This window comes from Acinetobacter sp. EKM10A (assembly GCF_011075215.1).
GTDB classification, from domain to species: domain Bacteria; phylum Pseudomonadota; class Gammaproteobacteria; order Pseudomonadales; family Moraxellaceae; genus Acinetobacter; species Acinetobacter baumannii.
In genome coordinates, this window is record NZ_JAALLK010000015.1 from 1 (window position 1) to 89,211 (window position 89,211).

Genomic DNA, 89,211 nt, shown 5'->3' on the forward strand with positions numbered 1-89,211 from the left:
ATGTGAGAGTAAGTCATCGCCAGCTCATTATTCTAAACACCCCAATCTCAAAAGAGGTTGGGGTGTTTTTTTATATGGAAAATCAATCAGAAAAGAATTATTTGAAGAATTATTAAAACTAAAATAATGGAATAAAAAATAATTTCATAATATTCCAATATTTGCTTAATCTATAAATAGTTCAAATTGAGTTTTCATCTATGCAGTTCAAAATTATCGCAGCCCAAGATCTAGATAGAAATCAACGTCATCAGATTGCTGAGTTATGTTTTTCTGCTTTTGATGAAGATCCTTGGACTCAATATGCTTTTATGCAAAAAGCTATTCATGTCGTTGGTATATTAAACAATCAAATTGTCTCACATGCCTTATGGACGGATAGAGTTTTTACCATAAATGGTAGTTCCGATGTGAAAACTGCTTATGTAGAGTATGTGACCACTGATTACACGATGAGAGGTAAGGGGATTGCATCACAATTATTAAAATATTTAGTAGAGACATTAACTCATCTGGAATATGAGCTTGCTGCATTACAACCAGAAGATGAAGCATTTTATGAAAAATTAGGATGGACTGTTTGGAAAGGAAATTTATCTATCAAACAAGACACTTGTAGTTATCTAACGGATGAGTATGAAGTTATGCTATATCCTTTAAATATTCAGATGAAAGACCGGCTATCAAATAGTTCAGAAGAGGACACTATTTGTGCAGATTGGCGAGAAGGTGAACTTTGGTAGCAACTATACTTGGGCTTTAATGCTGCAGCGGAAGCTTACTTTAAATTGGATACTATATATTGTAAATATTTGATTTTATTTCTTTTATATATTTTTATTTTTAATGTAAATTCCATTTTTTATTTTACTTCACTTTTTCTACTTTCCTGTTTAACTGACAAGCCTATAATGATTCAGAGTCATTCCAAATCTAATAAGGATATAACATGTCTACTGATCCACAATTCCCAACACCCAATAATTTAGGTATCGCAGTTTATTCAAATAATGCCGAAGCTATTGGTAATACACCTTTAGTACGTATTAACCGTTTGATTAAAACGGGCGCAACCGTATTAGCAAAAGTGGAAAGCCGTAACCCTGCATTTTCTGTGAAATGCCGTATCGGAGCGGCACTTATTGCAGATGCGGAAAAACGTGGTGTGCTAAAAGAAGGCATGCATATTGTTGAACCAACCAGTGGTAATACTGGTATTGCATTGGCGTTCGTAGCGGCGGCAAAAGGTTATTCCATTACTTTAACTATGCCTGCAAGCATGAGCCTTGAGCGTAGAAAAGTGTTAAAAGCACTCGGTGCCAATTTAGTCCTAACCGAACCAGCGAAGGGAATGAAAGGTGCAGTTGATGAAGCTGTGCGGTTAGCAACTGAACAACCAGATGTTTATTTCTTGCCACAACAGTTTGAAAACCCAGCTAATCCACAAATTCATGTTGATACGACTGGACCAGAAATCTGGCAAGCAACAGGTGGGCAAGTTGATATCTTGGTAGCTGGTGTAGGTACAGGAGGTACGATTACGGGTATTTCTCGTTATTTTGAACAAGTTCAGAATAAGCCATTGTACTCAGTAGCAGTTGAACCTGCTGAGTCTCCAATTATTACCCAAACAAAAAAAGGTGAGAACATTACACCAGCACCGCATAAAATTCAGGGAATTGGAGCAAACTTTATTCCAAAGAATCTTGATTTAGATCTGGTTGATGAAGTCTTACCAGTGAGTAGTGAAGAAGCAATTCAATGGGCGAGAAATTGTGCCACCCAAGAAGGTATTTTAGTGGGTATTTCAAGTGGTGCTGCATTGGCAGCAGCGGCTAAAATTGCAGAACGTCCTGAAAATGCAGGTAAAACAATTGTTGTTATTCTTCCAGATAGTGGGGAACGCTATTTATCTTCTGTTTTATTTGAAGGTTTATTTGACGAATAAAATTAACCATATAAAAAAGCCCATGAATAAATGGGCTTTTTTATTTAATCTTAATTTATAAAGCACTTTTTAAAGTTTTCTGATGACGTTTCACAGATCGAGCATATTTTTTTGCTTTGTGGCGTGTCCAGAAACTTCGTTCATATCCTGTTGGACCAACATTATAATATGCTGTCGCTTTGAACCAGCTATCTGCTGTCTGATAGTAATGATTTAAAATATAAGCACCACATTGGATGTTAGTAGATTCATCATACAAGTTACCAGCACAAGTTTGTTGCCAATAACTGGGAATAATTTGTGTTAACCCAATAGCCCCGGTGGGAGAGCGGGCATTACTATTATAGCTAGACTCTTGCCTGATCACGGCTGCCAATAAAAGCGGTGGAACATTATATCTATCAGCGCTTTGAATAATCATTGGAGATAGGCGATTTGCTGTACTTGGCGGAACGGAATAAGCTTTTTGTAAGCCAGACGAAAGCTTACTTGAGCGCCAAGAAAATGAACCGCTATTAGGGCCTAAACTTGTACATCCCGTCATTATTGTCATCAACGCAATAATAAAAAGTTTGAGACTAAGGCGCTGTAATTGTGATGGTGCAAAATGATCTTGAGCTAAAGATGAGGTAAGCAAAATACAAAACCAATAATCAAATTTCAAATGAAATGATGGTATTCAGCCGTATTTATTGGATCAATATAAGTTCTGTTGCTCAGCCCAAGCAAAAAGTAAGATTTTTGTATTATTGAAATGAAAAAACCCCGACATCCTGTCGAGGTTTCTTCGTATTCAGCTTTATGTAGCTAACTCCTGTCAACTACCGCTTCCTGCGTTCTTATTCTTCTTCAATGAGACTTCCTGTCTCTCTATGATTTATATGTTATGAAAAAATACTTAAGTTGAATATCCGTTAATGACCCCAAATTTTGTACGTTTTAACTTACAGACGTTCTTTTTCAACTATGGAGTTAAGTCCCTTGATAAGCATTTAAGGTCAATGCAAAATTTTCACCAAATTGTTGAGCAGTTTTAATATCTCCCTCATCAAAACCATCTGCATTACTAGCATGTTCAGTCTGAGCCATTAAACCTGACCATGAACCGAGTCGGTTAGCTGCTTGTGTATAGGCAACACCTTGATGCTGTTCTGGTAGAATTGGGTTACCTACCCATAACATGCCGTGTTGCATGCAAAAAGTAAAAATTGAAATTAGTGTGGATTGTTTATCACCAGCAGGAAGAGATGAAACGGTAAACCCAGCTGCTAATTTCCCTTTAAAACTTTGTTTTTTCCATAATGGTCCAGTTGCATCCATGAGCTGTTTTAACTTGGAAGATACACCACCTAAATAAGTAGGAGATCCCCAAATTAATCCATCATATTGGATAAGAATTTCTGGACGCTCGATAAGATCCTCGGCATTGAGTAAATCTGCTTTAATATTGTGATGGCTCAAGACGCCAATTTGAATTTGCTGAGCAATAAATTGGGTGTGGCCTTGGCGACTATGGTAAATAATGGCAACAGTTTTCATGGAAATTTCCCTTTATTTAAATTTGAAATAGTTTTGCAGTGAGATATAAACCACAGCCAAAAACACTATGGTTCAGCAAACTTTTCAGACAGTTCAAAAAAGGGTGAGGTGTTTTTGATGAGGCAAAACCACTACCCATAGCTGGTTGCATAATAAAAAAAGGAATGAGAACGGTGACCAAACCAAACAGTAGTGCTGAGTAAAACTGAGGATGGTCGAGCCAAGTCGAACCTACGATTAAAAGAAAGTTCAATGCAAAGATAATCCCGACACTATAGTGAGCAATCCAGCCTAATAAATATTCCCCCTTTATTGGGGTACTTTTAGCAATAGATTGATGGACGAGTTTTCCTTGAAATATCCAGCCTACCCAACGTCCAAGAAAGGCAAAGTTTAGAGTTGGGACCTTAAATATTTTTAGTATTAACAGCCATATATCCATAACGATGGTTGCACCAATACCAAGACATAAAGCTTGGAAGAACAGAGTGGAGGTATTCATTTTTACACCTTGCTTTTATACGTATGAAACGTGATAAATTTATTGTGCAAGTTAAAGTTCACTTGAAGTCAAGAGGGTATTATGGATATTGGTGAAGTCGCTAAGAAGGCAAAAGTCACAACGGCTACCCTACGTTTTTATGAAGAGAAAGGACTAATTAAGTCGATAGGGCGGCAAGGCTTACGTCGACAATACGGCAAACAAGTGTTTGATCAACTGGCATTAATTGCTTTAGGTCGTGCTGCAGGTTTTTCTTTAAATGAAATTGCCACAATGTTTGGGCAAGATGGTAAGCCTGATCTTGACCGTCAAAAACTAAAAGATAAAGCTGAACAACTAGAGCAAATGGCAAAGCGATTACATTTTATTAGTCAAGGATTACAACATGCTGCTGTGTGTCCTGCTGAAAATCATATGGAATGCCCAACTTTTCAGAACTTTTTGAAAGCAGCAATTGCTGGAGAATATCAGCCAACAAAACTTTAATTAGCTTTACTAACAAGTTCAGTTTTCTATTGGGTGCTAAACAATAGGCTTGTCATATTTTCGCCATAAAGATTTCATATTTTTGAAGCAAAAACTTCATACAAGCTTGATTAAATTTGCTTAATTTTTTACCAACTGTATAAAATCATGAGCAAAAAAACTTTAGTCGCATTATTATGCTGTGCCAGTTTAGGATTGACGGCATGTAACGATGATAACGATCAAGATCAAACTTCACCTACTGAAAACGTTACCGAACCAACTCTAATTTCTTTTGCTAAGTTACCTGTAGAAACTTATGCTGCTGGACCAGACTCAGGAGCATATGTGAAAGGTGCAAATGGAATTTATCCTCCGTTTAAAGGTCAACCTGTACAGGGATTTTCTGCTGCATTAAAAAATGAAGATGGCAGTTATATGGCAATGGCCGATAACGGTTTTGGGACTCAAGATAATTCATCAGACTTTTTACTTCGTATTTATAAAATAAAGCCTGATTTCAAAACTAAAACTAAAGGCACCAGTCAAGTTACTGTACAAAGTTTTATCCAACTGCGTGATCCGAATAAATTAATTCCATTTAATATCATCAATGATAATACACCTGAGCGTTTATTAACGGGTGCTGATTTTGACCCAGAGTCGATGCAGCGTACTAGTGATGGGACTTACTGGATTGGAGATGAATTTGGTCCATATTTACTCCATTTCTCAGCAGATGGTGTACTTTTAGACGCTCCGATTCCTTTACCAAATCCATTAAATCCGACTCAAGAATTACGTTCACCACAAAATCAATTTAATAAAGCACAAATTAATTTTGTGGAACCTCTTGTTCAACAAAGTGGCGGTTTTGAAGGAATGGCGATTTCGCCAGATGGGCAGTATCTTTACCCTCTTATAGAAAAGCCAATTAAATCAATTCGGGAAACAGAAAGACAACTGTTGATTTCCCAATTCGATATTAAGAAAAAAGCGTATACAGGAAAATATTATTGGTTCCAGTTAGACAGTAAAGCTACCAATATTGGTGATTTCCAACTCTTTAATGATAAAGAAGGGATCATTATTGAACGTGATGCCACGCAGAATAATTTAGGCGGCTATAAAAAATTAATCCGTATTAAATTAAATGAGTCAGGCCAGCTGGTCAGTCGCGAAGACTTAGTCGATTTAATTAAAATTGCTAACCCGAATATGTTGTATGGCACAGCTAGAGCAGGGGATATTGGTACGGGACAGGTTTTTGCCTTCCCATTTGAAACCATTGAAGATGTAATTATTGAAAATGGTACAACACTGACGGTTTTCAATGATAATAACTTCCCTGGGTCGACAGGACGTAATGCAAAGTTAGCCGATGATAACGAGATTATTCAGATTCGTTTACCAAAAGCTCTCTTCTAAGTCATATAAATAAATGAGTTCGATCTGCGGCGGATTTTATTCCGCCGTATTTAATCTAAGAATAAAATATTGAGTAAACTTTAATCAAATTAATTTCTATATTGTTGTTTTCGCGTGTTTTATAAACAAGGAAAATGAATGAAATTCATGTTAAAATGATCGGCTTTCATCTTTAGATGTCTCTCCTCCATTTGCTAGCCGAGATTCGCAAGCCATGTCTACCGCTTATACTATGCAAACTGCGCCAAAAGCGTTGTTTGATTACGACAAATATTGGGCGTCGTGTTTTGAACCAGCGCCATTTTTGCCGATGTCACGAGAAGAAATGGACCAACTCGGCTGGGATGCGTGTGACTTTATTTTAGTCTGTGGCGATGCTTATATTGATCATCCATCATTTGTATCGGGTGTGATTGGACGTGTACTTGAAGCGCAAGGTTTCCGTGTCGGTATTATCGCTCAGCCAGACTGGACCAATGTTGAAAGTTTCCGTGTATTGGGTAAGCCAACGATTGCTTGGGGAGTGACTGCGGGCAATATGGATTCGATGATCAACCGCTATACGGCAGATCGTAAAATCCGTTCGGATGATGCATATTCTCCAAACAATGAACCAAATAAACGTCCTGACCGTGCGGCAACGGTTTATTGCCAACGTTGTCGTGAAGCATTCCCAGATGTACCTGTACTATTAGGTGGTATTGAGGGTAGTTTACGTCGTATTGCGCACTATGATTATTGGTCAGACAAAGTCCGTCGTTCAATTTTGATGGATTCAAAAGCCGATATGCTTATGTATGGTAATGGTGAACGTGCCATTATTGATGTGATGCACCGTTTGGCTAAAGGTGAAAAAATCCACGAGATTACAGATGTTCGTGGTACAGCATTTATTATTAATAAACATAACAAAGCGGCTAAAGCAAAATTTGTTGAAATTGCCAGTAATGATGTAGATACGATTGGGCGTGTTGACCCAATTATTAACCCATATGTCATGACTGAAGATATTGATGGTTGTGAAATTGAGAAAGATAAAGGCAACACACTAGCTCAGTATCAAGGTTTTCAAAAAGAAATTGTTGCAAATCCGATTGTACGTGAAGGCGACCAACTTGATGAAAATACTCAGATTGTTCAGCTAAAGCCTGCTCAGTCAAAAGCGATTAAACACAAGTTACCTCCGCGAGAATTGGCTGTAATTCGTTTACCTTCTTTTGAAGAAGTGGCGAATGATCAAGTGCTTTATGCACATGCAAACCGTATTTTGCACCTTGAAACCAACCCGGGTAATGCACGTGCTTTGGTTCAACGTCATGGTGAGCGTGATGTCTGGATCAATCCACCTCCAATTCCTCTAACCACAGAGGAAATGGATTATGTATTTGATTTGCCATATGCACGTTTGCCGCATCCTGCATATGGAGATGCGCGTTTCCCTGCATTTGATATGATCAAATTCTCGGTCAACATTATGCGTGGCTGTTTTGGTGGTTGTACATTCTGTTCGATTACAGAACATGAAGGCCGTATTATCCAAAACCGTTCGGAAGATTCGATCTTACGTGAGATCGAGAAAATTCGTGATACAGCGCCGAACTTCACCGGTATTATTTCAGACTTGGGTGGTCCAACAGCAAACATGTACCGTTTGCATTGTAAAGACCCTGAAATTGAGAAGAACTGTCGTAAACCTTCTTGTGTATATCCGGGTGTTTGTCAAAACTTGCATACCGACCATGCACCTTTAGTACAGCTTTATCGTAAAGCCCGTGCGATTAAAGGGGTGAAGAAGATTCTGATTGGGTCGGGATTACGTTATGACCTTGCAGTATTGAACCCTGAATATGTCAAAGAGCTAGTACAACACCATGTTGGCGGTTATTTAAAAATTGCACCAGAGCATACTGAACAAGGCCCGTTATCTAAGATGATGAAACCGGGTATTGGTACGTATGACCGTTTCAAACAAATGTTTGATCGTTTTAGTAAAGAAGCAGGAAAAGAGCAATATTTAATTCCTTACTTTATTGCTGCACACCCAGGTACTTCTGATTATGACATGATGCATCTTGCGATCTGGCTGAAGAAGAATGGTTTCCGTGCCGATCAGGTACAGACGTTCTACCCATCACCGATGGCAACTGCGACAACCATGTATTATTCAGGGAAAAACCCACTCGCAAAAGTGGCGCGTTACACTGAAAATGTAGACATTGTAAAAGGTGAAAAACGCCGTCGTCTGCACAAAGCATTCTTACGTTACCACGATCCAAATAACTGGCCATTACTTCGTGAAGCACTTAAAGAAATGGGCCGTGCTGATTTAATTGGTAATTCAAAGCAACATTTAATTCCAACTTATCAACCGAAAGGGGCGGAAGGAGAATATAAATCTGCACGTAAGAAGAACTCGACTGTTGCGGGCGATTCAGTGAAGCGTTCAGGTCAAACAGTTCAAAATAAAAATCAGCATAAACGACCGCAAAAAGGGCAGGTACTGACTCAACATACGGGTCTACCACCTCGTGAGACAGGTGAAAAGAGACCATTTGGTGGTAAAAGTAAACCAAAATCAAAAGCTCGTGGATAACGATAAAAAAGGCTCTGTTTAAGAGCCTTTTTTATTTTTAAAGTGAGTGGATAAATCATATGGTGAGATTTCTGAGCATTTTTTATGTAAAAAGTGTAATGAAAAATGATAAATCCTAAAAATCTGACGAGCTGCACTTGATTGTTGCTGAGTCTGTGTTTATAAATAATGTGAGGGTGGCTAAATTTAAGCCAAGCTTGATAACTACAAGTGAAATTACTAAGTGAACCTTTTAAAGAACGGCTGTGTCGTTATCAATTAAAACAAAGCGTGATCTAGCAAAATCATTATAAAAAACTTAAAGGATGGACCCATGTACTATTTAATTACAATCTTATTACTATTTTTGACCGTTGTTATGGCGGCGAAAAGCCTCTCAAGAAAGCATCAACAAGACAGTGCTTTAAAGCGCCGTGCCGTGTTAAGTAGTCATGAACAAATGACATTAACTCGTTTACAGACAGTATTGCCTAAATTTACTGTGTTAGCTCATGTTTCATTTGATGCATTATTAACAACGAAATATGCTCACACTCGTCGCAAATATCAAAATATGACAGCTGACTTTGTTGTGCTTGATCAAAATTATCAGGTTGTTGTAGTGGTTATGCTTGAGGAAAGTGGTTTACGCCGAGCACATCAACAATATGAACGCCGTTTATTACAGCTTGCGGGCTATCGTGTATTAAGTTACAGCACTGTGCCAGATTATCATGAGTTAAGAAGAGACTTATTAACCCCTGAATCAGAGATGGCAACTTTACATGCAACGCCTCAGCTAGAAAGAATTTCAAATGCTTTTGTAAAGTCTTAAAAATTAGGTCTTACAGTAATTTAATTTTAAGCCTCATTAAATAAGATTTTAAAAAATGCTGATATTATCAACTTTAAAAATATAAAAAACTGAGCACTATCATGATCAATATTGCTCAGTTTTTATTGATTAAAATTAATAAGAATTAAGGAAGTACCGCAACAACGGTCATTTCTACAAGTACATCAGGTGCATAAAGTTTAGATTCAACACAAGTACGAGCAGGTGGATGCTCTTTGCTAATCCATGCATCCCATACTGTATTCATGGCTGCATAGTCCTTATCAATATCCTTTAGAAAAATCATGACAGACAGGATATGACTTTTGTCGGTTCCGGCTTCAGCAAGTAAGCGATCAATATTGTCCAAAGTTTGTTGAGTTTGCGCTGTAATATCCACACTGGTGTCATCAGCGAGCTGCCCTGCTAAATGGACTAAATTACCTGAAATCGCCACTTCACAATATCTTGAAGTTACGTGTAAGCGTTTTACCGTCATAAAAATGCTCTAAAGTGTCTTTATTGAATAGTTCGATTTTATGAAGAGTTCGTAGGCAGGTGCAAGCAAGTGCAAAAGAATTTCAGTAGATTATTGTTGTGATTTATAAGAACGGGCAAGCTCCATGTACTTTAAGTGCCCTGTAATATTCGGATTTGGTCGTCACGCCAATCACAGGACGATATGCCGAAAGTAAAGGTTGCTTTGGCATGTTGCAAATACATGGGTAATGAATATGCGCTGATTAGATTACTTCAAACTTTAAGCAAAAGGGAACTGTTTTTGTTTAAAACTTGTTCTTTTGTATAAAAAACAACACTTACCATAAGGACAACTGAAAGTCGTCAGCTTTAGTTTGTAATTGATAAACTCCAATACCAATGAGCCGAAATTGGAAGTTTTCGGGAATATGCATCTCATTTAAAAGTAAGAATAAAACTTGAATCAGGTCTTGTTGAGAATGAATTGGGTTTTTAAAACTTTTACTGTGTTGCAAAGTCTGGAAATTCTTAAGTTTGAGCTTAATATTTACGCCTCGGGCATTCAGTTGCTTTTTCTCTAAACTTTGCCAGACTTTTTCGGCTAGACCATGCCAGTAGGGTTGGCACTGGGCTAAAGTAAAGTCACTATCAAATGTGGTTTCTTTCGAAATTTGCTGTCGGGCACGTTCAGCTTGTACGGGCCGGTTATCGATGCCTTGAGCGTATAAATAAAGCTGTTGGCCATATTTACCAAAGTGGTGAACTAAAACAGCTTCTTCAATTTTTTGTAAGTCGCCTAGTGTATGCAATTCAAGCTGTTGGAGTTTTTCTTGAGTAACTTTGCCTACTCCTGGAATTTTCTTTAAGGGTAAGTCCTGAATAAAACTGGCTACTTGAGAAGGTTTTATAACAAACAGGCCATTCGGTTTATTCCAGTCGGACGCAACTTTTGCCAAGAATTTATTAGGTGCTACACCAGCCGAGGCTGTCAGTCCGGTTTGCCTGAAAATATCTTCCCGAATATGCATAGCCACTTCGGTCGCACTCGCGATTTGTTTTAAATTTTCAGTGACATCAAGATACGCTTCATCTAAAGATAAAGGTTCAATAAGAGTGGTGTATTGTTGAAATATACTATGAATTTGAGCCGAGATGGCACGATATTTTTCAAAATTCGGCTCAATAATAACAACTTGAGGGCATAGTTTCCTTGCTTGGCTCATGGACATGGCAGAGCGTAAACCAAACTCACGGGCAGGATAAGAAGCAGCTGCAATTACGGCGCGTGGATGATGCGATGAAATAACTACTGGGAGATGCCTTAGATCAGGACGTTCTCGCAATTCGACCGATGCATAAAAGGCATCCATATCGATATGAATGATTTTGCGCATATTATTGTGCTTTCACGATGCCTTGCTGCTGTAAAAATTGGTGCCATTCTTTGACTGAACCCTCGTAAACATTTAAGTCTACTGGCTTTGTCATGCCTTCAATTTTACCTTGATTACTATGCTGCCAAAAGAGCCATTTTCGCTTGTCTTTCAGCTCAGGTTTCCCTTCGTAATCTCTGACCCAAAGTGGTGTATTAGAGAAACTCCCTATTAACACAATGTGATAAAAAGTTTTGGAAATATAAAAGATAGGCTGTTTGCCATAATGCTGTTTTAGGCGGTCATGCATGATGCCTATTTCTTTAAGTAATTGTTCTTTAGTATGTGCATTAATACAGTTGCTGTCATATTCCAGATCAATAACGGGAGGAAGGGCATCAGCTTTGTTGGGTACGGTTGAAATAAAATTTTCAGCTTGTGTTTTACCATCACGACATAAACGATAAAAATGATAAGCCCCGACATGAAAGCCATGTTCGCGTGCTTTTAACCAGTTTTCTTGAAATTTTGGATCTTTATAATCACCGCCTTCAGTCGCTTTTAAATAGACGAACTGAAATTTTTGGGGTGATATTTTTTTCCAGTTAATATTTTCTTGATGGTGAGAGACATCAAAGCCTTGAACTGGATAATCTTGAGCAATAGCTTTTTGCTGGTAGAACAGACCGAAGTAGGTGAGAACCCCCATAACACAAGCTAAAACAATCCCAATGAGGGTATTGTAGCGTGGTGTAGAAAAGGTTTTTGCCAGCTTGGTCATGCAAAACTCAGTATTAATATGAAGTTCACATCATAGCGTGATTCGCGAGCGAGAAACCACGCTAAAAATGCAACTGCTTACACAGGCGTATTTTTGGGAATCTGCCAAAAGATCAGTGCGGTAATGATATTAATACAACCTAAACAAATGAGGGTGACATGGAAGGCAGTTGTCACATGTGCTGTACCATAGTAATCGGTAAATATATTAATGAGTGTACCTGCCAGTGCAACACCAATACTCATTGAAAGCATCATAATCATTGATAAGAAACTATTACCGCTACTTGCGTCTTGTTGAGGCAAATCTTTTAAGGTAAGTGTATTCATTCCCACAAATTGTAATGAGTTTAATGTACCAAATAAGAAAAAGTGTACGGCTCTAAACCAAGTGGGGGTGTCGACAGTCATAATGGCAAAAGACGCAATACATAGACCCACTAAGGTTGTGTTAATTAACAGAAAGCGGCGATAACCCATTTTCTGAATAATCGGTCTAACAATCGGCTTGGAGAAAAGTGACCCTAACACTAACGGAATCATCATTAATCCCGCAATGAATGGCTCAAAACCAAAAGCGACCTGTAACATGAGCGGTAAAACAAAAGGTAAGGCATTACCACCAAAGCGGGCAAAGAAATTACCTAAAATACCAATCGCGTAAATTTTGTTTCTAAAGAGTCGGCTGCGGAACAATGCATTTTGATGGGTATGTGAATGGTAGGCATACCAAAGGGTTGCGACTACCCCGACCACTAATAAAGAAATACTAAACCATTTGGAATATTCAGGTGAGGCAAGATGTTCAATACCCAAAGACCAGCCAATCATTGCGACGACTAAGAGCACAAATCCAATAAGATCAAAAGTTTTAACGGTAGGCTCTTTTACATTTGGCATGACCTTTAATGTCATTAATATGCCCAATACTCCCATTGGAATATTAATAAGAAAGATCCAATGCCACGTTGCAACTTCAACGAGCCAACCACCTAGGGTTGGACCAGCTAAAGGGCCTAGTAAACCTGCCAAACTCATGAGGCTCATGGCTGCCAAAAATTGAGTTCGGGGAATAATTTTTAAAAGTGATAAACGACCAACGGGGAGTAATAACGCACCCCCAACACCCTGAATGACACGGAAAAATAAAAGCTGATTTAGGCTTTGAGAAAGGCCACAACCTAAGGAAGCAAGTGTGAAAATAATGATTGCTGATAAAAACGTATTTCTAACACCAAAGCGGTCGGCCAACCATCCACTTAAAGGAATACAGGCAGCTACAGATAAAACATAAGCCACCACTACGCTATGCATACGTAATGGATCTTCATTTAAATGGTGTGCCATTGCAGGAATGGCAGTATTTACAATTGTTGTATCTAATGCCTGCATAAAAAAGCCAATGGAAACCAAAAGAACCAATAGGCGATATTCGGGTTGCAAGGCTTGATGGGTTGGCGTGGCATTCATAACATTTGAAAATTAACGTTTTCGCCTAGTGTAAAACAAATTGAATTTAAAAAAAGTAAGTCAATGTTGAATAAACGCTTTGTAAGTTTAACTTCTATTATTTAGAGCAGCTATATAACCGGACTTTCAAGTGAATGAGTATAAATAGATAAAATAAAAAAAGCGGAAGAATCCGCTTTTTTGTTGAGGTAGAGAGCTTAAACAACAAATCTCTTTGGCATTTTTAAGTTTTTAATGACGTTATAAATTTGGTCGATTTCTTCACATACAATTAATTTAGCTCGATGCTGAAGAGGAAGGAAGCCTTCTTGTACAGCATGGTCTAACTGAGCAATTAACGCATTATAAAAACCATTTACGTTATATAAAATCATGGGTTTTTGGTGCTGATTGAGTTGACCCCAAGTCGCAATTTCCAAAATTTCTTCGAATGTACCTAAACCGCCAGGTAGCGCGATAAAAGCACTCGCGCGCTCTGCCATCATGGCTTTACGCTCATGCATGGTTTCTACCACATGCAACTCGGTCAGTCCTGCATGCGCCACTTCATAATCAAGCATAAATTCAGGAATGACCCCTACAGCTTCTCCACCATGTGCAAGTACACTTTCTGCGACTTGTCCCATTAAACCAATACTGGCACCGCCGTAGACCAAACCAAAACCTTGTTCAGCAATTCCGCTGGCTAACTCAATTGCCTTTTCGCGATAAATCGGGTTATTTCCTGCTCGTGAGCCACAATATAATGCAATAAGAGGTTGTGTTGTTTTTACAGATGTTATTGGTGAATCATTTACTGCCATTGTTAATACGCTATTCATTGCTTTATTTTCACCTTATCACGTTCATATTTCTTGTCTACACTAAGCAAAAAATATGACAACTTTATAAGCAGTTTTATAGGAAAGATTCATGTTTTGTATGGGTTTGGTGAATACATATAATGATCAAATAAAAATGATGAATTTATGTTAAATCTTGCCTATACTGAAAATTCGTTTAACAACATATGAACAAATATGGGTAGTGGTTGTAGTCGCTCCGTTTTAATTTCTTGTCCTAAAAAAACATTATTCCCCCTTTGTCTAGGCATGCCTTTTGCGTTGCCCAATAAAGATAAAATCCACCCAGCACAGGAGCAGGATCAATGATCTTTGAATGGATGTCTGATCCGTCTGCTTGGGTAGGCCTAGCGACATTAATTGTTCTTGAAATCGTACTAGGGATCGATAACCTCGTCTTTATTGCCATTTTGGCTGAAAAGTTGCCACCAGAACAACGTACTAAGGCACGTATAGTGGGTTTAATACTCGCTTTGGGAATGCGTCTTATCCTCTTAGCTTCAATTGCTTGGGTCGTGACACTCACCCAACCACTTTTCCATATTTTTAGCCATCCATTCTCTGGCCGCGATTTGATTTTATTGTTCGGTGGTGTGTTCTTGCTCTTTAAAGGCACCATGGAATTGCATGAGCGGATGGAAGGTAAACAACTTCATAAAGAAGATAATCCTGTTCATGCTGCGTTCTGGATGGTCATCGTTCAGATTGTTGTACTTGATGCCGTATTCTCATTAGACAGCGTAATTACTGCTGTAGGTATGGTGAAAGAGCTGTCAGTCATGATGGTTGCTGTTGTGATTGCTGTGGGTATTATGCTGTGGGCTTCAAGACCCCTCATGGACTTTGTCAATAAACACCCAACAGTGGTTATTCTATGTCTTGGCTTCTTGATGATGATTGGTTTCTCTTTGGTGGTGGAAGGTTTTGGTTTCCATATTCCGAAGGGTTATTTATATGCTGCGATTGGTTTCTCGATTTTAGTCGAAATGATCAACCAAACCATGCGTCGCAACCAAGAGAAGCTAGTGACTACTACAGATTTACGTTATCGCACAGCTTCTGCGGTTTTACGTATGTTAGGCAGTAAAAATAGCGGTTCTACTTCAGACGCTCAAACGGCTGATAAAGAAGATGTATTGGCAACTCAAGCTTTTGCTGATGAAGTCTTTGATGAAGAAAATGGCGCTTACCATAGTGTGCTTGTACAAGGTGTACTTGGTTTATCTGAACGTCCAGTAAAGTCAGTGATGACACCAAGACCTGAGCTTGAATGGATTGATTTAGACGAAGAACCAGAAGTTTTAAAAGAACGTTTAATGTCGATGACACATTCACGTTTAATTGTTGCTCGTGGTGAACTTGATAATATTGAAGGTATTGCGCTTACACATAAAGTTTTAAATGGCTTTATTGAAACAGGCGTTATCGATTTTCAAAAGCACTTACGTGAGCCAGTTATTGTGCATGAAAATGCTCAAGTGCTTATGGTGATGGAGCAATTACGTCAGGCTCCTTTACAAATGGCGATTGTTCTAAATGAATATGGTTCAATTGAAGGTATTGCCACACCAATTGATATTTTAGAAGCAATTGCGGGTGAGTTCCCTGATGAAGACGAACTAGATGCAGCAGCAGAAAGTTTGGAAGATGGATCGTTAATACTTGAGGGTTCAACCGATATTCGCCATGTATCGCTTTTACTTGGTCGTGACTTAGTTGATGAAAGTGAACAATATTCTACTTTATCGGGTTATTTGTTATTCCATTTAGGCCGTTTACCTGAAAATGGTGAAACTGTTGAAGCGGATGGTTATCGTTTTGAAGTTGTAACCATGGAAGGCCATAAAATCGAGAAAGTTCATATTGTTTCTATCGAACAGGATGAATCGAAAGATTAAATTGCGTGTCAGATTTAGAAACATCATAAAATAGCTCAACTTTGAGCTATTTTTTATTTGAGAAGTACCAAATGACCCAACAAACTTGTCCATGCGGAAAAGGCAGCTATGCAGAATGTTGTGAACCTTTACATTTAGGCACAGCAAAAGCACTCACGGCAGAGCAGCTTATGCGTTCACGTTATAGTGCATTTGCATTGCAGCAAATTGATTATATTGTGCAAACGACGGCTTTAGGACAGCAAACTGCTCTTGATAAAGAGACTATTGCGGAATGGAGCAAACAAAATCAATGGTTGGGTTTAGAGGTGGTTAACGCCAACGAAAAATTAGATAAAACCCATGCACAGGTGGAGTTCAAGGCCCATTATCATGATGGTAAAAGCGCTCAAATTCATCATGAAGTTTCACATTTTGTATTTCATCAGCAACAATGGTTTTTCCTTGATCCGACGGTCGATATGCAGGTCACCATGAAACAGCCTTGTATATGTGGTTCAGGAAAAAAATTTAAGCAATGCTGTGCACAATTCCTATAACTTTATCTTAAAATACGCCCACCGTTTGGCCTGAGGGAAAGGGCAATGTTACTCACCGTTATTTATATTATTGCGATTACTGCCGAAGCCATGACTGGTGCATTGTCTGCTGGGCGACGGAGTATGGACTGGTTCGGTGTTGTACTAATTGCCTGTGTGACGGCCTTGGGGGGTGGCTCTGTACGTGATGTACTACTTGGACACTATCCTTTAACGTGGGTAAAACATCCTGAATATTTAGTTTTAACGTGTTGTGCTGCATTTGTTACCATCGTTATTGCTAAATGGATGCGTCATTTACATAACATCTTTTTGGTGCTCGATGCTTTAGGCCTAATTGGGTTTACGATCATTGGTTGTCAGATTGCCTTACAGATGGGACATGGCTTTGTTGTGTCGGCGGTAGCAGGCGTTTTAACAGGAGTTTCGGGTGGTATTTTACGTGACATCTTATGTAACGACGTCCCGTTTGTCTTCCGCCGTGAGCTGTATGCGAGTATTTCTTTTGTTGCAGTCATTTGCTATTGGGTCTGTCTAGACTTAGGTTTGAGTTTAGAACTTACCGTTATTTCAACCTTAGTATTCGGTTTTACGCTTCGTTTAATTGCCATTTATTTTGGTTTGGAAATGCCTAAATTTATTTATAAAGATGATGATGCGGAGTCGGCTTCTTCAACCGACGAACATTAATCATGCAGAATTTCATGTGGGCATGATATAACAATTCTATATATGGTCTTGTCCACTTATTCTTTCCAGTAGAGTTAATCCTATGGATCTGGTTTCACGTATACAAAATCTTCCAATTGGCAAATTTCACTACACGCTTTTATGGGTAGTGGGTTTAGGCTGGATGTTTGATGCGATGGATACTGGCATTATCGCTTTTATTATGACAACCCTTGTTAAAGACTGGTCATTAACACCAGTTGAAAGTGGCTGGATTGTCAGTATTGGCTTTGTAGGCATGGCTATAGGCGCAGTTTGTTCTGGTGCCTTGGCAGATCGTTTTGGCCGTAAAACTGTATTTGCGATGACAATGGCAATTTATAGTATTGCGACTGCGTTATGTGCTTTTGCCCCTGATCTAAAGTGGCTATTAATTTTTCGGTTTATTGTTGGGTTGGGGCTAGGTGGTCAATTACCTGTAGCAGTCACACTGGTCAGTGAGTATGTGCCTGCTCATGTTCGTGGAAGATTTATCGTTCTGCTTGAAAGTTTTTGGGGATTAGGCTGGCTGGTTGCTGCGCTCATTTCTTATTTTATTATTCCTAAATTTGGCTGGCATATTGCCTTTCTTATAGGTGGACTTCCACTTATTTATATTTTAGTGATTTGGAAAAAAGTCCCTGAGTCGATACCGTATTTGATTAACCGTGGTCGTATTGAAGAAGCGCATGCACTGGTACAAAAACTAGAAGCCGAAGCATGTGTGCAAATTGTTCACCATATTGAAGTCGTGCCTGTGGCGATGCGACAAAAAGTTTCATTTAAACAGCTCTGGAGTGGTCAATTTGCTCGTAGAAGTTTAATGCTCTGGCTAATCTGGTTTGGCATTGTGTATTCCTATTACGGCATCTTTACGTGGTTGCCGAGTTTATTGGTGAAACAAGGCTATGACATTGTCAAATCATTTGAATATGTATTGCTTATGATTTTGGCGCAGTTACCGGGCTACTTGGCGGCTGCTTGGTTTGTCGAGCGTTTAGGTCGAAAAATTACACTTGCCGCATTTATCGGTTTTTGTGCTTTGTCGGCATATTTCTTTGGACAAGCCGACAGTGTAAATAGCATTATGTTCTGGGGCTGTCTCATGTCATTCTTTAATTTGGGTGCATGGGGAGTGTTATATACCTATACACCAGAACAATATCCGGCCAATATTCGGGCTTTCGGGTCAGGCTGGGCATCGGCAATGGGGCGTATCGGTGGAATTGTCGCGCCAATGGTCGTGACACATATGATGGTTGCTAAAAACGGCTTTAATCACGTTTTTATGATGTTTACTGTGGTTTTACTTGCCGTAGCTTTAGTGATTTTGATATTAGGTGAAGAGACTCAAGGTAAAAGGCTAGAGTCAATTGGGCTATAGTTTTTGCCTAACTTTATAGCAAGTAACTAAAAATATAGAGAGATAAGACACAATTTGACGCTCAGGTGACAGAGTCCCCCTTGTGTCTGTAACATAGCCCACTTAGCATAATACACACTTAAAATAACGACTGATTTGGAAGATAAGCTGACTATGACCAGCCTTGCGCATCATGCGACAGAAAACCGCTCTGTAGCCGAATTTACTGAACAGGCTTACTTGAATTATGCCATGTACGTCATTATGGACCGTGCATTGCCGCATATCAGTGATGGCTTAAAGCCCGTACAGCGCCGTATTGTCTATGCCATGAGCGAGCTAGGCTTAAAAAGCAGTGGCAAGCCAAAAAAATCAGCGCGTACAGTGGGTGATGTACTTGGTAAATACCACCCACATGGTGACTCGGCATGTTATGAAGCCATGGTACTCATGGCTCAGCCATTTAGTTACCGCTATCCTTTAATCGAAGGTCAGGGAAACTGGGGTTCACCAGATGATCCTAAATCTTTTGCTGCGATGCGTTATACCGAAGCTAAACTCTCGGCTTATAGTGAATTATTGCTGAGTGAATTAGGTCAGGGCACTAGCGAATGGCAAGATAACTTTGATGGTTCTTTAAAAGAACCGATCACTTTACCTGCACGTGTACCTAATATTCTTCTTAATGGTACGACAGGTATTGCTGTCGGGATGGCAACTGATATCCCGCCACATAATTTGCGTGAAGTTGTAAAAGGCACAATTGCTTTAATCCGTAATCCGCAAACCTCGGACGAAAAATTAGCTGAATATATTCCAGCTCCGGATTTACCAACCAAAGCTGAAATTATTACCCCGCCTGAAGAATTACTCAAAATCCAGACCACTGGTCGTGGTAGTTACCGTATGCGAGCGGTATATACCATTGAGAAAAATGAAATCGTAATTACTGAGCTGCCATATCAAGTCTCTGGTTCTAAGGTAATTACTCAAATTGCTGACCAGATGCAGGCTAAAAAGCTACCATTAGTTGTCGACGTGCGTGATGAATCGGATCATGAAAACCCGACACGACTCGTGATTGTACTGCGCTCTAACCGTATTGATGCGGAAGCAGTGATGAGCCACTTATTTGCGACCACTGATTTAGAATCAAGCTATCGTGTCAATTTAAACATGATTGGCGAAGATGGCCGTCCTCAGGTGAAATCAATTCGTCGTATTTTGCTTGAATGGATCGAGATCCGTAAAAAAACGGTAACTCGTCGTTTACAGTACCATTTAAACCGTATTGAAAAGCGCCTGCATATTTTGGCAGGTCTTTTAATTGCTTATCTCGATATTGATACAGTCATTCGTATTATTCGTGAAGAAGACCAGCCTAAGCCAGTCTTGATGGAACACTTCAATATTGATGAGATACAGGCCGAAGCGATTTTAGAGCTTAAATTACGTCATTTGGCCAAGCTTGAAGAGATGGAAATTCGTCATGAACAAGATGAGCTTTCCGCGAAAGCTGCCATTATTCGTGAACAACTCGAAAATCCTGAATCTTTAAAAAACCTGATTATCAGTGAATTAAAAGAAGATGCGAAAAAGTTCGGTGATGAGCGCCGTTCTCCAATTGTTGCACGTGCTGAAGCGGTTCAAATTAAAGAACAGGATTTAATGCCAGCTGAAACGGTAACAGTCGTTTTGTCTGAAGCAGGCTGGGTTCGTGCGGCAAAAGGTGCGGATGTGGATGCCGAAAATCTGAACTACCGTGCTGGGGACCAATATTTAAGTCATGCTGTCGGGAAAACCAATCAGCGAGTTTACTTCCTTGATGAAACAGGGCGCAGCTATGCCTTGCCAATTAGTAACTTACCTTCAGCGAGAAGCTTGGGGGATCCATTAAGTTCTAAATTATCACCAGCAAGTGGCGTATCGTTTATTCAGGTTTATTTAGATGATGATGAGTCTGAATTGATTGCTGCAAGTTCGGCAGGTTATGGTTTTAAAACGCAAACCAAACAATTAGATACCAATGCGAAAGCCGGTAAGACATTCTTGACGGTTCCGGATAAGGCAAAGGCTTTACCACTCATTTCTGCCCAAAACATGACGCATTTGGCTGTATTGAGCTCAGCAGGGCGTTTGTTAATTTTAGATTTGGCAGAACTACCAAATTTAAATAAAGGTAAAGGTAATAAGTTGATACAACTTGAAGGCAAAGAGCAAATTTTATCCATGACAACCCTGAACTTAGATGAAATAATTCAGGTGGTTGCAGGTCAACAACATCTCAAATTAAAAGGTGATGATCTACAAAAATACATGGGTAAACGTGCTTCGAAAGGTCAGCTCTTACCACGTGGATATCAAAAAGCAAATAAACTGTTGATTCAGAGATAAAGCTAGCGTCTGGCAACATAAATACGCTATATATGGCAACATGTTCAAGCAATGAACTGAACTTGTTGGTATTGAATAATGATTAAAAGGGCAGCAATTTGGAGTACTTAATTTGTACTCCATGCAAAAAATTTGGCAGGCTTAAATTGTCAAAACTTCTGTCTCATAATCTTGTTCGAAAGTGTCATGAATATGCCAATAAGTTTTAAATATGTTCTGGCACCAAGAAGCTAAAGAATAGCTGGGGCATTGAATAACAGTTATTACTAAGGATTACGAATCGGAGATAATGGCATTATGGAAAAGATTTGGTTTGCAGAATACCAAAAGACAGGGATTCCAGAAACAGTAGCATTGCCTGCAGAAAATACCTCACTTGTTGATATTTTTGAGCGTAATTTCCAAAAATTTGGTTCTCGTGATGCCTTTATCTTTATGGATAAAGCCATGTCATTTAACGAGTTGGAGCTTGCAAGCCGTAAGTTCGCGACCTATTTGCAAAATTTGGGGTTAGCAAAAGGTACGCGTGTGGCAGTAATGATGCCAAACGTGCTGCAGTATCCTGTAGTGGCATTGGCAGTCTTACGTGCAGGCTTGGTTTTAGTGAATGTTAACCCACTATATACTGCGCGTGAACTTGAGCATCAGTTAAATGACTCAGGTGCAGAAGTGCTCGTTATTATCGAGAACTTTGCAAGTGTTTACCAAAGCATTTTGGGTAAAACTCCAGTGAAGCATGTGGTTGTTGCTTCTGTCGGAGATATGCTAGGAACACTGAAAGGTACTTTGGTGAACTTTGTTTTACGTAAAGTCCGTAAACAAATTCCAACTTGGAATATTCCTGGGCATGTTAAATTTAACAGTGCATTAAATAAAGAAAATCCAAGCAATTATAAACGTCCGACTTTAACTTTAAGTGATACTGCCGTGCTTCAATATACCGGTGGTACAACGGGTGTTTCAAAAGGTGCTGAGCTGACTCACCGCAATTTGGTTGCCAACCTTTTACAGTGTGATGGTATTTTCCAAAGCAAATTCGGTGCAAACGATGGTGCTAAAGGCGATCGTATTGTTTGTGCATTACCGCTTTACCATATTTTTGCGTTCATGGTTTGTGCGATGTACGGTATGTACAAAGGGCAGGCAAATATCTTAATTCCGAACCCGCGTGACTTACCGGCTGTGATTAAGGAATTACGTAAATATCAACCTTCTTTCTTCCCTGCAGTAAATACATTATTTAATGCCTTGGTGAATAATGAAGAGTTCAAGCAACTTGACCATAGCAACTTAAAAATGGCTATGGGCGGTGGTATGGCAGTGCTGCCATCTACAGCAGAAGCTTGGAAGAAAATTACTGGTACAACCATTATTGAAGGTTATGGCTTATCAGAAACTTCACCAGTTGCAACTGCGAATCCACCTGCATCTACTGAATTTAGTGGCACCATTGGTATTCCATTACCGTTAACTGAGGTTGCAATTTTAGATGATGACGGAAAAGAAGTACCTTTGGGTGAACAAGGGGAAATCTCAATTCGTGGTCCTCAAGTCATGAAAGGCTATTGGAACCGTCCAGATGAGACTGCTAAAGTCATGACAGCAGATGGTTTCTTCCGTACCGGTGACATTGGTGTAATGGACAGCCGTGGATACGTCAAAATTGTAGACCGTAAAAAAGATATGATTTTGGTTTCTGGCTTTAACGTTTACCCAAGTGAAATTGAAGAAGTGATTGCTAAACATCCAAAAGTATTGGAAGTTGCTGCAATTGGTGTTCCAGATGAAAAATCAGGTGAAGTGCCAAAACTCTTTATTGTGAAAAAAGATCCAAGCTTAACCACAGAAGAAGTTTTGAACTTTGCTAAAGAAAACTTAACAGGCTATAAACGCCCTCGTTATGTTGAGTTTATGGATGAATTACCAAAATCAAATGTAGGCAAAATTTTACGTAAAGATTTGCGTAAACCTGCGTAATGATGAATAAAAAAAGCGCCGTAAGGCGCTTTTTTTAGTTTAATGGTTTTTCATAAACCAACGATCTACATAAGGACGACCAATTCCGACCATACCAACAAAAACTAACATGGTACCGAGTTGTAGACGTAAGTGAGTTACATCAAGTTGACCATAACTGAGATAATTATCTACAAGACAATATATGGTAATCACAATGAGCCAGTGCCACAAAGGAAGTCTTTGGACACCCACAGCAATAAAGGTCACTGTTAAGATCACGAAGGTACCCAGTGTAGATTGCCAATTAAAATTCGCACAAATTACACTCAGTAAAAAAGCGACGATCGGTAATACAATTTTGAATATACGATCTACCTGAAGCTGGTTCTTCTTTTGCTTTTCTAAGACCTCGAACAATTCTTTTTGATCAGGTTGTTGCATACATAGCCCTATAAATCAGTGATGACATGCGGTTGCATAAAATTTCAGGTAAAAACGATGAGTTATGATAGCATGATCAACAGTATTTTCAGTGATGGATGGCACTATGCACGGCATCAGCAGCATTATCTATATTATTTTAGTGGCATGTTTGCTGCCATACGCATTTACCGTGATTGCAAAATTTACCGGTGGTTTTCAGCCCGTCGATAATCAGAACCCAAGAGACTTTCTTGCTAATACAAAGGGTATCGCTGCTCGGGCAAATGCAGTACAACAAAACAGTTTTGAAAGTTTACCTTTATTTTTAACAGCTATTTTGATGGCTGAATATATGGTGGTTCCTGAATACTTTATTTTAAGATTGGGCTGGGCCTATATTATTTTACGTGTGATTTATGGCATTTGTTACTTAAGTAATTGGGCTACTTTACGCTCTATCGTCTGGTTTTTATCATTGTTATGCCCAATATTCTTGTTGATCGTGACAATTAAGTTGACTTGAGTGTCATTCTGTCACCATTCATATCAACTTTCGCGTGCGCGCATTGTATAATCGGCATCATTTTGATGATATCCACGTTATAATCGAGTGGATTTTACATCTGACTTCATAACGAAAGAGTATTGATATGAGTTACAGCAATATCCCAGCAGGTAAAGATGCACCAAATGACATCTATGTCATCATTGAAATTCCTGCAAATGCAGCGCCAATTAAATATGAAATTGACAAAGATTCTGATGCATTGTTTGTAGACCGTTTCATGGGTACAGCAATGTTCTATCCAGCAAACTACGGTTATGTACCAAATACTTTGTCTGAAGATGGTGACCCATTAGACGTACTTGTTGTAACTCCACATCCTGTTGCTGCCGGTTCTGTAATCCGTTGCCGCCCAGTGGGCAAATTAAACATGGAAGATGACGGTGGTATCGACGCGAAATTAATCGCTGTTCCACACGAAAAATTATCTCCGCTTTATAAAGATGTTCAGGAATATACAGATCTTCCTCCATTGTTGATTAGCCAAGTTGAGCATTTCTTCAGCCACTATAAAGATTTAGAACCAGGCAAATGGGTGAAAATCAGCGGTTGGGAAGGTGCTGACGTTGCTAAAGCGGAAGTATTGAAAGCAATCGAAGCTGCTAAAAAATAAGCTCTAATTTTTAAGCCTAGAGCGTCGCAATTGATATTCTGGGCTTAATAAAAAACCTACCTGTGTGACCAGAGGTAGGTTTTTTTATGCTTGATAAATCTGTGAATTAGAATAATTTCACAGGAATATCTAAGAAAATACGCCATTCATTGGTATCACCGATGTAAGCGCCTTGGTAAGCATCACTTGCACGGTAGTAAGAGTTACGAATACGAAGGCTTGCATCTTTAGCAAAACCACTTTGAACTGTGTATTTCACTTGGTTAAAGAATTCGCGTTCTTGAGCATCATCAGTTACATTTCTAACCTTGATGTCCCAACCATATACAAATGCAGTGGTCCAGTTTAAACCAGGTAATACGCCTAACTTGCCAAAATCAACATTGTATTGAATTTGAGCAGATTTCTCGTGGTTACCGATGAAATCAGACATATAAGAGTTTGGCAAATAAATACTTTGGAAACCATCAGCATTTTGGCCATAGTCGTAACCAACATTACCAGTGTTTTGTTGATATGCTAACATCACACTATGTGGACCAGTCGCATAAGTACCTGAAATAGCCCAAATATTATTGGTCTTTTCTTCGCCAGCTATACCATCCGCAGCATAATTTGGTGCTACAGTTCCAGTTGCTGAATAAGTGTGTGCATTTGCATCAAACTTAGTATGGTATCCACTAAAATCATAAGTTAATGAACTGTCATTTGCTAAAGGTTGTTTAAAGTTAACATTAGCATAATGGCGTTCAAGAGCATTTTTGCTGTCTAAGCCATAATAAGATGCATTTAAGTTATCATTAAACTTATATTTAGCACCCCACACAATTGCACGGTCAAGACCTCTGCCAGAAGCATCCGCATCGGTATTGATTTGGTCAGACATTTGGTCTTTAGTAAATTTACCAGCAACAACCTCAAGGTTCTTGATTTCATGGCTAGTTAATAAAGTACCTGTGAAGTATTCAGGAACCATACGTCCTGTATTACTTGCAAGGACTGGTAAGTCGAGTACTTGAGTACCGTAACGTACTGTTGTATTCGAGAAACGTGCCTTAACGCTGCCACCACCACGAGCCCAGTGGTCGTAAGCTGAACCATCGTTGTGTTTTGGAATCATTTGGTTTCCAGCGTTTTTGTTTTCGCCAATTTTAAATGATCCGTCACCAACAACGCCTACACCGAAACCAACGATACCAGGAGTAAAGCCAGATTCGATACTTACAATTGCTGATTGAGCAACTGAGCTAGTATCTTTCGCGCCCTGTTTTTTGTCACGAGTTAGATAACCTGTACGGAAGAGAATAGAACCGTTCGCATCTTCAACAAATCCTTTTGCCTCACTTTGCTCGCTTGCCTGAGCTGAGGAAATTATTGCCGCAGAAATGAGAACTGCTAATGTAAGTTTTTGTGCTTTTAGCATATTTAAAGAACCTCATAAAAACGATAAATCCTGTGCCTTGTTATTGTTCAGGGCCTAGGATTTCCATCAATTGTATAAGTAATCTATAAAAAAGATATATTTTTGTTCATTTTATTTTATATATGCTATGCAGGATTTGATTAATGTGGTAGGGGAGTTTAACTGAATTTATTTTTAAATTTTTATAGTTAATTTATTGTTTAAAATGGAAAAAGTAATTTATTTTTTAGTTGAATTTTACCATTTTTTCTTATGTGAAAATTTTAAAAATACTTGATTTTTGTGTTCAATTTTTACTCTTTTTTGTTTGATATGTTTACTTTTTAATCTCTTCTTAAGCAATTTCCTTGAGCAATTTTTAGTAATCTCACTCTATATTGTTACTTTATAACATTTTTATATCAAAAAATTGTTTAAAACAGAGACGAAAGCAACGCCAGAAAACCCCTAGACTCTATCGATCAAATTTAGTGCGATAATTTGCATGAAATTTGTGCAATTTATTTTTCATTTATATTTTCGTGCGGAAAAAGCCCAAAATGGTTCATAAATAAAAATAAGGGTTAAATAAAGAGGCTCTGTACTAATAAATTTATGGAGTTTTTATCTCTTTATATAGAAATGAAATAGAGACTTTACGCCCTACCATTCAATACTACCGATCTCGGCTTGTTTATTTCCGATAAGGTGTTTTCTCATGTTTTCTTTATATTTTACGCAAACAAAATGTTCATACTTTATTGTTATATATAAAAATAATTATTTAGAAGATTTTTATTTTTCGCGTTGTATAAGTTTTTTAGTCTCTAAATTAATGAAGTGTAGCGATACCAAATATGAACTTGGCACAGCAATTGCTAAAGCTTAAGTAACAAAATTTGTTTAAGTCATATAAATCGTGCGTTCATTGTGGGGGAGATCAAAATGATGAAGTTTGCACTTAAAGCAGTAACATTCGGCGTACTCACGGCAGGTTCAACCATGGTTATGGCTGAAGATGCTCCATCTTTTTACGGCATCACCGCAACTGGTAGTGTGGCTGCTACTACAGATTATCGCTTCCGCGGTATTACGCAGTCTTCAAATAATCCAGCTATTCAAGGTGGCTTCACTTTCTCTCATAAGTCAGGTGCTTATGTTGCGCTTTGGGGGTCAAGCGTAGACTTTAATACACCTGGTGTTTCAACTGAAACTGATATCTCGTTAGGTTATACCAACACCTTAAAACTGTCAGATACACTTGCACCGACTTATGATGTTGGTGTGATCCGTTATGGTTACATTGGCTCTGATTCAAAATTCACTAATCCATACAATGGTGACACTGGTTTTGACTTTACCGAGTTTTACGGAAAATTAACGTTTGCAGATTCTTTATTTAAAGGTGATGCCCTTAGTGTAGGTGTGAACTACTCTAACGATTACTGGGGCCACTCTGACGAGTTCTGGTATTTTAACGTGGGTTATTCGGCACCAATTGCAGACACCGGATTTACTGGACTTGCTTCAGTTGGTTATAACAAGCTTAAAAACAAAGATTCTTTACTTGTAGTTGCAGGTGGACCAGGTGAAGATGATAGCTATATTGATTATAAAGTCGGCGTAAACTATAACATCTTGGGTATTGTTGCTGAGCTAGATGTTGTCGGTACAGATATTAGTACTTCTGGCATGACTGATGCCCAGAAAAAACCTTATGACACAGGTTTAGTGTTTAGTTTAACTAAAACATTCTAAGTTGGGGTTTTAAAAAAGCGGGTCAATAAACCCGCTTTTTTATTAGTTTTCTATTTCAGAAAGTAGTTGTTTTAACTGATTAAGCTCAATATCCGTGGCTTTGGTCAACGGCTTGCGTGGTGCTCCTGCAGCGACACCTTTTAGTTGTAAACCTGCTTTAATCGTTTTAGGCAGACCACCACTTACAATAAAGCGTAATAGAGGAAGCTGCTGATAAAATGACTTCTGGGCTTGTTCCAATTCACCATTTTTTACATATTCAATAAGCTGTTGAGGTCGTTGACCTAACAGATTGGGTGCTGCTGTACACCAACCGCTTGCTCCTGCGCATAAAGCTTCTAAAGCTAGAGGGTTACAGCCGTTATAAAATGGAAGTTCACCTTTTGATAGCTCATAAATTTTATGCATGCGCTGAATATCGCCGCTGCTTTCTTTTACCATCATAATATTTGCAATGTTATTAAACATGCGCACGATTAATTCAGGAGACATATCAACACCACTGGTCGCGGGGTTGTTATAAATCATAATTGGTAGAGTGGTTTCTTGGGCAATTGCTTGATAATATTCAAAAATCTCTTGGTCTGTTAGCTTCCAATAAGATACGGGAATCACCATAAGTGCATCTGCACCATAGCTTTGCGCGACTTGGGCTTTTTTGATGGCTTGATTAGTCGTGAGTTCTGAAATCCCAATAATGACAGGCACGCGTTTATTAATGCTTTCAATTGAAATTTTCGCGACTAAGCACCATTCATCCCATTCAAGATAAGCGCTTTCACCTGTACTGCCTAAAGGTGCAATCGCGTCGCAGCCATTTTCAATAAGCAAATCCAGCATTTGTTTTAGAACAGGAAGATTGATGGTGTTGTCATAAGAAAACGGAGTAACAGGGTAGCCAATAATGCCGTTTAATTTCATGGTCGAGGTCTCTTTTTAAATACAGTCAGAATGTTTTTTCAAAGCTTTACGTGCGTAGTAAGCAAAGTTCACTTTGTTGCGTTTATCGGTAGACACCCAATCATGGGCTTCTGCTGCCAAAGCGTGGGGGATAGGCTGGATTTGTCCGGCAGACATGGCTAAAAGTTGCAGTTGAGCTGCACGTTCAATTAAAAGCGCCAAGTTGCAGGCTTCTTCAATGGTTTTTCCTGTGACCAATTGACCATGATGAGACAACAAAACAGCGCGGTTTTTACCCAGAGCAGAAGAAATCAAAATACCTTCTTCATTACCTACAGGAACTCCCGGCCAATGACCTACAAATGAGCAGTCTTCGTAAAGTGCGCAAACGTCCATTTGGGAAATCATAAGCGGAATCTGTAGCATCGACAGGGCCGCTACATAGGTAGGATGCGTATGGATAATACAGTTCACCTCTGGGTGTTCTTTATAAATCCATGTGTGGAAACGGTTGGCTGGGTTTGCCATGCCTTCTTGATTGATGGGTTCTAAGTCCTGATTCACCTCAAGCAAGTTTGAAGCAGTAATTTCATCAAAACCTAAACCGAAACGTTGAGTAATAAAGGTTTCTTTATTTTCACTACGGCATGTAATTTGACCCGCTAACCCAGCGTCATGCCCATGATCAAATAAAATACGGCAAGTCAGTGCAAGCTTTTGACGGTCTGTTAAATCTAAGTCGCTCATCCACTTTTGCATGTCTTGCTGTGCGTGTTGCATCAAGTCGTGTTTGTTTACAGAAGCAGTCTTCATCTCTTCTCCAGTCCAGTTGACCAAATTAAGTAGGTGAAGGCAGAATAGAAAATAGCTGGATGGATCAATACATCCAGTTTTTATAAGTTATATGGTCCAGATGGGGCGAATATGCTAAGACCTTGGCAAATACATTTCCGCATTGATGAAAGAGAAGAAAAAACGGTTTTTCTAAAACTGACCAACTTGATTAGTCAGGAAATTTTGAGTGGCCGTTTAGTACAGGGCACTATGCTGCCGGGGTCTCGCAGCCTGTCAAAAGAATTGGGAATTAATCGAAAAACGGTACAAGCAGTTTATGAAGAATTGGAGGCACAAGGTTGGCTTGTGACTCGGCCTCGAAAAGGCACATTTGTGGCAGATGTTTTACCGGAAAAAAAACCTCAAATAGAGCCAAGAGCTGATCGAAAAGTTAGTGATAAACCAATAATTCAACAAGTTGCTCAGCGGCCCCATAACGATGGTGTGCCAGATCCGAGGCTTATTCCCTATGAATTATTCTCGAGGGCCTATCGGCACGCACTCATTAAAATTACTCAAAACCAGTATATGGGATATGGTGACCCACGCGGTATGGCTGAACTAAGGCAGGCTTTAAAACAAATGTTATCGATGGAACGTTTCATGAATGTTGCCGAAGATGAGATTTGTATTGTACGTGGTAGCCAGATGGGAATTTTTCTTGCCTCTCGTGCATTACCCAATCGGCAGGGTGTCATCGTCATTGAGGAATTATATTACCCATCTGCTTTTAAAGCATTTCAATCAAATGGCTTTCAAGTGGTTTCTGTCAAATTAGATGAACAAGGTATTGTTATTGAAGAACTCGAACGGATTTTAAAAGAACACTCGGTTGCAGCAATTTATACAACCCCACATCATCAGTACCCTACAACCGTTACCATGACAATGAGCCGCCGTCTTCAACTCTTAGAACTTTCAAAAAAATGGGGGTTTTACATTATTGAAGATGACTATGACCATGAATTCCACTATGACAGCCGGCCTATGCCACCCTTAGCAAGTTTGCCTCATTCTGAGTTGGTTATTCATGTAGGTTCATTGTCTAAAGTTTTTGCACCCGGTATTCGGTTAGGTTACATCGTGGCAAGTCCAACCATCATTCAAACCATTACTGAAGATATTTTATTGATTGATCGGCAGGGCAATAATATTACAGAACTCGCTTTAGCAGATTTAATGCAACGAGGGGAGATCAAGCGGCATATTCGTAAAATGAAAAAGATTTATCAGTTACGTCGAGACCATGCGTTAGCTGAGTTTCAAAGAGTTTTTGCTGAGAGTATTCAGATACAACCGCCTGCGGGTGGAATGGCTTTGTGGGTAAAGTTTCAAAAATCATTTACTCAAGATCAGCTCATAAAGCTAAAAGAACTCAACATTGATACAGAGCAGAAGTTTAAACAGAAAGAATGTGCTAATCATTGTATTCGCTTTGGTTTTGCAGCTTTATCAGAGAAAGAAATCACCTCTCTAATTGAGACCTTAAATGAAGCTCTTTAATAAAAGAACAGCGGACTCATAATCCGCTGTTTAATTTTAAGAATGATTACCTCGATAAGAGAGTGCTTCTGTAAGATGAGGACTTTGAATGACCTCACTTTGAGCCAAATCGGCAATAGTACGAGCAACCCGTAAAACGCGATGATAAGCTCGAGCAGATAAATTTAAACGTTGCTGAGCCATTTCAATCATTCGCTGTGAAGTACTATCGAGAACGGCATGTTGTTCCAGTTGTTTGGGTGAGAGCGCCTGATTCAAACAATCCTGTCTTTGCATTTGTTGTTCATAAGCATAAATCACACGTTGTCGTACAGTTGTAGAATCTTCTGCAGGTGTTGGGTCTTGCAGTTCTTGAGCTTTTAATGGCGGTACATCAATATGTAAATCGATACGATCGAGTAACGGTCCCGATATACGATTTTGATAGCGCTTAATGCTTTCTGGAGAACACTGACAACGGCTATCTTGATTAAATGCATACCCACATGGACAAGGATTCATTGCTGCAATGAGCTGAAAGTTTGCAGGGTAGGTAATTTGCCGAGCTGCTCGTGAAATAATGATTTCTTTTGACTCAAGCGGTTGGCGTAAGACTTCTAGAACTTTTCTGTCAAACTCGGGGAGTTCATCTAAAAATAGAACACCTAAATGAGATAAAGTAATTTCACCCGGTTTAGGGTGTGAACCGCCCCCAACCAGTGCAATTGCTGATGCTGTATGGTGGGGCGCGCGAAATGGACGCTGCCCAAAAGTATGTGGTGTATTTGAAATAGAATAAATACTTGCAACTTCAAGAGTTTCTTGAGTAGAAAGTGGCGGTAAAATGGAAGGCAGGCGTGAGGCCAATAAAGTTTTACCTGTGCCTGGTGGTCCTTTAAAGAGCAGGGAATGTCCCCCAGCGGCAGCAATTTCTAGTGCACGCCGTGGGCGTAGCTGACCTTTAACATCTGCAAGATCAAATTTATAGGGCATTTCATTTGAATAGGCACTTTGCTGCGCATGAGCTAGCTTTTGTGTGCCTAAAAAGTGCTCGCACACCTCTTTTAAATGGTTAACCGGATAACACTCAAGATTAGGTAAATGGCTAATATCTTGGCTATTATCGACTGGTAAAACGATTTTATGCTGAGCTTGCTGGCATGCCATTGCTAAAGTTAAGGCGCCTGACACAGGTCTTACATGACCGTCTAGAGCTAACTCTCCAATAAATTCAAAGTCTTCTGTGCAGTTTTCCGGAAGTTGACCAGAGGCAATTAAGATGCCTAAAGCAATTGGTAAATCTAGCCGTGAACCATCTTTGGGCAAATCTGCAGGAGCAAGGTTAATGGTCAGCCGCTTAGTTGGAAATTGAAATCCACTGTTAATAATAGCTGAGCGAACCCTATCCTTACTTTCCCTAACGGCTGCTTCAGCTAAGCCTACAATAGTCAGAGAGGGTAAGCCTTGACTCACATGCACCTCAACCTCAATGAGAGGCGCATGTAATCCTAAAAGTCCCCGAGTATAAATTTTAGAAAAAGACATCTTATTGTTCCATTATGGTGCTTCATTTTTAATCGTTGTAAAGTATAAGTGCGCTACGTTGGTGCTTATTTTTTATTCTTTAAAGCTTCTTCTAATAGACTGACTTGTTTTTGTAGCGCTTCTAAACGTTGATTGGCTAAATGAAGGGCTGTTTTTTGTCTTTCGATTTCTTGTTTAGAGACAAGATCTAATTTCTCGACAGTTTCATTTAATAATGCACGTAAGTTTTTTTCTAAATCTTTTTTAGGCTCGTCAATTTGTTCCAAAATGGCCTGTAATAGAGTTTCTAGCATGAGATATCCAAACTGTTGTATTACCTTATGCTCGCCAGTTTAACACTGCTTGAATCTAGGATATAGGCTTCTTGGCTTTTAGCCATGTCATAACGATAAATTGAAATAAAAACAGCACTGAAAATTCATTTTATTTTTAGTTGCTCATCTACATCTTGATAACTAAATAGGTTATAAAGAAAGCTCATGCAAAAGATTCATATCCTCCAACCTTTGAAATATTGGCATGAAAATTGAACATAAAACCTTACTGGTGAAAAGAAGCCGAAGGAAACAAACATGAAGCTTGTAACTGCAATTGTAAAACCGTTTAAATTGGATGATGTGCGTGAAGCACTCTCTGACATTGGTGTACAAGGGATTACCGTAACTGAAGTTAAAGGTTTTGGTCGTCAAAAAGGACATACAGAACTTTACCGCGGCGCTGAGTATGTGGTTGATTTCTTACCTAAAGTAAAAATCGAAATTGCGATTAGTGATGAAATGGTCGAAGCGGTAATTGAGTCAATTACACGTGTGGCAAGCACTGGAAAAATCGGCGACGGTAAGATTTTTGTGACTAATCTGGAACAAGTCATCCGTATCCGTACAGGTGAAACAGGACCAGATGCTGTCTAAATTGGCACAAAGCTTGCTGAGCAATAAATAGCTCGCAAATGAGGTTGGGGGACACGAATGAAAAAAATGCTTATGGCGCTGAGTTTAACCGGCGCACTTTTGGGTGGTACTGCCGCTTGGGCAGAAGAGACTGTAACAACACCAACATCTGAGGTTACAGCAACATCAACGTCTGAAGCTCCTGCAACAATTGCAGCGGCACCAGCAGCTGAGGAAACTCCGGCTGCTCCGACACCGACTGCAAAACTCGATACCGGTGATACATCTTGGATTTTAATTTCAACAGCTTTGGTTCTGTTGATGACAATTCCAGGCTTGGCGTTATTTTACGGTGGTATGGTCCGTAAGAAAAATGTCTTAAGCACTATGATGTTTAGCCTTTCTGCTGCAATTTTAGTAAGTTTGCTCTGGGTGATTGCAGGTTATTCAATCGCGTTCTCTGGCACAGGTGCATACTTTGGTGATTTGTCTAAAGCAATGCTCAATGGTGTCGCTTTTGATGCACTAAGTGGGACAATTCCTGAAAGCCTCTTTGTTATTTTCCAAATGACTTTCGCCATCATTACTGTCGCAATTTTGAGTGGCTCGATTGCTGATCGTATGAAATACTCAGCTTTCATGGCATTCATTGCAATTTGGGTACTTGTGGTTTATGCGCCAATTACTCACTGGGTGTGGGCGGCAGATGGCTGGTTATTTAAAGCAGGTGCATTAGATTTCGCTGGCGGTACGGTTGTACACATTAACTCCGGTGTTGCAGGCCTAGTTGCTGCTTATATGCTTGGTAAACGTATTGGTCTTGGCCGTGAATCTATGGCGCCACATAACTTAACTTTAACTGTAATCGGTGCAAGTTTACTTTGGGTGGGTTGGTTCGGCTTTAACGGTGGTAGTGCTTTAGGTGCTGGTGCTCGTGCAAGTATGGCAATTTTAGTGACTCAAGTTGCTGCCGCTGCTGCTGCGTTCTCTTGGTTGGTAGTAGAACGTATGATCCGTGGTAAAGCTTCTGTATTGGGCGGTGCGTCTGGAGCTGTTGCTGGTTTAGTTGTGATTACGCCTGCAGCTGGTTTTGTTGGTGTAGGCGGAGCTTTAGTAATGGGCCTTATTGGTGGCGTAGTCTGCTTCTGGGGTATTACGGCACTTAAACGCTTACTTAAAGCCGATGATGCTTTGGATGCGTTTGGTTTACACGCTGTAGGTGGTATTGTCGGTGCGATTTTAACTGGCGTATTTTATAGTGATGAAATCATTAAGGCAGCCAACGTAGCATTAGCACCAACATTCGCTGGTCAGTTGTGGGTACAAGTCGAAGGTGTGCTTGCGACAATGGTTTACAGTGGTATCGCAACTTTCATTATTCTTAAAGTGATTGACCTTATCATTGGACTTCGTGTTAATTCCGATGATGAACGTATGGGCCTGGACTTAAGCCAACATGGCGAACGTATTGAATAATCACTAATAATTCTTATATCAAAAACAGTCTTGTGCTGTGATCAAAGCGATGCTTTGATCTCGGACAGGGCTGTTTTTTTGTCTCATAGAATGCTGGTTCTGTAAGTGTAGAAATTTTGCTACACTAGGTCAAAGTAATTGACCCTATTAAGTCCGCTATGCATTGTCCATTTTGCAACGCCGCAGATAGTAAAGTCATCGATTCGCGTCTAGCCGCAGAAGGCTGTCAGATTCGTCGACGTCGTGAGTGTGTAAGTTGCGGTGAACGTTTTACCACTTTTGAAAGCTATGAAGTGGTGATGCCCCGTGTGATCAAATCGAATGGAAAAAATGAACCGTTCGATGAGGCGAAGCTACGTCGTTCGCTTATGCATGCCTTACAAAAACGTCCAGTGACACAAGAGCAGATCGAGACGGTTCTAAGCGATATTCAGTTGCAAATTCGCCGTTTGGGTGAGCGTGATGTGAAATCCAGAACGATTGGTGAGATTGTCATGCAATCTTTATTTGCACTTGACCACGTTGCCTATGTTCGTTTTGCTTCGGTTTATCAAGACTTTCAGGATGTTGAAGCGTTTCGCCGCCAAATTGAGCAAATGCAACAACGTGAACACTAATCATTTGAGATTTTTATGTCTGAGTTAAAACAAGATCAATACTGGATGCAGCAAGCCATTGAACTTGCCAAACGAGGACTCTATTCGACAAAACCAAATCCGAATGTGGGTTGTGTCATTGTCAAAGATAATCAAATCATTGGTGAAGGTTTTCACCCTAAAGCTGGTCAACCTCATGCTGAAGTTTTTGCCTTACGCGAGGCGGGTGAACAGGCACAAGGTGCAACGGCTTATGTCACGCTTGAACCATGTGCACATTATGGCAGAACCCCTCCTTGTGCCGAAGCATTGGTGAAAGCCCAAGTTAAAAAAGTAGTGGTTGCTTGTCCTGATCCTAATCCATTGGTTGCAGGTAAAGGTGTTCAGATATTAAAAAATGCCGGTATTGAAGTAGAAATCGGTATTTGTGAAGATTTGGCAGCTCAACTTAATCAAGGCTTTTTAAAAGCGATGTCTACCGGCATGCCATATGTACGATTAAAAGTTGCTTCTAGTCTTGATGGACGTACTGCGATGGCATCTGGTGAGTCGAAGTGGATTACAGGTTCTGCGGCCCGTCAAGATGTCCAACATTGGCGTGCCATTTCAGGCGCCGTGATTACAGGTATTGAAACTGTAATTGCCGATGACTGCCAACTTAATGTACGTTCACTTCATAATGTTGATATCGAAACGGTTGCTCAGCCAAAACGTGTAATTCTAGATCGGAGAGGGCGTTTACCGCTCACCGCTAAAATTTTAGAAAATCCTGAAACTGTGATGGTCATGGGACCATATCGTCAGGAACTTGCTGACTTAGGCGTGATACAATTAGAAATTCAGCCTTTAAAAACACTATTACAGACCTTATCTAAGCAATACCAAATTTATGATGTGCTGATCGAGGCTGGCGCGACATTATCAAGTGCCTTTTTGCAAGAAGGCTTGATTGATGAAATGATCAGTTATGTGGCTCCAACTTTATTGGGGCAAAGTGCAAGAGCCATGTTCAATGCAGATTTTGAATATATGGCACAGCAACTTCGTTTTAAACTTCTTGATGTAACACAACTTGATCAAGATATACGCTTAAGGTTAATCCCTACGCAAGAGAAAGTATGAATTCAGAGCCTTCGGTATACCACAAACGTCGTCATGCAGCCCGCACGACAGACGAATATCTTTTCCATCAGCTTGTCCCGTATTTGGGCAACAAGCGCCGATTGCTCCACTTAATTTTAGAAGCTCTGGAAATCACAGGGACGCTTAATAGCAAGAAAAAGAACCCCCCGATTTTTGCTGACTTTTTTGCAGGTAGTGGTGTAGTGTCTCGTTTAGCGCGTCAAAATGGTTACCGTGTGATTGCAAATGACTGGGAACCTTATAGCCATGCGTTAAATCATGCAATTTTAGCGTGTGTCGATGCACCTGCTTTTAAAGAGTTGGGTGGCTATCAGAAAGCGATTGATTATTTAAACCGCTTACCCGAGGTTAAAGGCTGGGTAACACACAATCTTTGCCCTCGTAATGATGATGTCTATGATCCATCTCGTGACCGTTTATTCTTTAAACGTCGCAATGGTATGCGCATCGATGCGATTCGCCAGCAAATTGCAACATGGCAAGCGCAAGGTGCAATTAATGATGTAGAAATGAGTGCCTTGCTTGCGCCATTACTCTATTCGGCAAGTTTTGTGAGTAATACTAGTGGTGTATTTAAAAGCTTCCACCAAGGGTGGGGCGGACGTACACAAACAGCGTTAGAGCGTATCGAATCACTACTTTGGTTAACACCGAGCCGTTTCTGTGAGATTGGCGACCGTAAACGCCCTGCTGCTGAAATGTGGTGTGTAGATGCTCAGCATCTAGCAAATCAGATGAGCGGTTTTGAAGTAGATGTAGCCTATCTTGACCCACCTTATAATCAGCATGCTTACAGTAGTAACTATCACGTTTTAAATGCGTTGACGTTATGGGATCAAGTCGATTTACCACCGCCAGATACGAAAGGCTATAAGAGTGGTATTGACCGTGCATGGCGTAAAGAACGTCCAAGTCCTTATAACTCTTCTAAACATGCAAAAGATGCGTATGAAAAATTACTTTCAACCATCAATGCACGTTATATTCTGACCAGTTATTCGACCGATGGTAACATTGAGCCGAAAGATTTACTGATGGCCAATCTGGAACGTGGAAAAGTGACTTTACTTACTCAAGATGTTCCACGTTATCGCGTAAGTAAACAACGTCAGTCAGAGCGTGCACGTGTGCTTGAGTTTATTGTGATTACAGATACTCATGCCAAACCAGGGCCACCGTTACGTCAATTGTTAGGCCAGCTTTACCACTTTGCCGAGCTAGGTGGTGTAGATACATCAGGCAATAGTACACAGCTCGCACTTTGGTAAGCGCTGCAATTTAAGCAGTGTAAAAGATTTGGAGATTGAGCCATGTTTACAGGCATTATTGAAAGTTTAGGTAAAGTAGAAAGCCTGCAAAGTGTAGGTGGCGATGTACGTTTACGTATTCAAACCGATTTGGATATGTCTGACGTACATTTGGGTGACTCAATTGCAACTAACGGGATCTGTCTCACAGTGATTGAGTGGGGTGATAACTGGTATGCGGCTGATGTGTCCCGTGAAAGTTTAAACCGCACGACTTTGGGTAACTGGAAAGTTGGTCAACGTGTCAATGTGGAAAAAGCCATGTTACCGACTACCCGCTTTGGTGGACACATTGTAAGTGGTCACGTTGATGGTGTAGGTGAAATTACCCTAGTACGTGAAGATGCTCGCTCAATTTATTTTGAAGTGACTGCGCCTGTAGAACTTGCCAAATATCTGGCAGAGAAAGGTTCAGTAACTGTAGATGGTATTAGCTTAACGATTAATCATTTACGCGGTAATATTTTAAGTTTAAACCTAATCCCACACACAGCAGAGCGTACTAATATTGGAACATGGCAAGTGGGTAGCAAGGTCAATCTTGAAGTTGATGTTTTAGCACGTTATATCGAGCGTTTATTACTAGGTGATAAAGCTGCTGAACAGAAAACCGAATCAAATATTAGTATGGCTTTCTTAGCTGAAAATGGTTTTTTAAAATAAACTTTTAAATTGCCAAAATAAAAAAACCGGACATACGTTCCGGTTTTTTATTTTAAAAATTAATGCTTGGTGAGAGTAACTGAGTGTGTACCGACCCAAGGTTTATTATGCTGAGTGCGTGTAATTGAAAATTCGCCTTTTTCCGATGCTCGTGTGAGTAAGATTGAAAGCGAATTAAAGTCGTTATGACTCATATAAAGTTCTTGTGCTGAGAAGGTCCATTGCTCGCCTTGATTAAGTTGCTCAATTTGCGTTGAAATCTGATGCGGAATGTCCATTTCTTACCCTCATTAATTTTCATAAATAATCATGATTTATTCTTATAATTGCTTGAACCATAAGAATATTATGCATGACCATTTTGTGACAATTAAATGTCATTTTGATGACAGGAAGAATATTAAAACTTTACTTTTCTATTTTTTCATCAGAAAAGTTAGAATTCTTTAAAATATATTCAATTTCTTCTTGAGCCGCAGCATGCAGTTTGGCACGGAAAACTGTTACTGCCTGTTCAATTAAGCTTTCAGCTTCAAGTTCTAGGCGAACACGTACACTTTCAAGCTCAGATAAGATTTGATCGTCAGTAATGCTAAGTTTTGCACCAGAAGAATAGTCAATTGCTGGCGTTTCAGGGTTTTTCTGATAACGTGCAGTATGTTCAGCAACTTCTTGTTCTAAATGACTGCGTAAAGCCTGCAAAGCTTCCGTTTGTTCACTAAATTTACGAACTTCGTCGGCCTGTAATTCAGCAGCATAAGCTGCTTCTTTTGCGCGCTTATCTGCAAGAGCTTTTTCTAAAGCAAGTTGGCGACGAATTCGCGCTTGCTCGATTAACTCTGCCTTTAAGTCAGCATATGCCTTTTCAATATTTTGTTGTGATTCTAACTGCGCTTTTTCGTCATTTAAAACCCACAGTTGAATAGGAGTCTGAGGCTCTAATAAATCACAAATACGAGCTAAATCCTGTTGATAAGCATGACGGACAGCTTCAGGCGCATTTAACCATCTTTTTTTAAAATCTTGCCCGACATTTAATGCCACCACAGTTCTCCTTTGCTCAACAGTATTTACATTTTAGCGCGTTATAATTTAAAGGTTCGAGGTTCTATACCTAAACGACGATACATTTTAAATTTTTCTCGGCCAATTTGCTTGGCTGCTTCATTATTTTCAACAATTTCTATAATGTGGCTAAAATGATTCACTTGTTCAAGTGTATGATTGTTAAAATTAAATACCAGCCAACCTTGTTCAGAAGGTTGTTTAGCCGAAATACATACTGCCGCATCTACCTGATCAACGCCATGGGCAATAAAGCTGGTCGGATCAAAGCTCCACAATTTTTCATCAAGTGTTTGTTGTAACTGCACATCTGGGCAATACCACCAGATTTTTGAATGTTTCAGTAAAATTTTTCGACATAAACGGCAAGCACTATCGACTTGCCGTTCTTCGCTGGTTTCAAACAGATAAAAGCTAACTTTAGCCATTCGTACTTACACGGTTAGCCAAGAATTGCATAAGTAGCGGTACTGGACGACCAGTTGCGCCTTTTGCTGAGCCTGATAACCATGCTGTTCCGGCAACATCCAAGTGAGCCCAGCGATAGTCACGAGTAAAACGCTCAAGGAAGCAGGCTGCTGTAATTGCGCCGCCATGTGGTCCACCAATGTTAGCGATGTCTGCAAAAGGAGAGTCCAATAGTTCTTGATAATCATCAATCACTGGCATGCGCCATACACGGTCAAATGATTGCTCACCAGCTTGTTGGAGTTCGGCTGCCAAAGTATCGTCCGGAGAAAATAAACCACTCAGTACTTTACCTAACGCAACTACGCAAGCACCAGTTAATGTTGCGATATCAATCACAACTGCCGGATTGAAACGTTTGATATACGTTAAGGTGTCGCAAAGGACCAAACGGCCTTCAGCGTCAGTGTTTAAAATTTCAACGGTCTGCCCACTCATGGTTGTTACAATGTCGCCTGGGCGAGTTGCTTTACCTGAAGGCATATTTTCCGCAGCTGCAATCGCACCCACAACATGGATTGGAAGACGTGCCTCACATAAAGCACGGATTGTGCCGAGTACAGAAGCTGCACCACACATATCAAACTTCATTTCATCCATGCCAAGCCCTGGTTTTAAAGAAATACCGCCTGTATCAAAAGTTACGCCTTTACCGACAAGTACGACAGGAGCTTGTTCAAGCTGTGCTTGGTATTCAAGAGTCACAATACGGCCCGGACGCTCAGACCCTTTGCTGACTGCAAGAAATGCATACATGCCTAAATCAGCCATTTGTTGCTCATTTAAGACAGTGACTTTAAGTAAGTCTGGGAATTCTGCAGCTAAAGCTAACGCCTGTTCTGCCAGATATTCAGGGAAACAGATATTACCTGGTCGGTTTCCTAAGTCACGAGCATAAGACTGACCAGATTGTACGGCATGTACTAAAGCGAGTTGATTTTCATCAAGGCTGGTTTGTGAGCTAATTAAATCAACTTGTTGTAACACAAATTCATTTTTTTTCGATTTAAACTCATCATAACCATAAGCTGCTTGAGTTAAGCTTAATGCAAATAAATAATGGTATTCGACAGGTAACGCAGCAATATCAATTGCGATATGCTTAAATTTATTTTGTGCCGAATTGATAATGGTTTGCGCCAATTTTGCTAACTTAGCTGCTTGAAGTTCAGCTGCTTTTCCTAAACCAAGTAATTGGCTATGGGGCTGAGTGCTAAGTTGACCAAATAATGGCAACGTTTCATTGAAGTTGGCTTTAAATTGAGTTGCTGTAAGAATACTTTCTAGATTATTGATTTGATATGTATTGAGATTGCTTTGTAGCTGTTCTGAATCAACTAAAATCCACAAAGATTCATTAGATGTTTGTTCAGGAAAAGTTGTATAAGTTGTAAATTTCATGGCTGCCGTGATTGCCTATAGAAAGTTATGTTGGATTGAAACATTGAAACACTTTCAAGCATAGCGTTGCAATGTGCGGTTTTATATTTTTAACATTCGGGTAAACTAGCGTTCGTCCCGATTAGCCTTTTGGAAGTATTAATTTGATTATTCGGCGTTATCTCGTCAAGCAAGTTGTCTCTACCTCATTGGTGGTCATTGCATTATTGACCTTAATCATGATGGGTGGTCGTCTGATCAAATACTTTGGTGTGGCGGCACAGGGGCGACTAGATGCCAGTATCTTGTTTAGCATCATTGGATATCGTTTACCTGAATTTCTAACCCTCATTTTACCACTTGGGTTTTTTATTGGTTTAATGTTGGTGTTTGGTCGTTTATATGTTGACCATGAAATGGCCGTATTGAATGGTAGTGGGGTAAGTCGTCATCAGTTAGCGCGCTTACTTATTCCAATGACACTGGTTTACATGGTGTGTCAGTCCGTACTTATGCTTTGGATGACGCCGTGGGGACTTCGTGAATTCGAAAAATTAACTACAACCCAAGCAGTGCGTACAGGGTTTGACTTGGTGCGACCAAGAGAGTTTATTTCTTCTGGACCTTATACGATTTATGCAGGTTCTTTGTCGGAAGATCGAAAAAACCTTAAAGATATTTTCTTTTATCAGCGTGCAGCCAAAGAAGGCAAGCCAGATGTCATGATTTTGGCAAAAGAGGCAACACGTGTTGAGGTCGCGAATGATACAGCCAATGTGGTTGATCTCGTTCAAGGTCGACGCTATGAAATATTCCCGGGACAACCAAAATATACACAAGCAGAGTTCCAGTCTTATCGTCTACGTTTAGAAAATGACAAAGATGTTAAGTTTGAGAGTGGCGATGTAGAAGCACTTTCCACATCAAAACTATTTTCTAAAGCAAATGATCCGGTCGTAAGAAGTGAGTTGGGCTGGCGCTTATTTGGTCCGTTTACCATTATTATTGCCTTGATGCTATCTGTGGCATTGTCGGAAGTAAGCCCGCGACAAGGTCGTTATTATCGCCTTATTCCATCTATCTTTATTTTCGCGAGTTTGATCGTACTCATGATTGCAATTAAAACTCGTATAAGTAAAGGAGAACTGGATATTTGGGCTTATCCAGTGGCTTTATTGGTTTATGCAATCGCAGCTGCCTTATTTTCACGTAAGCAGAAATTAGGGCCGAAAATCAAGAAACAGATTAAGCGAGTGAAATTATAATGTTAGCACGTCGAATAGTCGCCAAATATGTGACGAAAACCACTGCGCTCGCAATGTTTGGTACCACCATTGTTTTGTCTGTTTTGCAAATCCTGTTTACTTATCTGGGTGAATTAGGTGAGCTAAAACCTGACTATAATGCATGGCAAGCTTTTATCTATGTGTTATGGGGTGCCCCTCGCTATCTATATGAAATTTTACCTATCTCGGCCTTAATTGGCGCTGTGATTGGGTTAGGCGCTTTAGCATCCAATAGTGAGCTGATCGTGATGCGTTCAGTCGGGATTAGCTTATGGCGTATTGTAGGTTGGGTTATGCGCTCAGCTTTGCTACTTATTGTTTTGTCTTTTGCTCTAAGTGAGTGGGTTGTTCCCTATACAAATGAGAAAGCGCAAAGTGTCAAAAGCCATCGATCAGTTGCTGCTTTAGGTGAAGTGAAAGGCTATTGGTCACGAGAAGGGCAACGTTTTATTTATATTGATTATGCGAACTCACAAGGAAATTTAAGAGATATTCAGGTCGTAGACTTTAACAAAGACTACCATTTACAGTCTTTAATTAATGCAGAGCAAGGAAAGTTTATCCAAGATGGGCAATGGTCTTTACAGAAAGCCAGCCAGATGGACATTCTTACAGATGGTAATTCGATACTAAATAATCATGATCAGCAGTCTTTAGGTTTGGCTCTACAGCCTAAATATGTACACATGGTGACTTTAGACCCTGAGGACTTGTCTCCAAGTCAGCTGATTAGTTTTATGCGCTATATGGACGAATATAGCCAAGTACCGAAAACTTACCAATTAGCTTTTTGGCAAAAAGTCGCTTCTCCATTTTCACTCATTACTCTTGTATTAGTGGCTTGTTCTTTTATTTTTGGTCCACTACGTCAACAGTCGATGGGTTTCCGTTTGGTGATCGCACTCTTCATTGGTTTAGGCTTTTATTATTTACAAGACTTCTTGGGCTACGCAAGTTTGGTATACGCGCCTTCACCAGCTTGGTTTGTACTCATGCCTATTATTTTAATGTTTGGTGCCGGAAGTTATTTGCTTTATCGGGCCCGTTAAATTGAAAGTATATGAATGGCTTTCTCAATGAGGAGCATTGGGGAAAGCCATAGGAAAAAATAGAGTCTTCACCGAAAATTCGGTAAGATATTGCGATGAAATTGTAGACAAAAGAGAAATTGATTATGACGGATGCAACTGCTGGCAAGATCCCTCACGTTCTGGTCATTATGGATGGTGTTGGACACCGTGAAGCGATTGAAGATAATGCTTTTCTTGCAGCAAAAACCCCGAATTTAACTGCAATGAAAGCAAAGCATCCAAATAGTCTCATTTCTGGTTCTGGTGAAGATGTTGGTTTACCTGATGGACAAATGGGTAACTCTGAAGTTGGTCACATGAACCTTGGCGCTGGCCGAGTGTTATACCAAGACTTCACACGTATTACTAAAGATATTCGTACTGGTGCTTTTTTTGAGCACGAAGTATTGGTTGATGCTGTAGAAAAAGCAAAAGCAGCGGGTGGCGCAGTTCATATTATGGGGCTACTTTCAGAAGGTGGCGTCCATTCACATGAAGATCATATTGTGGCGATGTGTGAACTTGCCTTAAAACGCGGTGCGAAAGTTTACTTACATGCATTCCTTGATGGTCGTGATACTCCTCCACGTAGTGCTCAACCTTCATTAGAAAAATTAGATGCTTTATTCGCTCAATATGAAGGCAAGGGCCGTATTGCAACCATGATTGGTCGCTATTTTGCAATGGATCGTGATAACCGTTGGGATCGTGTTGAGCAGGCTTACCGTTTATTAACGGAAGGTGAAGCTGTTCGTACTGCAACTACTGCGGTTGAAGGCTTAGAGCTTGCATATGCTGCAAATGAAAATGATGAGTTTGTAAAAGCAACCCGTATTGGTGAGATCGCTAAAGTTCAAGATGGCGATAGTGTTGTATTTATGAATTTCCGTGCTGATCGTGCCCGTGAAATTACGCGTGCGTTTGTTGAAAAAGATTTCGCAGGTTTTGAGCGTAAAGTTGTACCGAACCTTTCTAAATTTGTCATGTTGACGCGTTATCAGGCAAGTATTGATGCACCTGTGGCATATATGCCTGAAGAGTTAAAGAACTCGCTTGGTGAATATTTATCTTCTTTAGGTAAAACACAATTACGTATTGCTGAAACTGAGAAATATGCCCATGTGACTTTCTTCTTTAGTGGTGGTCGTGAAGACGAATATCCAGGTGAGAGGCGAATTCTAATTCCATCGCCAAACGTTGCGACATATGACTTAAAGCCTGAAATGAGTGCTTATGAAGTAACTGATGAGCTAGTCAAAGCAATTAACTCGGGTGAGTACGACTTACTTGTTGTGAACTATGCCAATGGTGATATGGTCGGTCATACAGGCGTATTTGATGCTGCAGTTAAGGCTGTTGAAGCAGTTGATACATGTTTAGGTCGTGTATACGAAGCTGTAATGGCGAAAAAAGGCCATATGCTTATTACGGCTGACCACGGTAATGTTGAACAAATGCAAGATTATGAAAGTGGTCAGGTTCATACTCAGCATACAACAGAGCTTGTGCCTTTTATTTATGTGGGTCCAACCCAAGCAACGATTGCAGAAGGTGGCGTGCTTGCTGATGTTGCACCGACCATTCTGAACTTAATGCAGATTCCTGTGCCTGCTGAAATGCAAGGTCGTAATCTCATTACATTGTCTGCTTAAGCGATAGGTGACTAAATGCTGCAACACAATATATATAAAGCTTTTTTTGTTAGCGTATTGATGTGTTGCAGCCAGCTTGCTCTTGCAGCCCCTGTTGTAAAAGAAAAATTATCGCCTCTGCATCCTGATTCCCCAGAATCAGAAGAAAGTTATGCAGAAGTACCTATTGAGTCTATTCAACAGTTTGTACAAATATATGGAATCGTCCGTGATAATTATGTCGATGAAAAATCGGATGATGCTTTATTTTTACAGGCAATTAAAGGTTTAGTCAGTGGTCTAGACCGTTACTCCCGCTATTTGTCAGCTGAAGAATACCGTCAACTCATTCAATATACTGAAGGGGATCTTGCTTCAGTTGATTTTGTACTAAGCCCCGAATCACATGTTCATAAATGGATGATTCGTGACCTTAAGACGGGTTCTGACTCATATAAACTAGGCTTAAGAAATGGCCAAACTATTTTAAAGATTGATAATCAGGAACTTAAAAATCTGACACATGATCAGGTGCTAGGTTTGCTTTATGGATCGATAGGCTCGACGCTTCAAGTACAAACAGAAGAGTCAAATAGTCCAATTAGTTTAGTCCGTAATAAAAAGATTGAAACCGATATTGAGCCTGTGATGTTGCACAATCAGGTGTTGGTATTAAAAATTAGAGTATTTCAACAAGATACCGCCAATGAGATTAAGCGTTTAATTGAAGAAAATAGTTCTTCGCGTTTAAAAGCGGTGTTAATTGATTTAAGAAATAACCCAGGCGGCTTGTTATCTGCTGCTGTTGAGTCAGCCGATTTATTTTTAAATCATGGCATTATTGTCTCTACAAAAAGTCGTTCAGAAGGCAACCAGCAATTTCAGGCTTTACCGGGTAACGATTTCCAAAATATAAAAGTTGGTATTTTAATTAATCACCGATCTGCCTCGGCAGCAGAAGTTTTTACTGCTGCAATGAAAGAGCATCAACGTGCTTGGGTCATGGGTGAAAAAAGTTATGGAAAGGGTGTTGTGCAAAAGCTTTTCCCTCTACCAAGTGGGGCAGCGCTACAAATGACAGTCTCACATTACTACACACCAAATGGTAATATGATTGAGGGGCAAGGTATTCAGCCTAACCAGACTTATCCCTTACCCCCAGAAATGAAAGAAGAAGTTTATCTAGATCGTGTTGCCGATCTCCTTCTAAAAAGAAAGTAAATTTTATACTTCCTGTTCTGTCTCCGTATCTAATCCAAATTTTTTCAGACGATAGCGTAAAGAGCGGAAAGTCATTCCTAATTTTTTAGCTGCTAAAGTACGATTCCAATGAGTCATATTGAGTGCATTGAGTAAAATATCTTTTTCAATATTTTCTAAATAACGTTCTAAGCCTTCACTTGGTAATTTTTTTACGACTTGAGGAGCTGCCACAGTGGTTTGTATGCTTTGAGCAGCCGAAGCAAAAGGATTAGAAATATTCGCTCTTAGAGGAGCAGGATGTAAATGAGATACATCTATCGTGGCATCTTCACTTAAGGTAATTGCGCGCTCAATCATATTTCTTAATTCGCGAACATTACCCGGAAAGTGTTGCTGTAGCAGATAAGTTTTGGCCGCTTCTGTTAATTGTTTAGGTGGCGTTTCCCAATCCATACAAACTTTCTGAATAAAGTGATTGGCTAGTAAAAGGACATCTTCGCCACGTTCACGTAGAGGTGGCAATATGAGGTCCATAACATGAATACGGAAGAATAAATCTTGACGGAATTTACCTTGTCTAACCAATAAATCTAAATCTTGATGACTTGCACTAATCACACGGAAATCAACATCGATTTCCTGATCTGAACCGACAGGTCGGATCTTTTTTTCCTGTACTGCGCGGAGCAGTTTGACCTGCATACTTAAAGGTAATTCGGCAATTTCATCTAAAAATAAACTGCCACCGTGTGCCGATAAAATGAGGCCTTGCTTATCTTGAGTTGCTCCGGTAAAGCTCCCTTTTTTATGCCCAAAAAGCTCACTTTCCATGAGTTCGGTTGGAATGGCACCGCAGTTAATTGCAATAAAAGGGCCTTCACTACGGTTACTCAGCCGATGAACTAAGTTAGCAACTACTTCTTTACCTGTTCCAGACTCACCGGTAACAAATACCGGTGCTTGAGAGCGAGCAATTTTTTTAATTGCAATACGTAGCTGCTGGATGGGTAGAGAACGGCCGATTAATAATTTATTTTCTAACGCATTCTCGGTAGCATCATGCTCTACTTTTTGCCGATTCAAGGCTTTTTGTAATAACTGATCTAGATGTACTTGGTTGACCGGTTTGCTTACAAAATCAAAAGCGCCTGCTTTTAATGCTGCAATTGCAATATCCATATTGCCGTAGGCGGTTAAAACGGCAATGGGAGTATTAGTATAATTTTGAGAGACATGTTTAACTAAATCTATCCCGCTCCCATCGGGTAGGTTTAAGTCGGTTAAACACGCATCGTAATGAAACTGAGTGAAGAGTTGTTTGGCCTGTTCAACCCGATAAGCAAGATGTGTTTTAATCCCCATTCGTGCAAGTGTCATTTGCATTAAAAGGCACAAATCTTCTTCATCGTCTACAAGCAAAACCAGTGGTTGCTGTTCTGCCATTTCCCCAAAAACCTAATAAAAAATCAATATATTATTGGGCATTCTATTCTGAAGCATGCCCCTTGTTTTTGCTCTACATAGGTGAGCTTTGCATGGTTCGCCTCACAAAAACTATGAGACAAATATAATCCTAAACCAGTTCCATTAATTTCGGTACTAAAAAATGGTTTAAATAATTGAGATATATCACGTTTTGAAACACCTTCACCGTAATCGATCACATCAATATAAATTTTATTTGTCTGTGAATGAATGTTGATCGTAATGTACGGTGAGTCGGGGGCATTATGCCGTAAAGCATTTCTCACCAGATTAATCATGACTTGTCTTAATTGTTTTTCATCAAATAAAAATTTTAAAGAACTATCCGAAATTTTAAGTTGAATTGAATGTTTAACGTCAAATAAATCTTCTTCGAGCAATGTAACTATGAAGTGTTTTACATCGATCTGGATAGGATGTGTTCTTTCGCTACGAGCAAGCCCTAAGGTATCTTGAACAATACTATCAATACGTTTGGTTTGTTTGCCAATCATATGACGCAAAGTATTTTGTTGTTCTGGATCGCTATCTTTCAGTAACTCATTTGCTTGTACGATTGCAGCGAGAGGATTGCGGATCTCATGTGCAATACTTGCTGAGAGTTGCCCTAGCGCAGCAAGCTTAAGCTGTTGTGCTTGCTGATTAATTTGTTGGGCATCTTGTAAAATGAGCAGGGTTAGCGTTTGTTGTGGGACCAAAAGGTGTTGCACTTTAATGTTGATGGAGTACGCCGATAGCCGAGACTCAAAAATGAATCGGTCACCTTCTTTTAAGTCGCCAAACTTTAAAATTTCAAATAAATCGGTATGCCACTTTGCTAAAGGATATTTTTCATTGGCAAATTGAGGGGGAATACCCAAGAGTGAACAGGCCGCAGGATTACTGACAACGATGTCGTAATTCTCATCCAAAACTAAATAGCCTTCTTCAATTTGTTCTAAGATATAACGGTTAATATTTTGGAGTTGATAAAGTTCAATTGACTGGTGAAAGGTGAGTGCTTCAAGTAATTTAAAGCGCTGCACTGCAATTTGGCCAATTCCGTGAACCACAAAAAATAAGAAAGCTAAGAGAGCGCTATTACCAATAGTATTTAGATTGTTATAGTCAAATAGGCTACCTACAAATCGTTGGTAAATAACAGCAATAACCGCAAGCAATGTAATCAGCAAAGACATTCTTGCGCTGAGCAAAATCGCCGAGGTAAAGATGGCAATTACATAGAGTAAGCTGAGTTGTAAATTTGGTTCACCCACAGAAAAAGTCAGTAAACTCAAACAAATAATATCAACAATAAAAAATAAAATAAGCTGTCGTGTGGCTTGAGTAGCAATAAATTTAAAGCATAACAGCTGAACAAGACTTAAGAGCGAATAGCCGAGTAGTGTGTAGGAATATAAGGCAGGTTGCTGCAAACTGTTATCAGTTTGCGCATCGGTTAAAACTAAAATAATATTCAGGCTAACCGCAATAATAAGACGGTATAAGCCATACCAAGTGCCCAAACGAAAAATCGTATGGGACAAGGATGAATTTAAGGGAAATTGCATGTAAGTTTGGTTATGGCTTGATCAAACCGTAACGAATCGCAAGATGTGTTAGTTTTACATCGCTATCAATTCCTAACTTTTCAAAAATACGATAACGGTAAGTATTTACAGTTTTCACACTTACAAAAAGTTTATCGGCAATTTCTTGGGCACTAATACAGTTGACGATCATCATTGCAACTTGCATTTCCCGTTCTGATAACGAATCAAAAGGGGATTGTTGAGTGTCGGATAAATATGAGCTCGCGAGTTGTTCGGCAATATCTGCACTAAAATATTTACCGCCTTGCATGACCTTATTAATTGCACGAACCATTTCGGCAATTGGCGCGCCTTTAGTGATATAGCCTTTTGCACCGGCTTTTAATAATAAAGATGGGTAAGGCTCTTCGGCGAGGCCGCTTACAGCAATGACTTTTGTCTCTGGAGCCGTCTGTAATAAACGACGGGTTGTTTCTACGCCACCGATGCCCGGCATATTGACATCCAGCAGTACGACTTGCGGATGTTGTTGGCGAACGATAGCAATTGCTTCTTCGCCCGATTCGGCTTGTCCAATTACCTCAACATCGGCATGATCTTCTAACATACGGCAAATACCCGTACGTACCAGTTCATGGTCATCGACAACTAAAACTGTAATCAAGAAGACCTCCTTTCTTTCAAAAAACAAGTTTTTTGTTACATAAAGCAAAATAAGCTTGCAATGGAATGACAAAATTAGCAATCCTATTCTTCTATAGTGAGCGAATAGTTGTGCACAATTGTGTCGGTAAAAGCTTTATACCTTATATCTCAAATGTAAGGCATAATGATAGTAAGCGCAAATGTGTGTCACCCTGAGTCGAGTATTGTGCCGTGAAAAATTCTAAAAAGTCTTTAATGCATGTGCTAAGCATGTCTATTTTGCTTAGTTTGAGTTCAACAAGCTTTGCAGAACTCGTCAATAACCCGTCTTCAGGGAGTACTGGTACTGCAAGTTTAAATTGGACTGCAGCGGATGCTAGTCAACTTTTAAATGATGAAGATGATGAACCGACTCCGCAAGGTTCAACTTCTGTAACCACAACATTGCGTGGCAGTAATGCGCCAAGAGTTATTACTTCTGCCCCTAAAGTTGCTCCAATCCGTGATACTGTGGGTTATAACGCCCAGCCGAGTGTTAGTGCACGTGCTGCACTTGTAATGGATGCGCAAACAGGTGAGGTACTTTATAGTAAAAATACCAACGCATCAGTGCCGATCGCCTCTATTACTAAATTGATGACAGCAGTTGTAACGGCAGATGCCCGTTTAAACATGTCTGAAGAAATTACACTTGAGCAAATTGATTTTGCTGGGGCTGGCGGGAAAAACTCAAGCTCAACACTTCGTGTTGGCGATAAAATGAACCGCGCAGAAGTTCTTCTGTTTGCTCTGATGAAGTCAGAAAATCCGGCAGCAGCAGCTCTAGCGCGTACTTATCCGGGTGGCCGTGCTGCATTCGTGGCGGCAATGAATGCTAAAGCGCGCGCTTTAGGTATGAATGCAACTCATTATTATGAGTCAACTGGTTTAGATCCGCGTAATGTATCTTCTGCGCGTGACTTGGGAATTTTGGCGAGTACAGCATCTCAATATGGTTTGATTCGTCAGTTCTCAACCACACCGACCTATGACTTTAATTTAGGTTATCGTGTTCTTAAATCAAATAATACAAATGCTTTAGTCCGTAATGGTGGTTGGAATATCAACTTATCTAAGACTGGTTATATTAATGAAGCAGGCCGTTGTGTAGTTATGCATACTACTGTGAACTCACGTCCAGCAGTGATTGTATTATTGGGTGAGCCAAGTACTCAGGCACGTAATAACGATGCAACTAACTTGCTCGGTTGGTTAAGTAATTTGCCAAAACGTATTTAATTTAATTATTTTTAAAAACGCTTCTTTTAAGAAGCGTTTTTTTATGCCATTTAAAAAGCATAAAAAAACGGCTGTATTAAACAGCCGCTTTTTATAAAAACTCAGATCTTACATATTAGATAAAATCGAATCTTTTACTTGGTCCATTGTTGCATCAATTGACAACATCACTGCATCAGCACATTGTTTAATTGCTGTATCAGGGTCTTTCAAGCCATTACCCGTTACTGTACATACAATGACAGAACCTTCAGCAATCTTACCGGCTTTAATGTCACGGATTGCACCGCCAATAGAAGCAGCAGATGCTGGCTCAACAAATACACCTTCATACATAGAAAGTAAGCGTTGAGCTTCTAAAATTTCGCTGTCTTGAAGTTCATCGAACCAACCTTTAGAGTCGCGTACTACAGCTTTTGCATGGTTCCAGCTTTGTGGGTTACCAATACGAATCGCAGTTGCAACTGTTTCCGGTTTTTCTACTGGAGCACCACGTAAGAAAGGAGCTGCGCCAGAAGCTTGATAACCTACCATTGTTGGTAAGCCTTCTGGTTTTGGACCAGTGAATTGATCAGTCGCAGCGTCATAAACAACTTGTTCAAATTGGCCAGCAGGTTGGTTAGCTACTGCTTCGGTATAACCCATCCAGTGAGCTGTAATGTTACCTGCGTTACCAACTGGTAAGCAGTGGTAATCAGGTGCACGGCCTAAAGCTTCAACGATTTCATAAGCAATAGTTTTTTGACCTTGCAAACGGTAAGGGTTGATTGAGTTTACAATCGTTACAGGTGCTTGATCAGCCACTTCTTTTACAAGACGCATACCATCATCGAAGTTACCACGGATTTGCATAGTGATCGCACCATACATCATGGCTTGCGCCATTTTACCCATCGCAATTTTGCCTTCTGGAATCAAAACAAACGCTTTGATACCTGCACGTGCAGCATAGGCAGCAGCAGCAGCAGAAGTGTTACCTGTAGATGCACAGATAATTGCTTTAGAGCCTTCTTCAACTGCTTTGGTTACAGCCATGGTCATACCACGGTCTTTAAATGAACCAGTCGGGTTTAAGCCCTCGTATTTCACATAAATTTCAACGTCTTTGCCAATAATACGTGGAATATTCTCAAGTTTAATGAGAGGGGTGTTGCCTTCACCCAAAGAGATAGCACGAGTAGTTGCCGAAACTGGCAAACGGTCACGATAACGATCTACAAGACCAGTATAACGATTGGCATTAGACATGATGGTGTTCCAATTATGAGGTGAAGCGGGAGAGGGAATCTTTCCCTCAACCTGATTAACTATCGAGCGATTCTAAACGAATTCTTACGATTTCGCCACGAATTGCAGGTAATGCTTGAATTTGCGCAAGAGCGTCATCCATTTTGGATTCAACGATTGGATCGGTCAAAATCACAATTGGAATGAGGTCTTTTAAGCGAGATTGTTGCATGATGGCATCAATACTGATTCCGGCACGGCTTAAGATGGTCGTCACATCTGCAAGTACACCAGTCTGATCTTCAGCATTTAAGCGGATGTAATAACCTGTGGTCATTTCTTCACGGCTTAAAATTGGCATATTTGTTAATGCTTCAAAAGCCAGTTGAGGAATTGTGCCTGCACCATCTTCTGTATAAGAAATATCACGAACGATATCAATTACATCGGCAACAACTGCAGAAGCTGTTGGGCCAGCACCAGCACCAGCACCGTAATAAAGTGTTGGACCTACTGCATTGGCTTGAACTAAAACAGCATTTTTAACGCCGTTTACGTTCGCAATAAGCTGCTCATCTGGAATAAGTGTCGGGTGAACACGTAGCTCAATACCCTTTTCAGCACGGCGGGCAATGCCTAGATGTTTAATACGGAAACCCAGCTCCTCAGCATACTTCACATCTTGTGCAGTAATTTTGCTGATACCTTCGGTATAGACTTTATCGAATTGCAAAGGAATACCAAACGCACAAGACGCTAAAATTGTAAGCTTGTGTGCAGCATCAATACCTTCAACGTCAAAAGTTGGGTCCGCTTCTGCATAACCGAGTTCTTGAGCTTCTTTTAATACATCATCAAATGCGCGGCCTTTTTCTCGCATTTCAGTCAAAATAAAGTTACCTGTGCCATTAATAATGCCTGCAAGCCATTCGATATGGTTTGCCGCAAGGCCTTCACGGATTACTTTAATAATTGGGATGCCACCAGCAACAGCTGCTTCATAAGCAATTTGTACAGCATTATCTTCTGCTGCTTTAAATAGTTCATTACCATGTTCAGCGAGTAATGCTTTGTTTGCAGTCACGACTTGTTTGCCGTGTTTGATCGCTTCCATAATGATTTCGTAAGCAGGATGAATACCACCCATAACTTCTACAACCACATCCACATCGGGTTGACGAACGATATCAAGTAAGTCAGCGCTTTGTTTAATCCCTTCCAATTCAAGATCTGGACGAGGACGACGTGTTCCAACGTGGGTAATTTGAATTTCTCGACCGGTGCGACGTTTAATTTCAGCGGCATTTTCTTGTAGTAGTTTAAGGGCTCCTCCACCTACGGTACCTAGACCGAGTATTGCCAGGCGAACTGGTTTCACGTCACACTCCATATCATCATTGAATCATTTAATTGAAGCTAGATCATAGCTAAAAAAAACGCCAGACTCTAGCGCTTTTAGCGCCTGTTCAGTGATTTAGAGTGCAATGTTTGGAAAAGAAGAGTAGATCACTCTTTAAACACTGGTATGAGAAGAAGTATTTATTGAAAAAACAAAGCGCTGCAATAAGATCAGCGCTTTATTTGTAAGATGGGTGATGAATTATTCATCAACTTGGAGAGGGTTATTTATCCAATCGCTTAATCAATTCATCTGGTGTTAAGTAGCCACCCAAGTACTCACCATCAACATTATAAATAGCTGGTGTACCATTTACGCCCATGTTTAGACCAAGTTGGTATTGTTCACGAACAGGGTTTTTACATTTAGCAGGTGGAATACTAATGCCCTGTACAGCTTGGTTAAATGCAGCTTTACGGTCTGCACTACACCAAACCGCTTCCATAGTTGGCATAAACTGTTCGCCGCGTGGCCATGCAATGTAACGAACCTCAATGCCTTTCTCATTAATCTCAGCTAAATGCTCATGTAATTTATGGCAGTAAGGACAGCTTGCATCGGTAAACACATAAATCACATGTTTAGCTTTACCGCCTTTAGCTGGATAAACAATTAAGTCTTCATTTTTTAAAGCAGCAAGATGCTTTTTGTTTTCTGAGGCTTGAAGACTATCGCCGATATTATGAAGTTCTTTACCGCCTAAACGGATGACATCGCCTTGAATCAGGTATTTACCATCACTTGTTGTATAAACCGACGTCATTCCTTCAAGATTAACCCAATATAAATTAGGAACTTCGGTAGGCTTAATATCTAAAATTTTGACGTTGATGTTTGCATTCTTAAATTGTTTTTGCAAAGTTTCAATTAAACGCTGTTTAGCATTGCGTTCAATAATGGTTGAAGCTTCCCCTGTAGCAGGTGCGGTCGCTGTGAGCGCATCTTCTTTTTGTGGTTTGTTTTCTTTAGAACAAGCACTGAACAACAGGCTAGAAGCCAAAGCACAGGCAAGAAAAATTTGAGATCGGGTAAAGGACATAGATAACCCTTATTTCATCAGTATTTATAGTCAGAAGCTGCTAAGCATAACAAAAAATCTAGAGTGTATTGTTAAAACTTTCTTAACCTTTGTGAACGAAATCAAGTGATTGTTTGGTGTATTTCAAAATATTCTTTTAAAAAATTTTAACCCCTAGGGTGATGTTTTTCATGCAATTGTTGCATTCTGACTTGTGCTACATGTGTATAGATTTGCGTGGTTGATAAGTCACTATGACCCAGTAACATTTGTACTACGCGTAAGTCTGCCCCGTGATTAAGTAGATGCGTGGCAAAAGCATGTCGTAAGGTGTGAGGTGAAAGTTCGGCCTGAATATTGGCCTGTAGCGCATAACGCTTAATGGCATACCAAAAGTTCTGACGGCTCATAATTCCACCGTGCTGGGTTAAAAATAAATAGTCAGTTGAACTTTTATAAAGTTGTGGACGTGCCTCGTTTAAATAGCGCTCCACCCAGTCGCAGGCATATTGGCCTAAAGGCACTAAACGTTCTTTGTTACCTTTACCCGTAATACGTAGGTAACCTTGTTTTAAATTAATAAGTTCGAGGCGTAAATTCAGTAATTCAGAGACACGTAAACCACAAGCGTAAAGGACTTCAAACATTGCTCGGTCACGTAAGCCCAACGCCGTTGTAATGTCTGGCGCCTGAATGAGCGCTTCTACATCTTCTTCAGACAAGTCTTTAGGTAAAGCTCGGCCAATTTTTGGTGAATGGTGAGTAGCTACAGGATTATCACTTCGTAATTTCTGTTCACGTAGAAATTTATAAAACTGACGTAGGGCAGATAAGCAACGAGCAATTGAGCGTGGGCTTTTCCCTACTTTGGTAAGTTCAATGAGGACATCAGAAATGTCATCGCTCGTCCAATCTGGCAATCTATTTTTTTTATGAAGTTCACTACATTGGATCAGGTCGGATAAATAGGCATTGCGCGTATGCGGACTGACTGTTTGTGCAACCAGATAGTCGCGAAAACCTTGTAAAAAGCTTAAATGTTCAGGAATTTGAACAGGGCTTGGAATACGCGGTTTTTTATTTATCATAAACAACTTCCTCTAAACCACTGTACTGTAAAAGAAACTTTAAGGTTTGTCGATTAAACTCCATAAGAATTGAAATCTAACCTTATTTGGTAATTATTCTCATTTATATGTATACTAGTAAAAAAGGTTTAGGATCGGATGCGGTGCGTTTATCAGCGTTGAAAGTGAAGCAAGCGGCGACCATCACCAAAGTGAATCGGATAGAAGTAGAGTCCGAGCAGCAAGATTTGGTCGCAATTCGTTTGGAAAGTCTGGGTTTTGTACCAGGCACGCGAGTGGAAGTGATTACCAAGGGTGTTTTTGGTGGTGATCCGATCTTAATCCAAATTGGCTTTACTCGTTTCGCTTTACGTAAAGCAGAAGCGGAAAAAATCGAAATTCAGGTAGAAGAAGGAGTACCCGCATGAGTGATGCGTTACGTATTGCCCTTGTGGGAAACCCTAACTGTGGTAAAACCTCTCTTTTTAACCATTTAACTGGAACTCGACAAAAAGTCGCCAACTATGCCGGTGTAACGGTCGAGCGTAAAGTTGGTCATTTTCAGTTACCTTCAGGCCGTTCGGTTCGAGTGCTCGATTTGCCGGGTACATACAGTCTTAATGCGACCAGTCCGGATGAAGCAATTACTCGTGATGTCTGTTTAGGAAAAATAGCGGAAGAGGGGCAACAAGACGCTTTTTTATGTGTGGTTGATGCGACCAACTTAAAATTGCATTTAGGCCTTGTACTCGAAATGATCGAGTTGGGTCGCCCAATTTTACTTGTCCTTAATATGATGGATGAAGCGCGTCGTCGTGGCATCCAGATTAATACTCAAAAGTTATCTCAACGTTTGGGCGTACCAGTCGTTGAAACAGTAGCTGTCCGTAATGCGGGTATTGAAAATTTATTACATGCTCTTGATCAAGAAAAATACAGTGTGCCACAAACTGAACTGAGTGGCTTAACTGGGACCCATCATCAAAAAATCGATATGATTTTTAAAGATGTTGTTCATTATGTTGATCAGGAAGACAAGCGTACTGATTTTCTCGATCGAATTTTCTTACATCCAGTCTTAGGTCTACTTAGTCTTGCCATCATGATGTTTATTGTGTTCCAAGCAGTTTTTGCATGGGCAGCACCTTTTATGGATGGTATTGAAGGCTTCTTCGGCTGGCTGGGTGAAGTAGTCGGTTCTGTGATTACACAGCCACTACTGCATAGTCTGGTGGTTGACGGAATTATCGCGGGTGCAGGTGGCGTAGTTGTTTTCTTGCCACAAATTCTAATTTTGTTCTTCTTCATTTTAGTACTAGAAGAATCGGGCTATTTACCGCGTGCAGCATTTTTACTTGATAAATTAATGTTTCAAGCCGGTTTAAGTGGACGTGCTTTCATTCCGTTACTTTCAAGCTTTGCTTGTGCAGTACCGGGAATTATGGCAACGCGTAGTATTAGTGACCCTCGTGACCGTTTTACAACGATTATGGTTGCGCCACTAATGACTTGTTCGGCACGTTTACCCGTATATGCCTTGCTGATTGCTGCATTTATTCCAGAGAAAATGGTCTGGGGTATTTTCAATCTACAAGGACTGGTGCTGTTCGGTCTGTATATGGCTGGGATTGTGAGTGCACTGTGTGTTTCATTCTTAATGAAATTTTTCCAAAAAGATAAGTCTCAACACGCTTTACTGCTAGAGCTGCCGAGTTATCGTTTCCCTGATTTAAAAAGTGTGGGAATCGGTTTGTTAGATCGTGCGAAGATCTTCTTGAAGCGTGTCGGCGGCATTATTTTTGCGCTTTCTATTTTGCTCTGGTTCTTGTGTACTTTCCCACAACCACCAGAAGGGGCGACATTGCCTGCTATAGATTACAGCTTCGCAGGTATGCTTGGACATCTTATCCAGCCTTTATTCGCTCCAGTTGGTTTTAACTGGCAAATCTGTATTGCCTTAATCCCGGCTATGGCAGCTCGTGAAGTTGTGGTCGCTGCATTAGGTACAGTATATGCCTTGTCGGCAACCGATGAAGACGCGGTAGCACAAGGTTTGTCTCATTTAATTAGTGCAGATGGTACAGGTTGGTCGTTGGCAACAGGTTTATCGCTTTTAGTGTGGTTCATTTATGCGCCGCATTGTTTGGCAACATTGGCAACAGTACGTCGTGAAACAGGTTCATGGAAACATGTTGCAGCTATGACTGCATATCTGTTTGGTTTAGCTTATTTTGCATCGTTTGTTACCTATCAAATTGCTTCCCACTATTGGGGTTAAGGCAATAAAGGAGGTTGTATATGCTTCAATATCTGATTATTGCGGTTTTGGTGATTTGGAGTGCTGTTGTTGTTTTTAAGAAAGTATTTCCAAAAACAGCAAACTCGGCCTTTTCAGCACTATCCGTTTTTTGTGAAAAGCAGGGTTGGGCAACTTTAGCAAAATGGTTGAAACCGAAAATGACTTTTGGTTGTGCAGGTGGCTGTGGCTGCTCAAGTGAAGATAAACCAACTAATACAGTTCAAGAAATTAAACCAGTTAAATGGCAATAAATTTAGCCATTCCTGTTTCGTATAAAAAGCCATCATATTGATGGCTTTTTTACGCACTGACACAAAAAAAGATGAATAAAGTTCAAACTGAAAAAGCATTCAAAACAGCAAAGTGCTAACATTTTTGCCATTCTGTCGATTGATAAATTGTGGGGCAAAAATGTTAATACAACGTGGTGGATTAAAAGTTGTCGCAGGCTTGGGAATATCAGGCGTTTCTGCTGTAAATTTCCTGCATGAACAAGGCTACCAAGTTGCTGTAACGGATTCCCGCCCCACACCTCCCGGACACGATCAGATTCCGGCTGGCGTTAAAACCAGTTTTGGTCAACTTGATCAAGAATTATTATTACAAGCAGAAGAGATTATTTTAAGCCCAGGCCTTGCACCGCAATTACCGGAAATTCAGGCAGCTATTGCTAAGGGTATTTCTGTGGTGGGCGATATCCAGTTATTGCGCCGTGCCACTGATGTGCCGATTGTAGCGATTACAGGTTCCAATGCAAAAAGTACTGTAACGACTTTAATTGGCTTAATGGCTAAGGATGCAGGTAAGAAAGTTGCAGTAGGCGGCAACCTTGGTCGACCAGCGTTAGATTTACTTAAAGATCAACCAGAGTTACTGGTCCTTGAGTTATCGAGCTTTCAATTAGAAACCACCTCTCACTTAAACGCTGAGGTAGCAGTGGTTCTCAATATGAGTGAAGACCATTTAGACCGTCATGGAAATATGCTGGGGTATCATCAAGCAAAACATCGTATTTTCCAAGGCGCTAAAAAAGTTGTATTTAACCGAGACGATGCTTTAAGCCGCCCACTTGTTCCAGATACGACACCAATGCAAAGCTTTGGTTTAAACGCACCGGATTTAAATCAATATGGCGTTTTAAGAGATGCCGACGGTACGCTTTGGCTTGCTCGTGGTTTACAGCGGTTAATTAAAAGCTCAGATTTATATATTCAAGGTATGCACAACGTAGCCAATGCTTTAGCGTGTTTAGCATTGGGGGAGGCAATTGGTTTACCTATGGAGTCAATGCTTGAAACTTTAAAACAATTTAAAGGACTAGAGCACCGCTGTGAGTACGTTAAAACCGTGCATGATGTCCGTTATTATAATGACTCTAAAGGTACCAATGTTGGTGCTACACTTGCAGCAATTGATGGCTTAGGTGCTGCCATTGAAGTGAAAAAAGGTAAGGTTGCGCTTATTTTAGGTGGTCAAGGTAAAGGGCAAGATTTTTCTCCTTTACGTTCTTCTATCGAAAAATATGCCAAAGTTGTGGTATTGATTGGTGAAGATGCGCCTGTCATCGAACAAGCCATTCAAGGCGCAACTAAAATTTTACATGCAGCAACGCTTAAAGAAGCTGTCGAGCTGTGTCAACGTGAAACACAAGCTGAAGATGTGGTATTGCTATCACCAGCATGTGCAAGTTTTGATATGTTTAAAAGTTATAATGACCGTGGTCAGCAGTTTGTTGCCTGCGTCAATTCGTTGGTTTAAAGAAAATATGATTAGGAATGTAGTATGGCAGGCTTAGCTCAGACCACAATCCAGAAAATCAATCATTGGTATGAACGGATATTGCCGAAATGGCCAGCGGAAGTGACGCCACGTAATGTCTTGATTTTCTGTGTGGTTGCATTGTTATGTATTGGTTCGGTGATGGTCGCATCTGCTTCCATGCCTTATGCTGAATATATGCATGAAAACCCATTTCACTATGTGATTCGTCATGGGATCTCAATCGTTGCTGCTGGCGTGGTGGCTTATTTAACCTATCGAATATCACTCAATACATGGTTTAAAAATACGTTTCCATTGTGGTTATTAACCATGGTTCTGTTACTTGCGGCTTTGGCTGTAGGTTCGGAAGTCAATGGTTCTACACGTTGGATTAAAATTGGTGGTTTTACCTTGCAGCCAACAGAGGTTGCCAAGGTTATGATGGCCATCTTTACCGCAGATTACGTAGTACGCCGTGCTAAAGAAGTCCGTACCCATTGGAAAGGCTTACTTCGTTTAAGTGGCGTTATGGCAATTACGGTAGGTTTAATTATTGCCGAGCCTGACTTGGGTGCGACGGTGGTTATTGTCATGATGATGGTCGGGGTGTTCTTTTTAGCGGGTGCGCCTCCAACACAATTCTTAATCATGCTTGGTGCAATTGTCACGGGTATTGTGTTTTTAATTTTATTTGAACCTTACCGTTTCCAACGTTTGATTTCGTTTACTGACCCTTGGGCGGACCCATTAGGGGTAGGTTATCAGTTATCAAATGCTTTAATGGCTTTTGGTCGTGGTGAGTGGTTTGGTACAGGCTTGGGGCATAGTGTTCAAAAGCTTTCTTATTTACCAGAAGCGCATACTGACTTTATGTTGGCTGTGTTAGGTGAAGAATTTGGTTTCTTTGGTATTTCGATTGTTATTGGCTTATCTTTCTTGATGCTGGCATGTTGTATCAAAATCGGCCACCGTGCCTTGAAACATCATTATCTTCGCGCAGGCTACTTGGCTTATGGTATTAGTATTATTTTCTTACTCCAGATTTTGGTAAATGCGGGTATGAACATGGGCTTAATGCCAACCAAAGGTTTAACTCTACCATTTATTAGTTATGGTGGTACGTCTTTAATGATGTGTGCAGCTATGATTAGCTTGATCTTAAAGATTGATGCTTCAACTCAAGAAGTGAACCCTGAGAGGGAAGAATCAAACTTCTAAACCATGAAGCGTTATAAAAAGCCCGATATCAAATCGGGCTTTTTATTATTTATAGATATGTTCCGCAAAGTTGTTGTCCATGAGGAATCAAATCTACATTCCACTGGGCTACCGCTTGCTTGAGCATCACTTCGGGGCGATCTAAATCAACATTTGGTTGACCTAAGGCTTGTATGGCTTGTTGTAGCAATTCAGGAGCCTTTGTTAAATCAAGTGCATGGGCAAGGTTTTGCTTTGAAAGTTTTTGCCCTTGGTCGTTCATGGCGAGCGGAAGATGCATGTAACTCAGCTTAGGGTAGCCGAGGAGTTGACCAAGCCAGATTTGACGCTCAGTGTTATCTAACAGGTCTGCGCCTCGCACAACATGAGTAATGCCTTGTAGGTAATCATCTACGACGACAGCAAGCTGGTAGTTAATAATTCCATCACGGCGTTTAAGGACAAAATCACCAAGGTCATGCTCTAGATTAGAACAATGAAGCCCTTGTAGGCGGTCATTGAAACAGATTGGCTGATCTTGAACTTTTACCCGAATGGCTTGATGTTGGAAGTCGAGCTGTAAATCTCGGCATGTGCCTGCATAGATAGCGTTTGAACCGAGCATTTTACGGGTACATTGGCAGGCGTAAACCAGACCCTCTTTTTTAAGTTGGTCTAATACACTTTCATAAATATCTAGGCGGTCTTTTTGAAAAATGATCTCGGCATCCGGATCGAACTGAAAAGCTTCAATTGATGCGAGTATATGTTCTTCACTACCGGGGTAGATGCGGGGAATATCGGTGTCTTCAACACGAACTAACCATCGACCTTGATGGGCTCTGGCATCACAGTAACTGGCAACAGCAGTAATGAGTGATCCGAAATGTAAAGGGCCGGTTGGCGAGGGCGCAAACCGGCCTGAGTAGCGAATCAGTGGAACATCGTTTCGCTGATTCGCAAGAGCCGAACTAAGCTCGGCTGGAGAATTCTTAACCGTCACAATTAACCGTTATTTTGCTTCTCTTTAATTTCTGCCAAAGTTTTGCAGTCAATACATAACGTTGCAGTTGGACGTGCTTCTAAACGACGTAAGCCGATTTCGATACCACAAGTTTCACAGAAACCGTAGTCTTCGTTTTTAATCGCTTCAAGAGATTGTTCGATTTTACGAATTAATTTACGTTCACGGTCACGTGTACGTAATTCAATTGCAAATTCTTCTTCTTGGGTAGCACGGTCATTTACGTCTGGCAATGCAGTTGATTCATCTTGCATCGTATTTAAAGTACGATCAACTTCAGACATTAATTCAGCTTTCCATGCTTGCAGAATTTGTCGGAAATGCTCGAGCTGTCCTTCCGACATGTACTCTTCATTTTTCTTAGGTTGATAAGGTGCAATACCAAATAAACTTGCAGTTGAGCCTACGTCAGAAGTTTTAGGTTTCACTTTACGTGCACGTTTTGCAGAAGCTTTATCACCTTCTACTACAACTTCTGTATGTTCATCCAAAACTTGGTTGTGGTTGTCATTCGCCATAATAGGGCATTCCTCATCATACACGTATTATCTATACGCAAAAAATATGGTGATATGCAAGTGTTTTTATAGAAAACCATCGATGGATTTTTCCATCGGGTCGTCATCATATAGATTTTTCCTGCAAGATGATAGTCATTCTGTCCCGTAAATATTTTCAAAACGTGTTTACCCTAGTCATAATTCTTTTGGGTTATATAAACTTTAGGGCTAATAACCTGAAATATCAGTATTTATACGGGTTTTGAAATTTTCAAGGCGAAACACTTTTGTTTCAAAACTACCATCGTTGTTCAGACGAATGTAACGATAACCCGGTGCATTTTGGTCGAGTGCAAAATCATTACTAAACGGCTTAAACTGTACACTTGTGGAAGGCGTAGAAAAAAACTCGATACCTTGCCAGATATTAAGGGAATCTTGATGAACATGTCCGCAGACTAGGGCCTTCACATTTTGAAATGGACTTAAGGTATCTAAAAGTGCATTTGAGTTTTGAAGCTTATGGTGGTCAATCCATTTTGATTTCATGGCAAATGGATGGTGATGACAAGCCAGCAAAACAGGATGATCTGCAAATTGTTCAAGTAAATTCGCTAAATTTTCTAATTGTTCCGAAGACAGATGACCATCTACTTTTCCCTTTACCGCGCTATTTAGCATAATCACACGCCAGTTTCCTAAACCGACAACTACAGGTTGTTGATGGTTTTCGTTATGTAGAGGAAAGTGGTCGACATTGTCATGATTACCGAGGGTCTGGAAAAAAGGCAGACCCAAGGTTTGCATAAAATTGATATAACGTTTGTAAGTAATAGGTGTTGGGGCTTGTGCGAGGTCACCGGTATGAATAATCGCATCAGCTTCGGGATGTTGTTTTAGTATCTGTTGAATAATGGCGTGGAAACTTTCTTCAGGATTCATCCCCACAAATTCTAGCTGTGGATACTCCAATAAATGTGTATCGGTAATTTGTATGATGACATGATTTTTTTGTGAAAGTGTTGAGACTTGGAAAGTCACCGTCCTACCTCTTCGGATTTATTATCGTTTTGCTGTGTTGAGCCAGCCATTGTAATGCCATAATAACAGGGGCATTTCTTAAACGTCCGCTGTCGAGTAGTGTTTGAATCTCACTATAACTAAACAAATGCAGCTGAATATTTTCACCCTCATTATCTACCCCAAAAACACCACCTACAGCAGGTAAATTGGTTTCGGCAACGTACAGATGAAATAACTCTGAACAGGCGCCAGCTGATGGGTAAAAACTAAATAGATGTTCTAAATCCTGAACTTCGCAACCTGATTCTTCAAGGCTCTCGCGTCGAATGCAACTTTCTGGTGATTCATTGCCATCTAATACGCCTGCGATAATTTCGAGTTGCCATGGCGAATGGGGGTCATCTAAAGCACCAACACGAAACTGTTCAATCAGGGCAAACTGTTGTTTTTGATCATTGTAGAGTAGAACGCCAGCCGCTTCAGGCCGATGCACAAGTTCGCGCTGCAATACAGGAGTATATTCAGATTGATTAAATAGACGATGTCGAAGGCTGACTTTTTCAACTTGAATAAAACCACTGAACAGAGGTTTACGTGATGTTACTTCGACATCTTTAGATGTATAACTTGGACGCTCGACAATACTCATGATTCGATCAGGACGAAATCTATTTATTTCATCCTAACCGAGAATCATGGCTAGGCAAGTGTTTTTTTTGAATATTTACACTTTATGATACAGTTTTTGTCCTTGCTCTTGATAAACCTCTTTCATCGCTTTGAGGCCTTCTTCAACCTCTGAATCGCTATTGGTGAGGTTGTTGGCATAGTCACGTACATTCTGGGTGATTTTCATCGAACAGAATTTTGGACCACACATTGAGCAAAAGTGAGCAGATTTATGCGCTTCTTTTGGTAAAGTCTCGTCATGCATGCTGCGCGCTGTATCTGGGTCTAGGCTTAGGTTGAACTGGTCGTCCCAACGGAATTCGAAACGTGCTTTAGACAAGGCATTATCACGAACCTGTGCACCCGGATGACCTTTGGCAAGATCGGCTGCGTGTGCTGCAATCTTGTAGGTAATAATTCCGTCTTTTACATCTTTCTTGTTTGGTAAACCTAAATGTTCTTTAGGTGTCACATAGCAAAGCATTGCTGTGCCATACCAGCCAATCATGGCTGCACCAATAGCAGAAGTAATGTGGTCATAACCCGGAGCGATATCTGTGGTTAAAGGTCCAAGCGTATAGAATGGAGCTTCTTTACATACTTCTAACTGTAAGTCCATGTTCTCTTTAATCATGTGCATTGGTACATGACCCGGACCTTCAATCATGACCTGAACATCATGTTCCCATGCACGGTGAGTCAGCTCACCCAGTGTTTTAAGTTCGCTGAACTGCGCTTCGTCATTTGCATCTTGAATACAACCCGGACGTAAGCCATCGCCTAAGCTAAATGACACATCATAGGCTTTCATGATTTCACAGATTTCATCGAAGTGTGTGTATAAGAAGTTCTCTTCATGATGAGCGAGACACCACTGCGCCATGATTGAACCACCACGAGACACAATACCTGTTAAACGGTTTGCTGTAAGTGGCACATAACGAAGTAGAACACCTGCGTGAATGGTGAAGTAGTCAACACCTTGTTCAGCTTGTTCAATAAGCGTGTCTTTAAAGATTTCCCAAGTCAGGTTCTCGGCAACACCATCAACTTTTTCAAGTGCTTGATAAATTGGTACGGTACCGATTGGAACTGGTGAGTTACGAATAATCCATTCACGTGTTTCATGAATGTTCTTACCTGTAGACAAGTCCATAATGGTGTCGGCACCCCAACGGGTTGCCCATGTCATTTTCGCAACTTCTTCATCAATTGAAGAACCAAGCGCCGAGTTACCAATATTGGCATTAATCTTAACCAAGAAATTACGGCCAATAATCATTGGTTCAAGTTCTGGGTGGTTAATGTTGGCAGGAATAATAGCGCGGCCTTCGGCAACTTCTTGGCGAACAAACTCAGGTGTAATTTCTTTTAAGTTTTTCGCACCAAAGTTTTGACCTGGGTGCTGGCGCATATCTACAGCTTCGCGTTGACGCTGATTTTCACGAATTGCAATATATTCCATCTCAGGCGTGATAATACCTTGCTTGGCATAGTGCATTTGAGTGACATTTTTGCCTGCTTTAGCACGGCGTGGGTTTTGAATATGTGCAAAGCGAATATCAGCAGTGCGAATATCTTTTAAACGCTCCTGTCCAAACTTTGAAGTTAGGCCAGAAAGAACGTCAGTATCGTTACGCTCTTCAATCCATTTTTGACGAACTGAAGGTAAACCTTTATTTAAATCAATTTGAACATTCGGGTCAGTATAAACACCTGAAGTGTCATATACCATAATAGGTGGGTTGTGCTCACCACCAAGGCCAGTTGGGGTATCGGTTAAAGAAATTTCTCGCATTGGAACCTGAATATCAGGGCGAGAGCCTTCAATATAAACTTTTTTAGAAGCGGGTAAGATGCGGGTTAAGTCTTTTGCATCTTGTTCATGTTGTGCTGAAATTTCAGCAGAAGAGAGATTCGTTAATTGGTTCATCACATGATCCTTATGAATAACATCAACGAATCAAGCACGACCAAAAACGATGGCGGATTTATCTTGAACTAGATAAATTGAGGGCTTAGGTTTTCAGATGGCTTGATTCCTACGCAGGTCTTAACCTGATCAGGTTCAACGGTACTTGTGATCAAACTGGTGTTGCGATAACACGAAATTTACACAATCTCAGCGAGCTATTACTCGCGCTCCGTCAAGCGATTTAAAGACTAACATGTTTTAGGTTGGCTGGCATTGTCAATTTGTATCTATACAAACCGCATCTATATGGCAGTCACGATAGACTTCCGTGTTCCATGGCGAATCAAATTTTAATAACTGTTCAAGTTGTTCATGCACAATCTGATAGGTAGATTTCTTTTGCCCATTTTCATCAGTTAAATCTATTTTAAATTGCTTATTACGCTCATCGACAGGGGTGGCAATAAATTTAAGAAATTGTTGGGCAGGTTTCGCTAAACTTGATTGGCTCTGAGTTGATAAAAAGCGGATTTGCTGAAGTGCATCAGGGTCAAACCATGTGTTCGGGGCATATTCATTTGACACAGGTGTGTTATCTAGACCAAAGAAAATGAAGTATCGATATTCATTAAAGAGTAATTTGGCATCATTAATAAAATAACTCTTTGGATATTTTTGAATAAATTTTTCCCAAAATAAAGCACGTTCAGTGAGCTCTTTCCATGAAACAGCCAAAGCACCATCGTTATAGAAAATGTCTTGATTGTCTTTCGCCATACGAGATAAAAATTCTTTCTGGTCAGCAGGTAAAGCCTTAGAAAAAACATCAACTAAGTAGTTTGGCTGGCGGCGATAAGTAAACATACCTTCACCTTGATAGAGCAGCTCAATATAGGCTTGGCCTTCATGTTGAAGTAAATATTGATCACGCGGACTCAGTTGGGCGAATAATTTTTTCTGGCTTTGCATGACCTTTTTAAGGTCTTGTTTCTGTTCTAAAACAGCATAGCCAAATGCTTCAAAAGCTCTAGCTGTTTTATCAGTGTAGTCTTGTTTTAGAAAACGCTGATACATGGCTGTTGAAGCTTCAATTAGCTTAAGCTGTTCCTCATTTTTTAACGAAGGAACACAGGTTTTAAGCTTTTCATTAATTTGATTTAAGTCTTCTATTTTACTGTTCTGATTAATCGTGTGCATGGCTACCATAATTTGTAAGCAGCTACTGTCTCTCTGTTCGGTGGCCTTTTGCGCAGTTGATTTTTGCTCTTTAGATACAGTTTGATCTTGCTGTGAGGTTTTATTGCAGCCAGCTAAAAGTAGTGCACTGCACATACTCATCATTAGAATTTTTTTCATCTTTATATTTTTATCGAAATTGATATTGCTCAAATTATAACGCTTAAAAAGATTGCATCACTGTTAGAAATCTTTATTATTAGGTAGGTCGGTCTACTTAAGTAAAAGCTATGAATGATAGAACAGCAAGACAGAAAATTCTCGATGCAGCGGCAACACTATTTTATAACGATGGCATTACCGCAACAGGAATTAATACGGTTACGGCTAAAGCAGATGTAGCTAAGATGTCGCTTTACAATAATTTTTCTTCAAAAGGTGAACTTGTTGATGCCTATATTGCTGCACGACATCAAGAGTGGTTAGACCTTTATCAAAAGCGTTTAGAAAAAACAAAAACAGCTAAAGAAGCTATTTTGGCCGTATTTGATGCCTATCAAGATCATGCCGAGTTTGCTTATGAAAAGGGTTTTAGAGGATGTGGGCTATTAAATGCTGCGGCAGAGTTCCCAGCGAATAGTTCAGGACGAAATGCTGTAAGACAGCATAAAGAACAAGTTGAGGCGATTGTTGCCGAGCATTTAAATCACTTATTAAAAGATTCACAGCGTGTTAGCTATATCGCCTCACAACTTTCTTTTTTATTAGAAGGGTCGATGGCAAGAGCTGGTTTAGAGGGTAGTAGCCGTCAACTTCAATTAGCGAGACAAATGGCAGAAGATATTTTAGATCGAGAATGCCAACATGATTAGCCTTATTAAAAATAGTAGTTATGGTGGCACTATTGCAATTTTAGTAGCCTCTTTCTTATGGGGAACCACGGGCACAGCCGCAGCATTTGCCCCAACACTCGGACCACTTGCAATTGGCGCGGTTGCTATGGGGGGAGGTGGGCTTTTACAGGCATTGATTGCATCTCAGGCCATTCGGGAACACCGACAATTTATTGGGCGAAATATTTCTATTATTCTTTTAGGTGTTGTGGCAGTTGGGATATATCCCCTAGCTTTTTATTCTTCCATGCATTATGCCGGAATTACGATTGGTACGGTGGTTTCAATTGGTTCGGCTCCACTCATTGCAGCAGTTTTAGAGCGATTCTTTGACCGTAAAGTTTTATCTAAAACGTGGTTCCTAAGTTTTGTGTTGGGTGTTGTGGGGGTAAGTTTATTATCTATGGGCGAAAGCCACGCAGCACAAGAGAGTACAAATGAATGGAATAAAATTTTTGGTATTTTTCTTGGGCTGGTAGCGGGTGCAACATATTCACTTTATTCATGGGCTGCAAAAAGATTAATAGACCGAGGTATTGCTGCTAAAGCTGCAATGGGCATGATTATGGGTGGTGGGGCAGTCATCTTGCTTCCAACTTTATTAATTACAGGTGGTGGGTTACTGCAAAGTTCAACAAATTTACTTGTTGCTGGCTATATGATGCTGATTCCTATGTTTTTGGGTTATTTGCTTTTTGGTTTCGGGTTAAAAACTGTAAATGCCAGTAAAGCCACCACTTTAACTTTATTTGAACCTCTTGTTGCAGCGATTTTTGCGATTGTTTTGGTTGGCGAAAGTGTCTCATGGATTGGGTGGGTAGGCATGTTTTTGATTTTCATTTGTATTTTGATGTTATCAAAGCCTGAAAATACATAAAAAATGAAAACTTTTACTGGCTTGAGTTTAAATTAAATTTTTCTTAGTCTTAAAGCCAAGTTTTATCGTTGATTTAAACAATGAAAATAAAATTAATGCTTGTTGCTGGTTTATGGAGTTTTACATCGTCGAGTTTTGCTCTAGATTTAGTTGAAACTTATGAGCGCGCAAAACTAAATGATCCGACGTGGCAAGCGAATCAACAACAGTTTGAGGCAGATCAGCTTAATTTAGGCTTAGCAACAGGCGCTTTACTACCAACAGTTACATTATCTGGAAATATTACCCGTAATCGACAAACGGTAAAGCGTTCAAATTTTCCTGGTGTTGATCAGGAAGGACTTTCCGATGCTTTGGTAAGTAATACATCGACTACCAAACAGGCTACTTTATCTGCCCGTCAGCCTCTTTTTCGTATGGATGCATGGGAAGGTTATAAACAGGTTAAAACTTCGGTTGCTCTTAGTGAAATTACTTTAAAACTGCAAAAACAAGATCATGTTTTAAATGTAGCTGAAGCCTATTTCAATGTATTGCGACAACAGGCACTTACCGCTGCATATTTACAAGAAGAAAAAGCTTTGCTTGAACAGCTCAATATGATGAATGCCAAGCTTAAAGAAGGGTTGGTAGCACGTAGTGATGTGAGTGAAGCAAATGCCCAGTATCAAAATGCCAGAGCCAACCGTATTGCTACCAATGTGCAGCTTCTATTGGCTCAAGAGCAACTATCTGAATATATTGGTCCTTATCAAGATAAGCTTGCTGTATTGAGAGGTGATTTTATCTTTCAAAAACCTTATCCGGCACAGCTCGATGAGTGGTTAGGATTAGCCCAACAACAAAATTTAAAGATTCAGCAAGCGCGTTTACAAAAGCGATATGCTGAAGATCAACGTCGTGTGGAAAAAGCTGCACTTTATCCACAGATAGATGCAGTGGCGAGTTATGGTTATACCAAACAAACGCCCGAAACGCTGATTTCGACTGATGGGAAGTTTGATCAGGTAGGGGTAGAGATGAACTGGAACTTATTTAATGGAGGCCGGACCCGAACTTCTATTAAAAAAGCCAGTGTGGAGTTAAATAAAGCGCAAGCCCAACTTGATGCGGCCATTCGCCGTGCCAATGTCGATGTGAAAAGTGCTTTTATGCAGGTAGATACCGACCGAGCAAAACTTGAAGCAAGAAAGGCGGCAATGGACTCTTCAGCACTTGTTTCTCAAGCTTCAAAAGCAAGTTATAACGAAGGCTTAAAAAGTATGGTCGATGTTTTATTGGCGCAGCGTAATGCTTTTTCAGCAAAACAGGATTATCTTAATGCTCAGTATGACTATTTATTAAATGTATTACGTTTAAAAGCGGCTGTAGGTCAGCTAGGAGAAAAAGATTTAGTTGAATTAAACAGCTGGTTAACGTATCAGTAATAAAAAATGCTTTTATCTGAAATTTAATTTTGTCATAAAAATTTAATGATTGATGTGTTTTAATGCTCAATCATTTTATCCCTGCGCCATCATGTTGGAGGCTTCCCTTGAGTCCGAGTAATCCGGTGTTAAGCCATCATATTTCTTCTCAATTTAATGAAGATTTGCAAGATGTGAACACAAAGTTTATGACCATGGGTGGCTTGGTCGAACAACAGGTTGCCAATGCAATTCATTCTTTACTTGATACAGATGCGAACTTAGCAATTGATGTTCAATTTAAAGATAATGCGGTCAATCAATACGAACGTGATATTGATGAAGGGCTGACGCTGATTTTGGCACGTCGTCATCCAGCAGCAATTGACTTGCGTATGGTAATTGCCATGAGCAAAGCCAATACTGACCTAGAGCGTATTGGGGATGAAGCTGCAAAAATTGCCCGTATTGCGCAAAATCTATGTGAAGAGGGCGGTTCTCCTCGTGGCTACATGGAAACACGTCATATTGGTAACCAAGTACGGGTCATGATTCATGACGCACTTGATGCTTTTGCACGTTTAGATGCAGATCAAGCATTACGTGTACTTTTAGCCGATGCTGACATCGACCGTGAATATCAGTCGGCAACGCGTACTTTAATGACTTATATGATTGAAGACCCGCGTCATATTGCTCGTGTGATTAATGTCATGTGGGTTTTACGTTCTTTAGAGCGTATTGGTGACCACGCTCGTAATATTGCTGAACAAGTCATTTACATGGCAAAAGGCTTTGATGCACGCCATACCAAAATTGAAGAAATTGAAGCAAAAGTACACGAAAAGTAATATGTGAGCTGAGATATTTAAAGGCCTTGTTTCAGACAAGGCTTTTTCATTTTTTTTAAATAATAGATAAAAAAATGTCCCGAACTTTGGGGGGAAGTTCAGGACAGAAAATCAAGTGCATTAAGAGAAAACACGACAGGGATCGTGTCTTACTTGCTATGAATTGATATTAAAGTTTCAGCCATTTCATGTCATGTAGAGTCCTGTGCGCTCTATGTAAGGCTTTATATGTTTGTGTAAGTTTCACGTAAAAAAAGGCAGGTCTATGTATATAAACCTGCCTTTTTAAAAAATGATGGGCTTGGAATAAACCTGTTATTCTGGTTTCCAGCCTTCCGCTTTTTCAACGCTCTCATCATTATTGAAGAACTTCTCACGTTGCTCTTCGAGGAATTTTTTCGCTTCTGGTTCAAACACGTTTAAACGCTTTTCATTAATTAGCGTAGTTTGGTGCTGTAACCATTCTTGCCATGCTTGCTTAGAAACATTTTCAAAAAATTCTTGGCCTTTGGCACCTGGAAATGGAGCAAAGTCCAATCCTTCCATTTCCTTTTGGTATTTACGGCAAAATACTTGTCGACTCATTTTGTATCCTTAACCGTATAACTGTTCTAGACGTTTATGGGCACGTGCAATCGCAGCTTCAACCTGTTTTGGTGAAGTTCCGCCAATATGATCACGTGCATTTACCGAAGCTTCTAGTGTCAAAGCTTTATCAAATACGTCTGCTGTAATTAGGTCAGAGAATTGTTGTAATTGCTCAAGTGTTAACTCAGATAAATCTTTTTCTTCAGCAACACCTAATGCAACAGCTTTACCTACAATTTCATGTGCATCACGGAACGCAACGCCTTTTTTCACTAAATAGTCAGCAAGGTCAGTTGCTGTAGAGAATCCGCGAAGAGCAGCTTCACGCATGATTTCAACATTTGGAACCAATGCAGGGATCATGTCAGCAAACGCCATGAGTGAACCACGAACGGTATCAATGGCATCAAATAAAGGTTCTTTATCTTCTTGGTTGTCTTTGTTGTAAGCCAGTGGTTGACCTTTCATAAGCGTAAGTAAGCTAATTAAGTCACCAAATACGCGGCCAGATTTACCACGGATGAGTTCTGGAACATCAGGGTTTTTCTTCTGCGGCATGATTGAAGAACCAGTACAGAAGCGATCAGGAATATTTACGAATTTAAACTGTGCAGAAGTCCAAAGAATAAGTTCTTCAGACATACGCGATAAATGCATCATGATTAAAGATGCTGCTGCATTAAATTCGATAGCAAAATCACGATCAGATACAGCATCAAGAGAGTTTTCAGATACAGCTTCAAAGCCTAGTAACTCTGCTGTATAAGCACGATCAATCGGGTAAGTTGTACCAGCGAGAGCCGCAGAACCAAGTGGCATACGGTTAACACGCTTACGGCAGTCTTGAAGACGTTCAGTATCACGAACTAACATTTCAAACCATGCCAACAAGTGATGGCCGAAAGTTACCGGTTGAGCTGTTTGTAAGTGTGTAAAGCCAGGCATAATAGTATTTACATTTTTGGCAGCCAAGCCCAACAAACCTTTTTGTAAACGCTCTAATAAGCCTAAAATGTCGTCAATTTCATCGCGGAGATAAAGACGGATATCAGTTGCAACTTGGTCGTTACGGCTACGGCCAGTGTGAAGTTTTTTACCTGTAATACCGATACGTTGAGTCAAACGTGATTCAATGTTCATGTGAACATCTTCAAGATCGATACGCCATTCAAAAGTTCCAGCTTCAATTTCTGCACGAATGGTGCTTAAACCTTCAATAATGTCGTCTCGTTCTGCTTCTGTCAGTACGCCAACTTTCGCAAGCATGGTAGCATGCGCAATAGAACCAGCGATGTCTTGCTTATAAAAACGCTGGTCAAATTGAACAGAGGCGGTAAATTCGGCTACAAAAGCATCCGTCGCTTCAGAAAAACGACCGCCCCACATACCTGAGGTTTGGTTTGGGGCTGCTGAATTAGGGGGATTTGAAGATGTGGTCATGGTGGCTCAGTAAAATAAAAAAGAGTATATCACTTGCCGAAGCTCAACAAACAAAGTTGTTTTCTACAGCATATCGAAATCAAAATTCCTCCTATTTTTTTACGAAAATTGATCGTTGGCAACATTTATTAGAATTAATTATCGCAAGTAATGTTTTAGCTCTGGTTTTAGCTTTGGCTGAAGCACAGTCTTGGCATGCATTAAACGGCTCACGTCTTTTACAATACATCATTTTTATTAACTGGGTGATTTTGTCTTTTTTTGCATTGGTTGAACATTTTCAGGATTTTTTTAGTCAGCTACAGCAAAAATATGCTTTGGTAATTGGCTTTGTTATGCTGCAAGCGATAGTTGTGGTAACCACGATAATAAGCAATTTTTTTCAGTTCGGAGTTTTGAAAAAAACATCTGTTATAGCGCAGGACTGGAGCATTTATTTTACCAATGTCCCTTTATATTTAAGTTATGGAATATTATTAGGGGCCTTTTGTCTGCGTTATTTATATGTTCGAGAACAATGGTTACACCAACAATATGCAGAATTAAATGCCCGTATTCAGGCAATGCAGGCTCGCATTCATCCTCATTTTTTATTTAATAGTTTAAATAATGTGGTGAGTTTAATAACGATAGATCCAGATAAAGCAGAAAGTATGTTAATTAGCCTGTCACGACTGTTTAGGGCGAGTTTTCAAGAATTAAAATTGGTGAGCTTGCATGAAGAAATTGAACTTAGTAAACAATATTTAATGATTGAGCAAATACGTTTGGGCGAGCGTTTAAAAATCGAATGGAAAGTGGAAATTGAACCTTTGCAATTAAAACAGGTCACTATTCCTTTATTGACATTACAACCTTTATTAGAGAATAGTATTTTTCATGGGGTAGAGCCAATGATGGGTAAAGCAACCATTGGGGTATTGGTTGAAATATTGCAAAATCAGGTCAGTATAGTCATTACCAACCCTTATACACACGATACAATAAATTCACGGAAAGGGCATGGAATCGCTCTTGAAAATGTTAAACAGCGCTTAAAAGCGTATTATGGGAATTCAGTGAGATTCCAGGTATATAAGGGTGAGGCTTTATATACCACTATTATGAGCTATCAATACCAATCAAAATAATAAGTCAGTCAGAGTTAACCATAAAAAAATGGACCAAGTTAACGGTGACAAGGAGGATGAATGAAGGTGCTAATTTGTGATGACGAACCACTTGCAGTGGAACGATTGTCACGTTTAGTTTCAAAGATGGGACATGAGGTTGTCGCAACAGCTCATCATGGCCAAGATGCCTTGGAACAGGCACGGCTTCATCACCCAGATGTGATTTTACTTGATATCCAGATGCCGGGTATGAATGGTCTCGTCTGTGCGGAGCAATTAAGCCAACTTAATCCTCGACCTGCCATAGTGTTTTGCACAGCTTATGATCAGCATGCATTGGAGGCATTTAAGTCACAAGCACAAGCTTATCTTCTTAAGCCCATTGATCCTCAAGAGCTGGAGCAGACATTTAAGCAATTAACCCAGCTAACGCAAGCGCAGCTCAGCGCTTTGCCTAAACCTGAGCTTTTACAGGATTTAAAAACACAACGTCATCAAATTGCTGCTAAAACCTATCGTGGGGTTGAGCTAATTCCTGTTGAAAATATCTATTACTTTTTAGCAGATCAGAAATATGTCACGGTACGTCATAAAAATGGCAGTGTATTGATTGACGAAACACTTAAAGAACTTGAAACTGAGTTCGCAGATCAGTTCATCCGTATTCACCGTAATGCATTGGTCTCGATTGCTTATTTAGATGGTTTAGAGCTAGTAAGTTCGGGCCAATATCAGGTTCGCTTACGTGGCTTAGATGAAAGACTTTCCGTAAGCCGCCGTCATTTATCTACCCTTAGAGAGCGGATACACCAACTTTAACCTGTATTCATCTTATTTTTGCTTGTGAGATTTTACTTGCAATTTTAAGGGATCAAGTTAAGTTTAGGGTGTATTGTTTGACCAGCCCATGCTTGAATTTATGAAAACCTTGAAAATTGCTACACGACAAAGCCCACTTGCTCTTTGGCAGGCAGAACATATTCGTGCCCGTTTACAGGAGCTTCACCCAGATTTAACGGTGGAGTTGGTCAAGTTTGTCACGCAGGGCGATAAAATTTTAGATACACCTTTAGCAAAAATTGGTGGCAAAGGGTTGTTCGTTAAAGAATTGGAAGCAGCACTTTTAGATGGTCGTGCGGATCTTGCTGTACATTCAATGAAAGATGTTCCGATGGCATTACCAGAAGGTTTAACTTTGGCCGTAATTTGCGAACGTGAAGATCCGTTAGATGCTTTTGTTTCGAATCAATTTGAAAAATTTGCTGATTTGCCGCAAGGAGCAAAAGTTGGCACCTCAAGTTTACGTCGTAAATCACAAATTTTAAAACAACGTCCAGATCTACAAATTATTGATTTACGTGGTAATGTCGGTACCCGCTTAGCGAAGCTAGACGATGGTCAATATGATGCCATTATCTTGGCGAGTGCTGGTTTAAAACGTTTAGGATTGGCAGAACGCATTCGCCACTGTATCGAGCCAAGTGTAAGTTTGCCTGCGGTTGGTCAGGGCGCTCTTGGTTTGGAATGCCGTGCAGATGATCAAGAAGTGTTGGCTTTAATTCAGCCACTTCTACACCCAGAGACAGATGTATGTGTACGTGCTGAGCGAGCATTCAATGCTTATCTTGAAGGTGGTTGTCAGGTGCCGATTGCAGGTTATGCAACACTCCAAGATGGTAAAATTCATATTGAAGGCCGTGTAGGTAGTGTTGATGGGCAAACATTATTACGGGCTGAGCTTACAGATGAAGCGAATAATGCTCAGCAATTAGGTGAAAACCTTGCTCGGAACTTACTTGATCAAGGCGCTGGTGATTTATTAAAGGCCCTCTACTAACGCTATGTTGTTTATTAATACCCGACCTGACTCGCGTGCGGCTGAATTAACTCATGCTTTGCAGAATAAGGGGTTTCAGGTCGAGTCTTTACCTCTTTTAGAACTGGTTGCTCAACCTTTTTCAGAATCACTCTCTCAACTCTATCAGCAGTTAACTGGTGCACAAGCGATTGTAGTGGTTAGTCCTACTGCTGTTGATGTGGGGATGCAGTATTTAGCACAAAGTGGTTTAAAAATAGATGAGCTAAAACATATTCAATGGATTGCGGTGGGACAGGCGACGGCTAATCGTCTTCACGACTATGGGATTGAAGCGCATGTTCCTGAGGTTGAAACTTCCGAGGGGATGCTTAACTTACCTCTCCTTCATCGTATGCAAAAATCAGGTAGCGTGGCTTTTTGGAGAGGTGAAGGCGGCCGTCAATTTATGATGGAAACTTTGCAACAGCAAGGAATTCAGATTTTAAATTTTGTTCTATATCGCCGGCAGTGTCCGCAAGCTTCATATTCGACATTCAAACATCTGACACAGAATTCAAATTATAATTTAGATAAATGGCTCGTCTTAATTACCAGTGAGGCGAGCTGGAAATACTGGTTAGAGCTTTGTTTAAAAAATAAGGCACAACCTGATTGCGTATATTTAGTTTTAGGACCACGCCTTTTTCAACTTGTTAAAGACTATCGCGATCAGCAACAAGCTCATTTTCACATTATTCAACTTGAAAATTTATCGCCTTCGGGGATGATTCATCACATTCAGGCATTATAAGGATTCGTATGAGAAAACTTGTTTCTATCATCATTTTGCTGGGCATCGCTTGGGTGGCTAAGCTCAGCTACGATATGTGGCAAATTTCTCGTACCGTCCCTGAACTTCAGCAAAGCTTGCTGCAATCTGAACAGCAATATGCCAATTTGAATGATCAATTGGTTGCTTTGCAAAGACAAATTCAAAATCAACCAAGTTATAATTCTAAAACAACGCCTTTAGCAACGACTGAAGTTGTTCAAACCGGAATTGCACCGACCGTATTAATTAAACAAAAATTAGAGTTAATCCAGTTTGCAATTGACCAACAGCAATTTATTTATGCTGTAGATCATCTAACCCAACTACAGCAAACCCTACCACAATATGGAATTGCTCCTGCATTACAACACAGCTTAAATCAGGCTCTTGAGCAAGATAAGCAGGCTATTCAACAGTTTGTGCTTGCTCAAAATCAGCGACATCAACTCATTGACGATTTACTCCAGAATATTGATAAAAATATTCAGCAAGCCTTAAAACAGCCTAAATTTGAGATGGACCAATCCGAGGCTGTGTCATGGTGGAAAAAATGGTTCCGTATTGAGAAAGTAGAAACGCCGTCTATTAATTTAATGAACCGAAGTGTAGTGCTTAAAGAAGTGCAATTAAGGCTGTTAATTGCTGAGCAAGCTTTAAACCAAGGAAAAATGGCTGAATATCAAAATGAGTTGCAGACAGTAATGCAAAAACTAAATGAATTACCCGATGCAACTAGCCAACAACTCAAAAACCGTATTGCTAAAGTGGCACATTTATCTGTAGTGCCTGTTCCTAAATTATCGACACTTGGTCTAATCGGCTCATAAGGAGGACACATGAAGCATCTCCTGGGGGTTTACTTTTTAATTAGCTTAGTCCTGTTTGCAGCCTTGGCCTTATTCAGTTATGGCTATGGTATGGGGTATGTCTATATTTACTGGCGGCAATTGCAATTGCAAACAAATGTATGGGGATTAGTCCTTACGTTTGTTGTGATGAGCTTTATTGCTCAGGTGATATGGCTTTGGATTAAGCGTTATTCTTCTCGGGAACAAAGAAAGAGAGAGAATATTTTTCAGTTTAAAAATCTTCATCCATATGAACAATTAGGTATTGTCTGGTTATTAGAGGCTGCTGAAGATCAACGGGTATTTATCGAACGTGTTTTTACTCAATCAGGCCTTCTAAAAAATATTATTGATGCCAAATTTCTAGTTTTAAGTGGAGATTACCAAAAAGCTTTAGAGGCCTTGGATCAATCCCCACCAATGGCTTTTGAGTTAGCAGAATTACAGCGTATTGAAATATTCTTGGCACAAAACGAAGCTGAACGTGCCTTAACCCATCTTGAGTTTTTATATCAGCATCAGTTATCGCCATGGCTTGAAGAAATTGAGACAGCATATCAACAACGTTTAACGGCGCTTTGGGGCCAGCTTGCTTTACAACAACCATGGGTATACTTGCGTTCTATGAAATATGGTTTGTTGGACGCTGAACATCGTGATTTATGGCTACAACAACTTCTTCAACAGTTTGATCAAGCTTCAATTGATGATTTACAAGCACTGCAACAGCGCTATCTGGATTTAGAGTCAGAAATTCAAACCAGACCTTATAGCAGTAAATTGTTATGGTTAAAACTTTTGGCCCGTATGCCAGAAATGAGTATTCAGCATGAAGCATTAACCTTGCATTTACTCAAAGAGCAATTCGATCCGGACGTATTTTACTTATGGTTTCAGCAACAATTGCTTAAGCAGGTTCCTGACTATGCCGATGTTGAAGAAAAGATTAATCAATTTGAATCTCAATATATGAATTTGCCAGTTTTAACATTTGCAAAATGGCATGTTTACATGGCAACAGGTCGTCAAGCTGAAGCAGAAATATTATTAAGTTTATACCCTGATAATATTTTAATGAGCTATTTACGTATTAAATCAACCTTAAAAGAAGATGATGAGTTAATCAAACAGTTAAACCTAATCTTTGAAAATGATGCGAATTTTTTAAAATTTAAAATCTGAGGTAAAAATGAAAGAACTGTCTGTCTACCCTGTAATATACGACCAGAAAGTAGCATGGGGAGATATGGATGCTTTTGGTCATGTCAATAATGTGCAATATTATAGATATATTGAAAGCTCACGTATTTTATATATGGAAAATGTAAATATATTGACTCCAAATATATATACTGTTGTTGCTTCAAGTCAGTGCAAATATTTAAAACCTGTGTTTTATCCAGATGTATTGAAAGTAGGGGTTCGTGTAGAAGAGCTACGTAAGAGCGCGTTCCGTATGGCTTATATATTATGGAGTGAATCTCAGCAGCAAATCGTTGCTACAGGTGAAGCAGTTATGGTTTGTGTGAATAAAATGACAGGATTAAAATGTGAAATACCAAGTGAAGTAAAAAGTAAAATTATTGAATTAGAAAAATCAGTGGGGCATGATTTAATACATTTAGCTTAAATAAATATTAAGAAAATATATTACAATTATAATTACTAATGTAATTAAAAAGTAAATTTATAGCGTTATTCTGATGAACTTGACTTTCAAACTATTGCTTATTGAATAGATTATAAATACTATTGGTTATGATTTAATGTTTTTAAATTTTGTCTGTATTATTTGAATTGTCAGTAAGACTGGAGTATTTATTAATGAAACCGGATATTAGTGAATTATCTGTTGAAGAGTTAAAACGCTTACAAGAAGAAGCAGAAGCTTTAATTGCAAGCAAAAAAGATCAAGCAATCGAAGATGCTTATAATCAAATTATCGAAATTGCTGAAAATGTAGGTTTTAGTGTTGAACAGCTTCTAGAATTTGGCGCTCAAAAACGTAAGAAAACAACACGTAAATCTGTAGAACCACGTTACCGTAACAAAAACAATGCTGAAGAGACTTGGACTGGTCGCGGTAAACAACCACGTTGGTTAGTTGCTGAAATTGAAAAAGGTGCAAAACTTGAAGATTTCTTAATCTAATTGTATTGCCTCTTAAAAAGCCAAGCGATTCTGCTTGGCTTTTTTATTTTTAAAAGAATTAAAAAAATTTATTTTAAATATGAATATTCAATAAGGTGCTTGAATTCCTAATTAAGAGCATTGTTGAGACTAAATTTTCATTTAGCAAGATCAATCGTAAATTTCATGATTTTGTCATACGTTCAACTTATAGTCTTTAGCGAGACGCCAAGCCCGATTGCTTGGTTTTTTTATATGAAGTGAATTGGCGATGTTGAAAAAGTATGCATAATGTCAGACTAGAGAGGAACTCTCATATAAGGATGATAATTTGCATGTTGGTAAGGCTGAATGAAGAAAAAGTCTAAGCAATGGAAGTGGTGGTTTTTTGCCCTCATTGCATTTTTAATTTTTATTATTTTACAGATTCCGGCGACTTGGCTTATCTCTAAATTTTCAAAGAATAATCAAACTGTCCATAATGTAAGTGGCAACATCTGGCAGGGGCAGGCAGACTGGCACCGTGGGGCGTTACGAGGCACTATCCACTGGAAAACGAGACCGCTAGACTTACTTTTATTACGCTTTGCTGCAGATGTTGATATTCATAGTGGTAATACGCAATTAACGGGGATTATGGCGTATGGTTTTGGAAAAAAAGTTATTGTAAGGGATATGAATGGCCAGATTGCTCCAGAAACACTGAAGCAAATTGTAAATTGGCAATGGCCTGTAAACAGTATTCAACTTAAAGATATCCAATTTAATTATAAAAAAGAGCAAGGCTTTGCGGCAGTTGATGGGCAATTGCATTGGGGTGGTGGGGCGCTCATTTATAATATTGGTGATCGTCAAGATCGTATGAATATGCCTTCTTTAAGTGGGCAATTAACTGACCAGAACGGACAGCTACAAGTGGACATCCGTGATCAGCGTAATCAAAAAATGGCCAATCTTTTACTAGATGCCAATATGATGCTGGATGTTCAGCTCACACAGCGTTTATTACTCAATGTTCCATCATATGACGGTAAAGCTGGTTTGGATACTTTTGTCATTAGTTCTCGCCAACCATTATTACAAGGTGGTAACTAATGAAAGTATGGATTGATAAATTACAGCAATTGCAATGGCAAAAATTAGATCGACTGAGTGTAGTGGTCCTTGCCATTTTAATTTTATGGTTATGCTGGAAACTCGCTTCATTTTTTTGGTTGGTGATTGCGCCTCCTCAACTGATGCAATTTGATCGGGTAGAACTCGGTTCTCAACAACCACAAATACCAAATATTAGTACTTTTTCACTTTTTAACGAACCTTCTGCCAATGCGGCTCAAGAAAGCGTGAATTTAGAATTGCAGGGTGTAATGGTCGGCTATCCAAACCGGTTTTCCTCTGCTGTTATTAAAATTGACAATACTGCTGAGCGTTATCGAGTTGGTGAAACCATTGGTTCAACTTCTTACCAATTGGCAGAGGTGTATTGGGATCATGTTGTGTTGAGTCAAGGAAATGGCAGTACCCGTGAACTTCAGTTCAAAGGTTTGCCAAATGGTTTATATCAACCGATGACTCCGGATGCTTCACAACAAAGTGCTACACCGTCTCAACCTACAGAGCCTATGAATACGGCCCAACAGGCATTGGGACAAGCGATCCAGCAGATGCAAGGTAACCGAGAGCAGTATCTCCGAGATATGGGGGTAAGTGGTAACTCAGGTGAAGGCTATGAAGTTACAGAACGTACACCGACTGCACTTAGAAATAAGTTAGGTTTAAGACCTGGCGATCGAATTGTCTCTTTGAATGGTCAAACGGTTGGGCAAGGGCAAACGGATGTGCAATTACTTGAGCAGGCTCGTCGAGCAGGGCAAGTAAAAATAGAAATAAAACGTGGTGATCAAGTGATGACCATACAACAAAATTTTTAGTGATAACACGTCACCATAAGAGTTAGGAAATATCGCGAGTTATGGCTTTATTGAATCATCAACGTCCACTTTGGGCATTACTTGCAGCAGCCCCATTGATTGCGACAGTAAGTAGCAGTGCCTATGCCCAAACATGGAAGATCAATTTACGTGATGCTGACTTAACTGCCTTTATTAATGAAGTTGCAGACATTACAGGAAAGAACTTCGCTGTAGATCCGAGAGTACGTGGTAATGTCACGGTTATTTCTAATAAGCCATTAAATAAAGATGAAGTTTATGACCTATTTCTTGGGGTCTTAAATGTAAACGGGGTGGTTGCAATTCCTTCTGGTAATACCATTAAGCTTGTACCGGATAGCAATGTTAAAAACTCGGGAATTCCTTATGATTCTAGAAATAGGGTCCGTGGTGATCAAATCGTTACACGTGTGATTTGGCTGGAAAATACTAATCCAAATGACTTAATTCCAGCACTCCGTCCCTTAATGCCGCAATTTGCACATATGGCGGCAATTGCAGGAACCAATGCACTTATTGTTTCTGATAGAGCTGCGAATATTTATCAACTTGAAAATATTATTCGTAACTTGGATGGAACTGGGCAAAATGATATTGAAGCGATCACGCTTCAGTCGAGCCAAGCAGAAGAAATTATTACCCAGCTTGAAGCGATGAGCGCAACAGGTGCATCTAAAGATTTTAGTGGTGCCCGTATTCGTATTATTGCTGATAATCGGACAAACCGTATTTTAATAAAAGGTGATCCGCAAACACGTAAACGTATTCGTCATATGATTGAGATGCTGGATGTACCTTCGGCAGACCGTTTAGGTGGCTTAAAAGTTTTCCGTTTGAAATATGCCAGTGCTAAAAACTTGTCTGAAATTTTGCAAGGCTTAGTCACAGGACAGGCAGTATCTTCATCGAATAATAGTAATAATTCATCTAACTCATCGAATCCGATTAATAGTTTAATTGGTAATAACCAGAATTCTGGTTCAAATACATCGGGTTCAAGTGGTACCTCAATTTCAACTCCTGCAATTAACCTAAACGGTAATTCGAACAGTAGTAATCAGAACAATATCACCAGCTTTAATCAAAACGGTGTGAGTATTATTGCAGATAATGCTCAGAACTCATTGGTAGTTAAAGCTGATCCCCAATTAATGCGTGAAATTGAGTCTGCGATTCAGCAACTTGACGTTCGCCGTCAACAAGTACTCATCGAAGCTGCAATTATTGAAGTCTCTGGTAAAGATGCGGATCAGTTAGGGGTGCAATGGGCTCTTGGTGATATTAATAGTGGTATAGGCTTGATTAACTTTACAAATGCAGGTTCAAGTTTAGCTTCGCTGGCAGCTGGCTATTTAACAGGAGGAGCTGCTGGTTTGGGAAGCGCAATTGGTGCTGGTAGCTCAATCGCATTAGGAAAATATAAAGAAGGTGCAGATGGTTCTCGTCAACTTTATGGAGCCCTAATCCAAGCTTTAAAAGAGAATACAGCTTCTAATTTATTGTCTACTCCCTCTATTGTGACTATGGATAATGAGGAGGCTTATATTGTTGTAGGTCAAAACGTTCCATTTGTAACAGGTTCGGTCACTACCAATAGTACAGGTATCAATCCCTATACAACTGTGGAGCGTAAAGATGTCGGTGTAACATTAAAAGTCATTCCTCATATTGGTGAGAATGGTACAGTTCGCCTTGAAATTGAACAGGAAGTTTCAAATGTTCAAGCAAGTAAAGGACAAGCTGCGGACTTAATTACTAATAAACGTGCTATTAAAACGGCTGTATTAGCCGAACATGGCCAAACAGTAGTTTTAGGTGGTTTGGTTTCAGATGACGTTGAGTTTAACCGTCAGGGCATTCCTGGTTTAAGTAGTATTCCTTATTTAGGACGTTTATTCCGCTCAGATACTCGAAGCAATACTAAACGTAACCTTCTCGTTTTTATTCACCCAACAATTGTGGGCGATGCAAATGATGTACGCCGTTTATCTCAGCAGCGCTATAATCAACTTTATAGCTTGCAATTGGCTATGGATAAAAATGGCAACTTTGCAAAATTACCTGAGCAAGTTGATGATATTTATAACCAAAAAATGACCCCGCCGAGTATCGCCTCTAAGCCAAAAAATTATCAACAGGTTCCATCAGGTGGTAAAAGTTCGACCATAACTACGCCGGTAGCTGTAGAACCTACCGTCCAAAAGCAAACACTACAGTTGCCTGATCCAGAAATTAATCGTACTAAAAATACAGTAACAACAACGACACTGCGTCCAAGCACAGCGCCGTAGTAGCATGTTATGATTAATAAAAAATGAATAGGACATAGGCATGACTTGGAAATTACAAGCAATTACTGGTGAATTTACTGGCCAAGAAATTAATGTTGATCGTGATATGTTGGTGGGACGTCATCAAGATGCCGATTTATTACTACAGGCTGCTGAAATTTCACGACGCCATGCAGCATTGCTGTTAAAAGATCAAGCGCTATGGGTGCAAGACCTTAATTCATCGAATGGTACGTTTGTAAACGATATTCGTATTGAGCAAGAAAAACAGTTGCATGATGGTGATATTGTTCAATTCGCAAGTTTAAAATTTTCAGTTTTCGCCCCTGCACAAGAAAATACTGATTTAGCTGAAATTGAGGTGGAGCCAGTACAAACTGCACCAACACAAGATTTAAGCGATCAAGGTATGCCAAGTATTGCGGAGCGTGCAGCGGAAACTGAAGTGAGTCGTGATGGAATGCCTCAGCGAGTTTCTGTGCCAAAACCAGCACCGATTCCTGAAGGGGTAGATATTCATGCTCAGCCAGAACAAACCCCTGTTGCTATTGAGGAGCCAGTTTCTCGGGTTACTGAAGAGAAAGAGCAGCAAAAGAATGCATCTATTGGTCTAGTGACCATTATTATTTTAGTGATTTTAGCTGTATTGGCGTGGTTATTCTTTAAATAATTCGTTGGTGCTTTTACAATCAAGGCATGCTAAACGCATGCCTTTTTAATTTTGAGTAGAAGAAAATGTCTGTTGCACAACTAAGTAAGCGCGATTTAATTTTATTTGACCTAGATGGAACGTTGGTTGACTCCGCTGCCGATTTATATCGGTCTATGAACTTAAGTCTGCAATCACTCAGTTGGCCATCGGTAACAGAAGCACAAATACGGGAATGGGTAGGTAAAGGGGCTTCAAAACTTTGTGAAAGTGTTCTGCTTCATATATTTGGAAAATTAGATGTTGAACAACATAAAGTTTTATTACAGAAATTTGTAGAGGTATATGGTGCGGAGCTGTGTGTGAATACTCAAATTTACCCAGGTGTACCTGAGTTTTTAAAACATTGCCAAACTTTAAATATCAAAATGGCATGTGTGACTAATAAGCCTGTCAAACTTGCTCAAGGGTTACTGGATGCGCTAGAGCTTTCTTCTTATTTTCAAGTTGTACTTGGAGGAGATAGCTTACCTGAAAGAAAGCCTCACCCACTACCATTATTGCATTGCATGGAAAGCCTAAAAATATCTGCTTCACAATCATTAATGATTGGCGACTCAAGTAATGATATTGAAGCCGCACGCCGTGCTGGAATTGATTGTATTGTGGTTAGCTATGGCTATAATCATGGAGAGAATATCTATGATTGCCAACCTCAGCAAGTTGTTGATAGTCTTGCTGAGTTAATTGTCTAATGAAGAAAATGGAGATAAGAATGAATAAGCGTATGGTTTTTCGATGGCGTGTCTAAACCGAATCTAGAAAAACACACTTTTAAATCGAAACCATATTAGAGAAGATTCATGACAACATTAGCGCAATTCGAGCAACTTAAGGCTGCTGGTTACAATACCATTCCTGTTTATCGTCAACGTTTAGCGGATACAGAAACCCCATTATCTGTTTTTGCTCGTTTTAAGGATCAAACACAGGCTTACTTATTTGAGTCTGTTGAAGGGGGCGAAAACTGGGCGCGCTACTCTATGATTGGTTTAGGCGAATCAACAGTTTTTTCCTGTAACGCTGGCGTTTTATCTATACAACATGCTGACGGATCAGTAACACAGCAAAATTGTCTAGACCCATTCCAATATATCCGTGAATTCCAAAAACAATTTAAAGTTCCTGCGGCTAAACTCTTACCGGACTTACCAAGCTTTACGGGCGGTTTGGTGGGTTATTTGGGCTACGATGCTGTCCGCTATATCGAGCCACGTTTAAAGAATGTACCTGCGGTTGATCCGATTGCGCTACCAGATTTATGGTTGATGCTCTCAAAGACAGTCATTGTTTTTGACAATCTTAAAGATACGCTATTTTTAATTGTGCATGCGGATACAGAGCAGAGTAATGCTTATGAAGACGCTCAGCAAAAATTAGATCAATTAGAACAGTTGTTGGCGACTCCAGTTAGTTTGCAAGCGCGACCACATACGCCTCCGCATTTTGAATCAATTACTGGTAAAGCAAAATTCTTAGAGACGGTAGAGAAGGTTAAAGAGTATATCCGTGCAGGCGATGTGATGCAGGTTGTACCTGGGCAGCGTATGGTTTCTGATTTTGATGGAGAAGCTTTACAGGTTTACCGTGCATTACGTCATTTAAATCCATCACCTTATCTATTCTTGGTTCAAGGGCAAACGATTACTGATAAAAAACCATTTCATATTGTTGGCTCATCACCGGAAATTTTATCTCGTTTAGAAAATGGTATTGCTACAGTTCGACCTTTGGCAGGAACTAGACCGCGCGGTAAAACTAAAGAAGAAGATATAGCATTAGAAAAAGATTTGCTGTCTGATGAAAAGGAGATTGCTGAACATTTAATGCTGATTGATCTTGGGCGAAATGATGTAGGGCGCGTATCGAAGATAGGTAAAGTCCAAGTTACGGATCAAATGGTGATTGAGCGCTATTCACATGTCATGCATATTGTTTCAAATGTACAAGGTGAAGTGCGTGATGATATTGATGCACTTGATGTATTTAAAGCCACCTTTCCGGCAGGAACGTTATCAGGTGCCCCAAAAATTCGCGCAATGGAAATTATTGATGAAGTAGAGCCTGTGAAAAGGGGAGTTTTTGGCGGGGCTGTTGGTTATTTGGGATGGCATGGTGAAATGGATATGTCGATTGCAATCCGTACTTGTGTTATCCGTGACAAAAAGGTGTATGTACAGGCTGGTGCAGGGCTGGTTGCTGACTCAAATCCGGAATCTGAGTGGAATGAAACCCAAATAAAAGCTCGCGCAGTGATCAAAGCGGTTGAATTATCGTCAAACGGATTGATTTTATGAGTTTTTAGCGGTTTTTTTTAAAAAACCGCTTGCATCGTTTGGAAGTTTTGCTAAACTGCACACCGTTCCGATACGAAACGTACGAAACACTAAGAAACGCCGGCATAGCTCAGTTGGTAGAGCAACTGACTTGTAATCAGTAGGTCCACAGTTCGAATCCGTGTGCCGGCACCATTTTAAAGTGTTAAGTTAATTGAGTAAAGAACGGCACTGTAGATAAGTGCGATATTGGTGAGATTCCCGAGCGGCCAAAGGGGGCAGACTGTAACTCTGTTGCGAAAGCTTCGAAGGTTCGAATCCTTCTCTCACCACCATCTCTAAACTTCGAGTGAAGTGGTTATTACCAACGTTGCGGGAGTAGCTCAGTTGGTAGAGCGGCAGCCTTCCAAGCTGCATGTCGCGAGTTCGATCCTCGTCTCCCGCTCCATCGAAGGATAGTCGCTCTTATAGCTCAGTGGTAGAGCACTCCCTTGGTAAGGGAGAGGTCTCGAGTTCAAATCTCGATAAGAGCTCCAGATATTAAAGTTTAATGTGGATTTCCACAAAGTTTTCAAAAAGCAGGCTATATAGTCTGCTTTTCAAGTATTAGGTGTCTAGTTTTTTTAGGCGATATGTCGATAAACTGAGTTAGCTCAGCGCCATTTGTAGGTGGTTCGACGTAAACGAGGAAGATCATCATGGCTAAAGCCAAGTTTGAACGTAATAAACCACACGTAAACGTGGGTACAATCGGTCACGTTGACCATGGTAAAACAACTTTAACTGCTGCGATTGCAACAATTTGTGCAAAAACTTACGGCGGTGAAGCGAAAGATTACTCACAAATCGACTCAGCACCTGAAGAAAAAGCACGTGGTATTACAATTAATACATCACACGTAGAATACGATTCTCCAACTCGTCACTACGCACACGTTGACTGCCCAGGCCACGCCGACTACGTTAAAAACATGATCACTGGTGCTGCTCAGATGGACGGCGCGATCCTTGTATGTGCTGCAACTGACGGTCCAATGCCACAAACTCGTGAGCACATCCTTCTTTCTCGTCAGGTAGGTGTACCTTACATCATCGTATTCTTAAACAAATGCGACCTTGTTGATGACGAAGAATTACTTGAATTAGTAGAAATGGAAGTACGTGAACTTCTTTCTACTTATGACTTCCCAGGTGATGA

At 40.0% G+C, this 89,211-nt stretch carries 84 protein-coding genes, 4 tRNA genes, 2 pseudogenes and 1 riboswitch; of the genes and pseudogenes, 57 read left to right on the forward strand and 33 right to left on the reverse strand.

All coding sequences use genetic code 11. The features are described from left to right. Positions 1–200: 200 nt before the first annotated feature. Positions 201–743, forward strand: a complete 543-nt coding sequence (locus tag G9371_RS15515; protein WP_029424471.1) for a GNAT family N-acetyltransferase — start codon at positions 201–203, stop codon at positions 741–743. Between the two features lie 206 nt (positions 744–949). Then, complete coding sequence (gene cysK / locus G9371_RS15520) at positions 950–1,948, forward strand: cysteine synthase A (RefSeq protein ID WP_000102366.1); 999 nt, start codon at positions 950–952, stop codon at positions 1,946–1,948. 55 nt (positions 1,949–2,003) lie between these two features. Here cysK and G9371_RS15525 read toward each other — a convergent pair whose 3' ends face one another. The 3 genes from G9371_RS15525 to G9371_RS15535 all read right to left on the reverse strand — a co-directional run bounded on the left by G9371_RS15525 (position 2,004) and on the right by G9371_RS15535 (position 3,989). Continuing rightward, positions 2,004–2,612: a lytic transglycosylase domain-containing protein gene (locus G9371_RS15525; protein ID WP_002018049.1), complete on the reverse strand. Its 609-nt coding sequence runs from the start codon at positions 2,610–2,612 to the stop codon at positions 2,004–2,006. Between the two features lie 308 nt (positions 2,613–2,920). Then, positions 2,921–3,487 (reverse strand): flavodoxin family protein, encoded by a 567-nt coding sequence (locus tag G9371_RS15530; RefSeq protein WP_029424470.1) that lies wholly within the window; start codon positions 3,485–3,487, stop codon positions 2,921–2,923. Between the two features lie 16 nt (positions 3,488–3,503). Then, on the reverse strand, positions 3,504–3,989 hold the full coding sequence (locus G9371_RS15535) for a DUF2938 domain-containing protein (protein WP_001098170.1): 486 nt from the start codon (positions 3,987–3,989) through the stop codon (positions 3,504–3,506). Positions 3,990–4,070: 81 nt separating this feature from the next. Here G9371_RS15535 and G9371_RS15540 point away from each other — a divergent pair, with 81 nt between their 5' ends. The 4 genes from G9371_RS15540 (at position 4,071) to G9371_RS15555 (ending at position 9,289) form a co-directional block, all read left to right on the forward strand. Next, complete coding sequence (locus G9371_RS15540; protein WP_029424469.1) at positions 4,071–4,475, forward strand: helix-turn-helix domain-containing protein; 405 nt, start codon at positions 4,071–4,073, stop codon at positions 4,473–4,475. A 147-nt stretch (positions 4,476–4,622) separates the two neighbouring features. Beyond that, complete coding sequence (locus tag G9371_RS15545; protein ID WP_000039530.1) at positions 4,623–5,882, forward strand: esterase-like activity of phytase family protein; 1,260 nt, start codon at positions 4,623–4,625, stop codon at positions 5,880–5,882. A 214-nt stretch (positions 5,883–6,096) separates the two neighbouring features. Continuing rightward, complete coding sequence (locus G9371_RS15550; RefSeq protein WP_000102049.1) at positions 6,097–8,475, forward strand: YgiQ family radical SAM protein; 2,379 nt, start codon at positions 6,097–6,099, stop codon at positions 8,473–8,475. A gap of 313 nt (positions 8,476–8,788) precedes the next feature. Then, positions 8,789–9,289, forward strand: coding sequence for a DUF2726 domain-containing protein (locus G9371_RS15555; RefSeq protein ID WP_000291528.1), 501 nt, complete (start codon positions 8,789–8,791; stop codon positions 9,287–9,289). Positions 9,290–9,434: 145 nt separating this feature from the next. Here G9371_RS15555 and G9371_RS15560 read toward each other — a convergent pair whose 3' ends face one another. Beyond that, positions 9,435–9,788, reverse strand: a complete 354-nt coding sequence (locus G9371_RS15560) for a RidA family protein (RefSeq protein WP_000216805.1) — start codon at positions 9,786–9,788, stop codon at positions 9,435–9,437. A 199-nt stretch (positions 9,789–9,987) separates the two neighbouring features. Between G9371_RS15560 and G9371_RS19235 the strand changes: the two are divergent. After that, positions 9,988–10,050 (forward strand): annotated as a pseudogene (locus G9371_RS19235) (hypothetical protein); the annotation flags it as partial. A gap of 57 nt (positions 10,051–10,107) precedes the next feature. Here G9371_RS19235 and dinB read toward each other — a convergent pair. From dinB to G9371_RS15580, 4 genes are all read right to left on the reverse strand, one after another. Further along, positions 10,108–11,163, reverse strand: a complete 1,056-nt coding sequence (gene dinB, locus G9371_RS15565; protein WP_001226142.1) for a DNA polymerase IV — start codon at positions 11,161–11,163, stop codon at positions 10,108–10,110. Position 11,164: 1 nt separating this feature from the next. Next, positions 11,165–11,923, reverse strand: coding sequence for a GH25 family lysozyme (locus G9371_RS15570; RefSeq protein WP_029424468.1), 759 nt, complete (start codon positions 11,921–11,923; stop codon positions 11,165–11,167). Positions 11,924–12,000: 77 nt separating this feature from the next. Next, positions 12,001–13,392 carry a multidrug transporter subunit MdtD gene (mdtD, locus tag G9371_RS15575; protein WP_029424467.1) on the reverse strand — a complete coding sequence of 464 codons (1,392 nt, stop codon included), beginning with the start codon at positions 13,390–13,392 and terminating at the stop codon, positions 12,001–12,003. A gap of 197 nt (positions 13,393–13,589) precedes the next feature. Then, a complete protein-coding gene (locus G9371_RS15580; protein WP_001089658.1) occupies positions 13,590–14,213 on the reverse strand; it encodes a TIGR00730 family Rossman fold protein in 624 nt (207 codons plus the stop codon). 326 nt (positions 14,214–14,539) lie between these two features. On the opposite strand from G9371_RS15580, the gene G9371_RS15585 reads away from it, so the two are divergent. The 6 genes from G9371_RS15585 (at position 14,540) to G9371_RS15610 (ending at position 23,113) form a co-directional block, all read left to right on the forward strand. Continuing rightward, positions 14,540–16,132 carry a TerC family protein gene (locus tag G9371_RS15585; protein WP_000575778.1) on the forward strand — a complete coding sequence of 531 codons (1,593 nt, stop codon included), beginning with the start codon at positions 14,540–14,542 and terminating at the stop codon, positions 16,130–16,132. Between the two features lie 71 nt (positions 16,133–16,203). Beyond that, a complete protein-coding gene (locus tag G9371_RS15590; protein WP_029424466.1) occupies positions 16,204–16,671 on the forward strand; it encodes a YchJ family protein in 468 nt (155 codons plus the stop codon). A gap of 45 nt (positions 16,672–16,716) precedes the next feature. After that, on the forward strand, positions 16,717–17,361 hold the full coding sequence (locus G9371_RS15595) for a trimeric intracellular cation channel family protein (protein WP_000927792.1): 645 nt from the start codon (positions 16,717–16,719) through the stop codon (positions 17,359–17,361). 82 nt (positions 17,362–17,443) lie between these two features. After that, a complete protein-coding gene (locus tag G9371_RS15600; protein WP_000366687.1) occupies positions 17,444–18,763 on the forward strand; it encodes an MFS transporter in 1,320 nt (439 codons plus the stop codon). 153 nt (positions 18,764–18,916) lie between these two features. Beyond that, positions 18,917–21,136, forward strand: coding sequence for a DNA topoisomerase IV subunit A (parC, locus tag G9371_RS15605; RefSeq protein WP_029424465.1), 2,220 nt, complete (start codon positions 18,917–18,919; stop codon positions 21,134–21,136). Between the two features lie 297 nt (positions 21,137–21,433). Next, on the forward strand, positions 21,434–23,113 hold the full coding sequence (locus G9371_RS15610) for a long-chain-fatty-acid--CoA ligase (protein WP_000411995.1): 1,680 nt from the start codon (positions 21,434–21,436) through the stop codon (positions 23,111–23,113). 39 nt (positions 23,114–23,152) lie between these two features. On the opposite strand, the gene G9371_RS15615 is transcribed toward G9371_RS15610, so the two are convergent. Continuing rightward, positions 23,153–23,536, reverse strand: a complete 384-nt coding sequence (locus tag G9371_RS15615) for a hypothetical protein (RefSeq protein ID WP_001187004.1) — start codon at positions 23,534–23,536, stop codon at positions 23,153–23,155. A 106-nt stretch (positions 23,537–23,642) separates the two neighbouring features. Between G9371_RS15615 and G9371_RS15620 the strand changes: the two genes are divergently transcribed. Continuing rightward, positions 23,643–24,041 (forward strand): MAPEG family protein, encoded by a 399-nt coding sequence (locus G9371_RS15620; RefSeq protein WP_000546045.1) that lies wholly within the window; start codon positions 23,643–23,645, stop codon positions 24,039–24,041. Positions 24,042–24,168: 127 nt separating this feature from the next. Beyond that, the gene (gene ppa / locus G9371_RS15625; protein WP_000122443.1) at positions 24,169–24,696 is read left to right on the forward strand and encodes an inorganic diphosphatase; all 528 of its coding nucleotides are present in this window, start codon (positions 24,169–24,171) and stop codon (positions 24,694–24,696) included. 106 nt (positions 24,697–24,802) lie between these two features. Here ppa and G9371_RS15630 read toward each other — a convergent pair whose 3' ends face one another. Further along, positions 24,803–26,119: an OprD family outer membrane porin gene (locus tag G9371_RS15630; RefSeq protein ID WP_000910009.1), complete on the reverse strand. Its 1,317-nt coding sequence runs from the start codon at positions 26,117–26,119 to the stop codon at positions 24,803–24,805. A gap of 697 nt (positions 26,120–26,816) precedes the next feature. Between G9371_RS15630 and G9371_RS19240 the strand changes: the two genes are divergently transcribed. Together G9371_RS19240 and G9371_RS15635 are read left to right on the forward strand one after the other, a co-directional pair. Continuing rightward, a complete protein-coding gene (locus G9371_RS19240) occupies positions 26,817–26,987 on the forward strand; it encodes a hypothetical protein (protein ID WP_000492276.1) in 171 nt (56 codons plus the stop codon). A gap of 56 nt (positions 26,988–27,043) precedes the next feature. Then, on the forward strand, positions 27,044–27,856 hold the full coding sequence (locus G9371_RS15635) for a TorF family putative porin (RefSeq protein ID WP_000975212.1): 813 nt from the start codon (positions 27,044–27,046) through the stop codon (positions 27,854–27,856). A gap of 42 nt (positions 27,857–27,898) precedes the next feature. Here the strand turns inward: G9371_RS15635 and G9371_RS15640 are convergent, their stop codons facing one another. Together G9371_RS15640 and G9371_RS15645 are read right to left on the reverse strand one after the other, a co-directional pair. Next, positions 27,899–28,777 carry a dihydrodipicolinate synthase family protein gene (locus G9371_RS15640; protein ID WP_029424464.1) on the reverse strand — a complete coding sequence of 293 codons (879 nt, stop codon included), beginning with the start codon at positions 28,775–28,777 and terminating at the stop codon, positions 27,899–27,901. 15 nt (positions 28,778–28,792) lie between these two features. After that, a complete protein-coding gene (locus tag G9371_RS15645; protein WP_000845034.1) occupies positions 28,793–29,569 on the reverse strand; it encodes an aldolase in 777 nt (258 codons plus the stop codon). 111 nt (positions 29,570–29,680) lie between these two features. Between G9371_RS15645 and G9371_RS15650 the strand changes: the two are divergent. Then, positions 29,681–31,115 (forward strand): annotated as a pseudogene (locus G9371_RS15650) (PLP-dependent aminotransferase family protein). 14 nt (positions 31,116–31,129) lie between these two features. On the opposite strand, the gene G9371_RS15655 reads toward G9371_RS15650, so the two are convergent. Both G9371_RS15655 and G9371_RS15660 read right to left on the reverse strand, forming a co-directional pair. Continuing rightward, positions 31,130–32,617 (reverse strand): YifB family Mg chelatase-like AAA ATPase, encoded by a 1,488-nt coding sequence (locus G9371_RS15655; protein WP_000010467.1) that lies wholly within the window; start codon positions 32,615–32,617, stop codon positions 31,130–31,132. A 65-nt stretch (positions 32,618–32,682) separates the two neighbouring features. Then, a complete protein-coding gene (locus tag G9371_RS15660) occupies positions 32,683–32,910 on the reverse strand; it encodes an accessory factor UbiK family protein (protein WP_000894500.1) in 228 nt (75 codons plus the stop codon). A 279-nt stretch (positions 32,911–33,189) separates the two neighbouring features. Here G9371_RS15660 and glnK point away from each other — a divergent pair, with 279 nt between their 5' ends. The 6 genes from glnK to G9371_RS15690 all read left to right on the forward strand — a co-directional run bounded on the left by glnK (position 33,190) and on the right by G9371_RS15690 (position 38,692). After that, positions 33,190–33,528: a P-II family nitrogen regulator gene (gene glnK / locus G9371_RS15665; protein WP_000780327.1), complete on the forward strand. Its 339-nt coding sequence runs from the start codon at positions 33,190–33,192 to the stop codon at positions 33,526–33,528. Between the two features lie 57 nt (positions 33,529–33,585). Beyond that, positions 33,586–34,983: an ammonium transporter gene (locus G9371_RS15670; protein ID WP_000738520.1), complete on the forward strand. Its 1,398-nt coding sequence runs from the start codon at positions 33,586–33,588 to the stop codon at positions 34,981–34,983. 158 nt (positions 34,984–35,141) lie between these two features. Next, complete coding sequence (gene nrdR, locus G9371_RS15675) at positions 35,142–35,600, forward strand: transcriptional regulator NrdR (protein WP_000543541.1); 459 nt, start codon at positions 35,142–35,144, stop codon at positions 35,598–35,600. Positions 35,601–35,615: 15 nt separating this feature from the next. Continuing rightward, the gene (gene ribD / locus G9371_RS15680) at positions 35,616–36,701 is read left to right on the forward strand and encodes a bifunctional diaminohydroxyphosphoribosylaminopyrimidine deaminase/5-amino-6-(5-phosphoribosylamino)uracil reductase RibD (protein ID WP_001292512.1); all 1,086 of its coding nucleotides are present in this window, start codon (positions 35,616–35,618) and stop codon (positions 36,699–36,701) included. Continuing rightward, positions 36,698–37,990 carry a DNA adenine methylase gene (locus G9371_RS15685; RefSeq protein WP_001083669.1) on the forward strand — a complete coding sequence of 431 codons (1,293 nt, stop codon included), beginning with the start codon at positions 36,698–36,700 and terminating at the stop codon, positions 37,988–37,990. Before ribD ends, G9371_RS15685 begins: the two co-directional genes overlap by 4 nt. 42 nt (positions 37,991–38,032) lie before the next feature. After that, entirely contained in the window at positions 38,033–38,692 is a 660-nt protein-coding gene (locus G9371_RS15690) for a riboflavin synthase (RefSeq protein ID WP_000493866.1), read from the forward strand. A gap of 59 nt (positions 38,693–38,751) precedes the next feature. Here G9371_RS15690 and G9371_RS15695 read toward each other — a convergent pair whose 3' ends face one another. The 4 genes from G9371_RS15695 to G9371_RS15710 form a co-directional block, all read right to left on the reverse strand. Further along, positions 38,752–38,970, reverse strand: coding sequence for a hypothetical protein (locus G9371_RS15695; protein WP_000354154.1), 219 nt, complete (start codon positions 38,968–38,970; stop codon positions 38,752–38,754). 130 nt (positions 38,971–39,100) lie between these two features. Beyond that, positions 39,101–39,739 carry a hypothetical protein gene (locus tag G9371_RS15700; RefSeq protein WP_001988710.1) on the reverse strand — a complete coding sequence of 213 codons (639 nt, stop codon included), beginning with the start codon at positions 39,737–39,739 and terminating at the stop codon, positions 39,101–39,103. A gap of 38 nt (positions 39,740–39,777) precedes the next feature. After that, positions 39,778–40,185 (reverse strand): DNA polymerase III subunit chi, encoded by a 408-nt coding sequence (locus tag G9371_RS15705; RefSeq protein ID WP_165471286.1) that lies wholly within the window; start codon positions 40,183–40,185, stop codon positions 39,778–39,780. Further along, on the reverse strand, positions 40,178–41,626 hold the full coding sequence (locus G9371_RS15710) for a leucyl aminopeptidase (RefSeq protein ID WP_029424463.1): 1,449 nt from the start codon (positions 41,624–41,626) through the stop codon (positions 40,178–40,180). The genes G9371_RS15705 and G9371_RS15710 overlap by 8 nt, the downstream gene beginning before the upstream one ends. A 143-nt stretch (positions 41,627–41,769) precedes the next feature. On the opposite strand from G9371_RS15710, the gene lptF reads away from it, so the two are divergent. The 4 genes from lptF (at position 41,770) to G9371_RS15730 (ending at position 46,813) form a co-directional block, all read left to right on the forward strand. After that, positions 41,770–42,870, forward strand: a complete 1,101-nt coding sequence (lptF, locus tag G9371_RS15715) for an LPS export ABC transporter permease LptF (RefSeq protein WP_000586912.1) — start codon at positions 41,770–41,772, stop codon at positions 42,868–42,870. After that, complete coding sequence (lptG, locus tag G9371_RS15720; protein WP_002062387.1) at positions 42,870–43,940, forward strand: LPS export ABC transporter permease LptG; 1,071 nt, start codon at positions 42,870–42,872, stop codon at positions 43,938–43,940. The genes lptF and lptG overlap by 1 nt, the downstream gene beginning before the upstream one ends. A 125-nt stretch (positions 43,941–44,065) precedes the next feature. Beyond that, positions 44,066–45,613 (forward strand): 2,3-bisphosphoglycerate-independent phosphoglycerate mutase, encoded by a 1,548-nt coding sequence (gpmI, locus tag G9371_RS15725; protein ID WP_005140210.1) that lies wholly within the window; start codon positions 44,066–44,068, stop codon positions 45,611–45,613. A gap of 15 nt (positions 45,614–45,628) precedes the next feature. Continuing rightward, positions 45,629–46,813 (forward strand): S41 family peptidase, encoded by a 1,185-nt coding sequence (locus G9371_RS15730; protein ID WP_000939109.1) that lies wholly within the window; start codon positions 45,629–45,631, stop codon positions 46,811–46,813. 3 nt (positions 46,814–46,816) lie between these two features. Here the strand turns inward: G9371_RS15730 and G9371_RS15735 are convergent, their stop codons facing one another. From G9371_RS15735 to G9371_RS15745, 3 genes are read right to left on the reverse strand one after another with little or no spacing between them, the layout of a single operon-like run. Further along, positions 46,817–48,238, reverse strand: coding sequence for a sigma-54-dependent transcriptional regulator (locus G9371_RS15735; protein ID WP_000840556.1), 1,422 nt, complete (start codon positions 48,236–48,238; stop codon positions 46,817–46,819). 23 nt (positions 48,239–48,261) lie between these two features. Beyond that, positions 48,262–49,830: a sensor histidine kinase gene (locus G9371_RS15740; RefSeq protein WP_001160340.1), complete on the reverse strand. Its 1,569-nt coding sequence runs from the start codon at positions 49,828–49,830 to the stop codon at positions 48,262–48,264. A gap of 10 nt (positions 49,831–49,840) precedes the next feature. Further along, positions 49,841–50,476, reverse strand: coding sequence for a response regulator (locus G9371_RS15745; RefSeq protein WP_000633798.1), 636 nt, complete (start codon positions 50,474–50,476; stop codon positions 49,841–49,843). A gap of 212 nt (positions 50,477–50,688) precedes the next feature. On the opposite strand from G9371_RS15745, the gene pbpG reads away from it, so the two are divergent. After that, entirely contained in the window at positions 50,689–51,735 is a 1,047-nt protein-coding gene (gene pbpG / locus G9371_RS15750) for a D-alanyl-D-alanine endopeptidase PBP7/8 (RefSeq protein WP_005140205.1), read from the forward strand. Between the two features lie 108 nt (positions 51,736–51,843). Here the strand turns inward: pbpG and thrC are convergent, their stop codons facing one another. The 4 genes from thrC to xerD all read right to left on the reverse strand — a co-directional run bounded on the left by thrC (position 51,844) and on the right by xerD (position 56,467). Beyond that, complete coding sequence (gene thrC / locus G9371_RS15755) at positions 51,844–52,983, reverse strand: threonine synthase (RefSeq protein ID WP_000063596.1); 1,140 nt, start codon at positions 52,981–52,983, stop codon at positions 51,844–51,846. Positions 52,984–53,038: 55 nt separating this feature from the next. Further along, positions 53,039–54,340, reverse strand: coding sequence for a homoserine dehydrogenase (locus G9371_RS15760; RefSeq protein WP_000805827.1), 1,302 nt, complete (start codon positions 54,338–54,340; stop codon positions 53,039–53,041). A gap of 244 nt (positions 54,341–54,584) precedes the next feature. Continuing rightward, a complete protein-coding gene (locus G9371_RS15765; protein WP_029424462.1) occupies positions 54,585–55,400 on the reverse strand; it encodes a DsbC family protein in 816 nt (271 codons plus the stop codon). A gap of 146 nt (positions 55,401–55,546) precedes the next feature. After that, entirely contained in the window at positions 55,547–56,467 is a 921-nt protein-coding gene (gene xerD, locus G9371_RS15770; RefSeq protein ID WP_000608735.1) for a site-specific tyrosine recombinase XerD, read from the reverse strand. 143 nt (positions 56,468–56,610) lie between these two features. Here xerD and G9371_RS15775 point away from each other — a divergent pair, with 143 nt between their 5' ends. The 5 genes from G9371_RS15775 (at position 56,611) to ftsW (ending at position 61,724) form a co-directional block, all read left to right on the forward strand. Next, entirely contained in the window at positions 56,611–56,874 is a 264-nt protein-coding gene (locus G9371_RS15775; RefSeq protein WP_001991212.1) for a FeoA family protein, read from the forward strand. After that, positions 56,871–58,724, forward strand: coding sequence for a ferrous iron transporter B (gene feoB / locus G9371_RS15780; protein ID WP_001278225.1), 1,854 nt, complete (start codon positions 56,871–56,873; stop codon positions 58,722–58,724). Before G9371_RS15775 ends, feoB begins: the two co-directional genes overlap by 4 nt. A 20-nt stretch (positions 58,725–58,744) precedes the next feature. Further along, complete coding sequence (locus G9371_RS15785; protein WP_000942501.1) at positions 58,745–58,996, forward strand: DUF6587 family protein; 252 nt, start codon at positions 58,745–58,747, stop codon at positions 58,994–58,996. A gap of 160 nt (positions 58,997–59,156) precedes the next feature. Continuing rightward, positions 59,157–60,503, forward strand: coding sequence for a UDP-N-acetylmuramoyl-L-alanine--D-glutamate ligase (gene murD / locus G9371_RS15790; protein ID WP_000908241.1), 1,347 nt, complete (start codon positions 59,157–59,159; stop codon positions 60,501–60,503). Between the two features lie 24 nt (positions 60,504–60,527). Beyond that, positions 60,528–61,724 (forward strand): putative lipid II flippase FtsW, encoded by a 1,197-nt coding sequence (gene ftsW, locus G9371_RS15795; RefSeq protein ID WP_000907680.1) that lies wholly within the window; start codon positions 60,528–60,530, stop codon positions 61,722–61,724. 49 nt (positions 61,725–61,773) lie between these two features. Here ftsW and gluQRS read toward each other — a convergent pair whose 3' ends face one another. The 6 genes from gluQRS to G9371_RS15825 all read right to left on the reverse strand — a co-directional run bounded on the left by gluQRS (position 61,774) and on the right by G9371_RS15825 (position 68,190). After that, a complete protein-coding gene (gluQRS, locus tag G9371_RS15800) occupies positions 61,774–62,706 on the reverse strand; it encodes a tRNA glutamyl-Q(34) synthetase GluQRS (protein ID WP_029424461.1) in 933 nt (310 codons plus the stop codon). Positions 62,707–62,708: 2 nt separating this feature from the next. Then, complete coding sequence (dksA, locus tag G9371_RS15805) at positions 62,709–63,245, reverse strand: RNA polymerase-binding protein DksA (RefSeq protein WP_001262524.1); 537 nt, start codon at positions 63,243–63,245, stop codon at positions 62,709–62,711. A 210-nt stretch (positions 63,246–63,455) separates the two neighbouring features. Further along, a complete protein-coding gene (cpdA, locus tag G9371_RS15810; RefSeq protein ID WP_000143915.1) occupies positions 63,456–64,268 on the reverse strand; it encodes a 3',5'-cyclic-AMP phosphodiesterase in 813 nt (270 codons plus the stop codon). A gap of 4 nt (positions 64,269–64,272) precedes the next feature. After that, the gene (locus G9371_RS15815) at positions 64,273–64,899 is read right to left on the reverse strand and encodes an NUDIX domain-containing protein (protein WP_029424460.1); all 627 of its coding nucleotides are present in this window, start codon (positions 64,897–64,899) and stop codon (positions 64,273–64,275) included. Positions 64,900–64,974: 75 nt separating this feature from the next. Further along, complete coding sequence (gene thiC, locus G9371_RS15820; protein ID WP_001072861.1) at positions 64,975–66,852, reverse strand: phosphomethylpyrimidine synthase ThiC; 1,878 nt, start codon at positions 66,850–66,852, stop codon at positions 64,975–64,977. Positions 66,853–66,941: 89 nt separating this feature from the next. Further along, a riboswitch (TPP riboswitch) is annotated at positions 66,942–67,076 on the reverse strand. A 34-nt stretch (positions 67,077–67,110) separates the two neighbouring features. Next, positions 67,111–68,190, reverse strand: coding sequence for a hypothetical protein (locus G9371_RS15825; RefSeq protein ID WP_201785124.1), 1,080 nt, complete (start codon positions 68,188–68,190; stop codon positions 67,111–67,113). A gap of 110 nt (positions 68,191–68,300) precedes the next feature. Between G9371_RS15825 and G9371_RS15830 the strand changes: the two genes are divergently transcribed. The 4 genes from G9371_RS15830 (at position 68,301) to phoU (ending at position 72,037) form a co-directional block, all read left to right on the forward strand. Next, positions 68,301–68,882: a TetR/AcrR family transcriptional regulator gene (locus G9371_RS15830; protein WP_000999891.1), complete on the forward strand. Its 582-nt coding sequence runs from the start codon at positions 68,301–68,303 to the stop codon at positions 68,880–68,882. Beyond that, positions 68,875–69,780: a DMT family transporter gene (locus G9371_RS15835; RefSeq protein ID WP_000624466.1), complete on the forward strand. Its 906-nt coding sequence runs from the start codon at positions 68,875–68,877 to the stop codon at positions 69,778–69,780. Before G9371_RS15830 ends, G9371_RS15835 begins: the two co-directional genes overlap by 8 nt. Before the next feature lie 95 nt (positions 69,781–69,875). Next, the gene (locus G9371_RS15840) at positions 69,876–71,207 is read left to right on the forward strand and encodes a TolC family outer membrane protein (protein WP_000959167.1); all 1,332 of its coding nucleotides are present in this window, start codon (positions 69,876–69,878) and stop codon (positions 71,205–71,207) included. Between the two features lie 107 nt (positions 71,208–71,314). Continuing rightward, on the forward strand, positions 71,315–72,037 hold the full coding sequence (gene phoU, locus G9371_RS15845) for a phosphate signaling complex protein PhoU (RefSeq protein WP_000075183.1): 723 nt from the start codon (positions 71,315–71,317) through the stop codon (positions 72,035–72,037). Between the two features lie 315 nt (positions 72,038–72,352). Here phoU and G9371_RS15850 read toward each other — a convergent pair whose 3' ends face one another. Both G9371_RS15850 and argH read right to left on the reverse strand, forming a co-directional pair. Then, positions 72,353–72,622: an oxidative damage protection protein gene (locus G9371_RS15850; RefSeq protein ID WP_000089996.1), complete on the reverse strand. Its 270-nt coding sequence runs from the start codon at positions 72,620–72,622 to the stop codon at positions 72,353–72,355. A 9-nt stretch (positions 72,623–72,631) separates the two neighbouring features. Then, positions 72,632–74,065 carry an argininosuccinate lyase gene (gene argH, locus G9371_RS15855; RefSeq protein WP_000213741.1) on the reverse strand — a complete coding sequence of 478 codons (1,434 nt, stop codon included), beginning with the start codon at positions 74,063–74,065 and terminating at the stop codon, positions 72,632–72,634. On the opposite strand from argH, the gene G9371_RS15860 reads away from it, so the two are divergent. The 19 genes from G9371_RS15860 to G9371_RS15950 form a co-directional block, all read left to right on the forward strand. Beyond that, positions 74,056–75,195, forward strand: coding sequence for a sensor histidine kinase (locus G9371_RS15860; RefSeq protein ID WP_000269787.1), 1,140 nt, complete (start codon positions 74,056–74,058; stop codon positions 75,193–75,195). The two genes, argH and G9371_RS15860, sit on opposite strands and share 10 nt — an antisense overlap. A gap of 60 nt (positions 75,196–75,255) precedes the next feature. Continuing rightward, entirely contained in the window at positions 75,256–75,996 is a 741-nt protein-coding gene (locus G9371_RS15865; protein WP_000865993.1) for a LytR/AlgR family response regulator transcription factor, read from the forward strand. 100 nt (positions 75,997–76,096) lie between these two features. Then, entirely contained in the window at positions 76,097–77,014 is a 918-nt protein-coding gene (gene hemC / locus G9371_RS15870; RefSeq protein WP_002159654.1) for a hydroxymethylbilane synthase, read from the forward strand. A 4-nt stretch (positions 77,015–77,018) separates the two neighbouring features. After that, on the forward strand, positions 77,019–77,786 hold the full coding sequence (locus tag G9371_RS15875; protein ID WP_000897417.1) for a uroporphyrinogen-III synthase: 768 nt from the start codon (positions 77,019–77,021) through the stop codon (positions 77,784–77,786). Positions 77,787–77,794: 8 nt separating this feature from the next. Continuing rightward, entirely contained in the window at positions 77,795–78,634 is an 840-nt protein-coding gene (locus G9371_RS15880; protein ID WP_029424458.1) for a hypothetical protein, read from the forward strand. Between the two features lie 9 nt (positions 78,635–78,643). Continuing rightward, positions 78,644–79,837: a membrane protein gene (locus G9371_RS15885; RefSeq protein WP_029424457.1), complete on the forward strand. Its 1,194-nt coding sequence runs from the start codon at positions 78,644–78,646 to the stop codon at positions 79,835–79,837. A gap of 7 nt (positions 79,838–79,844) precedes the next feature. Further along, complete coding sequence (locus G9371_RS15890) at positions 79,845–80,285, forward strand: acyl-CoA thioesterase (protein WP_000661569.1); 441 nt, start codon at positions 79,845–79,847, stop codon at positions 80,283–80,285. 194 nt (positions 80,286–80,479) lie between these two features. Next, the gene (locus tag G9371_RS15895; RefSeq protein WP_000801427.1) at positions 80,480–80,806 is read left to right on the forward strand and encodes an H-NS family nucleoid-associated regulatory protein; all 327 of its coding nucleotides are present in this window, start codon (positions 80,480–80,482) and stop codon (positions 80,804–80,806) included. Positions 80,807–81,136: 330 nt separating this feature from the next. After that, entirely contained in the window at positions 81,137–81,880 is a 744-nt protein-coding gene (gene gspN / locus G9371_RS15900) for a type II secretion system protein N (RefSeq protein ID WP_000730343.1), read from the forward strand. Next, on the forward strand, positions 81,880–82,716 hold the full coding sequence (locus G9371_RS15905) for a type II secretion system protein N (protein ID WP_000870031.1): 837 nt from the start codon (positions 81,880–81,882) through the stop codon (positions 82,714–82,716). The genes gspN and G9371_RS15905 overlap by 1 nt, the downstream gene beginning before the upstream one ends. Before the next feature lie 41 nt (positions 82,717–82,757). Further along, positions 82,758–85,028: a type II secretion system secretin GspD gene (gene gspD, locus G9371_RS15910; protein ID WP_001196431.1), complete on the forward strand. Its 2,271-nt coding sequence runs from the start codon at positions 82,758–82,760 to the stop codon at positions 85,026–85,028. Positions 85,029–85,068: 40 nt separating this feature from the next. After that, entirely contained in the window at positions 85,069–85,698 is a 630-nt protein-coding gene (locus tag G9371_RS15915; RefSeq protein WP_000219964.1) for an FHA domain-containing protein, read from the forward strand. 65 nt (positions 85,699–85,763) lie between these two features. Further along, positions 85,764–86,432 (forward strand): phosphoglycolate phosphatase, encoded by a 669-nt coding sequence (locus G9371_RS15920; RefSeq protein ID WP_000109465.1) that lies wholly within the window; start codon positions 85,764–85,766, stop codon positions 86,430–86,432. Between the two features lie 108 nt (positions 86,433–86,540). Beyond that, complete coding sequence (trpE, locus tag G9371_RS15925) at positions 86,541–88,034, forward strand: anthranilate synthase component I (protein WP_029424456.1); 1,494 nt, start codon at positions 86,541–86,543, stop codon at positions 88,032–88,034. Positions 88,035–88,132: 98 nt separating this feature from the next. Then, a tRNA-Thr gene (locus tag G9371_RS15930) sits at positions 88,133–88,208 on the forward strand. 56 nt (positions 88,209–88,264) lie between these two features. Further along, positions 88,265–88,348: transfer RNA gene (locus tag G9371_RS15935), tRNA-Tyr, on the forward strand. A gap of 37 nt (positions 88,349–88,385) precedes the next feature. Continuing rightward, positions 88,386–88,461, forward strand: a tRNA-Gly gene (locus G9371_RS15940). 13 nt (positions 88,462–88,474) lie between these two features. Continuing rightward, positions 88,475–88,549 (forward strand) — tRNA-Thr (locus tag G9371_RS15945). Positions 88,550–88,711: 162 nt separating this feature from the next. Next, the coding region (locus G9371_RS15950) for a GTP-binding protein (protein ID WP_031964303.1) at positions 88,712–89,211 on the forward strand (500 nt) is incomplete at its 3' end.

Coding starts and splice junctions, on each gene's coding strand:
- ftsW (WP_000907680.1), top strand. CDS start 60,528: ATGGCAGGCTTAGCTCAGACCACAATCCAGAAAATCAATCATTGGTAT.
- G9371_RS15660 (WP_000894500.1), bottom strand. CDS start 32,910: ATGCTAGAAACTCTATTACAGGCCATTTTGGAACAAATTGACGAGCCT.
- G9371_RS15535 (WP_001098170.1), bottom strand. CDS start 3,989: ATGAATACCTCCACTCTGTTCTTCCAAGCTTTATGTCTTGGTATTGGT.
- G9371_RS19240 (WP_000492276.1), top strand. CDS start 26,817: ATGTTTTCTTTATATTTTACGCAAACAAAATGTTCATACTTTATTGTT.
- trpE (WP_029424456.1), top strand. CDS start 86,541: ATGACAACATTAGCGCAATTCGAGCAACTTAAGGCTGCTGGTTACAAT.
- G9371_RS15885 (WP_029424457.1), top strand. CDS start 78,644: ATGAAGCATCTCCTGGGGGTTTACTTTTTAATTAGCTTAGTCCTGTTT.
- G9371_RS15540 (WP_029424469.1), top strand. CDS start 4,071: ATGGATATTGGTGAAGTCGCTAAGAAGGCAAAAGTCACAACGGCTACC.
- G9371_RS15685 (WP_001083669.1), top strand. CDS start 36,698: ATGAATTCAGAGCCTTCGGTATACCACAAACGTCGTCATGCAGCCCGC.
- G9371_RS15865 (WP_000865993.1), top strand. CDS start 75,256: ATGAAGGTGCTAATTTGTGATGACGAACCACTTGCAGTGGAACGATTG.
- ppa (WP_000122443.1), top strand. CDS start 24,169: ATGAGTTACAGCAATATCCCAGCAGGTAAAGATGCACCAAATGACATC.
- G9371_RS15830 (WP_000999891.1), top strand. CDS start 68,301: ATGAATGATAGAACAGCAAGACAGAAAATTCTCGATGCAGCGGCAACA.
- G9371_RS15875 (WP_000897417.1), top strand. CDS start 77,019: ATGTTGTTTATTAATACCCGACCTGACTCGCGTGCGGCTGAATTAACT.
- xerD (WP_000608735.1), bottom strand. CDS start 56,467: ATGATAAATAAAAAACCGCGTATTCCAAGCCCTGTTCAAATTCCTGAA.
- gspN (WP_000730343.1), top strand. CDS start 81,137: ATGAAGAAAAAGTCTAAGCAATGGAAGTGGTGGTTTTTTGCCCTCATT.
- G9371_RS15895 (WP_000801427.1), top strand. CDS start 80,480: ATGAAACCGGATATTAGTGAATTATCTGTTGAAGAGTTAAAACGCTTA.
- G9371_RS15670 (WP_000738520.1), top strand. CDS start 33,586: ATGAAAAAAATGCTTATGGCGCTGAGTTTAACCGGCGCACTTTTGGGT.
- G9371_RS15730 (WP_000939109.1), top strand. CDS start 45,629: ATGCTGCAACACAATATATATAAAGCTTTTTTTGTTAGCGTATTGATG.
- G9371_RS15595 (WP_000927792.1), top strand. CDS start 16,717: ATGTTACTCACCGTTATTTATATTATTGCGATTACTGCCGAAGCCATG.
- G9371_RS15920 (WP_000109465.1), top strand. CDS start 85,764: ATGTCTGTTGCACAACTAAGTAAGCGCGATTTAATTTTATTTGACCTA.
- G9371_RS15835 (WP_000624466.1), top strand. CDS start 68,875: ATGATTAGCCTTATTAAAAATAGTAGTTATGGTGGCACTATTGCAATT.
- G9371_RS15530 (WP_029424470.1), bottom strand. CDS start 3,487: ATGAAAACTGTTGCCATTATTTACCATAGTCGCCAAGGCCACACCCAA.
- mdtD (WP_029424467.1), bottom strand. CDS start 13,392: ATGAATGCCACGCCAACCCATCAAGCCTTGCAACCCGAATATCGCCTA.
- G9371_RS15825 (WP_201785124.1), bottom strand. CDS start 68,190: ATGAAAAAAATTCTAATGATGAGTATGTGCAGTGCACTACTTTTAGCT.
- G9371_RS15580 (WP_001089658.1), bottom strand. CDS start 14,213: ATGAATAGCGTATTAACAATGGCAGTAAATGATTCACCAATAACATCT.
- G9371_RS15630 (WP_000910009.1), bottom strand. CDS start 26,119: ATGCTAAAAGCACAAAAACTTACATTAGCAGTTCTCATTTCTGCGGCA.
- G9371_RS15585 (WP_000575778.1), top strand. CDS start 14,540: ATGATCTTTGAATGGATGTCTGATCCGTCTGCTTGGGTAGGCCTAGCG.
- G9371_RS15690 (WP_000493866.1), top strand. CDS start 38,033: ATGTTTACAGGCATTATTGAAAGTTTAGGTAAAGTAGAAAGCCTGCAA.
- glnK (WP_000780327.1), top strand. CDS start 33,190: ATGAAGCTTGTAACTGCAATTGTAAAACCGTTTAAATTGGATGATGTG.
- dksA (WP_001262524.1), bottom strand. CDS start 63,245: ATGGCGAATGACAACCACAACCAAGTTTTGGATGAACATACAGAAGTT.
- G9371_RS15615 (WP_001187004.1), bottom strand. CDS start 23,536: ATGCAACAACCTGATCAAAAAGAATTGTTCGAGGTCTTAGAAAAGCAA.
- G9371_RS15655 (WP_000010467.1), bottom strand. CDS start 32,617: ATGTCTTTTTCTAAAATTTATACTCGGGGACTTTTAGGATTACATGCG.
- G9371_RS15640 (WP_029424464.1), bottom strand. CDS start 28,777: ATGAAATTAAACGGCATTATTGGCTACCCTGTTACTCCGTTTTCTTAT.
- thrC (WP_000063596.1), bottom strand. CDS start 52,983: ATGTCTAATGCCAATCGTTATACTGGTCTTGTAGATCGTTATCGTGAC.
- G9371_RS15740 (WP_001160340.1), bottom strand. CDS start 49,830: ATGCAATTTCCCTTAAATTCATCCTTGTCCCATACGATTTTTCGTTTG.
- G9371_RS15695 (WP_000354154.1), bottom strand. CDS start 38,970: ATGGACATTCCGCATCAGATTTCAACGCAAATTGAGCAACTTAATCAA.
- G9371_RS15560 (WP_000216805.1), bottom strand. CDS start 9,788: ATGACGGTAAAACGCTTACACGTAACTTCAAGATATTGTGAAGTGGCG.
- G9371_RS15915 (WP_000219964.1), top strand. CDS start 85,069: ATGACTTGGAAATTACAAGCAATTACTGGTGAATTTACTGGCCAAGAA.
- G9371_RS15515 (WP_029424471.1), top strand. CDS start 201: ATGCAGTTCAAAATTATCGCAGCCCAAGATCTAGATAGAAATCAACGT.
- G9371_RS15555 (WP_000291528.1), top strand. CDS start 8,789: ATGTACTATTTAATTACAATCTTATTACTATTTTTGACCGTTGTTATG.
- G9371_RS15570 (WP_029424468.1), bottom strand. CDS start 11,923: ATGACCAAGCTGGCAAAAACCTTTTCTACACCACGCTACAATACCCTC.
- G9371_RS15550 (WP_000102049.1), top strand. CDS start 6,097: ATGTCTACCGCTTATACTATGCAAACTGCGCCAAAAGCGTTGTTTGAT.
- G9371_RS15765 (WP_029424462.1), bottom strand. CDS start 55,400: ATGTCCTTTACCCGATCTCAAATTTTTCTTGCCTGTGCTTTGGCTTCT.
- G9371_RS15735 (WP_000840556.1), bottom strand. CDS start 48,238: ATGGCAGAACAGCAACCACTGGTTTTGCTTGTAGACGATGAAGAAGAT.
- G9371_RS15850 (WP_000089996.1), bottom strand. CDS start 72,622: ATGAGTCGACAAGTATTTTGCCGTAAATACCAAAAGGAAATGGAAGGA.
- G9371_RS15590 (WP_029424466.1), top strand. CDS start 16,204: ATGACCCAACAAACTTGTCCATGCGGAAAAGGCAGCTATGCAGAATGT.
- G9371_RS15860 (WP_000269787.1), top strand. CDS start 74,056: ATGTGGTCATGGTGGCTCAGTAAAATAAAAAAGAGTATATCACTTGCC.
- lptG (WP_002062387.1), top strand. CDS start 42,870: ATGTTAGCACGTCGAATAGTCGCCAAATATGTGACGAAAACCACTGCG.
- G9371_RS15620 (WP_000546045.1), top strand. CDS start 23,643: ATGCACGGCATCAGCAGCATTATCTATATTATTTTAGTGGCATGTTTG.
- parC (WP_029424465.1), top strand. CDS start 18,917: ATGACCAGCCTTGCGCATCATGCGACAGAAAACCGCTCTGTAGCCGAA.
- G9371_RS15890 (WP_000661569.1), top strand. CDS start 79,845: ATGAAAGAACTGTCTGTCTACCCTGTAATATACGACCAGAAAGTAGCA.
- G9371_RS15705 (WP_165471286.1), bottom strand. CDS start 40,185: ATGGCTAAAGTTAGCTTTTATCTGTTTGAAACCAGCGAAGAACGGCAA.
- argH (WP_000213741.1), bottom strand. CDS start 74,065: ATGACCACATCTTCAAATCCCCCTAATTCAGCAGCCCCAAACCAAACC.
- G9371_RS15545 (WP_000039530.1), top strand. CDS start 4,623: ATGAGCAAAAAAACTTTAGTCGCATTATTATGCTGTGCCAGTTTAGGA.
- G9371_RS15600 (WP_000366687.1), top strand. CDS start 17,444: ATGGATCTGGTTTCACGTATACAAAATCTTCCAATTGGCAAATTTCAC.
- nrdR (WP_000543541.1), top strand. CDS start 35,142: ATGCATTGTCCATTTTGCAACGCCGCAGATAGTAAAGTCATCGATTCG.
- G9371_RS15610 (WP_000411995.1), top strand. CDS start 21,434: ATGGAAAAGATTTGGTTTGCAGAATACCAAAAGACAGGGATTCCAGAA.
- G9371_RS15635 (WP_000975212.1), top strand. CDS start 27,044: ATGATGAAGTTTGCACTTAAAGCAGTAACATTCGGCGTACTCACGGCA.
- gpmI (WP_005140210.1), top strand. CDS start 44,066: ATGACGGATGCAACTGCTGGCAAGATCCCTCACGTTCTGGTCATTATG.
- G9371_RS15815 (WP_029424460.1), bottom strand. CDS start 64,899: ATGAGTATTGTCGAGCGTCCAAGTTATACATCTAAAGATGTCGAAGTA.
- G9371_RS15905 (WP_000870031.1), top strand. CDS start 81,880: ATGAAAGTATGGATTGATAAATTACAGCAATTGCAATGGCAAAAATTA.
- cysK (WP_000102366.1), top strand. CDS start 950: ATGTCTACTGATCCACAATTCCCAACACCCAATAATTTAGGTATCGCA.
- G9371_RS15645 (WP_000845034.1), bottom strand. CDS start 29,569: ATGAAGACTGCTTCTGTAAACAAACACGACTTGATGCAACACGCACAG.
- gspD (WP_001196431.1), top strand. CDS start 82,758: ATGGCTTTATTGAATCATCAACGTCCACTTTGGGCATTACTTGCAGCA.
- hemC (WP_002159654.1), top strand. CDS start 76,097: ATGAAAACCTTGAAAATTGCTACACGACAAAGCCCACTTGCTCTTTGG.
- dinB (WP_001226142.1), bottom strand. CDS start 11,163: ATGCGCAAAATCATTCATATCGATATGGATGCCTTTTATGCATCGGTC.
- G9371_RS15785 (WP_000942501.1), top strand. CDS start 58,745: ATGCTTCAATATCTGATTATTGCGGTTTTGGTGATTTGGAGTGCTGTT.
- G9371_RS15710 (WP_029424463.1), bottom strand. CDS start 41,626: ATGAAATTTACAACTTATACAACTTTTCCTGAACAAACATCTAATGAA.
- G9371_RS15840 (WP_000959167.1), top strand. CDS start 69,876: ATGCTTGTTGCTGGTTTATGGAGTTTTACATCGTCGAGTTTTGCTCTA.
- G9371_RS15880 (WP_029424458.1), top strand. CDS start 77,795: ATGAGAAAACTTGTTTCTATCATCATTTTGCTGGGCATCGCTTGGGTG.
- ribD (WP_001292512.1), top strand. CDS start 35,616: ATGTCTGAGTTAAAACAAGATCAATACTGGATGCAGCAAGCCATTGAA.
- feoB (WP_001278225.1), top strand. CDS start 56,871: ATGAGTGATGCGTTACGTATTGCCCTTGTGGGAAACCCTAACTGTGGT.
- thiC (WP_001072861.1), bottom strand. CDS start 66,852: ATGAACCAATTAACGAATCTCTCTTCTGCTGAAATTTCAGCACAACAT.
- murD (WP_000908241.1), top strand. CDS start 59,157: ATGTTAATACAACGTGGTGGATTAAAAGTTGTCGCAGGCTTGGGAATA.